Source organism: Streptomyces sp. 11-1-2 (assembly GCF_003595545.1).
Lineage (GTDB): Bacteria > Actinomycetota > Actinomycetes > Streptomycetales > Streptomycetaceae > Streptomyces > Streptomyces hygroscopicus_B.
Genome location: NZ_CP022545.1, coordinates 6,237,894 through 6,351,162, shown reverse-complemented (window position 1 = coordinate 6,351,162; position 113,269 = coordinate 6,237,894). Strand labels below are relative to the sequence as shown.

Below are 113,269 nucleotides of genomic sequence, written 5' to 3'. Positions count from 1 at the left end.
TGGGCACGCCGCCCTTGGACGAGGACATCTTGGCCATGCCGCTGATGCCCACGAAGGCGTACATCGGGCCGATGGGCTGCTCCCCGCCGAAGACCTCGCGGACGATCTGGCCGCCGACCACATAGGACGAGCCCGGCGAGGAGTGGTCGACGCCCGAGGGCTCGAAGACCACGCCCTCGTACGCCCAGCGCATCGGCCAGTCGACCTTCCAGACCAGCTTGCCCCGGTTGTGCTCGGTGAGCAGGACGGTCTCGCCGTGGCCGCACGCGCAGGTGTAGGCCAGCTCGGTGGTCTCCTCGTCGTACGAGGTCACCGTGGTCAGATCGCGGTCGCAGACCGAGCAGTAAGGCTTGTACGGGAAGTAACCCGCGCCGCCCGCGCTGCCGTCGTCCTCACCGGCCGCGCCCGAGCCCTCGGCGGCGGCCAGCTCGGCCTCGTCGACCGGCTTCTGCTGCTGCTTGCCCGGCTTCTTCGCGCCTGCCTTCTCCTTGGTGCGGTACCGGTCCAGGACGGCGTCGATCTCCCGGCGATGGCGCATCGCGTGCAGGATCTGCTCGCGGTACGCCCCCGAGGTGTACATCTCGGTCTGGCTGATGGGGTGGAACTCGATGCCCATCTCGCGCAGCGCCTCGGCCATCGGCACCTTGAAGTGCTCCGCCCAGTTCGCATACGGCGATCCGGGCGGGGCCGGGACCGAGGTGAGCGGCTTGCCGATGTGCTCGGACCAGGAGGGGTCGATCCCGGCCGGGACCTTGCGGTACCGGTCGTAGTCGTCCCAGGACAGGATGTGAACGCATTCATAGCCCCGGCGCCGGATCTCGTCGGCGACCAGGTGCGGGGTCATGACCTCGCGCAGATTGCCGAGGTGGATCGGGCCGGACGGGCTGAGACCCGAGGCGCAGACGACAGGTTTGCCCGGGGCGCGGCGCTCCGCCTCGGCAATGACCTCGTCGGCGAATCGGGAGACCCAGTCGGTCTCGGTGCTCTGAGCCACGGTCGGCACTTCCTTCCTAGCGGTCATGGCATCGCCCATTGTCCCAGACGGAACGGACCCCTCCGGCGTTGCCCACAGGGCCTGCCGGGCGGGCCCGGGTTATCCACAGGCCGGGGAAATCGTTGGACCCGCCGTGAAATACTGGGGTGTCCATACCACCACTATCGGAATGGCACCTCATCTATGGCATCGGTCCCTTCCCTCGCCGCCACCGTCCATCAGCGCGTCGTGGACGCCCTCTCGGCTGCCCTGCCGGAGGCCGGCTCCGCGGACCCGCTGCTGCGACGAAGCGACCGGGCCGATTTCCAGGCCAACGGGATGCTGGCGCTGGCCAAGAAGCTCCGGGGAAACCCCCGTGAGCTGGCCTCCAAGGTCGTGTCGCACCTTCCGGTCGCCGCCACCTCGGCCGACCCCGATCCGGTGATCGCCGACATCGAGGTCTCCGGCCCCGGCTTCCTCAACATCACGATCGCCGACTCCGCGATCACCGCGACCCTCGCCGCCCGCGCCGCCGACGACCGCCTCGGCGTGCCGTTCGCGCAGGCGCCCGGCACCACCGTGATCGACTACGCCCAGCCCAATGTGGCCAAGGAGATGCACGTCGGCCATCTGCGCTCGGCGGTGATCGGCGACGCGGTGGTGCGGATCCTGGAGTTCGCGGGCGAGAAGGTGGTCCGCCGCCACCACATCGGCGACTGGGGCACCCAGTTCGGCATGCTCATCCAGTATCTGATCGAGCACCCGCATGAGCTGGACCACAAGGACGCCGCCTCCGGCCAGGAGGCCATGTCCAACCTGAACCGGCTGTACAAGGCCGCGCGGGCGCTCTTCGACTCCGACCCGGAGTTCAAGGAGCGGTCCCGGCGGCGGGTGGTGGATCTCCAGGCGGGCGACGAGGAGACCATCGCCCTGTGGCGGAAGTTCGTGGACGAGTCGAAGATCTACTTCTACTCGGTCTTCGACAAGCTGGACATCGAGATCCACGACCCCGATGTGGTCGGCGAGTCGGGTTACAACGACATGCTGGCCGAGACCTGCCGGCTGCTGGAGGAGTCCGGCGTCGCCGTCCGTTCCGAGGGTGCGCTGTGCGTCTTCTTCGACGACATCAAGGGCCCCGAGGGCAATCCGGTGCCGCTGATCGTCCAGAAGTCCGACGGCGGTTTCGGCTATGCGGCCACCGACCTCTCCGCGATCCGCGACCGGGTGCAGCATCTGAAGGCCGACACCCTGCTGTATGTGGTGGACGCCCGGCAGTCGCTGCACTTCAAGATGGTCTTCGAGACCGCCCGCCGGATCGGCTGGCTCAATGACCAGGTGCACGCCGTCCAGCTCGCCTTCGGCACCGTCCTGGGCAAGGACGGCAAGCCGTTCAAGACCCGCGCGGGCGAGACGGTGCGGCTGGAGGACCTGCTGGACGAGGCCACCGAGCGGGCCGCCGCCGTGGTCCGGGAGAAGAGCGAGAAGCTCGGCCTCACCGAGGAGGACATCCTCGAGCGCGGCGCCCAGCTCGGCGTCGGCGCGGTGAAGTACGCGGATCTGTCCACCTCCGCCTCGCGTGACTACAAGTTCGACCTCGACCAGATGGTCTCGCTCAACGGCGACACCTCGGTCTATCTGCAGTACGCGTACGCCCGGATCCAGTCGATCCTGCGCCGCGCCGAGGAGGGGCAGCGGACGGTGGCCCACCCCGAGCTGCAGCTGACCAAGGCCGAGCGGGCGCTGGGCCTGCACCTCGACCAGTTCGGGGAGACGCTGCGCGAGGTGGCCGCCGGGTTCGAGCCGCACAAGCTGGCCGGGTATCTCTACCAGCTGGCCTCGCTCTACACGACCTTCTACGACCAGTGCCCGGTCCTGAAGGCCGAGGGCGGCCCGTCCCAGGTGGAGAACCGCCTCTTCCTGTGCGACATCACGGCGCGGACGCTGCGGCAGGGCATGACGCTGCTGGGCATCCGCACCCCCGAGCGCCTCTGAGCCGGCCGACCGTGAAGCGCCCCGCCCCTGCGACAGGGAGCGGGGCGCCTCGTATTCATCAGGGGCTCTCGGCGTTCCGCAGCCGCGCGTTCCTCACCGGCAGAGCACATCGTGCTCCGGCCGCTCACCCTTCAGCAGGAAGTCCGTGACCTTCCGGTCCGCGCAGGCACTGCCGTTGTTCACCACATAGGCCGCGCCATGCCCCATCGCGTCCACGCTGACCATCCGCGCCCGGTCGCCGTAGGCGCGCCGCAGGTTCAGCGCCCCGCTGTACGGGGTGGCCACATCACGCTTGTTCTGCACCAGCAGGACGTTCGACGGGCCCTGGTCGGTGATCCGCACCGGCTTGTCCCGCGGCGCGTCATGCCAGAACGAGCAGGGCGTGACGTTCACCGGCATGCCCGCGGTGAGCGGGTGGCTCTTACGGCTGGCGGCCACATCCCGTGCGTACTCCGGCAGGGACGTGGGCCACTCCACGTCGTTGCAGATGGTCGCGAGGGACACGGCCGCCGCGTCCTGGGGCGGGTCGGCCGGTGCCGCGCCGGGCGCCTTACCGGCGTCCGCGTCCACGATCAGCTTGGCCAGGTCCTCGAAGTCGTCCCGGGAGTACAGGGCGTTCAGCATGCTCTGGCGCAGTGCGTTGCCGTTCAGCTCGGGCGGGTTGGCGCCGGGCCACGGCAGCGGCTTCGCGTCCAGCCGGGCGGCGAGGTCCAGCACCCGCCGGCGCACCCCGTCGGGGGTCTCGGCGAGCCGGACGGGGCTGTTCGGGGCGGAGGCCCAGGCGGCGAAGTCGGGGAAGGTGTCCTCGACGCCGACGGCGTAGTTCGCCAGCCAGCGGCGCTCGACCCGCTCCGGGTCCGGGTCGTCATTGCTGTCCAGCACCCAGCGGTCGGTGTGCTCGGGGAACAGCTGCGCGTAGACGGAGCCCACGTACGTCCCGTAGGAGACGCCCCATGCGGACAGCTTCCGCTCGCCGAGCGCCCGGCGGATGCTGTCGATGTCCCGCGCCTCGTTGACGGTGCTGATGGTGCGCAGCAGCTCACCGCCGTTGCGGGCGCAGGTGTCGGCGATGCGGCGGCCGGTGGTGACGTTCTGGGTGATGTCCCCGCCGGGGGCGGGCCAGGGGCGGGAGGCGAGCAGCGACAGATCGGCGGTGTCCAGACCGCATCCGGTGTGGGTGGACCGCCCCATGCCGCGCGGGTCGAAGCTGACGATGTCATAGGCGTCCCGCACCGATTGCGGCAGCCGTTTGCCGTATGTGGTGGGCCGCTCCAGCCCCGTCGATCCGGGGCCGCCCGGGATCAGCAGCAGGGTGCCCCGGCGGGCCTGCGGCCGCTCGCTGGGGATACGGGATACGGCGAGGGAGATCCGCTTGCCGCCGGGGTCGCGGTGGTCCAGCGGCACCTTGAGCGTGGCGCATTCCTGCCGGGGGTCGAGCCCGGTGCCCTCGCAGGCCCCCCAGCCGAGCGCGGTGGTGGTCGAATCGGCCAGCGGTCCCGGGGTCGCGTCCGCGGACGCGCTGCCGAGGAGGGATGCGGTGGCGGCGGTGGCGAGGGCCAGCGCGGCGGTTCTGCCGGTCGTCGGTCTCATGTGCACAAGCCTTGTCGAACCGGCGTCTGCCTCCCATCCGGGCAACCGGCCGACCCGTCCGGGGGATAACCCCCGACGGAGCGTCAGGCGTACCGCCGCGCACGTAGCATTCGCGACAGATTCCCCGGACCGGGACAACCTCTCGCCGTCCCGGCCCGTCCAACCCCGTGAATCACCTGTCATCAACAGAACATTGGGGGCTTGACCATGCGACGGTGGGGGACCGCACTCGCGGCGATGGTGCTCGCGGGCGGCGCGCTGGCGGCGACGGCGGGGGCGGCGGGGGCCGTCACTCCGGCCGCGGCCAAGTCGGCGGCCAAGACAGCGGCCTGTGAGACCGGCTGGGGCAGCGGCGAGAAGACGGCCCAGCCGGCGGGCCACACACCGCTGGGGAGCATCCGGACCGGCCGGCACGCCTGCTACGACCGCATGGTGTTCGACGTGAAGGGCGCCACGGCCGCCGATCGCGTCGGCTACCGCGTGGCGTACGTGGACACCATGTACCAGGACGGCTCGGGCGAGGAGATCCCGGTCGGCGGCGGGGCGATTCTGGACATCCATGTGGCCGCGCCGAGCTACGACCCGGGGACCGGCGGGGAATCGTATCCGGGGCGGGCGCGCAAGCCGCTGCCGGGGGTGGACGTCGCCGGGTACCAGACCTTCCGGGACACCCGCTTCGGCGCCAGCTTCGAGGGCGAGACCCAGGTCGGCCTGGGCGTGCGCGCACGGCTGCCGTTCCGCGTCTTCCAGACGGACGGGCGGGTCGTGGTGGACGTGGCGCACTCCTGGAACGCGGTGCGCTGAGGGTGACGGCGAAGGGCCTGCCCCACGGCCGTCCGGCCGTGGGGCAGGCCCTTCGCCAGCTCGGGCTCGGCCTTACTGCTTGAAGCCGTAGTCCATGATCTTCTTCGCGTCCGCCGTACGGTTGTCCACCGAGGAGGAGGCGAGGACGGTACCGATGACCGTCTTCCCGTTCCGGGTGGCGGCGAAGACCAGGCAGTACTTGGCCTCCGGACCCGAGCCGGTCTTGACGCCGATGGTGCCCGAATAGCTGCCCAGCAGATTGTTGGTGTTGGTCCACGACATATAGCGGTAGCCGCCGCTCTTCGTGGTCACCTTCTGCTTGGTCGACTTCGTCTTCACGACCGTACGGAACGTGGAGTACTTCATCGCGCTGCTGGCCAGCTTCGTCAGATCGCGCGGCGTCGAGTAGTTGGCGCCGCGCCCGATGCCGTCGAACGAGTCGAAGTGGGTGTTCGTCAGCCCGAGGGACTTGGCCGTGGTGTTCATCTTGCCGATGAACGACTTCACCCGCGCGGCCCGGGTGGAACCGGTGCCGAACTTGTCCGCCAGCGCGTACGCCGCGTCACAGCCGGACGGGAGCATCAGCCCGTACAGCAGCTGGCGGACGGTGACCTTGTCGCCGACGATCAGCTTGGCCGAGGAGGCCCAGTTGTTGTCGACGATGTAGTCGCTGTACGCCTTCTGGACCGTGACCTTGGCGTCCAGGTTGAGATTCGGCTGTGCGAGCACCACCCGGGCAGTCATGATCTTGGTGGTGGAGCCGGTGGACCGACGGGTGTCCGCGGCCTTGGTGAACAGGCTCTTTCCCGTGCCGTTGTTCATCACGAACCCGCCCTTGGCGGCGATCGTGGGAGTAGCGGTCGTCGCGGCCTGCGCAGAGGCGGTGAACGCCCCCGCCGTCAGCACGGCTCCAGCGGTGATCGCGACCGCGGATACGCGACGTAGACCCTTCATGCCGGTTTTCAACGTGAATATCTCCCAATGCCCCATGCGTGCGGCCACATCGCAGGGCCGCTCTCTGATGTGACGCCTGAAAGGGGTCAAGGGATGTGCCCCTCTGCCGAGATTTCTGGAAATTCGCCCGGCTGCACGCCTGCCCTCCCCCTCACCGCCGGCCGCGGGGGCGGGCCGCAGGCCGGATAGTGGATCGTGCCCATTCCCGAAAGCCACCGAAAGCGCCCGCCATGACTTCCCAGCAACTCCTCGACCGCGCCCAGCGCCTGGCCGACGCGGGCGGTCGCCGCCTGCTCGGCATCGCCGGACCGCCCGGGGCCGGTAAGACCACCCTCGCCGAGTACCTGGTCGACGCCCTCGGCGCCGACCGGGCCACCCTGGTGCCGATGGACGGCTTCCACCTCGCCGACGCCGAGCTGCGCCGGCTCGGCCTGACCGGCCGCAAGGGCGCGCCGGAGACCTTCGACCCGTACGGCTACACCGCGCTGCTGCGGCGGCTGCGGGCGCCGCGCGCCGAGGAGGTCGTCTACGCGCCGGGGTTCGACCGCGAGCTGGAACAGCCCGTCGCGGGCACCATCCCGGTGGCGCCGGAGATCCCGCTGGTGATCACCGAGGGAAACTATCTGCTGCTGGACGAGGCGCCCTGGCTCCCGGTCCGCGAGCTGCTGGACGAGACCTGGTGGGTCGACCTGGACACCGAGGAGCGGGTGCGCCGGCTGATCGACCGCCATGAGCGGTTCGGCAAGCCGCGCGAGGTGGCCGAGCGCTTCGTCCTCACCTCCGACGCGGCCAACGCCCGGCTGGTCGCCCCCGGGCGGGCGGCCGCCGATTTCGTGGTCAGGGGCCGGTGACGACCGGCGCCTTCGGCCTCGGCCCCGACTCGCCGGACGTTCATGAGGCGAGGGTGCGCCAGCCGTGGTGGAAGTCCCCGGTGGCCCCGGCCACATCCCGACTCGTCATACGCGTCGCCGCCCCCGTTCATGGGGCGGCGACGATCTCAACCGAGCAGGTGCCGGAATCGCTCGTTGCTCGGTTCCGCACTCCGCGCCCCAACCGTCGCGGCCCAGTGCCGACACGTGGCGGACACGAACGCTCCAACAGCGTGCTCACTCGCCCGCCGCCAGCTCGCGAATCCTCGCAGCCACGCCAGTGCGTCCCCGGGCGGCTGCCCGCATTCCATAAGCCGTACGGCGGTGTTGGCCGGATCCACCCAGGCTGGGCCGATCGCGGGCATGGCCCAGTCCACGACGTATGCCTCACCGCCGGTGTTGCCGATCAGCAGGTTGTGGGGATTGGTGTCCGTGTGCAGCAGATGATTCCCCGCGAGAGCTTCCGCCTCGTCAGGCTCCAAGAACTTCCGCAACCTGTCGGCGAATTGCGGAATCGGAAAATCCGGGATCTTCAGGTCCTGCATACGCTTCATGATGAACGCCACGGCATCCAGGTCATTCGAGCCCGGCCCAAGGTCCGCGTGCCGACCGTCGACGTAGACGAACGCCAGAGCCGACCAGCCGCCCGCGTCGAATCGGTAGCGGACGGTGGGGCTGATGCCTCCGACTGCCCAGTTGATCCGCTCCTCGCATCGCAGAGCCGCCGTCCCGGGCTCGTCCGTCTCACGCACGCCCTTGAAGAACAGGCGACCGTCGTACGCCGTGTCCAGGATCAGCGCGACAGAACAATTGAGACCGTCCTGGACTTCCACTGTCGCGCTCACCTCTCCCGTGCGCGTCTCCACGGCACTGCGCAGTTCGACCGGGAGGTCATCCCATGTGACGCGCTCGATCACGTCATTTCTCCCTTGGATACGCGGTCGGGGTGCCGGTCTCCCGGCACCCCTTCCGGCTTTGGCGGTCTACTGCGTGGCGCCGCACTTACGGCAGCGGACCTTGCCGCTCCAACCGACCCAATCGTGATCGCACTCGCTCAGAATATGCCGCATCGCATTCCTCTCCATTGGTGTTCCCGCATGTGCCAACCCGTCCGGCTGCCGCCCGCTACGCAGCCAGCCGAACGGGGGTCCTGGGGTGGGCCGCTAGCCCGTGCACTCCGGCGCGGCTTGGGCCGACGCGGGCGACTCGGAAGGCGTAGAGAGCGGTCCTACGCGTCGGCGGGCCTCCTGGTGACAGTCGCAGTCGCAGCGGACCGTCATGATGAGGTCGCCGCGCTCCTGGCCCGGCCGGGGCGGCAGTCGTACTTCATGGGGGCCACGGCATTCCCCGTGCAGGACCGCGTACTTGGGGCGCGCGACGGCAAGGCGGCATTCTGGCTCCAGATGGCGGGCAGAAGCGGTCATCCGGGCCGTCCCTCCTGCCTGGTCCGACTCGCTGAGGTGAGGGTGTGCGGGCGGAGGGGTCCCGGGTAATGGGCGGCGTGCTTGGGGCAGGCGTAGATCGTCACGCCACCGACACTGCCGCTGTGTTCCATCGCGACCGGGGTCGGTTCGTCGGTGGGCAACTGGCAGCGATAGCAGAGCTGGCGGATCTCGGTCGCGGGGCCCAGGACTTCGGAGACCGCCTGAGCCAGGGCCTCGTACAGCGGCCGGATGTCGGTCAGGTGCCGGCCGGGGCCGAGGGGCACCCGCCAGTAGCTGTGGTGGTCAGCCGTCCAGGCAGCGGGGGGCACACCGAGGAGCGTGGTCTCGTCGGCCAGCGCGGCGAGGACGCGTACCCGGCGCAGGCACCAGCTCCGTGCGGTGTCGACTCCGATCAGCCAGTACAGCTTGCCGTAGAGGTCGTCCTGGATGACGGCACCCGACTCCCGGCCGAGCAGTTCCAGCGCGCGGTCTCCGACAGCGGCGGGCGCGGACACGGCGTCCCACCAGCGGCCCACCGGTAACGCTTCGACCTCCTCGGTGTTCGGCGGTGTCCACGGCGCGGGCTGAGTAATCGTCATGAAAGGTGCCTCCGATGGAGCGTCTGGCCCAGTGCATCCAGACAAACGCTGCTCCCGGACTGCCGTCCCCAGCGCATGCGGCAGACGCTGTGCGCATGCAGAACCTGCATACGCATGTGCACGGGTCGCTACTGTGGGTATTTTCCCTTTCCAGTCACGCCACCGCAGATCAGGACTGGTTATGATGCAGTCAGCAAACCACCGCAGTGCGGGTGAGGCCATCGCGGCCGCCCGCCGGGAACGTGGTTGGACCCAGCAGCAACTGGCCGCGATGTGCGGGTACAGCCAAAGCACCATCAGTCGCCTGGAGCGCGGCCGTCAGTCGGCTCGCGACATCGGTGTGCTCGCACTCGTCGCCGATCGGCTTGGCATGGTCCCCTCTGAGGTCGGGCTGGCCGGAGTCGCACCGCACAACGCCGGCGTGAACCGTCGCGGCTTTCTGGGCACAACCGCAGCAGCCGGTCTCGGTCTCCTTCCCACTCCGGCCGGATCCGGGGCCCACCGCCCGGTCAATCCGGCCGTCGTTGATCACCTCCGCCAGCTCCGCGTCACCCTTGTCCAGTCGGACGGGTTTTACGGACCGCACTCCGCCATCAGCGCCGTCCATGACCACCTCACCGTCATTGAGCAGCAGTTGCTTCCTGCGGCCACCGGCACCCTCCGTCGGGACATCCTCCAAACCGGCGCGGAATGGGCCGAGTTCGCCGGCTGGCTGTACGAGGACCTCGGCCGCCCGGACCAGGGCCTATGGTGGTCCGACCGTGCGATGGAATGGGCGCAGGAGGCCGATGATCCGGTACGGCAGGCATTCATTCTGATGCGCAAAGCACAGCAGTCCGTCAGTCTGATGCAGCAGCAGCGAGCGGTGGGACTGGCTGCGGCCGCGCTGAGGGTACGTGGCAATGTGCCCTCACGCGTCCGGGCCTCTGCCCACCTCCAGGCGGCGCATGGCCATGCGCTCATCGGCGACGAACCAGCGGCCCTTCGCGCACTCGACGCTGCCCAGGTGCTCGTCGACGAAGATGACTCGGTGAGCGAGCAGCTCGGGGGCTACTGCAATCGCTCCTACGCTTGGGCCCAGCGAGCGACCTGCTGTCTCCGCCTCGGCAGACCAGCCGACGCTGTGGCCACCTACCAGCAAGCCCTCCATCGCTGGCCCTCCACATACCAGCGCGAGCGCGGCTTGCACCTGGCCCGGCTCGCCAATGCTCACGCCGCAGACCGGTCACCGGACGCCGCCTGTGCCACCGCCATGGAAGCCCTGGATATCACCCGCGAGACGGAGTCGAGCCGAACTACAGCAGAGCTCCGCCGGGTCATCACCGGCCTTGCACCGTGGCGGCGTACCGCCATGGTGCGGGACTTGTCCGAGGCAGTCGCCGCAGTGTGACTAGGCTGCCCGGTACCAAGATCTGCCGGGAGGGCCTCATGCACATCAGCGAGCTGGTCGGCACGGACGAGTGGCATACCGCCGTAGGGCGGCCGTACGTCGTTTACAAGTACGCGGCCACCTTGGACGGGCGGATCGCCGCAGCGGACAGCACCAGCCAGTGGATCACCAGCGCGGATTCCCGCGCCGAGGTCCACTCGCTTCGCGCAGCGTGCCAGGCCACCGTCGTCGGTTCCGGAACGCAGCAGGCCGACAACCCGCACCTCGCTGTCCGCTCGGTGGTGGACGATCCCAAGCTGAAGGTGGCCGTGCCCGTTGACGAGCAGCCGTGGCGGGTCATCGTCGACAGCAACGCGCGCACGCCTGTTGGGGCCCGTGTTCTGGACGAGGCCGCGCCCACGATCATCGTTGTAGCCGACGACGCTGCCGCGACACACCTGGACGACGTCGCGACCGTCGTCCGGCTCCCGCGTGCCAAGGAGGGCGTGGACCTTCACGCGCTGCTGAGCGAACTGGCGGACCGTGGTGTCCGTGGCATGTTCCTGGAGGGCGGGCCCACGCTCGCCGCGTCCTTCGTCTCGGCTGGGCTGGTGGACCGCGTCATCGCCTACATCGCGCCTGCCCTCCTCGGCCAGGGCAAGAGCGCACTTCAGGGCGGCACCATCGGGACAATGGACGACATCCTGCGCTACGAGCTGCTGGACGTGGCGCGGTCCGGCCCGGACGTTCGGCTGATCGCCCGCCCTCAGCGTTGAAGGTCCAGGAGCGGCTGTTCGCCGTCTCCACCCCTCAGCCGATCTCCTCCTGGACCTCCCGAACGGACCGGCTGCCGGGGCGCCCTCGGGTTCCGACACGCGGCCGGGCCGGACACGCCCGGTGCGCATCCGGCCCGTACAGAGCTCAGGGGGACTACTCCCCGCGGTTCAGCCGCTGGGCGACCTCGACCGCCCAGTACGTGAGGATCATCCCCGCGCCCGCGCGCCGTACCGAGGTCAGCGTCTCCATGATCGCGCGGTCGCGGTCGATCCAGCCGTTGGCCGCCGCGGCCTCGACCATCGCGTACTCACCGGAGATCTGGTACGCGGCCACCGGCACGTCCACGGCGTCGGCGATCTGCCGCAGGATGTCCAGGTAGGGCAGGGCAGGCTTCACCATGACCATGTCCGCGCCCTCGGCCAGGTCCAGCTCCAGCTCGCGCATCGACTCCCGGGCGTTGGGCGGGTCCTGCTGGTACGTCTTGCGGTCGCCCTTCAGCGCGGAGCCCACCGCCTCGCGGAACGGACCGTAGAAGGCGGAGGCGTACTTCGCGGTGTAGGCGAGGATCGAGATGTCCTGGTGCCCGGCGCCGTCCAGCGCCTCGCGGATCACCCCGACCTGCCCGTCCATCATGCCGCTGGCGCCCACCGTGTGGACGCCCGCGTCGGCCTGGACGCGCGCCATCTCCGCGTACCGCTCCAGCGTGGCGTCGTTGTCGACCCGGCCCTCGGCGTCCAGGACCCCGCAGTGGCCGTGGTCGGTGTGCTCGTCCAGGCAGAGATCGGACATGATCACGAGGTCGTCACCGACCTCGGCGCGCACATCGCGGATGGCCGCCTGGAGGATCCCGTCCGGGTCGGTGCCGGGCGTGCCGACGGCGTCCTTCTTGGACTCCTCCGGCACCCCGAAGAGCATGATCCCGCCGAGGCCCGCGGCGACCGCGTCGGCCGCCGCCTTCCGCAGGGAGTCCCGGGTGTGCTGCAGGACGCCCGGCATCGACTGCAGCGGCACCGGCTCGGTCACGTCCTCGCGGACGAACGCGGGCAGGATCAGCTCGGCCGGATGCAGCCGGGTCTCCGCGACCATGCGGCGCATGGCCGGATTCACCCGCAGCCGGCGCGGTCGCGCACCGGGGAAGCTGCCGTACGTGGTGCTCAAGAGCGTGCCCTCCTCCGTGATCCCGGCCGTCGCTCGCTCGGGCGGGTGACCGGCTCCCCGGCCTCGATCGCGGCTTGCCGCCGCGCCGCCCCGAAGTCCGCGAGCGCCTCGGCCAGCTTGAGCACCGAGGGCTCGGGCGACAGCACGTCCACCCGCAGCCCGTGCTCCTCCGCGGTCTTCGCGGTGGCCGGGCCGATACAGGCGATGACAGTGACATTGTGCGGCTTGCCCGCGATGCCGACGAGGTTCCGCACGGTGGACGACGAGGTGAAGAGCACCGCGTCGAACCCGCCGCCCTTGATGGCCTCACGGGTCTCGGCCGGCGGCGGCGAGGCGCGTACGGTGCGGTACGCGGTCACGTCGTCGACCTCCCAGCCCAGCTCGATCAGCCCGGCGACCAGGGTCTCGGTGGCGATGTCGGCCCGCGGCAGGAAGACGCGGTCGATCGGGTCGAAGACCGGGTCGTACGGCGGCCAGTCCTCCAGCAGCCCGGCCGCGGACTGCTCACCGCTGGGCACCAGATCCGGCTTCACCCCGAAGTCGATCAGCGACTTCGCGGTCTGCTCGCCCACCGCCGCGACCTTGATCCCGGCGAACGCGCGGGCGTCGAGCCCGTACTCCTCGAACTTCTCCCGCACCGCCTTGACCGCGTTGACCGAGGTGAAGGCGATCCACTCATAGCGCCCGGTGACCAGGCCCTTGACCGCGCGCTCCATCTGCTGCGGGGTACGCGGCGGCTCCACGGCGATCGTCGGCACCTCGCTGGGCACCGCGCCGTAGCTGCGTAGCTGGTCCGAGAGCGAGGCGGCCTGCTCCTTGGTGCGCGGCACCAGGACCTTCCAGCCGAACAGCGGCTTGGACTCGAACCAGGAGAGCTGGTCACGCCGGCCGGCCGCGCTCTGCTCGCCGACCACGGCTATCACCGGCTGCGCGCCCTGCGGCGACGGCAGCACCTTGGCCGCCTTCAGCACCTGGGCGATGGTCCCCAGCGTCGCGGTCCAGGTCCGCTGGCGGGTGGTGGTGCCGCCGACGGTGACGGTGAGCGGGGTGTCCGGCTTGCGGCCCGCGGCCACCAGCTCACCCGCGGCGGCGGCCACCGTCTCCAGGGTCGCGGAGACCACGGCGGTCGCGTCGGACGAGCCGACCTCGCTCCAGCAGCGCTCATCGGCGGCCAGGGCGTCCACGAAACGCACATCCGCGCTGTGGGCGTCCCGCAGCGGCACCCCCGCGTAGGCGGGAACGCCTACCGCGGCGGCCACACCCGGCACCACCTCGAAGAGGATGCCCTCGGCGGCGCAGGCGACCATCTCCTCGGCGGCGTATCCGTCGAGGCCGGGGTCGCCCGCGACCGCGCGGACGACCCGCTTGCCGCCGCGCGCGGCCGTCATGACAAGATTGGCGGTGTCCCGGAGTACCGGGACGGTGGCGGTGGCTGACGACCCATCAGCGTTCGCCTGCCGCGGCGCGCCCTGAGCGTCCGCGGCCACGCCCGGCCTGACGTGCTTGCGCACCACGTCGAGCACTTGCGGGTCGGCGATCAGCACGTCCGCGGTGGCCAGAGCCTCCACGGCGCGCAAGGTCAGCAGGCCCGGATCTCCGGGGCCCGCACCGAGGAAGGTGACGTGTCCGCAGCCGGGGTGATTCGGGACGGTGGGGTTCAAAGTGCTCGCTCCCCCATAAGACCGGCCGCACCCTTGGCGAGCATCTCGGTGGCGAGTTCGCGACCGAGGTCCCCGGCCTCACTGGGCGACGCGGGTACGGGACCGGTGGTGGACAGCTGCACCAGCGTCGTGCCGTCGAGGGAGCCGACGACGCCGCGCAGGCGCATTTCGGTGACAACCTGACCGTCGGCCAGCAGGTCGGCCAGCGCCCCCACGGGTGCGCTGCAGCCGGCCTCCAGGGCGGCGAGCAGGGATCGCTCGGCGGTCACGGCGACCCGCGTATACGGGTCGTCGATCTCGGCGAGCCGGGCAGTGAGCGCCACGTTGGACGCGGCACACTCCACTGCCAGGGCCCCCTGGCCGGGGGCGGGCAAAACATGGCCGACATCGAGCAGCTCGGTCGCCTCGCCGATCCGCCCCAGACGGATCAGGCCGGCGGCGGCGAGCACCACGGCGTCCAGCCGTCCCGACCGGACGTAGCCGATGCGGGTGTCGACATTGCCGCGTATCGGCACGGTCTCGATGTCGAGGCCGAAGGAGCGGGCCCACGCGTTGAGCTGGGCCGCGCGGCGCGGGGATCCGGTGCCTATCCGGGACCCCGGGGGAAGCTGGGCGAAGGTGAGTCCGTCCCGGGCGATCAGCGCGTCACGCGGGTCCTCGCGGCGCGGTATCGCGGCCAGCGTCAGCCCCTCGGGCTCCGCGGTGGGAAGGTCCTTCAGCGAGTGCACGGCCAGGTCGATCTCACCGCTCAGCAGCGCCTCGCGCAGCGCCGAGACGAAGACGCCGGTGCCACCGATCTGCGCGAGGTGCTCGCGCGAGGTGTCGCCGTACGTGGTGATCTCGACCAGTTCGACGGGGCGCCCGGTGGCCTCGCGCACCAGGTCCGCGACGAGGCCGGACTGGGCCATGGCGAGCGCGCTGCGGCGGGTGCCCAGACGCAGCGGCGCAGCGCCGCCGGAGGCGGCGGGTGAGGGGGTGGCGTTCATGACCGGCCTCCCTTCGGGTCGTTCGGTTCGGCCGCGCGGGCCGAGCCGTCGGCGCGGCTGACGGCGGCGACCGCCTGCGGATCGAGGTCGAAGAGCTCGCGCAGCGCGTCGGCGTAACCGGCGCCACCCGGAGTGCTCGCGAGCTGCTTGACCCGCACGGTGGGCGCGTGCAGCAGCTTGTCGACGACCCTGCGCACGGTCTGCGTGATCTCGGACCGCTGCTTGTCGTCCAGATCCGGAAGGCGCCCGTCGAGCCGGGCGATCTCACTGGCGACGACGTCCGCCGCCATGGTACGCAGCGCGACCACTGTCGGCGTGATGTGCGCGGCGCGCTGGGCCGCCCCGAAGGCGGCCACCTCGGCGGAGACGATGGTCCGCACCTTGTCCACGTCGGCGGCCATCGCCCCGGCGGACGAGCCCGGCGCCCCGGACGGCTCGGCGGCCGCCTCGGCGAGGGACTCGATGTCGACCAGGTGCAGCCCCTCGATCCGGTGCGCCGCCGCGTCTATGTCGCGCGGCATCGCCAGATCGAGCAGCGAGACATCCGTCCCCGCGCGGTGGGCCCCGGGCGGGCAGGCCGCGCGCTGGGCGAGCGCGGTGCGCAGCTCCGCGGCGGTCAGCACCAGGCCGGTCGCGCCCGTACAGGAGACGACGATGTCGGCGTGCGGCAGCTCGGCGGAGACCCGGTCCCGCGGCACGGCGCGGGCCACCAGCGGCTCGCGCAACGTTTCATCACCCTCGGCGGGGATCGCGGCCGGAGTGGCCGCGTGCTGCTGGACCAGGGATTCGGCGAGGCGCAGCGCCCGCTCCAACGTCCTGTTGGCGATCACCAGTTCTGCCACACCGGCGCGGGCGAGCGTCGCCGCGGCCAGCGAGGACATCGAACCGGCGCCGATCACCAGGGCCCGCCTGCCCCGGGCCCACTCCGCCACCGGCGCGCCCTGGGCGAGCTGCTCCAGGCCGAAGGTGACCAGCGACTGGCCCGCCCGGTCGATACCGGTCTCGCTGTGGGCCCGCTTGCCGACCCGCAGCGCCTGCTGGAAGAGATCGTTCAGCAGCCGCCCGGCGGTGTGCAGCTCCTGCCCCAGCGCGAGCGCGTCCTTGATCTGGCCGAGGATCTGGCCCTCGCCGACGACCATCGAGTCCAGCCCGCAGGCCACCGAGAAGAGGTGGTGGACGGCCCGGTCCTCGTAGTGGACGTAGAGATACGGGGTGAGCTCGTCCAGTCCGACGCCGGTGTGCTGGGCGAGCAGCGTGGACAGCTCGGCGACCCCGGCGTGGAACTTGTCCACGTCGGCGTAGAGCTCGATGCGGTTGCAGGTGGCCAGCACCGCGGCCTCGGTGGCGGGCTCGGCGGCGAGGGTGTCCTGCACCAGCTTCGCCTGCTCGTCCCCCACCAGGGCGGCGCGCTCCAGCACGCTCACGGGCGCGCTGCGGTGGCTCAGTCCGACGACGAGAAGACTCATGCCGGCATCACGGCGGGCACGTCCCCGTCGGGTCCTTGCCGGCCACTGTCGGCGCCGGGGCCGCCGGAGGGCGCGCGATGCGCCACGGGTGGCGGTGGAACGGCTCCCGCGGCCTCCTCGGGCGCGGCGACCTCCTCGCCCGCCTTGCGCTGCTCGTGGAAGGCGAGGATCTGCAGCTCGATGGAGAGATCCACCTTGCGCACATCCACCCCGTCCGGAACGGTCAGCACGGTGGGCGCGAAGTTGAGGATCGAGGTGATCCCGGCGGCGACGAGCCGGTCGCAGACCTGCTGGGCCGCGCCCGCCGGGGTGGCGATGACGCCGATCGAGACGCCGTTGTCCGTGATGATCTTCTCGAGCTCGTCGGTGTGCTGCACCGGGATGCCCGCGACCGGCTTCCCGGCCATGGCGGGGTCGGCGTCGATCAGCGCGGCGACCCGGAAGCCACGGGAGGCGAAGCCGCCGTAGTTGGCGAGCGCGGCGCCGAGATTACCGATACCGACGATCACAACCGGCCAGTCCTGGGTGAGCCCGAGTTCCCGCGAGATCTGGTAGACGAGGTACTCCACGTCGTAGCCGACACCGCGGGTGCCGTACGAACCGAGATAGGAGAAGTCCTTGCGCAGCTTGGCCGAATTGACGCCGGCCGCGGTGGCCAGCTCCTCCGAGGACACTGTGGGCACCGAGCGCTCGGAGAGAGCGGTCAGCGCACGCAGATACAGCGGTAGCCGGGCGACGGTGGCCTCGGGGATCCCTCGGCTGCGGGTCGCCGGTCGGTGAGTTCGGCCAGTTGCCACGGTGCTCCTGCGGGTAGAGCGAGGCTGTGGGCGGCCGGGTGTTTCATGACCGCCCCATCGACAGCAGGCTATGTCTTTGTGAACGCGTGCACAAAGATGGTGTCCGCTTTGTCCGAGCAAAGTGACCGGTGTCACGCGCCTTTTCGCGCCAGCCGCGGAACCACCACCTGCTTCACACCGTTCCCGGCAGACACGCTCGTACCGCTGGGCCGCCGACCGGAGCACAGGCCCTCACTCCTCACCTTTTTACCCCCGGACAGCAACAAAACGCCCACGATCGTAATCGACCGAGAGCCCACTTCCGAACTCGTGGGAGCGGGCCCGCTCGCGCCGGCGGGCACAATGAACCGCATGAGTCCGTTGCTGCGCCGCACCCCGCGGAAGAAGCCCGCCGAGCGCACGGTCACGCTGATCGGCAAGCCCGACTGCCACCTGTGCGAGGACGCCGAGGCCGTGATCAAAGAGGTCTGCGGGGAACTGGGCACCCCCTGGGAGAAGAAGGACATCACCCAGGACGAGGAGCTGTACCGCGCCTACTGGGAGCAGATCCCGGTGGTGCTCATCGACGGCGAACAGCACGACTTCTGGCGGGTGAACCCCAAGCGGCTGCGCACCGCGCTCGGCGGCTGATCCCGCCCCCGCGAGGCGGCTGGCTCCCGCCCCCGCGAGGCGGCTGATCCCACCCCCTGCGCGGCCTCCCTTTCGCGTAACCTGAATCGGCCCGACACCCGGGCGTAACGGGATGCGCCGGAGCCCTGGCTATGCTCGCTCCATGGCCGCACTGGGATGGTTCACCCGACGTCGACGACCCGCCACCGAGCGGAGTGTCCTCGCGGGAGAGGCATCGGCCGAGGCAGCGCGCAAGTCGTCGGCCGAGACCCCCGCACCGCAGCCCCCCGCCGAACCGGAATTCCCCGTCGTCGGCGACGAGCGGGCCGCCGCCTTCTTCGACCTGGACAACACGGTCATGCAGGGCGCCGCGATCTTCCACTTCGGCCGCGGCCTCTACAAGCGGCACTTCTTCCGCAAGCGCGAACTCGCCCGCTTCGCGTGGCAGCAGACCTGGTTCCGGGTGGCCGGCGTCGAGGACCCGGCGCATATGGAGGACGTGCGCAGCAGCGCCCTGTCCATCGTCAAGGGCCACCGGGTCTCCGAGCTGATGTCGATCGGCGAGGAGATCTACGACGAGTACATGGCCGACCGCATCTGGCCCGGCACCCGCGCCCTCGCCCAGGCCCATCTGGACGCCGGGCAGCGGGTCTGGCTGGTGACCGCCGCGCCGGTCGAGACCGCGACGATCATCGCCCGGCGGCTCGGCCTGACCGGGGCACTGGGCACGGTGGCCGAGTCGGTGGGCGGCGTCTACACCGGCCGGCTGGTCGGCGAACCGCTGCACGGCCCGGCCAAGGCCGAGGCCGTAAGGGCGCTGGCGACGGCCGAGGGGCTCGACCTCTCCCGCTGCGCGGCCTACAGCGACTCCGCGAACGACATCCCGATGCTGTCGATCGTGGGCCATCCGTACGCGGTGAACCCGGACACCCGGCTGCGCAAGCACGCCCGTGAGAACAGTTGGCGGCTGCGCGACTACCGCACCGGCCGCAAGGCGGCCAAGATCGGCATTCCGGCGGCGGCCGGGGTGGGCGCGGTGGCGGGCGGCACGGCGGCCGCCGTGGCCCTGCACCGCCGGCGCCGCTGACCGCAGGCGGACGAGGACCCGCTCCACCCCTCTGACCTCCCGCTGAGCCCTTTCCGGCACCCTTCCCTCGGACCGCGTTGACCGCTCGCGCACGACCGTGACCGAGGACGGTCAAGGCTGACCATCGATCGCGCTCCGTGACAATGCGCCCATCGATACGCAGCGTCACCAACCGAACGCGCCCGTCCTGTTTCGGTCATTCCGCGCGGCTTACCCCACAGCGCTCCCGCCAGTCCCCTTACCGCCGCTTTGTCACAACACGCTACGCAATCGCACAATCCACGAACGATTCCGATCAATTAGTGGTGCCTGTTCGATACTTGATGGGTCATCAATGCATAACAGAGCGAACGGAAACGATGATTTGAACAACTGGGTGTAGTGCTGCCTGTACGAAGCGTTATTCTCCTTAGACGCAAACCGGTACCCACACGTCCCTACGGCGGGTGACGGTCCCGTACTGCTCGTGATGGAAGCTCTGCCTCTGGGAGTCTCGTGTACCCACACGTCGGGGTTGACGCCTCGGGCCTGGCTACGCTGCGCGCAACGGTCCTTGACTGTCTGCGCGGCTTCGTCCCCACCGCGTATGCCGTCCCCGGCCTCGCCGCCCCCCTGCCCGCCAGCCCAGCCGTCGGCACGGTCAATCGCCCCGGCCAGGCCGGTTCGTGCTACGCACTGGCGGACGGCGGCGCCGCGGTCAGCAGACGCTCCCGCGGCTCCACCCCCACCGCCCGGCGCCCCGGCGCCGACAGCGACAGCCGTCGCATGATGGACCTCGTCGAGCGCGCCCAGTCCGGAGAGGCCGAGGCGTTCGGCAGGCTCTACGACCAGTACGCCGACACGGTCTACCGCTATATCTATTACCGCGTGGGCGGCAAGGCCACGGCCGAGGACCTCACCAGCGAGACGTTCCTGCGCGCCCTGCGCCGCATCGGCACCTTCACCTGGCAGGGCCGCGACTTCGGCGCCTGGCTGGTGACCATCGCGCGCAACCTCGTCGCCGACCACTTCAAGTCCAGCCGCTTCCGGCTGGAGGTCACCACCGGCGAGATGCTGGACGCCAACGAGGTCGAGCGCAGCCCCGAGGACTCCGTCCTCGAATCGCTGTCCAACGCGGCCCTCCTGCAGGCGGTGCGAAAACTCAACCCGCAGCAGCAGGAGTGCGTGACGCTCCGCTTCCTCCAGGGCCTCTCGGTCGCCGAGACCGCCCGGGTCATGGGGAAGAACGAGGGCGCGATCAAAACCCTTCAGTACCGGGCCGTGCGCACTCTGGCCCGGCTTCTTCCGGACGACGCCCGCTGACCACCCGTAGCCGTCCGGCCACGGACCGTCCGCCTTTGGGCAGGGCGTAACCCGGGTGCTGCGCCGCTCGTTGTGGGAGATGCAGGCGCCTCGTGTTCGTACCCTGCCCGTAGTCCACTCACTCGATCGGGTGGACGCGCGCATGGCACGGAACCCTCGGGTGTCCTGGGGAGTCGACCGTCACGACGAGAGGAGGTGCCGCCTGTGATCGCGAACGTATCGGCACACCGGCGGGCGAACGCCTTCGCCAAGGCCCTGGAGGCCCTGGAGGCCCTGGAGAGCAACCACCAGGCCGCCCAGGACAAGACGCCGCAGCAACAGCCAGGTTCCCCATCGGCGGAGAGCGCCGAGCGGAGACGGCTGCTGGCCCTGGCGAGCGGGCTGGGCGAGCTGCCGGCACCGACATTGGACCCGGAGGTCCGCGTCACCCAGCGGGCGCAGTTGCTCGCCGCCATGGAGGCGGCCTTCGCCGAGGGCGCGCCACGCGTACCCGAGCAGCGCCGCCGCACCGGCGGCGCCCACCGCGCCAAACCCCCGGCGGCAAGACTGCGCCCCCGTTCCCGCTGGTCCAAGGGGCTTGCGGCCGGGGGGCTCACCGTCGGCGTCGCGGCAGGCGCCTTCGGCGGCGTCGCCGCGGCCAGCTCGGACGCGCTGCCGGGCGACACCCTCTACGGGTTCAAGCGCGGCATGGAGGACCTCAAGCTGGAGATGGCGGACGGCGACGCCGACCGGGGCCGGATCTATCTGGACCAGGCGTCGACGCGGATGAGCGAGGCGCGCCGCCTGATGGAGCGCACCCGCACCGGCAATCTGGACCATGACTCGCTGGGTGAGGTCCGCCGGGCCCTGGCCGGTATGCGCCATGACGCCTCCGAGGGCCACCGGCTGCTGCACCAGGTCTACGAGCGCGACGGCTCGCTCGGCCCGATCCAGCAACTGTCCACCTTCTCCCAGGCCCATCGCGGCGGCTGGAGCCGACTGCGCGATCAGCTGCCGGTCCAGCTCATGGACGTCGGCGACGAGGTGAGCTCGGTCTTCGACGCCATAGACCAAGAGGTCGGCCCGCTGCGGGCGTTGCTGCCCACGAAGAAGGAGCAGCAAGGCCAGTCCGGCCAGACCGGCCGCGCGCCCGAACGCGCCGACGGGGTGACCCCGGGCGACCGTCCGGCGTCCACCTCGGCCACCCCGAGCGGCAGCCGCACCGGCGAGACCGCCACCCACCCGCACCCGTCGTCCTCGGCAAGCGCCCACGACCAGAGCGGCGGCCTGGTGGGCGGGGCCGGGGACCTGCTGGACCCGCCGCTCGGCGGCGCGAGCCCCAGCCCGTCCACGGGCAAGGGCGACCCGGGTGGCAAGACGTCGTCCCAGCCGGACATCACCATCCCCCCGCTGCTGCCGGACCTCCTGCCGGGCCTGAGCATCGACGGCGACGACACGAGGTGACCACGTCCTGAAGGGCGGGTGGTGCGCGATACCGCCCACCACCCGCCCTCAGACCACGCCACGCCTCAAAAAGCACCGCCCGCCGGGCGGGCCTTCAGAAGAACACCGACCTCCGCTGCACCAGCAGCTTGGCCCCTCTCCCGGCCGCCCTCGTATGGCTCGGCCCTGGGGGCCTCCCCAGCTTCGGCCGACTGCGCCGGACTCCGTCCGTCGGGCCGCGTGGCCACGCCGCATCACGCCCCCGCAGGGGCAAGCCTCAGAAGAACACCGACCGCCTCTGCACCAGCAGCTTGTAGAGCGTGTGCTGGATCGTTTCTCGTACCTGGTCGGTCAGATTGAACATCAGCATCGGGTCGTCCGCCGCCTCCGGCGGATGCCCGTCGGTGGGGATGGGCTCGCCGAACTGGATCGTCCACTTCGTCGGCAGCGGCACCGCGCCCAGCGGCCCCAGCAGCGGGAAGGTGGGCGTGACCGGGAAGTACGGCAGGCCGAGCAGCCGGGCCAGGGTCTTCGCGTTCCCCACCATCGGATAGATTTCCTCCGCGCCCACGATCGAGCACGGCACGATCGGCGCCCCCGCGCGCAGCGCCGTCGAGACGAAGCCGCCCCGCCCGAAGCGCTGCAGCTTGTACCGCTCCGAGAACGGCTTGCCGATCCCCTTGAAGCCCTCCGGCATCACCCCGACCACCTCGCCGCGCTCCAGCAGCAGCTGGGCGTCCTCGGAGCAGGCGAGGGTGTGACCCGCCTTGCGCGCCAGCTCGTTGACGACCGGCAGCACGAAGACGAGATCGGCCGCGAGCAGCCGCAGATGGCGCTGGGCCGGGTGGTTGTCGTGCACCGCGACCTGGAGCATCAGCCCGTCCAGCGGCAGCACCCCGGAGTGATTGGCGACGACGAGCGCACCGCCGCTGTCGGGGATGTTCTCGATCCCCTTCACCTCGACCCGGAAGTACTTCTCGTACAGCGGGCGGAGCAGGGACATCAGGACCTGCTCGGTCAGATCGTGGTCGTAGCCGAAGTCGTCGACCTCGTAGTCCCCGGTGATCCGGCGGCGCAGAAAGCTCAGCCCGTGGGCCAGCTTGCGCTCCCAGTCGCCACTGCCCGGAGCCTGCTTGGGCGGGCCGGGCGGCAGGGGCGGCACGGCCGCGGCCGCCGTCTGGGGGCGCTGTTCGAGCGCCTCGTCGCGCTGCTGCGGTACGGGCTTGAGCGAGCCCTGGGAGCGGCCGCCGCGCCCCAGCCGAGGGACCTTCCTCCGGGAAGACCGGGGCTCCTCACCAAACGGAATGACCTTGGCGTCCGCCATGGTGGTTGCACTCCTCACGTCTGGGCGCCCGCGGGCAGCAGCGCGGCGAGCCGATCGATGGTACGGGCGAGGGTCTCGGGCGGGAGCAGCCCGGGGCCGCGGCTGTGCGCATAGTCCGCGAGGGCACCGGCGGTGGTGTGCTCGGGTTCGAATCCCAGGGTCTCGCGCATCTGGCTGGTGGCCACGACCCGGCCGTGGGTGAGCAGCCGGACCTGCTCGGGCGAGAAGTCGGTGATGCCGAGGGACCGCAGTGCGGTGCGGGCCCATCGCAGCGTGGGCAGCAGCAGCGGCAGGGTCGGGCGGCCGAGCCGCCGGGCGGCCTGGGAGAGCAGCAGCACCCCGTCTCCGGCGATATTGAACGTGCCGCTGTTGAGCGTTGACCGGCGCGGTTCGGAGGCCCCGATCCGCAGCACCTCGATGGCGTCCTTCTCATGGACGAACTGCAGCCGCGGGTCGTAGCCGATGACGGTGGGCAGCACGGGCAGCGCGAAGTACTCGGCGAGCGGTGAGTCCGCGCAGGGCCCCAGGATGTTGGCGAAGCGCAGCACGCACACCGCGACATCGGGGCGGCGCCGGGCGAAACCGCGGACATATCCCTCGACCTCGACGGTGTCCTTGGCGAAGCCGCCGCTCGGCAGGGATTTGGGCGGGGTGGTCTCGCTGAAGACGGCGGGGTCGCGGGGCGCGGAGCCGTACACATTGGTGCTGGACTTCACCACCAGCCGCTGCACCGACGGGGCCTTCTGGCAGGCGCCGAGCAGCTGCATGGTGCCGATGACATTGGTCTCCTTGATCGAGGCGCGATTGCCGCGCGCCCCCAGCGGAGTCCCGTTGATATCCATGTGGACGACCGTGTGGACGCCGTATTCGGCGAGCAGTTTCCCGATCGTGGGGTGACGGATATCGGCCCGGACGAAGTCGGCGCCGCCGAGGTGGTGTTCGGGCGGCACGGCGTCCACGCCGATCACTCGCTCCACATCGGGTTCGCGCTGTATGCGCCGGACGAAACGGCCTCCCAGCCGGCGAGCGACCCCGGTGACGAGCACGACCTTTCCCAAGATCAGCGCCTTCCTTCCCACCCTCGTCCGAGCTGGGCTGTGCGGAACACCGTAACCGCTCGATGTTGCGCTGTGATGACCACTCGCCGCGTGCTGCGCGTTTTAAGCCGGGGCCGGAGGGACCGCCGTGGCTCAGACCCGTGCCACATACGCACCGCAGCCCTTCCACCGGTGGTGGAAGGGCTGCGGGACGAACACAGCGTCGCTTGCCTACTTCTTGTTGCGACGCTGGACGCGCGTGCGCTTGAGCAGCTTGCGGTGCTTCTTCTTCGCCATCCGCTTGCGCCGCTTCTTGATAACAGAGCCCACGACTACCCTCGCTCACTTCGATTCACTCGGTGCGGGGCGTCCGAGCCCACACGACCTACATCGGGCCAGCCTACCCGGCGCCGAGCGAACCACGTAATCCGAGGGTCCTCCCCGGGCCCGGAAAGGGCCTAGGCGGACTCCACCCCCACATACGATTCGCGGAGGTATTCATGAACCGCTTGCTCTGGGACCCGGAAAGACCTGCCCACCCGGATCGCCGGCAGATGACCGCTGTGCACCAAGCGGTACACGGTCATCTTGGACACTCGCATCACCGCGGCGACTTCCGCCACGGTCAGAAACTGAACCTCGTTCAGAGGCCGTTCGCCAGCAGCCATGACACAACACCTGAACCTTCCGCACATGTCGGGCACCGGCTTCCCCTCCGGTGACTCCTGGTCGCATGCGCGCTCCACCCCAGGTTAGGGGCGGGTGATGCAAGTGGGGAAGAGGAGTAGCGATCGGACGCCTACTGTGACAGACACGCTCGATTGAGTACATAGCGAGTAAGCGGCCGGTAGTAACCAGACCGCACAGCGTCATCAAGCGGAACGGCGACGGACACCCGTCCCTCGGCCTCCCCGACGAACAGCGCGGGGTCGTCCGTATCCCCGAGCCCGATGGCCTCAAAGCCCAGCTGACCTGCACCACAGACCCATCCGTGGTCCCCGATGACCAGTCCCGGCAGCGGGCCGCCGGACTCCGCGGCAGAGCCGAGCGCGACCCGAACCGGGAGCGGCGAGTGGGTGTGGGCGCCCGGCTCACTCACGGACGGGCGAGCGCCGGGCGCCTGCACCATCGCAATACCTCGTACGTAGGCGAGCCGGTGGGTACGTACGCCGAACCGCGTCGTTATGTCGATACATCTACCGTGCGCGGGAGTGAGGACACGGCAGCCCGCCGCCGAGAGCGCCGACGCCAACGCGGCGTAGAACCCGAGGAGGCGGTGGGGATGGCCGGTGCCGAGGAGCACCGGGAGCCGGTCCTGGGCGGCGGCGCGCAGCCGGTCCGCGAAGGCATGCAGCGCGGCGATCGTCAGCTCTGGATCGATCACATCCGGCCCCGAAACGTTGGCCGGGTCGACCGAAACCCCGCATTTGGCGCCCATCAGGCTGAGCAATTCCGTAAAGGACCAGTCGCATTCGGGCTCCAGACCGAGCAGCACCCGAGGGTCCCGGGCGGCGAAGAGCCGATAGCGGCGCAGGCTCTCCTCCCGGCTCGTCGCCACGGGTCCGGCGAGCCGCGCCGCCAGCAGATGCGCGCGCAGCGCGGCAGTACTCAACACATCACCGATGCTGACGGACGCGGCCCGCCGGCCGCCCGGTTATGCCGGCAGACCCCACGGTTGGCGTAACGCCCGTTTTGGTCAGAGCCTCGTCCGGGCGTTCCCGATCGGCGTGGAGAGGCTTTTCGCGGGGCGATTCACGGAAGCAGCCCGTGGTGCGGGAAGACCGCCCGGCGCGTCGCCAGGATCGCCTGGTCCAGCCGGTCCGCCGGGTCGTACCCGGACTCGGCGAACTCCCGCCAGCTCGGCTCCCGCCCGTCCGTCATCCGCCGCGGCGCGTCCATCCGGGTCCGCCGGTACACCTCCTGCCGCCACTCCTCCGGCACCGGCGTGGCGGGCTCGACCGGCCGCCCCGCCGCGATCGCGACCAGATGCGTCCAGGACCGCGGCACCACGTCCACCACCGCATAGCCGCCGCCCCCGAGCGCGACCCAGCGCCCGTCCGCGTGCTCATGCGCCAGCCGGTGACAGCTCTCCGCGACCGCCCGCTGTGCGTCGACCGTCACCGCCAAGTGGGCCAGCGGGTCCTCGACATGGGTGTCCGCGCCATGCTGGGTCACCAGCACCTGCGGACGGAACGCCGCCAGCAGCTCCGGCACGACCGCGTGAAAGGCCCGCAGCCATCCCTCGTCCGAGGTCCCGGCCGGCAGCGCCACATTGACCGCCGAGCCCTCGGCGCCCTCCCCGCCCGCCTCCTCCGGCCAGCCGGTCTGCGGGAACAGGGTCCGGGGGTGCTCGTGCAGCGAGATCGTCAGTACCCGAGGATCGTCCCAGAAGGCCGCCTGGACCCCGTCCCCGTGATGGACATCCACATCCACATACGCGACCCGCTCCGCGCCCAGCTCCAGCAGCCGCGCGACCGCCAGCGCCGCGTCGTTGTAGATGCAGAACCCGGACGCGCCCCGGGGCATCGCATGGTGCAGCCCGCCCGCGAAGTTCACCGCGTGCAGCGCCTCGCCGCGCCATACGTCCTCGGCGGCGCCGACCGACTGCCCGGCGATCAGCGCGGACGCCTCGTGCATCCCCGCGAAGGCCGGATCGTCGATCGTCCCCAGGCCGTACGAACCGTCCGCCGATTCCGGGGCGGCCGAGGCCCGCCGTACCGCCTCGATGTACTCCTGCCCGTGGACCAGGCGCAGCGTCGACTCCCCGGCCGGCTTGGCGGCCACCACTTGGACCGCCCGGTCCAGCCCGTACGCCTGCACCAACCGCATGGTCAGCGCGAGCCGCACCGGGTCCATCGGGTGCCCGGCGCCGAAGTCGTATCCGGTTACTTCCTCATCCCACATCAACTGTGCGCGGCCGCTCATGCCCGTCACCGTATCCGGCTGGTACAGGGGTGAACGACCTCGCGTACCGGATCGTCACCAGCACGAGCGCCATCGGCACCAGCATCGCCGCCCGATAGTTCCACGCACCGCCCAGCGCGCCGACGAGCGGTGAGCCGATGAGGAAGCCCACGTAGTTGAAGATATTGAGGCGGGCTACGGCGGCATCGGACGCCCCGGGGAAGAGCCGCCCCGCGGCCGCGAAGGTCTGCGGCACCAGCACGCACAGCCCCAGCCCCAGCAGCGTGAACCCGCCCATCCCCACCCATGGGCTGGGCGCCGCCGCGACCACCGCGAAACCGGCGCCCGCGAGCAGGGCACCTGCCCGGACCACGGCGACCGCGCCGAAGCGCCGCACCCCGAAGTCGCCGAAGGAGCGGCCGAGGAGCGTGGTGACCATATAGACGTTGTACGGGACCGTGGCCAGCTGCTCGGAGCTGTGCAGCACGTCCTCCAGATACTTGGCACTCCAGTTGGAGACGGTGGAGTCCCCGATATAGGCGAAGGCCATGACGAGACAGAGCGGCAGCAGCGCCCGCATGCTCACGGCGGCGCCGTGGTCCTCAGCTTGGTGGGCGGCCAGGTGGTCGGCTTGGCAGTCGGCTTGGCGGTCCACGTACCAGCGGCTGGCGATCAGTGCGACGGGCACCAGGGTGGCCACCAGCGGCGCGTAGAGCGTGGGCAGTGGCAGGTCCCAGTGCGCGCCCACCCAGGCCAGCGAGGCCCCGGCGATCCCGCCCAGGCTGTACGCGCCATGGAAGCCGAGCATGATGCTGCGGCCGTACGCGCGCTGCAGGCTCACCCCGAGCATGTTCATCGACGCGTCGAGCGCCCCGACGGTCAGTCCGAACACCGCGAGGGCCGCCGCGAGCTGCCACACCGTCGTACCCGATCCGGCGGCCAGCAGGGCGACGGAGACGATGGGCTGCACCACGCGGAGGACGAGGCCCGGACGAATCCGCTTGACGAGATGCTCGGTGCCGACGCTGCCCACGCCGGCGAGGATCGGCACGGCGGCCAGGAAGAGGGGCAGCAGCCCATCGGATATCCCGTACCGATCCTGCAGCGCGGGTATGCGCGTCACCAGCAGAGCGAAGATCGCGCCCTGGACGAAGAAACTGATGGCCAATGAGGCCCGGCCCTGCCGAAGTCGGCGGCTCGGACGCGAATCCGTCATGGCCGTGGAGCGTACGGCCCCGGACTACTTGTGGGTAGAGGTGAGCAACCCTCGCAGTTCGGCCATGTGGACGAAACGGTCCCGGGCCGCGGCGAGCTTGGCGGCGGGTGTCATGGCCGTGTAGCCGTACACATCCATCCCGGCGGCCACGGCGGCCTGGACCCCGAGCGGACTGTCCTCGACGACGGCACAGCGCTCGGGCGCCACCCCCATGCGCTCGGCAGCGTGCAGGAACAGATCCGGGGCGGGCTTGCCGCGGCCCACGTCCTCGGAGCTGAAGATGTGGTCCTCGCCGAAGAGGTCGTACAGCCCGGTCGTACGGAGGGCGACGCGGATGCGCTCATGGCTTCCGGAGGAGGCGACGCAGTACGGGACCCCGTCGGCCCGCAACTTCTCCAGCACCTCGGACACCCCGGCCACCGGCCGCAGCTCCTGGCGGAAGGCGTCGAAGACCCGGCCGTGGAAGGTGGCGTCGAAATCCGACGGCAGCCGCCGGCCCGAACGCTCGAGGACCAGCTCGTGGATGCGATGCATGGCGGAGCCCATGTAGTCGCGTATGGAGTCCTCGTAGCTGGTGGGGTGCCCCAACTCCGTGAGGTAGGCGGCGAGAATCCGATTGGAGATGGACTCGCTGTCGACGAGCACTCCGTCGTTGTCGAAGATGACCAGGTCATAGCGCATGAAGCCAGCCTACAAACTGAAATGAGAAAAGCCCGGTTGAGAGTCAAAGCTCCCAACCGGGCTTTTCTTAAAGATTGTTCGGCGGTGTCCTACTCTCCCACAGGGTCCCCCCTGCAGTACCATCGGCGCTGAAAGGCTTAGCTTCCGGGTTCGAAATGTAACCGGGCGTTTCCCTAACGCTATGACCACCGAAACACTATGAAACTGAACCGGAACCACACCCCAAACAAGAAGGGGGGTTCAATACGGTTCATTGCTTCAGAACCAACACAGTGGACGCGAGCACCTGAGGACAAGCCCTCGGCCTATTAGTACCAGTCAACTCCACCAGTTACCCGGCTTCCATATCTGGCCTATCAACCCAGTCGTCTACTGGGAGCCTTAACCCATCAAGTGGGTGGGAGTCCTCATCTCGAAGCAGGCTTCCCGCTTAGATGCTTTCAGCGGTTATCCCTCCCGAACGTAGCCAACCAGCCATGCCCTTGGCAGGACAACTGGCACACCAGAGGTTCGTCCGTCCCGGTCCTCTCGTACTAGGGACAGCCCTTCTCAAGACTCCTACGCGCACAGCGGATAGGGACCGAACTGTCTCACGACGTTCTAAACCCAGCTCGCGTACCGCTTTAATGGGCGAACAGCCCAACCCTTGGGACCGACTCCAGCCCCAGGATGCGACGAGCCGACATCGAGGTGCCAAACCATCCCGTCGATATGGACTCTTGGGGAAGATCAGCCTGTTATCCCCGGGGTACCTTTTATCCGTTGAGCGACGGCGCTTCCACAAGCCACCGCCGGATCACTAGTCCCGACTTTCGTCCCTGCTCGACCCGTCGGTCTCACAGTCAAGCTCCCTTGTGCACTTACACTCAACACCTGATTGCCAACCAGGCTGAGGGAACCTTTGGGCGCCTCCGTTACCCTTTAGGAGGCAACCGCCCCAGTTAAACTACCCACCAGACACTGTCCCTGATCCGGATCACGGACCCAGGTTAGACATCCAGCACGACCAGAGTGGTATTTCAACAATGACTCCACCACAACTGGCGTTGCGGCTTCACAGTCTCCCACCTATCCTACACAAGCCGAACCGAACACCAATATCAAGCTATAGTAAAGGTCCCGGGGTCTTTCCGTCCTGCTGCGCGAAACGAGCATCTTTACTCGTAGTGCAATTTCACCGGGCCTATGGTTGAGACAGTCGAGAAGTCGTTACGCCATTCGTGCAGGTCGGAACTTACCCGACAAGGAATTTCGCTACCTTAGGATGGTTATAGTTACCACCGCCGTTTACTGGCGCTTAAGTTCTCAGCTTCGCCACACCGAAATGTGACTAACCGGTCCCCTTAACGTTCCAGCACCGGGCAGGCGTCAGTCCGTATACATCGCCTTACGGCTTCGCACGGACCTGTGTTTTTAGTAAACAGTCGCTTCTCGCTGGTCTCTGCGGCCACCACCAGCTCAAGGAGAAAATCCCATCACCAGCAATGGCCCCCCTTCTCCCGAAGTTACGGGGGCATTTTGCCGAGTTCCTTAACCATAGTTCACCCGAACGCCTCGGTATTCTCTACCTGACCACCTGAGTCGGTTTAGGGTACGGGCCGCCATGAAACTCGCTAGAGGCTTTTCTCGACAGCATAGGATCATCCACTTCACCACAATCGGCTCGGCATCAGGTCTCACCCCTAAAGAGGAACGGATTTACCTACTCCTCGGGCTACACCCTTACCCCGGGACAACCACCGCCCGGGCTGGACTACCTTCCTGCGTCACCCCATCACTCACCTACTACAGGTCTGGACCGTCGGCTCCACCACTCCCCTCAACTCCGAAGAGATCAGGGCGGCTTCACGGACTTAGCATCGCCTGGTTCGACGTTGGCGCTTCAAAGCGGGTACCGGAATATCAACCGGTTGTCCATCGACTACGCCTGTCGGCCTCGCCTTAGGTCCCGACTTACCCTGGGCAGATCAGCTTGACCCAGGAACCCTTAGTCAATCGGCGCACACGTTTCCCACGTGTGTATCGCTACTCATGCCTGCATTCTCACTCGTGAACCATCCACAACTCGCTTACACGGCTGCTTCACCCGGCACACGACGCTCCCCTACCCATCACAGCGATCGTTAGACCACATGCTGCAATGACACGACTTCGGCGGTACGCTTGAGCCCCGCTACATTGTCGGCGCGGAATCACTTGACCAGTGAGCTATTACGCACTCTTTCAAGGATGGCTGCTTCTAAGCCAACCTCCTGGTTGTCTCTGCGACTCCACATCCTTTCCCACTTAGCGTACGCTTAGGGGCCTTAGTCGATGCTCTGGGCTGTTTCCCTCTCGACCATGGAGCTTATCCCCCACAGTCTCACTGCCGCGCTCTCACTTACCGGCATTCGGAGTTTGGCTAAGGTCAGTAACCCGGTAGGGCCCATCGCCTATCCAGTGCTCTACCTCCGGCAAGAAACACACGACGCTGCACCTAAATGCATTTCGGGGAGAACCAGCTATCACGGAGTTTGATTGGCCTTTCACCCCTAACCACAGGTCATCCCCCAGGTTTTCAACCCTGGTGGGTTCGGTCCTCCACGAAGTCTTACCTCCGCTTCAACCTGCCCATGGCTAGATCACTCCGCTTCGGGTCTTGAGCGCGCTACTAAACCGCCCTATTCGGACTCGCTTTCGCTACGGCTTCCCCACACGGGTTAACCTCGCAACACACCGCAAACTCGCAGGCTCATTCTTCAAAAGGCACGCAGTCACGACCGTGCTCCGAAGAACACGGCGACGCTCCCACGGCTTGTAGGCACACGGTTTCAGGTACTATTTCACTCCGCTCCCGCGGTACTTTTCACCATTCCCTCACGGTACTATCCGCTATCGGTCACCAGGGAATATTTAGGCTTAGCGGGTGGTCCCGCCAGATTCACACAGGATTTCTCGGGCCCCGTGCTACTTGGGAAATACTCAAGCAAGTTGCTGACGTTTCAGCTACGGGGGTCTTACCCTCTACGCCGGGCCTTTCGCATGCCCTTCGCCTACATCAACAATTTCTGACTCACCGACCGGCCGGCAGACCGATCAAAAGCACTCCCACAACCCCGTATGCGCAACCCCTGCCGGGTATCACACACATACGGTTTAGCCTCATCCAGTTTCGCTCGCCACTACTCCCGGAATCACGGTTGTTTTCTCTTCCTGCGGGTACTGAGATGTTTCACTTCCCCGCGTTCCCTCCACATACCCTATGTGTTCAGGTATGGGTGACAGCCCATGACGACTGCCGGGTTTCCCCATTCGGACACCCCCGGATCAAAGCTCGGTTGACAGCTCCCCGGGGCCTATCGCGGCCTCCCACGTCCTTCATCGGTTCCTGGTGCCAAGGCATCCACCGTGCGCCCTTAAAAACTTGGCCACAGATGCTCGCGTCCACTGTGCAGTTCTCAAACAACGACCCGTACCCCGTCACCCACACCTCACGATGCGGTTCACCGGGACCGGCCGAAGGAACAGGCAACTTTCCAGCCCGTACCCTCAGACACCCAACAGCGTGCCCGGCATCATTTTTCTGCTCACTCTGTGTTCCACGCCGAAGCAGTACTAACAGAGAAGAGCATCCAGACGATGCCGAATAGTCAACGTTCCACCCATGAGCAAACCGTGCGAGACATGCGCTCGCAGTCGGCTATGTGCTCCTTAGAAAGGAGGTGATCCAGCCGCACCTTCCGGTACGGCTACCTTGTTACGACTTCGTCCCAATCGCCAGTCCCACCTTCGACGGCTCCCCCCACAAGGGTTGGGCCACCGGCTTCGGGTGTTACCGACTTTCGTGACGTGACGGGCGGTGTGTACAAGGCCCGGGAACGTATTCACCGCAGCAATGCTGATCTGCGATTACTAGCGACTCCGACTTCATGGGGTCGAGTTGCAGACCCCAATCCGAACTGAGACCGGCTTTTTGAGATTCGCTCCACCTCACGGCTTCGCAGCTCATTGTACCGGCCATTGTAGCACGTGTGCAGCCCAAGACATAAGGGGCATGATGACTTGACGTCGTCCCCACCTTCCTCCGAGTTGACCCCGGCAGTCTCCTGTGAGTCCCCATCACCCCGAAAGGCATGCTGGCAACACAGAACAAGGGTTGCGCTCGTTGCGGGACTTAACCCAACATCTCACGACACGAGCTGACGACAGCCATGCACCACCTGTACACCGACCACAAGGGGGCCCCTGTCTCCAGAGGTTTCCGGTGTATGTCAAGCCTTGGTAAGGTTCTTCGCGTTGCGTCGAATTAAGCCACATGCTCCGCCGCTTGTGCGGGCCCCCGTCAATTCCTTTGAGTTTTAGCCTTGCGGCCGTACTCCCCAGGCGGGGAACTTAATGCGTTAGCTGCGGCGCGGACAACGTGGAATGTCGCCCACACCTAGTTCCCAACGTTTACGGCGTGGACTACCAGGGTATCTAATCCTGTTCGCTCCCCACGCTTTCGCTCCTCAGCGTCAGTGTCGGCCCAGAGATCCGCCTTCGCCACCGGTGTTCCTCCTGATATCTGCGCATTTCACCGCTACACCAGGAATTCCGATCTCCCCTACCGAACTCTAGCCTGCCCGTATCGAATGCAGACCCGGAGTTAAGCTCCGGGCTTTCACATCCGACGCGACAAGCCGCCTACGAGCTCTTTACGCCCAATAATTCCGGACAACGCTTGCGCCCTACGTATTACCGCGGCTGCTGGCACGTAGTTAGCCGGCGCTTCTTCTGCAGGTACCGTCACTCTCGCTTCTTCCCTGCTGAAAGAGGTTTACAACCCGAAGGCCGTCATCCCTCACGCGGCGTCGCTGCATCAGGCTTTCGCCCATTGTGCAATATTCCCCACTGCTGCCTCCCGTAGGAGTCTGGGCCGTGTCTCAGTCCCAGTGTGGCCGGTCGCCCTCTCAGGCCGGCTACCCGTCGTCGCCTTGGTAGGCCATCACCCCACCAACAAGCTGATAGGCCGCGGGCTCATCCTGCACCGCCGGAGCTTTCCACACGCATCCCATGCGGGAGCGTGTCATATCCGGTATTAGACCCCGTTTCCAGGGCTTGTCCCAGAGTGCAGGGCAGATTGCCCACGTGTTACTCACCCGTTCGCCACTAATCCCCGGCCGAAACCGGTTCATCGTTCGACTTGCATGTGTTAAGCACGCCGCCAGCGTTCGTCCTGAGCCAGGATCAAACTCTCCGTGAATGCTTCCGGGATATCCCGGTCACACAGTCACGAGAGCGGAGCAGACCGGAGGAATAATCCAGTCCGCTCACAGCGTCCTCGCTGTGTATTTTTCCAAAGGAACCTCGTCCGAGATGGACGGGGTATCAACATATCTGGCGTTGACTTTTGGCACGCTGTTGAGTTCTCAAGGAACGGACGCTTCCTTTGAAACCGTTTCACCGGTCTCTCCGGGCGCTTCCCTTCGGTGTTTCCAACCTTACCAGATCCGTTTTCCGTTCCGTTTCCGGTCCGAATTCCGTTTCCGGCCCCCTGTTGGAGCGGGGTCTTTCGCGCCTTCCGGCGTGTCCACTACTTTAGCGGATTCCCCCGGAAGCTCATAATCGAGCTTCCCGATCCGAATTCCGGCATGCCGAAATCCATCCCGATGAGGGACCGTGCAGAAGTGGTTTGCCGCCGGTGCGGCTCGAGTGGCTGCCGCGTTTCCCCGCAGGGCTCCGTGGCAACTCGGTGAACAGTACACGACGCCCCGAGGACCATCAAACTCATGGCCGGACGCCCCGTCAGGGCGTACCGTCCAGGGCATGACGAGCGCATGTGTACACCCACGGTGGTGGGCCGCCTGACGGCGGCCGCCTCTATCAACACATGCGCAACCACGGCCGCCGCTCCGGCGGCCGTTCGCGTATCTCCCTCCCCGCGAAGCCCGGCCGGCCGGGTCGGCGGTCCCGACACAGCGGGAGATGGCAGAGAGATGACGGAGACGAAGACGGCACGGCGCCGGATCTTCAGTGGGATCAAACCGAGCGGGCATCTGACCCTCGGCAACTACCTCGGGGCCGTACGCCGGTGGGTTCAGGAGGACCAGCACCGTGCCGACGCGCTGTTCTGCGTCGTCGATCTGCACGCGCTCACGGTGGAGCACGATCCGGCGCGGGTGCGGCGGCTCACCCGGCAGGCCGCCACGCTGCTGCTGGCCTCGGGGCTCGACCCCGAGCAGTGCACGCTGTTCGTCCAGAGCCAGGTGGATGAGCACGCGCGGCTGTCCTATCTCATGGAGTGCACGGCCACCGACGGCGAGATGCGGCGGATGATCCAGTACAAGGAGACGGCCGCGCGGGAACAGGCGAGGGGGCGGAGCGTACGGCTGTCGCTGCTCACCTATCCGGCGCTGATGGCGGCCGACATCCTCGTCTATGGCACGCATGAGGTGCCCGTCGGCGAGGACCAGACACAACATGTCGAGCTGGCCCGGGACCTGGCGCAGCGGTTCAACCAGCGGTACGGACCGGTCTTCACCGTGCCCCGGGCCACTCAGCCGCGGGTCTCGGCGCGGGTGATGGATCTGCAGGACCCCACCTCGAAGATGGGGAAGTCGCATGCGGAGACGGCGGGCATCGTCTATCTGCTCGACGAACCGGACGCGGTGCGGAAGAAGATCATGCGGGCCGTCACGGACAGCGGAACCGAGGTGCGGTACGACCGGACGGAGCAGCCGGGGGTGGCCAATCTGCTGGATGTGCTCGCCTCGTGCACCGATGGAAAGCCGGAGGTGCTGGCCGGGGAGTTCAGCTCGTACGGGGCGCTGAAGCGGGCCACGGCGGAGGCGGTGCTGGAACTGCTGCGGCCCCTTCAGGCCCGGCACGCGGAGCTGTGCGCCGACCCCTCTTATATGGACGGGGTGCTGCGGGCCGGGGCCGAGCGGGCGCGCGGGCTGGCCCGGCCCCGGGTGGACGAGGCGTATGCGGCGGTCGGACTGCTGCCGCCCGCCTGAGCAGAGCGGCTGGTCGGCGTCAGCCGTTGCCGGAGGCGAGCTCGCGGCTGCGGTCGCGGGCCGCCTCCAGCGCGGCGATCAGCGCGGCGCGCACCCCGTGGCTCTCGAGCTCGCGGATGGCGTTGATCGTGGTGCCCGCCGGGGAGGTCACGGCCTCCCGCAGCTTGACCGGGTGCTGATCGCTGTCGCGCAGCATCACCGCGGCGCCGATGGCCGCCTGGACGATCAGGTCATGGGCCTTGTCGCGGGGCAGGCCCAGCAGGATGCCCGCGTCGGTCATGGCCTCGACGAGGAAGTAGAAGTAGGCCGGGCCGGAGCCGGAGAGGGCGGTCGCGGCGTCCTGCTGGGACTCGGGGACGCGCAGCGTCTTGCCGACGCCGCCGAAGATCGCCTCGGTGTGGGCGAGGTGCTCCTCGGTGGCGTGGCTGCCCGCCGAGATGACGGACATGGCCTCGTCGACCAGTGCGGGGGTGTTGGTCATCACACGGACGACCGGGGTGCCGGCGGCCAGGCGCGCCTCGAAGAAGGAGGTGGGGATGCCGGCGGCGCCGGAGATGACCAGCCGGTCGGCGGGGACGTGTGGGGCGAGCTCATCGAGCAGGGCGCCCATGTCCTGCGGTTTGACGGTGAGGATGAGGGTGTCGGCGGACTTGGCGGCCTCGGCGTTGGAGACGGCCTCGACGCCGTGGCGCGAGCGGAGCTCCTCGGCGCGCTCGGGGCGGCGGGCCGTGACCAGGAGGTCGGACGGCGACCAGCCACCTCGGATCATTCCGCTGAGAAGGGCTTCGCCGATCTTTCCCGTGCCGAGCACGGCGACCTTCTCCGTCATAGTGCGGCTCTCCTCATACCTGAGTGGGTCGTGCTGTGCTGCAAGTGCGTTCTCCGCCATCTTCCCACGGGTGGCCCATTATCCCTGGCGCTTATGAATTACTTATTCGTCGTTCGATGAATTAATTTTCTCGCGCCATCCGGCGTGACCGGGAAGCCGCTTTGCGCCAGCGCCTATGGGGGCGCCCGGAACCAAGCAGTCCTGTTCGATGACTCCAAGTTCACAAGTCGGTTACATATCGACTTGCAAATGGTCACGATCTCATGGACACAATAGGGGTCGGTGTCTATACGTACGGGAAGGGGGCGATGGTGAGGAGCATTCGGCATACCGCTCATGCACTGGTAACGGCGGTAGCCGTGTTGCTTGCCCTCTTCATCGCGGCTGATTGCGCGTCCGCGCAGGTCATCCATCCCGAAACGAGCAGCGTCACCGCTTCAGCCGATCCGCGGCCGACCACGGAATCATGGGTCTCCGCGCACGGCGACCACGGAACGGAAGACTGCAAGGGGCTCCGTGGACGGGCCCCGCTGACCGCTCCCACACCGAGCGGCAAATACGGATGTGTGTGCGGTTGCGACACTGGTGTTCCGGTGCCGCGTACCGCCATCTCCACACCGGTCACCGGGCGGCAAGCCGTTCCGGTGTCGAGATCGGGCGAGCTGCCCGTCATCCTCCAGATCTTCCGCTGCTGAGAGCTACATCGCCGTAGCCCGGCGGTTCGTCTCGGACACTTCTCCACGCTTTCACGCTTCTCCCAGCAAGCGATCTCAACCGCCAGCGACCGATTCCATCGATCCCACTGACGTAGCGCTATGCCGTGCCCCCGCCTGCCCATGAGCCGGTGACGGGGCGCACTGGAGGCAACCCTCATGCGAAACTCTCTCTTTGACCGTTTCCGTGGTGCCGGAGGCACCTCAGGCTCATCCGGCGCCAAAACATTCCGCGCCGACTTCACCGCTTCTCTCGTCGTCTTCCTCGTTGCCGTCCCCCTGTGCGTGGGGGTGGCGGTGGCCTCGGGTGTTCCGGCCGAGCTCGGCCTGATCACCGGCATCGTCGGCGGGCTGGTCACCGGCTTCCTGCCGGGCAGCAGCCTGCAGGTCTCCGGCCCGGCCGCCGGTCTGACCGTGCTGGTGTACGAGGCCGTGGAGCAATACGGCGTCGCCGCACTCGGCGTCCTCGTCCTGATCTCCGGACTGCTGCAGCTGGCCATGGGCGCGCTCGGCCTCGGCCGCTGGTTCCGGGCGATCTCCGTCGCCGTGGTGCAGGGCATGCTCGCGGGCATCGGTCTGGTGCTGATCGCCGGACAGCTCTACGCGCTCGCCGACGCCAAGGCGCCGACCAGCGGGCTCGACAAGATCTTCGGTATTCCGGAGCTCATCGGGGACGTGGCCGGTTCCGGGGACGCACTGAAGGCGCTCGCCGTGGGCGTCGGCACGATCGCGGTCCTGGTGCTGTGGCCGCGTTTCCGCCAGGGCGCCAAGGTGCTGCCCGCTCCGCTGGCGGCCGTCGCGCTCGCCACTGCCTCGACCGTGATCTTCGACCTGCCGATCGCGCGGGTCGAGGTCAAGGGTCTGCTGGACGCCATCCAGCCGCCCGGCGGCAGTGAGTTCCAGGCGCTCGCCGAGGTGGGCGTCATCGGCACCGTGCTCGCCTTCACGCTGATCGCCTCGGCCGAGAGCCTGTTCAGCGCCGCGGCCGTGGACCGGCTGCACGACGGTGCCCGCACCGACTACGACAAGGAGCTCATGGCGCAGGGCGCGGGCAACGCGGTGTGCGGTGTCCTCGGTGCGCTCCCGATGACCGCGGTGATCGTGCGGAGCGCGGCCAATGTGCAGGCCGGCGCGAAGACGAAGGCGTCGCGGGTGCTGCACGGTGTGTGGCTGCTGATCTTCGCGGTGCTCTTCCCCTCGGCCCTGGGCATCATCCCGGTGGCGGCGCTCGCCGGTGTGCTGGTGTACTCGGGCTGGAAGCTGATCCCGACCAAGGACCTGGTGCCGCTGTGGCGGACCCACCGCGGTGAGGCGATCATCCTGGTCGTCACCGCCGGCGCGATCGTGGTCACCAATATGTTCGAGGGCGTGATCATCGGTCTGCTGATGGCCGTGGCCAAGACGGCCTGGGAGACCTCGCATGTGCATGTCGAGGTCAGCGGGCGCGAGAACGACGACGCCGGCGACGGTGCCGGCGACAAGCCCCTGCGCGTCCGGGTGCGCGGCAACGCGACCTTCCTGCGACTGCCCAAGCTGCTGGACGAGCTGGAGGGGCTGCCCCGTGAGCGGGAGGTCGAGCTCGACCTGACCGGGCTGCGCCATGTGGACCACGCCTGTGAGATGGCGCTGGCCACCTGGACCGAGCGGCACAACGCGGTGGTCAAGCGTGACGCCACCATCGAGGAGCGGGTCCCGGCGTAACGACGCCCACTCGGGGGGAAACGCCCCCTTCCGTCAGCCGGCCCCCGGCGCCGCACTCGCGGCTCCGGGGGCTGGCTGCGCTCCGGCCGTGGGTCAGCCGCAGGGCACGGTGACGAAGCCGTCGCTGCCGGTCCTCACATAGGCGTCGGACACGTACTGGCCCGGGGCGATGCTGTCCCAGATGTCCGTGGTGCCGTACGGTCCGGAGACCTTCTCGCCGTGCCGCTGGCAGCGGATGGGGACACGGGTGTTGTACGGCAGCACCTTGACGACTCTGTGGTTGGTGCCGGGCCCGCTGCGGACGTTCACCTGGTAGCCGGGCGCGGTCGGATAGGTGATCGCTCCGGCGGCGACCCCGACGGCGTCCGTGCCGTCCGCGGTGTCGGTGGCGTTGGCTGTGTCGGTGGCGTTGGCTGTGTCGATGGCGTTCGCGGTGTCGGTGGTGGCGACGGTTTCCGCGGTCTCTTCAATGGCCATGACGGCCCCTCCCCCGTTGAACTTCTTTCCGAAGTTGTGCACATGTCGTGCGAAGTGACACGACATGCGGAGGTTAACAAGGCTCGCACGTGTCATCGACTAGGCTCGCCGAGTCGCGAATGCGGCCGAATTCACGGGGGTGGGGCATGCCGCCGGTGCACAGAGCCGGGACGGGCCCGGAAGCGGAGGATCCGGAATACGCCGGGCAATACCGGCTCGAGGCGCGCCTCGGATCGGGTGGCATGGGCGTGGTCCATCTGGCCCGCTCGCCCTCGGGACGGCGTCTCGCGGTCAAGGTCGTCCATTCCGCGTATGCCGAAGACCCCGAGTTCCGGGCGCGGTTCCGGCAGGAGGTGGCGGCCGCCCGGCGGGTCAGCGGCGCGTTCACGGCGCCCGTGGTGGATGCCGACCCGGAGGCGCCGAGGCCCTGGATGGCCACCCTCTACATCCCCGGCCCGACCATCGCCGAACACGTCAAGCGGAGCGGCCCGTTGCCGCCGGACGAGACGGTGCAACTGGCCGCGGGGCTCGCGGAGGCGCTGCGGGACATCCATCGGGTGGGCGTGGTGCACCGCGATCTCAAGCCGAGCAATGTACTGCTCGCGGCGGACGGCCCGAAGGTCATCGACTTCGGCATCTCACGGCCGTCCGACAGTGAACTGCGCACCGAGACGGGGCAGTTGATCGGCACTCCGCCGTTCATGGCGCCGGAGCAGTTCCAGCGGCCGCGTGCGGTGGGCCCGGCGGCGGATGTCTTCGCGCTGGGTTCGCTGCTGGTGCACGCGGCCACCGGGCGGGGGCCGTTCGAGTCCGAGAGCCCGTACATCGTGGCGTACCAGGTGGTGCACGACGAGGCGGATCTGGCGGGGGTGCCGGATGAGCTGCTGCCGCTGATCCAGCGGTGCCTGGCCAAGAACCCCGAGGAACGCCCCACGCCCGACGCCCTGATGACGGTCCTGCGCGCCGTCCGCGGCCCCCATCCGCCGGTGCCCCGCGGCCCCGTCCCGCTGGTGCCGCAGCAGCGGACGCCGGAGCCGCACTCCCTGCCGGGCGGGCGTGGGGAGCGAGTCGGCGCCACGGATACGCATGTGAAAGCGGCCTCCGAGCCCGCGCCCCGGCTCATGAAGGACATGAAGGCCGAGCCGGAACCGGTGGCGGCCGAGCCCGAGTCGGTGACGGCGGAGCCCACGGCCGACGAGCCGGTGGCGCGGCGGGGGGTCCGGCGGTGGGCCCTGTCCGGGCTCGCGGCCCTCGTGCTGCTGGGCGCGGGCACGGTCGTCGCGCTGCGCCCGTTCGGTGGCGCGGACGCGTCCGGCGGGCGGCAGCCGCGGAACAGCGCGGCGACCGCGGAGGCATGGCGCCCCTGGACGGCGGGGCTGGACGTCGGAAAAGCGGCGCGCTCGGGGGCGCGGCCCGCGTTCTGCTCGTACGGAGCGGGCGCGCTGTACTGCGCCCGGCGCGGTATCGAGGCCGCCCGGGTCGATCCGGACGACGGCCGGGTGGTCTGGTCGCGGCCGTCCGCGGCGGGGAGCCCCGGTGACGGCGAGGCGATCTCCCCTCCCGTGTTCTCCGGCGGTCTGGTGCAGACGGTGTCCCCGGACGGCGGGCGGCTGCGGGCGCTCGACCTCACGACCCACGACGTCCGCTGGAGCCGCGAGGTGTCCCGTTACGACGGTGGCGTCTACTCCTCGGGTGACACCGTGCTGCTGGCCGCGCCGGACGGCACCGTCACGGCGGTGAACGGCGCGACGAACAAGGAGCGTTGGAGCCATCGGCTGCCCGGCCACGCCAGGCCCGCCTTCTTCTCGTACGGCGACGGCCGCACGGCGTACGCCGTGACCACCTCGGGCGACGGCGCGCACACGCTGGTCACGGCGGTGGACACGGTGCGCGGCGACACGCGCTGGCACGCCTCGCTCAGCGGCAACCTGACCCCGGCCGGGAGCGGCCCCGGCGGAGTGCTGCTGCTGACCGAGACGGACACCCGGACCCGTACCACCGCGGTCGTCCGCTACGACCCGGAGCGGCGTACGGAGCGGCGGGTCGCGCTGTCCGCGCCGGTGTCCGCGACCAGTGCCGTCACCAGCGGCGACCGGGTGTATGTGCTGGGCGCGGACGGCGGGTTGGTGGCCGTCGACACCGGGCGCGAGGGTGCGGCGCGGGCGCGGCTCTGGCGCCTGGAGACCTCGGTGGCCAACGCCTCGCCCCTGGTGACGGCGGACGGACGGCTGTACTTCTCGGCCGCGGACGGCCGGCTGCTGGCCGTGGACGCCGAGCGGGGCGAGGTGATCGGCGAGACCCGCTCGCGCGGGGGCGCGGCCGGTCGCGGCTTTCTGGACCTGATGCCCGCGCCGGTGGCGGCGGACGGCAAGGTGTTCGCGACGGGCCCGGACGGCACGGTGTTCGCGGTGGACGGGCGGGATCCCGCTGGCTGGTGAGGGTGTCCGGCGGACCACACGGCGGAGCCGCATATCGATGCTTTCCCCCACTCGCCCCGTCCCGTTACCAGAGGCTCCGCCCCTGGACCCGGCTCCTCAAACGCCGGAGGGGCTGGATTGCGCTCCGCAAACGCCGGAGGAGATGGACTACGTTGACCGCCGGATCGCGGGTCGGTGGGGGGGAAGAACAGGAATGGCACTGCGCGCCGGGGACCCGGAGTCCATCGGAGGCTACGCACTCGAACGGCGGCTCGGCCGCGGCGGGATGGGCACGGTGTATCTGGCCCAGTCGCAGTCGGGGCGGCGGCTGGCCCTGAAGGTGGTGCATCAGCAGTTCGCCGACGACGATGAGTTCCGGGTGCGGTTCCGTCAGGAGGTCGCGGCCGCCCGGCGGGTCAGCGACCACGGCCGGAAAGCGGCTGTGGAGCGAGGCGACGGAGGTGGAGTGGCTGGGCTCACCCGTCGTGTCCGGGCGCCGGAACGCCCTGTATCTGGCCACCGCCGCGGGCCGTACGGTCGCGCTGGACCGCGGGGACGGCCGGGTGCTGTGGCGAGGCAAGGCGCGTACGGACCCCGGTGGCGTCCCCGCCGAGCTGACGCTGAGCGGTGACGCCCTCACCACGGTCTACGGATACGACACCGTGGAGGCGGCCGGGACCGACATCAGCCGAGGCGGCTGATGTCGCGGACCGCGCCCTTGTCCGCGCTGGTGGCCATCGCGGCGTAGGCGCGCAGTGCGGTGGACACCTTGCGCTCGCGGTCCTTCGGGGCGTAGACGCCGCCGAGCGCCTCGCGACGGGCCGCCAACTCCTCCTCGCTCACCAGGAGTTCGATGGTGCGGCCGGGGATGTCGATGCGGATCCGGTCACCGTCCTGGACCAGGGCGATGGTGCCGCCGGACGCCGCCTCGGGCGAGGCGTGGCCGATGGACAGGCCCGAGGTGCCGCCGGAGAAGCGGCCGTCGGTGACCAGCGCGCATGCCTTGCCCAGGCCCCGGCCCTTGAGGAAGGAGGTGGGGTAGAGCATCTCCTGCATACCGGGGCCGCCCTTGGGGCCCTCGTAGCGGATGACGACGACGTCGCCCTCCTTGACCTGCTTGCCCAGGATCCGCTCGACGGCCTCCTCCTGGGATTCGCAGACCACGGCGGGGCCCTCGAAGGTCCAGATCGACTCGTCCACGCCCGCGGTCTTCACCACGCAGCCGTCGACGGCCAGATTGCCCTTGAGGACGGCCAGTCCGCCGTCCTGGGAGTAGGCGTGCTCCAGGTCGCGGATGCAGCCGCCGGCGGCGTCCGTGTCCAGCGTGTCCCAGCGCTCGGACTGCGAGAAGGCGGTGGCGGAGCGCTTGCAGCCGGGGGCCGCGTGCCACAGCTCGACGGCCTCGGCGGACGGTGAACCGCCGCGCACGTCCCAGGTCTTGAGCCAGTCGGCGAGCGAGGAGCTGTGCACGGAGTGGACGTCCTCGTTCAGCAGCCCGGCGCGGAACAGCTCGCCGAGGATCGCCGGGATGCCGCCCGCGCGGTGCACGTCCTCCATGTAGTACGTGCCGCCGGGGGCCACGTTCGGGGCGACCTTGGCCAGGCAGGGCACCCGGCGGGAGACCTCGTTGATGTCGTCGAGGTCGTAGTCGAGACCGGCCTCCTGGGCGGCGGCCAGCAGATGCAGGATCGTGTTGGTCGAGCCGCCCATGGCGATGTCGAGCGCCATGGCGTTGTCGAAGGCGGCGCGGGTGCCGATGGAGCGCGGCAGAACGGTCTCGTCGTCCTGCTCGTAGTGGCGCTTGGTGATGTCCACGACCGTACGGCCGGCGGTCTCGTAGAGCGCCTTGCGGGCGGTGTGAGTGGCCAGCACCGAGCCGTTGCCCGGCAGGGAGAGGCCCATCACCTCGGTCAGGCAGTTCATCGAGTTGGCGGTGAACATGCCGGAACAGGAGCCGCAGGTCGGGCAGGCGTTGTTCTCGATACGGAGGATGTCCTCGTCCGAGACGTTCTCGTTGACCGCGTCCGAGATCGCGTTGATCAGGTCCAGCTTGCGGACGGTGCCGTCGACGAGCGTGGCCCGGCCGGCCTCCATGGGGCCGCCGGAGACGAAGACGGTCGGGATGTTGAGCCGCATCGCGGCCATCAGCATCCCGGGCGTGATCTTGTCGCAGTTGGAGATGCAGATCAGCGCGTCGGCGCAGTGCGCCTCGACCATGTACTCCACGGAGTCGGCGATCAGATCGCGGGAGGGGAGGCTGTAGAGCATCCCGCCGTGGCCCATGGCGATGCCGTCGTCCACCGCGATGGTGTTGAACTCGCGCGGAATGCCACCCGCCGCGTGGATCGCCTCGCTGACGATCCGGCCGACCGGCTGGAGGTGGGTGTGACCGGGCACGAACTCGGTGAAGCTGTTGGCCACGGCGATGATCGGCTTGCCGAAGTCCTCGCGCGCTACGCCGGACGCCTGCATAAGGGCGCGGGCGCCCGCCATGTTGCGGCCATGGGTGACGGTGCGAGACCTCAGCTCGGGCACGGTGCTCGGCTCCCTCGTAATACGTGCGTCCAGCCAATGGGACGCCCGGCGAATCGGATCGGAGTCTTCTGAGCCTACGCCTGTGTCCATGGATCCGGATGGTCCGTCCGGATCCAGAGACGGTGGGGTCACTGTGTGGAAGCCCTCGATCAGCTCTCGGTCAGATAGCGCTGCAGGGTGGGCCCCACCATGGCCACGATGTCGTCGACCTCGGCCGAGGCCATCGGCTCCATCCGGATCACATACCGCAGCATCGCGATCCCGATGAGGTGCCCGGCCGCGAGCTGGGCCCGGAACTCGGGGTTCGGGACGTCCAGCTCACCCGCCATCCGCAGCAGCACCCGGCGCTCGATCATGCCGCGCAGCACCACGGAGGCGGTCTCGTTGGTCAGCGCCGAGCGCATCACGGCGAGCAGCGGCAGCCGGCTGACGGGGTTCTCCCAGATGCCGAACATGAAGCGGGCCATCCGCTCGCCCGCGCCCTCCCGGCTGCCGTGCACCGCGTCCGGGGCGCCCATGGCGGGCGCGAAGATCAGCTCGATGGCCGCCTCGAAGACCTGCTCCTTGGTGCCGAAGTAGTGGTGGACCAGCGCCGGGTCCACCTCCGCGGCCTTGGCGATGCCACGGATCGAGGTCTTGTCGTAGCCGCGCTCGGCGAATTCGTTGCGCGCCGCGGCCAGGATCCGGTCGCGGGCGCCGGGGCCGTCGGAGGCGCTCGTACGGGCCGGGCGGCCACGCTTGCGCGGGCCCGTGGCGGGCCGGGACGAGGCGGGGGTCATGAACCGGGCACCGCCCTGCTCGGCGGAGTGGCCGAGGTCGGCGAGGCCAGATGCAGCCGGGTGAACGCCAGGGCCTCCGCCAGGTCGGCCTCGCGCTCGGCGGTGGACATGGCCCGCCGGGTGTTGACCTCGACGACCACATTGCCGTCGAAACCGGTGGCCGCGAGCCGTTCCAGCAGCTCGGCGCAGGGCTGGCTGCCGCGCCCCGGCACCAGATGCTCGTCCTTGTTGGAGCCCTGGCCGTCGGCGAGGTGGAGATGGGCCAGCCGGTCGCCCATGCGGTCCACCATCTCCATCGCGTCCGTACGGGCGGTTGCCGTGTGCGACAGATCGATGGTGAAGTGGCGGTAGTCGTCCTGGGTGACGTCCCAGCCCGGGGCGTACGCCAGCATCTCGCGATCGCGATAGCGCCACGGGTACATGTTCTCGACCGCGAACCGCACATCGGTCTCGTCGGCCATCCGCCAGATTCCGCTGACGAACTCGCGGGCGTAGGACCGCTGCCATCGAAACGGCGGGTGGACCACGACGGTGGACGCGTCGAGCTTCTCGGCGGCCGCTCTCGCCCGCTGCAGCTTGACCCAGGGGTCGGTCGACCAGACCCGCTGGGTGATCAGCAGACAGGGAGCGTGCACGGCGAGGATCGGCACCCGGTGGTAGTCCGAGAGCCGACGCAGCGCCTCGATGTCCTGGCTGACCGGATCGGTCCACACCATGACCTCGACGCCGTCGTAGCCCAGGCGTGCCGCGATCTCGAAGGCCGTCGCCGTCGACTCCGGATAGACCGAGGCTGTGGACAGCGCGACCTTCGCATCCGGGATGCGCACCACTGGCTCTGTCACGAGGGACAGCGTACGGCGGCTGCTCTCCGCAGCCGAACCGCGGCGGCGCTTGCGGCTGAACCACCGCCGCTTTCCAGCCCGGTCACCTCCGCTCTCCGGCCTGGCCACCAGGGGTTTCCGGCCCGGCCACCGCCGCTTTCCGGCTCAGCCACCAGGGCTTTCCAGCCCGGTCACCGACGCTTTCCAGCCCGGTCACCGACGCCTTCCAGCCCGGCCGCCGGGGCTTTCCCGCCCGGCCGTCGCCGCTTTCCAGCCCCGCCGCCGCTCCCGGCCCCGGTGACGCCGCGTGGTCACGTGGGCAGGTGGTCCAGGCGGCGCAGGATGACGCCCTCGCGCAGCGCCCACGGGCAGATCTCAAGCTGCTCCACGCCGAACAGATCCAGCGCGGCCTCCGCCACCAGCGCCCCGGCCGGAAGCTGTCCGGCCCGGCCCTCGGAAACCCCGGGCAGTCCGGCCCGTTCCTCGGTGGTCATGGCGGCCAGTTTCGGCACCCACTCCACCAGCGCCCGGCGGGTGAGGCGGCGCTCCACGTACGGCCCCTCGGCGGAGCGCGCGGCGCCGGTGATCCTGGCGAGCTGCTTGAAGGTCTTGGAGGTGGCCACCACATGGTCCGGCGCCCCATGACGGCTGAAATCGCCGACGGTCCGGGCGATCTCGGCCCGCACATGGCGCCGCAGGGCCCGTACCTCCGCCGCGTCGGGCGGGTCGCCGAGCAGCCAGGAACCCGTCAGCCGGCCGGCCCCCAGCGGCAGCGAGACCGCCGTGTCGGGCTCCTCGTCCATGCCGTACGCGATCTCCAGCGAACCGCCGCCGATGTCCAGGACCAGCAGCTTCCCCGCGGACCAGCCGAACCAGCGGCGGGCGGCCAGAAAGGTGAGCCGCGCCTCGTCCGCGCCGCTGAGCACCTGGAGCCGCACGCCGGTCGCCTCGGCAACCCGGGCCAGGACCTCATCGGCGTTGGTCGCCTCACGGACGGCGGAGGTCGCGAACGGCAGGACGTCCTCGACGCCCTTGTCCTCGGCCGCCTCCAGCGCCTCCTTGACCACCGCGATCAGGCGGTCGACGCCTTCGGGGCCGATGGCCCCGGCGCCGTCGAGGAGTTCGGCCAGCCGCAGCTCGGCCTTGTGCGAATGCGCGGGCAGCGGGCGCGCGCCGGGGTGGGCGTCCATCACAAGCAGATGAACCGTATTCGAACCCACGTCGAGGACACCGAGTCTCATAACGTGAACGCTACTGCTCCCCCCTCGGTGTCATGCACAGGTCCCCCACGATCGCGCGCCCGGGCGGCCGATCGGCGGCCGGTCCCGGGCCTGCGCCGCGCCGCCGGGCCGTGCGCGGTCCCCACCTCCGGCTTTTGGCCGAGGGGCCTACCCTTACACCGTGGCAAAGACGAAAAAGGCGAAGCAGGGCAAAAGCCGGAAGACCGCCCCGGAGTGGGCGGCCGAGGAGCCGACGCCGTCCGGGGCCGGGGCCGCCGAGGACGAGGTCGGTCTGGACTTCGCCCGCGCATGGGTCGAATTCCCCGATCCGGCCGACGACGAGCAGTTCTTCCGATGCGATCTGACCTGGCTGACCTCCCGGTGGACCTGCATCTTCGGCCAGGGCTGCCAGGGCATCCAGGCGGGGCGGGCCAGCGATGGCTGCTGCACGCTGGGCGCGCACTTCTCCGACGAGGAGGACGAGGAGCGGGTCGGCCGCCATATGGCCCGGCTGACCCCGGAGATCTGGCAGTTCCACGATGTGGGGCACGCCTCGGGGTGGGTGCAGGAGGACGACGACGGCGAGCGGCAGACCCGGCGCCACAAGGGCTCGTGCATCTTCCAGAACCGGCCGGGATTCGCGGGCGGAGCGGGCTGCGCCCTGCACATCCTGGCGCTGCGGGAGGGGCGCGAGCCGCTGGAGACCAAGCCGGACGTGTGCTGGCAGCTACCGGTGCGCCGGTCCTACGACTGGATCGACCGGCCGGACGACACCCGAGTGCTGCGGGTCACCATCGCCGAGTACGACCGGCGCGGCTGGGGGCCGGGCGGCCACGATCTGCACTGGTGGTGCACGTCGGCCACCTCGGCGCACGGGGCCGGGGAGCCGGTGTTCCGGTCGTACCGGCCGGAACTCACGGAGCTGATGGGCAAGGCCGGATACGAACGGCTGGCCGAGCTGTGCGAGCAGCGCCTGGCGTCCTCGCTGCCGATGGTGGCCCCGCATCCGGCGGACCCGGCGGCCACGACGGACTGACACGGGCGATTTACGGGGTGTCCGGCGGGTCTTTCCCCCTCCCCGCCCCTTCCCGAATCCGGGGCCGGGCCCGGCCCCCGCCGGGGCTCCGCCCCAGACCCCGCTCCTCAAACGCCGGAGGGGCTGGATTGGCTCCCCGCCGGTCGGCGCCTCCGGGACCGCCCGGCGGCTGACGTGTCCGGGCCTCGCGTCAGCGCTTCGCGGCGGCCGGGCCGGAGGGCGTAGGGGACGGGTCGGTCGGGGTGGGGGTCGGGTTGCCGGAGGGGTCCGTGGGGGTGGGCGTGGGCTCCGGGGACGCGCCCCGGCCCTCGATCAGCACCACCGCGCCCGCCGGGTCCACCGAAACCCGTGCGCTCCAGTGACCGGCCGGCTCCCGGCCGTGGTCCACCGAGACCGTGATGGTCGTGGAGTCGCCGGGCCGCAGCACCCCGCCCGTGTGGTTCAGCCGGAGCCAGGACGCCCCGGCGGAGGCCGACCAGTGCACCGGTGAGCCGCCGGACGCGGTGAGCGTGATGACCGTCACCTCGCCCTCGGGGTGTGCCGTGACCGTGAGCCGTCCCGGGCCGGGGGCGGGCCGGGACGGTCCTGAGCCGTCGCCGGGGCGGCCGCCACCGGCCGGAGAGCCGTCCGGGCGGGACGCTTCGCCGCCCTCGCCCTTGTGCCCCGGCCGCTCCACCGCGCCGTCCACGCCGATGACCTCGACCGACACATCCGACGCCCCGCGGCCCGCCTTGGCGCTCCGCGGGCCGGAGCCGAACTGCGTGCCGGAACGGTCCTGCGCGCTGCCGCCGCGCTCGTACGAGCGACGGGCGGGCCGGTCCTGACCGGCCGGGGCCTGGTTCGTGCCGTCCGCCTCGGCGGCGGCCACCGAATCCGTGTCGCGCTCGTCGCCGACGAGCGGGGCGCCCCGGTAGGCGGCCCACAGCGCGAGCACCGGGGCCGCGACGACCGCCGCCACCACCGTCGTGGTCAGCGCGCGGCTGCGGATCCGGCTGCGGCGGGCGGCCCGGTCCTGGGGCTCCAGCGGGAAGCCGCGCCGGTCGAACCGCGGCCCGGCGCCCGCGCGGGCGGGGCGTCCGCTGAGCGCGCTCAGCAGCGCGGCGTGCACGGCGGCGCGGGGGGCCTCCACCACCGGCAGCGCGGCGGGCGCGGCCGCCGTACCGGGCCAGGGTCCGTCGGCCGTGGCCCGCTCGGCCATCCGGCGGCATTCGCGGCAGTCGTCCACATGGCGCACCAGCTCGCGGCGGAGGGCGGCGGAGAGCAGCACTTGGGTGTCGCCCGCGAGCCGCGCGACGACCGGGCAGTGGCCCAGCTCGACGACGGCGAGGGCGGCGCGGGTGCGCTCCACCTCGCAGGCGGCGCTGGAGAGCAGGGCGCGGGTCTCCTCCTGGTCCTTGCCGAGCACGGCGGCCACCTCGGAGGGGCCCAGCCGATGGCGCACCGCGAGCTCGAGCGCCTCGCGCTGCTCGGCGGTGGTCCCGGCGGCCTCCGGCCAGGCCAGCGCGGCCAGTTCGCGACGGCGCTGGGCGGCGATGGGCTCGGGCAGCTCGGCCCCGGCGCCGTCGCCCGGGGTGTCCGTCCCCGTACGGCCGCGGCGCTCGGCCAGCTTGCGCAGACAGGCCCAGCGGGCGACCGCGTAGAGCCAGGGGCGGGACAGCTCGCCCTCCGCGGTGCCCCGGCCCCGCCCCCGGCCGGAGCGGCGCTCGGCCACCGCCAGCACGTCGCCCACCGCGACGGCCGCCGCGTCGTGCTCGCACAGCGCCGACAGGCAGTAGGTGAACAGGCCGTCGAGATACGGCTCGTAGCGTTCGGGAGGGCGCTGGGGGCGGGTGGTGGTGGAGCTGGGCGCATGGCGCCGCACCCGCTGTGCGCCGGTGGTCTGTGTCGAGTGCTCGGACCTGCTGCTCATCACCCGGCGACGGTAGGCGGATGATGCAGACTTCCTCGCGCCACTTGCGCTGTTTTAACCCTTACGGGTGACCATCTCCCTCATAAGGGGACAGGTGTCCCCCTCCGATGGCCGTAACCTGCTATGCGCCCGGCGCCCTCCGGCAAGGCCGGTGCGAGGGCCGATGAGGGGCCGGAAAAGGGCCCGTGCCGGGGCCCGTGAAGGACCCGTCACCACCGCCGTTCGGCTCTGTCGGTGGCCGACGCTAGCGTTACGGCATGGCTGCCCGTAGCTCCTCCCGCTCATCCGCCAAGGACCGCCCCTCCTACCGCTGTACGGAGTGCGGCTGGACCACCGCCAAGTGGCTCGGCCGCTGCCCGGAGTGCCAGGCGTGGGGCACGGTCGAGGAGTACGGCACGCCCGCGGTGCGCACCACCGCGCCCGGCCGGGTCACCTCGGCCGCCCTGCCCATCGGCCAGGTCGACGGCCGCCAGGCCACCGCGCGGGTCACGGGCGTGGACGAGCTGGACCGGGTGCTCGGCGGCGGGCTGGTCCCCGGCGCGGTCGTGCTGCTCGCCGGGGAGCCCGGGGTCGGCAAGTCCACACTGCTGCTGGACGTGGCGGCCAAGGCCGCCTCCGAGGAGCACCGCACGCTCTACATCACCGGTGAGGAGTCGGCGAGTCAGGTGCGGCTGCGCGCCGACCGCATCGGCGCGCTGAGCGAGCATCTCTACCTCGCCGCCGAGACCGACCTGTCCGCGGTCCTCGGCCATCTCGACTCGGTCAAGCCCTCGCTGCTCGTCCTGGACTCGGTGCAGACCGTCGCCTCGCCCGAGATCGACGGCGCGCCGGGCGGGATGGCGCAGGTGCGCGAGGTGGCCGGGGCGCTCATCCGCGTGTCCAAGGAGCGCGGTATGTCCACGCTGCTGGTGGGCCATGTCACCAAGGACGGCGCCATCGCGGGGCCCCGGCTGCTGGAGCATCTGGTCGATGTGGTCCTGCAGTTCGAGGGCGACCGGCACGCCCGGCTGCGGCTGGTCCGCGGGGTGAAGAACCGCTACGGGGCGACGGACGAGGTCGGCTGTTTCGAGCTGCACGACGAGGGCATCACCGGGCTCGCCGACCCCTCCGGGCTGTTCCTCACCCGCCGCGACGAGCCGGTGCCCGGCACCTGTCTGACGGTCACCCTGGAGGGCCGCCGGCCGCTGGTGGCCGAGGTGCAGGCGCTCACGGTCGACTCCCAGATCCCCTCCCCGCGCCGCACCACCTCCGGTCTGGAGACCTCCCGGGTCTCGATGATGCTCGCCGTTCTGGAGCAGCGCGGCCGGATCAGCGCGCTGGGCAAGCGGGATATCTACAGCGCCACGGTGGGCGGGGTGAAGCTGTCCGAGCCCGCCGCGGACCTCGCGGTGGCGCTCGCGCTGGCCAGCGCCGCCAGTGACACCCCGCTGCCCAAGAACCTGGTGGCGATCGGCGAGGTGGGTCTGGCGGGCGAGGTCCGGCGGGTCACCGGAGTGCAGCGGCGGCTGTCGGAGGCGGCCCGCCTCGGCTTCACCCACGCCCTGGTGCCGAGCGACCCGGGCCGGATCCCGGACGGGATGCGGGTGCTGGAGGTCGCGGACATCGGGGACGCGCTGCGGGTGCTGCCGCGGCGCCGCGAGCGGGGCGAAAAGACGCGGGCGGACGCGGCGGACCGCGGCTGAGATGACAGGCCGTGGGTTGCGGTGTGTGCTGGTGAGGGCGTACGCAAGGGGGCGGTGAGCCGGGTGGTGCGCGGCACGGGGAGAGCCGTACTCCGTTTCACACCTACGGGCGTACGCCGGGAGACCCCACGGGAGGCCGGTGGCCGCCGGTAGACTTTGCCCTGGTCTCGCCCATACGTGGCCTCGCACACCGGCATGGCAGGGCGACTCGCGGCACCGACAGACCTTGCGACGGAGGAGTGCAGTGGCAGCAGGCGACCGGGCAACGGCACCCGGCAAGGCCGACGGTCTGATGCGTGCCTCCCTGAGCGCAGTCGCGCCCGGCACGGCGTTGCGCGACGGCCTCGAGCGCGTCCTCCGGGGAAACACCGGCGGGCTGATCGTGCTCGGCACCGACAAGACCGTCGAGTCGCTGTGCACCGGCGGCTTTGTCATCGACGTCGAGTTCACCGCGACCCGGCTGCGCGAGCTGTGCAAGCTGGACGGCGCGCTGGTTCTCGACAAGGACATCACCAAGATCGTGCGGGCGGGGGTGCAGCTCGTTCCGGACGCGGCGATCGCCACCGAGGAGACCGGCACCCGGCACCGCACCGCGCAGCGCGTCTCCATCCAGACCGGGTTCCCGGTGGTCTCCGTCAGCCAGTCGATGCGGCTGATCGCGCTGTATGTGGACGGCCAGCGGCGGGTCCTGGAGGACTCGGCGGCGATCCTCTCCCGCGCCAACCAGGCGCTGGCCACTCTGGAGCGGTACAAGCTCCGCCTCGACGAGGTCGCGGGCACGCTCTCGGCCCTGGAGATCGAGGACCTGGTCACCGTCCGGGATGTGAGCGCGGTCGCACAGCGGCTGGAGATGGTCCGGCGCATCGCCACCGAGATCGCGGAGTACGTGGTCGAGCTGGGCACCGACGGCCGGCTGCTCTCCCTCCAGCTCGACGAGCTGATCGCGGGCGTCGAGCCCGAGCGTGAGCTGGTGGTGCGCGACTACGTCCCCGAGCCGACCGCCAAGCGCACCCGTACGGTGGCCGACGCGCTCGCCGAGCTGGACCGGCTGACCCACACCGAGCTGCTCGAACTGCCCATCGTGGCCCGGGCGCTGGGGTACACCGGCTCGCCCGAGACTCTCGACTCGGCGGTCTCGCCGCGCGGTTTCCGGCTGCTGGCGAAGGTGCCGCGGCTTCCGGGCGCCATCATCGAGCGGCTGGTGGAGCACTTCGGGGGCCTGCAGAAGCTGTTGGCGGCGAGCGTGGACGATCTGCAGATGGTGGACGGTGTGGGCGAGGCCCGGGCGCGCTCGGTCCGCGAGGGCCTGTCACGGCTGGCCGAGTCGTCCATCCTGGAGCGGTACGTCTGAGGAGCGGCGCGTAGGTCCGACGGGGCGTCGGCGCGTTCCGGCGCGTACGTGGCGGGGGCGCCACCACGTTCCGCCGCGTACGTTCGACCGGGCGCCGCCACGCACCTGCGCCCCCCCTTAACCGCTGGCGTTCCAGCGCCGCATCCGCGGCGAGAAGAGCATCCGCCGGGACGGACGCCCCCTCGCCACCGCGGCCTGAACGACCGAGCGAACCTATGCGGTCAGAGCACCTAGAGTTGCGAAGCCCCTCCGTCGACAGGGAACTCCGTTCCCGTCGAGAAGGTCGCACCGAACGCCAAGTACGCCACCGCGGCGGCCACTTCCTCGGACGCCCCCAGCCGCTGCATCGGGTTGCTGCTCCGGTAGGTGTCCTTCATCGTCTCGATGACGTCGTCGGGGAAGGAGCGGTCCAGGATGCCCGTGTCGATCGGGCCGGGGCTCACGGCGTTGACGCGCACCTTGCGCGGCAGCAGTTCGCGGGCCAGGGTGCGCGTCATCGACCGCAGGGCCGCCTTGCTCGCCGAGTAGACACTGAGCGCGTCGAGGCCCAGGACGTTCACCACCGACGTGGTGAGGACCACGCCGCTTCCCTCGCGCAACAGCGGCGCCAACGCCTGCACCGTGAAGTACGGGCCCTTGGTGTTGATGCCGAACAGCGCGTCGTACATCTCCTCCGTCGTCGAGTCGAACGGCGCGGACGCAGTGGCACCGGCGTTGACGAACAGCGCGTCCACCGCGCCGAACCGCTCTTGGACCGTGCCGGCCAGCGCCTTGATGTCCTTCAGGGACGCGGCGTCGCTGCGGACGGCGACCGCCTTGTCCCCCAGCTGCTCCAGCGCGGCGTCCAGGGTGGATCGGGTGCGGCCGGTGATCAGTACCTGCGCCCCACCGTCCGCGAACAACCGGGCCGTAGTCAGGCCGATACCGCTGCTTCCGCCCGTGATCACGATCTTCTTGCCGTCATAAGTGGTCATGCCCTCAAGCCAAATATCCACCCGCACACCCTGTCCAAGACCTGTTCCGTATGCCGTCTTGCCCCAGGCGTATGACGGCGTGCGACGTACCCTGGGCGAATGGACATCGATCTGCGGCTCGTGCGCTATTTCACGGTCGTGGCCGAGTACGGCAACTTCGGTCGGGCCGCCACCAGGCTGCACCTGGCGCAGCCGTCGCTGAGCCGCCAGATCCAGCGACTGGAGGCTGAGCTCGGTGTCCGGCTTTTCGACCGATCGCCGCAGGGCAGCAGCCTCACCGACGCCGGTCGGGCATACCTTCCCAGGGCCCGGATCCTGCTCCAGGAGGCCGAGCAAGCCGCCCGCACGGCCAGAGCCGCCGTCCGGCCCCGTACCCTCACCGTCGGCTGCGCCGAAGGACTGGTCATCACCGCCTGTGTGCAGGAACTGCGCCGCCGGCACCCCGACGGCCAGGTCCGCACCCGGCACCTCGACTGGCGGGACACGCTCGCCCTCGCCGAGCGGCGGGTCGACGCCCTCGTCGCGTACCGGCCCCTGCCCTTCCCCACGGACGGCTTCCGGGTGACCAAGCTCCATGAGGAGCCGCGGGTACTCGTCACGTCGGCGAGTCATCATCTGGCGAAGGAGAAAGCCGTCAGCCGGCGGGCTCTGTCGGACGAGGAGCTGGTGGCCTGCGTCAGCACTCCGGTTGTCTGGAGCACGCCCAAGCCGGCCGGCGACCGCCCGGCACCGCCCGCGCCCGCGATCGACGACAGCTACGAGGACAAGCTGGAACTCATCGCCACCGGCCACTGTGTCGCGATCTTCCCGGCCGGCGATCGACGCGCCGCTGTGCGCGAGGACATCGCCCTGGTGCCCGTCATCGACATCGATCCCTGCGAGGTCGTGCTCGTCACGCGTGCTGACGACCCCAACCCGCTGCTCGGATCACTGGAAGACGTCGCACGTACATTGCTCGGCACAGCCTCCCGACGGGAGAACAACGAACAGCCGGTCACCTGAGCCCATCGCCTCTGCGAGGTGTTCATATGGCTGTCGCCGCGCTTCAGTCCGCGTAGCCGCCGCTCAGTCCTTCTCGAGGACGAACGACACCTTGGCCGTGCCAAGGCCGTCCACCTTCACCTCGACCAGATAGGTGCCGGGCTTGGCCGACGCGCTGCCCGACGGGGTGGCGCAGTGCTCGGCGCTGCGCTTGCGGTCCCACTCCACGGTGCGCTTGGTCTGGCCGGAGCCCTTCACCTCGACCAGCGCCGTGGCGCTGCCCTCGGGGCAGTCGCCGGAGGCCCAGACGTGGGCGTTCTTGGCGTCCGTGATGGTCAGCGAGGCCGCCGCGCGCCCGAAGTCGATCTTGCAGGATTTCGACTTGGTGTTCTTCACGACGATCTCGAAGGTGGGCTTCTCCCCCGGCGCCCAGGTGTTCTTGACCTTGGAGTCCTTGACGCTGCGCACCGTCAACTCCGCGTCGCCGGGGCGGCAGTCCGGCAGGCTCGACCCGGCGGGCAGACCCGGTCCGGTCCCGGTGCCGATGCCACCGCCCGCGCCGCCGCCCGAGGAGCCCCCGGCGCCGCCGGAGCCGCTGCCGCCACCGCCGCCCGCGTCCGTACCGCCGTCGCCCGAGCCACCGCCGCTGCCGCCGGAGTCGCCGGAGCCCGAGCCGCCGTTGTCCGACTCGTCGCGCCCGCCCGGCCGTTCGCTGTTCACCGGCCCGGATGAGGAGGGCCCTGGAGTGATCGTGCTCGCGGGTCCCCCGCCGCCCGATCCCTTGCCCTCGTCACTTCCGCCACCGCCCGAACCACCCCAGCCGAAGGCCCAGATGACCAGGAGCACGATGACGACGAACAGGGCCAGCCCAACGATCCTCCGCCGCCAGTAAATGGAGGAGGGAAGCGGCCCGATCGGATTGCGCAGAGATCCCACGCGGAAACTCTACGAGAGATCGGGAGCTCTACCGGCCAATAACCCCCGCCCCGTTCCCTTCTTTTCTCATGATCCGACCGGATCCCGCACATGAGACCGCCATAAGTCCGCCACCGGGCCGCCACGAGTCGCCCCCCAGACGCCCCTGAGTCGCCCCGCGGCCACCCTGAGGGGGCGGAAAGACCGCACCCGGGCGCGGAAAGCGGCCATCCGTTCCCGCGCGGACGCCCGTATTGCACGATTTGGCAACGACTGGCGCGGCTCGACCCGAACGCCCGCGCCCAGCGCGCCCGCAAACCGTCCCGTCGTGCCAGGATCGAGAGCGATGACTGCCATTTCCGCTTCCGCCGTCCCGGCCGCCGCATCCCCCGACCCCGACGGAGCCGTCCTGCACCGGCCCGTCATCGACTGGTTCGACGCGCACGCGCGCGACCTCCCCTGGCGTCGCCCCGAGGCCGGTGCCTGGGGCGTGATGGTGAGCGAGTTCATGCTCCAGCAGACCCCGGTGAACCGGGTGCTGCCGGTGTACGAGCAGTGGCTCGCCCGCTGGCCGCGCCCGGCCGACCTGGCCGCGGAACCGCCCGGTGAGGCGGTCCGCGCCTGGGGCCGGCTCGGCTATCCGCGCCGGGCGCTGCGGCTGCACGGCGCCGCGGCCGCCATAAGGGAGCGGCACGGCGGTGACGTACCGCGCGAGCACGCCCAGTTGCTGGCGCTGCCGGGGGTGGGTGAGTACACGGCGGCGGCCGTGGCCTCGTTCGCGTACGGCCAGCGCCATCCGGTCCTGGACACCAATGTCCGCCGGGTGTTCGCGCGCGCGGTCGGCGGTGCGCAGTACCCGCCGAACGCCACGACCGCCGCCGAGCGCAAGCTGGCCCGCACCCTGCTCCCCGGCGACGAGCCGACCGCGGCGCGCTGGGCGGCCGCCACGATGGAGCTGGGCGCGCTGGTCTGCACGGCCCGCACCCCCGACTGCGCGCGCTGCCCGATCGCCGCGCTCTGCGCCTGGCGCCAGGCCGGTTCTCCGGAGCACGACGGACCGCCGCGGCGCGGCCAGACCTACGCCGGTACGGACCGTCAGGTGCGCGGCAAGCTGCTCGCGGTGTTGCGGGGGACGGTGACACCCGTACCGCAGGCGACGCTGGACCAGGTGTGGGACGAGCCGGTGCAGCGGGCCCGCGCGCTCGACGGACTGGTCTCCGACGGGCTGGTGGAACCGCTCTCGGGCGGCCTCTACCGACTGCCGCTGACCTGAGAAAATTCCTCGTCACGGCCCTGTCTGTGACAGACCTGTGACACTCCCAGGACCCGGTTCTGACACTCGGTCGAGCCGGGTTCCGTTGTTACACAACCTATGGGTAGCTGTGCGTTCGCCGAGGCCCGGATGCGCATGGCGCCGCAACAGCGCCTCCGTAGCGTCCTTCTCGCGCCGACCGACAGGGCGGCACATCAACGGCGGGGAAGACAGGCGGCGAGTGAGCCGAAGGGGCGCGTCGCTGTCGAAAGGGAGAGCGCGCGCAGGCCGCGAGGAACGAGCGGCCGAGCACGGTCGACTGTCGACAGCGACTCAGGCGCCCCGGAGGCGAACCGAGCCTTAAAGAGGCGGATGGAGGCTGCACACCATGAGCAGCAGCAATGTTCTGGACTTTGAGGAGTACGTGCGGAATCGGCAGGACGCGCTGCTGCGCAGCGCCCGTCGGCTGATTCCGGACCCGGTCGAGGCACAGGACCTGCTCCAGACCGCCTTGGTGCGCACCTACGGCCGCTGGGACGGCATAGCCGACAAATCGCTCGCCGACGCCTATCTCCGGCGCGTGATGATCAACACCCGTACCGAGTGGTGGCGCGCCCGCAAGCTGGACGAGGTGCCCACCGAGCAGCTTCCCGAGGCGAGTGTCGAGGACAGCACCGAGCAGCACGCGGACCGCGCCCTGCTGATGGACATCCTCTCGGTGCTGGCTCCCAAGCAGCGCAGTGTCGTGGTGCTGCGACACTGGGAGCAGATGACGACGGAAGAGACCGCGGAGGCGCTCGGAATGTCGACCGGAACGGTCAAGAGCACGCTGCACCGGGCGCTGGCCCGGCTGCGGCAGGAGCTGGAAAACCGCGATCTGGACGCCCGCGCGCTCGGCCGTCGGGACGAGGAAGGCAAGCGGACCGGGAACGTCCGGCAGCACACGGGTCGGGTCCGGCGCGGCCGCCAGGAGCGGGGGCAGGAACGGTGCGCGGCCTGACCAGGGCCTCTCCCAGCAGGACAGCCATGATCACCGGCGGTGCGGTCGTAGGCCTCGCGGCCGCCGGCGGCTGGATGCTGGCCGGATGCGGCGCCGCGAGCGAGGGTGTGCGCAAGGAGGGACCGGCGCGCACCGAGTGGGCCGCCGCGGACCCGGGCTCGTACGCGAGTGGCCACGCCTCGGGCCGGCCGTCACCGGCCGGGCAGAAGGTCGACGCGATCAAGCTGGTCAAGACGGATCCGAATGTCAGTGACGATCTGAAGGCGAACCTCAAGCCCTGCCCCAAGGGCAAGGAGCCCGAGGGCAAGCAGCAGATCAAGGGCTACCCGGTGGACGTGACGTATGGCAAGCTGACCGGCGCCAGCGCCTCCGACCTGGTGATCAACGTGATGACCTGCGGCGATGGCTTCGGTATCGGCTCGTATGTCTACCGCAAGGCGGGCGACCGGTACGAGAACGTGTTCAGCGACGAGCAGCCGCCCGTCTACGCCGACATCACCAAGGACGAGCTGCGGGTGACCAAGCTCGCCTACACCTCCGGCGACTCGGTCTGCTGCCCTTCGAGCGAGGCCGTGATCACCTACCGCTGGACCGAGGCGGACAGGACGTTCGACGTGCTGTCCCGCAAGCGCACCGACTACAGCAAGAATGTGCCCACGGAGGAGGCGACCCCGGCGCCGTCCGTGAGCGCCGACGACGGAACGGAAGGCTGAACCGAGGCTGTGGCCGAAACCCATGTGCTCTTCGTCGAGGACGACGATGTGATCCGTGAAGCCACGCAGCTCGCCCTGGAGCGCGATGGCTTTCTCGTGACGGCCGCACCCGACGGGTTGACCGGCCTCGAGCGCTTCCGCGCCGACCGCCCCGATATCGCGCTGCTCGATGTGATGGTTCCGGGCCTGGACGGGGTCAGCCTGTGCCGCCGGATCCGCGATGAGTCCACCGTGCCCGTGATCATGCTCTCCGCGCGCGCCGACTCGATCGATGTGGTGCTCGGCCTCGAAGCCGGCGCCGACGACTATGTGACCAAGCCCTTCGACGGCGCCGTGCTGGTCGCCCGCATCCGGGCCGTACTGCGCCGCTTCGGCCATGCCAGCGGCCCCGGCGGGCGGGGCGCGGAGGCCGTTCCCGAGGAGCCCGACGGCGGGGTGCTGTGCTTCGGCGATCTGGAGGTGGACCCCGAGGGCATGGAGGTCCGCAAGGGCGGCCGGCAGGTCGCGCTCACCCCGACCGAGATGCGGCTGCTGCTGGAGTTCTCGGCCGCGCCCGGCACCGTGCTCTCCCGTGACCGGCTGCTGGAGCGGGTCTGGGAGTACGGCTGGGGCGGGGACACCCGGGTCGTGGACGTCCATGTGCAGCGGCTGCGCGGCAAGATAGGCCAGGACCGGATCGAGACGGTCCGCGGCTTCGGCTACAAGCTCAAGGGCTGAGCGGCGTTGGGGCGATTCGCACTCCGCAGTGGCCTGCGGTGGAAGGTCAGCCTCGCCATCGCGGCGGTGAGCACGCTCGTCGCGGTCGTGCTGAGCCTCGTCGTCCACAACGCGGCCCGCGTCTCGATGCTCGACAACAGCCGCACCGTGATGGACGAGCGGGTGAAGGTCGCCCAGCGGTGGTACGAGCAGTCCCGGGTGCTGGGCTTCGGCGCCAAGCTGGACGACCCCAAGCTGCCCGAGCAGCTCAAGAAGGAGGCGTGGCGCGGCCAGCGCGCCACCTATCTGGAGGACTCCGGCACCGGCACCCCCGAGGTGTGGGCCTCGGTGCCGCTGCGGAACGGCAAGGTGCTGTCCGTCCACACCAAGTTCCAGGACCGCTTCGCCGTCCTCAACGACCTCGACCGGGTGCTGCTGATCGGCTCGGTGGCGGTGGTGATGGGCGGTATCGCGCTCGGTGTGCTCGTCGGCGACCAGCTCTCCCGGCGGCTGCGCAAGGCGGCCACCGCCGCCCGCAAGCTGGCCGAGGGCGACTCCGAGGTCCGGGTACGCGAGGCGATCGGCGGCCGGGTGCGCGATGAGACCGACGATCTGGCGCGCGCGGTCGACGGCATGGCCGAGGCGCTGCAGCAGCGGCTGGAGGCGGAGCGCCGGGTCACCGCCGATATCGCGCATGAGCTGCGCACCCCGGTCACCGGGCTGCTCACGGCCGCCGAACTGCTGCCGCCGGGCCGCCCCACCGAGCTGGTACGGGACCGGGCGCAGGCGATGCGCACCCTGGTCGAGGACGTCCTGGAGGTCGCGCGGCTGGACGGCTTCGCGGAGCGCGCGGAGCTCCAGGAGATAGCCGTGGCCGAGTTCATCGCCCGCCGGGTCCGGGCGGTGGCCCCCGACGCGGTGATCAACGTGGCGCGTGACGCCCATGTCTCCACCGACCCCCGGCGGCTGGAGCGGATCATGGGCAATCTGCTCGCCAACGCCGCCCGACACGGCAAGCCGCCCTTCGAGGTCACCGTCGAGGGACGGGTGCTGCGCGTCCGCGACCACGGCCCCGGCTTCCCGGAGGAGCTGCTGAAGGACGGGCCGAGCCGGTTCCGCACCGGCAGCAAGGACCGCGCGGGCACCGGGCACGGCCTGGGGCTGACCATAGCCGCGGGCCAGGCGCGGGTGCTGGGCGCCCGGCTGACGTTCCGCAACGCCGATCCGGTGCTGGACGGACCGGATGGAACGGACGGGACGAACGGCACGGACGGCGAGTGCCGGGGCGCGGTCGCCGTGCTCTGGCTGCCGGAGTCCGCGCCCACCAACACCGGCAGCTTCCCGATCATCGAGGTGCCGGACTGAGCGCTCAGTCCGAGACGCAGCCGTCCCAGGGCTTGCTGAAGTCCATCTCCTCGCGGGGCTGGGTGAACGAGAACCAGTTGCCGGAGTCGTCGCGGAAGAGCGCCTCGGTGCCGTACGGACGCTCCTGGGGCTCCTGGACGAACTCCACGCCCTTGGCCTTGAGCGCCTCGTAGTCCCGGTGGATGTCATCGGTGGTGAACACCCCGGCGCCGAGCACGCCCTTGGCGACCAGCGTCCTGAGGGCTTCGGCGGACTCCGGGTCGAGCCCCGGCGAGCTGGGCACCATCAGGGTGAGCTGCACATCCGGCTGATCCTTGGCGCCGACCGTCAGCCAGCGCATACCGCCGCCCTCGCCGTCCCCGCCGATGCTCATGTCGGTGCGGACCTCGAAGCCCAGCTTCTCGGTGTAGAACTCCTTGGCCCGGTCCTGGTCGAGGACCCAGACGGTGACGATGGACATCCCCTTGATCATTGCTGCCTCCGGAGGTATCGGGATGGATCGCGCGTCGTCGCGACATCGCCACCGTAGGCAGCGGGCGGTCCGGCCCGCTTCTCAAGAATTGCTGTCCTCGGCGCCACCGGCCGCGGCACCACCGGCCTCGGGGCCGCCGGCCTCGGGGCCGCCGGCCTCGGCACCACGGGCCGCGGCGCCAGCGGCCTGGGAGCGGATCGCGGGGGCATCGCGCCCGCCGTACCACAGCATGGCGTAACACCCCGGTATGACCCCCGCGGCCCGGCCGACGTATCGGTCCCGGTAGGCGCTGGGGGTGAGCCCGGTCTGCTTCTTGAAGCTCGTCGAGAACGTGCCGAGGCTGCTGAAGCCGACGAGCGAGCAGATCTCCGTGACCGAGAGATTGGCCGAGCGCAACAGCTCCTCGGCCCGCTCGATGCGGCGCCGGGTCAGATACTGACCGGGCGTGGATCCGTAGGCGCCCTTGAAGGCGCGGATGAAGTGATAGCGCGAATAGCCGGCATGCGCGGCGACCGCGTCCAGGTCGAGCGGCTCGGCCCAGTCGCGGTCCATCACGTCCTTCGCGAGGCGCAGCCGGCGCAGATGCGCCAGCCGCGCCTCGTCCGGCGAGGTCACCATGGGGCCGATGCTGTCATGCCCCACTGACAGGGAGGTGGTCCCTCAGAGGCCGTAGGTCAGACGGTCTCGGCGACCGGCGCCGCCTGGGCCGTGGCCTCGTCGCCGTCGGCGGACTTGGCGGGGCCCCCGCGCAGCGGGACCTCCTTGACGAACCAGGCCGCGAGGAAGCCGATGATGCTGATCAGCGCGCCCCACAGGAACACCTGGTGCGCACCGCTGGCCACCGCGTGGGTGTACGCGTCCCGGATCCCCGGCGGCAGCTTCTTGAGGCTGGCCGGGTCGAGCTGGGCGCTCCCGGAGGTGACGGCCGCCGCCTTCCCACCGGCCCGCTCGGCCATGGTGTCGTTCACCTGGCTGGTGAACAGGGCGCCGAGGATGGCGACACCGAAGGAGCCGCCCAGGGTGCGGAAGAGGGTGGCGGACGAGCTGCCGACGCCCATGTCCTTCATCTCGACGCTGTTCTGCGCCACGAGCATGGTCGTCTGCATGAGGCAGCCCATGCCCATGCCGAGCACCGCCATGTAGAGGCCGGAGCTGAAGCGGGTGGTCTCGGTGTCCATCGTGGACAGCAGGAACATCCCGGTGGTGATCAGGAAGCCGCCGATGATCGGGAAGATCTTGTACTTGCCGGTCCGGGTGGTGAACCGGCCCGCGAACAGCGAGACGACCAGCATGCCCAGCAGCATCGGGAGCAGCAGCAGCCCGGAGTTGGTGGCCGTGGCGCCCTGGACGGTCTGCTGGTAGAGCGGCAGGAAGGTGGTCGAGCCGAACATCACGAAACCGACGAGGAAGCCGATGGCGGTGACCAGCGTGAAGTTGGCGTTACGGAAGATGTGCAGCGGCAGCACGGGCTCGGCCACCCGCTGCTCGACGAAGACGAACGCGACGAGCGAGAGGACACCGAGCGCCCCGAGCCCGAGGATCTGGGCCGAACCCCAGTCGTACTCGTTGCCGCCCCACGTGGTGATCAGCACGAGCGCGGTGATGCCCACGGTCAGCAGGGCCGCACCGGTGTAGTCGATCCGCCCCTGGGCGCGCTTCTTCGGCAGGTGCAGCACCGCCGTGATCGCCGCGAGGGCGATGGCGCCGAGCGGGAGGTTGATGTAGAAGATCCAGCGCCAGCCGAGGTGGTCGGTGAGGGTGCCGCCGACCAGCGGGCCACCGATCATGGCCACGGCCATCACACCGGCCATGATGCCCTGGTAGCGGCCACGCTCCCGGGCGGCACCAGGTCACCGATGATCGCCATCACGCCGACCATCAGGCCACCCGCGCCCAGGCCCTGGATGGCCCGGAAGCCGATCAGCTCATTCATGCTCTGCGCCATGCCGGACAGGGCCGAGCCGCCGAGGAAGACCGCGATGGAGGTGAGGAAGACGCCCTTACGGCCGTACATGTCGCCGAGCTTGCCCCAGATGGGGGTCGAGGCGGCGGTGGCCAGGGTGTACGCGGTCACCACCCAGGAGAGGTGTTCGAGGCCCCCCAGCTCGCCGACGATGGTCGGCATCGCGGTGCCCACGATCATGTTGTCGAGCATCGCGAGCAGCATCGCGATCATCAGCGCGAAGATCACCACGCTGGTGCTGCGCTGCTTCGGCTCGGCCTTGGCAGGCTTCTCGGCCGCCCCCGGGGCCTGAGCCGATATCGAAGCGGATGGCGCTTCGTCGTCTGATTGTTTACGGACCATGTTCTCCGTCTCCCCCTGGATGATGAGAGCCCTGACGCCCACTTACTTGCCGCCCGGCTAGTTCAGTACAGTGGAGACGGTAAGGCGCCAACTAGCCGGGCGTCAAGTAAGTTACGTTCGGCCTGCCTACGGCAGCCAGACCACCAGCACAGGAGAGCCCATGGGCAACACACCGCGGCGGGGAGACACCCGTCAGCGCATCCAGGACGTGGCCCTGGAACTCTTCGCGGAGCAGGGTTACGAGAAAACGTCACTGCGCGAGATCGCCGAGCATCTCGAGGTCACCAAGGCAGCGCTCTACTACCACTTCAAGACCAAGGAAGACATCGTCCTCAGCCTGTTCCAGGACCTGGGCCGGCCGCTCGACGAGCTGATCGCCTGGGGCGAGCAGCAGCCGCGCAGCCTGGAGACCAAGCAGGAGCTGCTGCGCCGCTACAGCGCGGCCCTGGACATCGCCGAGCCGCTGATGCGCTTCATGCAGGAGAACCAGGCGACGGTGCGCGAGCTGAGCATCGGCCAGATCTTCAAGAACCGGATGCTCGCGATGTCCGCCATGATCCGGGACCCGGAGGCGCCCATGGTCGACCAGGTCCGGAGCGTCATCGCCCTGTTCAGCATGCATGCGCGGATGTTCGCGCTGCAGGCGATCGAGGGCACCCCCGAGGACAAGCGCGATGCCGCCCTGGAGGTCGCCCTCGATCTGGTGAAGCAGGCTCATGCGTCATCGACGCATGGCTGATATGCGCATAAAGCGCATGAATTGCGTCAGACCTTGACGCCGTGGTCGCGGAGGAACTTGAGCGGCTCGACCGCGGTGCCGTAGTTCGGCGTCGTACGGATCTCGAAGTGCAGGTGCGGGCCGGTCGAGTTGCCGGTGCTGCCGGACAGGCCGATCTGCTGGCCCTCGGTCACGGTCTGGCCGATCCGGACGTCGATCCGGGACAGGTGGGCGTACTGCGAGTACGTCGCGTTGTCGTGCTTGATCACGATCGCGTTGCCGTACGCGGGGCCGTCACCGCCGCCGTTCGGGCCCGCCTTGACGACGACACCCTCGTGGGCCGCGTGCACCGGGGTGCCGGTCGGCACGACGAAGTCCTGACCGCTGTGGTTGTGCGACCACAGGTTGCCCGCCAGACCGAAGGCGGCGCCTATCGAGAACTTGTCGACCGGGGTCTGCCAGTCGCTCGCGGGGGCCTTCTTGGCCGGGGCCTTCTTCGCGGGGGCCTTCTTCGCCGGGGCCTTCGCGGCGACCTGTTTGACGGACGGGGCGGCGGGGGCATCGCCCGCCCCCACGGCGAACGCCGTTCCGGCGCCCAGCGCGAGCGAGGCGCCCAGGCCGACGGCGACCACAGCGGCGCGCCCCTTGGATACGGACGTAAGCGAGAAACGGCGGTTTGTGGCGCGCGGGACCATGGGAAGTACCTCCAGAAGCGTCTTTGGACGCCTCTTGTTATCCCGTTCTCGCGAATAGGCCAAGGCGTTCTTCTACTAAGTGGCTACGTAGCGAATTAGTTATGTGAAGCGTTTCCCGCGCGAAATTCCCGGAAACCCTCATCACACCTCTGACCTGCGAGATCCCCTATTTACCGTAGTAGACGCCGAAGGGCCTGTGCGAGAAGTCACCTTCGCAGGGACTTTCGGATGTCCGATTCGGGACCAAGGTCCTTACCCCGCTGTACGCTGTCCGGTCAGGGACACACAACTACCGGGGGGAATGGGACGTGGATCCCGCAGTCATCGGCGCGCGCCTGGCGTCGAGCGTCGTCGCACCGGTCATCAAGAAGCTGTTCATCAAGGAGGGGCCGGGCGCCGGGCTGGTCAACCAGCCGGTCCGCATTTCCTCCCTCGTCTCGTTCCGCGGCGAGAAGCGCACGCTGACCGAGAGGGATCTCGACAAGCTCGCCGACGAACTGGTCGCCCAGGCCACCCGGCACGCCGGCCCCGGCGAGCGGCCGTGCCCCGCCGACGAGGACGAGCTCGTGGCCGAGCAACTGGCCACCACGCTGTACGCGCTCGGCGACCTCGACATGAACGACGTCCAGGCGGTGCAGCTCGGCCACCAAGGACTGGCCTACGAACTGGCCCACGCCACCCGCACGCGGGGAAGGGGACGAGGCGCGCAGCACCTCAGCCAGGGCGGCACGCTGCTCTACGAGCGCCTGCTGGACACCGCCTGCCTGCACATCCTGCACTTCTTCACCCAGCGCTCGGCCTTCGTCCCCCGCACCCTCGTCGACCAGAGCGGCCGGCTCAGCGAGCTGATCACCAAGATCGACATCCTGATCGAGCGGATTCCGTCCCAGACCGCGCAGGACGCGGGCTTTGAGCGCCGGTACGCGGAGTACATGATCGGCAAGCACTCCACGCTGACCATCGTCGGGATCGACCTCAGCCACGCTGAGGCCACGTGGCCGCTGGACGCGGCGTATCTCAGCCTGGAGGCGGTCTCCTCCTCCGGCGAGGAGCGCCCGCTGGGCGCGCACGCCGCGGAGTTCGTCGGTGAGCACGCCGCGCTTCCCGCGACCCTGCCTGCCGACCGGGCGCTCTCCGGCCATCAGCGCGTGCTGCTGCGCGGGGTCGCGGGCTCCGGCAAGACCACGCTCGTCCAGTGGCTCGCCGTATGCACCGCACGGCAGGAGTCGCTGCGCGGCCTGGAGCAGCTCATCGGCCGCGTCCCCTTCGTCCTCCCGCTGCGTACGATCGCCCGCCAGGAATCCCTGCCCTCCCCGGCCTCGTTCCTGGCCTCCGTCCACAATCCGCTGGACGGTGCCCAGCCGCCCGGCTGGGCCGACCGCGTCCTCAACGCCGGGCGCGGGCTGCTGCTGATCGACGGCATCGACGAGATCCCCGAGCGCGACCGCGAGCGCACCCGGGCCTGGCTGTCCGATCTCCTCATCGCCTACCCGGACAACCTGTGGCTGGTGACCTCCCGCCCCTCCGCCGTCGCCGACGACTGGCTGGGGGCACAGGACTTCGCCGAGTTCACGCTGTCCCCGATGAGCCGCGAGGACATGGCGGCGTTCATCGACCGCTGGCATGAGGCGGCCCGCCGGACCTGCCGTACGGAGGAGGAACGGACGGCGCTGGACGACTACGAGTCGGCCCTGCACACCGCCGTCCGCACCAAGCAAGATCTCAGCCGCCTCGCCACGAACCCGCTGATGTGCGGGCTGATCTGCGCCCTGCACCGCGCCCGGCGCGGCTATCTGCCACCGGGCCGCAAGGCGCTGTACGACGCGGCACTGTCGATGCTGCTGACGCGGCGCGACACCGAGCGCCACATCTACGCGCCGGGTGACGTCCAACTGGACGAGGAGCCGCAGATCCAGCTCCTCCAGCGGCTCGCCTACTACCTGATCCGCAACGGCGAGGCCGAGCTGGACCGGGACCGCGCGGAGCGCCTCATCGAGGAGGCCCTCCCCTCGGTGCCCGCCGCCCGCGCCCTGGGCGACGCGCCCGCCATCCTGCGCCATCTGCTGCTGCGCAGCGGGCTGTTGCGCGAGCCGTCGGTCAGTACGGTGGACTTCGTCCACCGCACCTTCCAGGACTACCTGGGCGCGAAGGCGGCGGTGGAGGCGTGGGATGTGGGCCTGCTGGTCCGCAACGCGCATGACGCGCAGTGGGAGGACGTCATCCGCATGGCGGTCGCACATGCGCGACCGCGCGAGCGGAAGGAGTTGCTGAACAAGCTGCTGGAGCTGGCCCGGCACCAGGGCAGCGCCGAATCGGCGCTTCGTGTGTACCTGCTGGCCATGGCGTGCCTGGACCACGCGCCCGATCTGGACCCGGCGATACGGGACGAGGTCACGCAGAACGCGATGGCGTTCGTCCCGCCCGTGACCATCCCGCGAGCGCGGGAGCTGGCCACGGTGGGCCCCCTGGTGCTGGAGCTTCTCCCGGGGCCGGAGGGGCTGACGGACGAGGTGGCGGAATGCTGTGTGGTGACGGCGTCACGCATACCGGTGGATGCGGCGATCCCCTATCTGGCCCAATTCGCCGACCACCCGGCGGTCGGGGTACGTGCGCAACTGGCGTCGAGCTGGGGCCGATTCGAAACCGAGCGGTACTTCCATGAGGTGATCCTCCGCCTGGACCGGGACGGCCTGTACTTCGTGGCCGAGTCCATGGAACATCTGCGGCTGCTCCTGGACACGGGGCCACGTCCGTGGCTGATCCTGCGCGGGGACTTCACGGACGACGAGATCAGGGACAACCTCAACGGGGAGGAGGTGACCCGGCTGCGGCTGAACCGTAACCACGTGGTCGACGACCTCGGCGCCGCGATCGGCCACCTGGCGAACCTCGAAACGCTCTATCTGACCGACTGTCTTGGTGGGGCCCTCTTCCTCACCGGCCTGTCCGACCTCCCCCTCCGCACCTTGGTCGTCGAAACGCCGGGCCTGTCAGGTGTGGGCGTCGTGCCCTATGGCCTGGAGAAGCTCACAGCACTGGAGCGGCTGAAGGTCACGATCGGACACGCAAGTATGGAGCGCGACTTCCCGCCCAACATCACCTGGTTGGATCTGCATGTTCTGCACGAGTTCCTGGACACCGCCTGGATGCCCTCGGCATTCCCCCGCCTTCGTCACCTGAACATCCTCTTTCCCCATGGCGCCGACCGCTCCATCGATCTGTCCCCGCTCGCCGCCCTCCCCGACCTGGAGACGGTCACGATCAACGCGGAGATCAACGGTGCCGCATCACTGCCCGGCGTCACGGTGACGACGCCCGACAACGCGCCAAGGCGTACCGGCCGCCCGACCGACCCCACCGGCTCCACAACCGACGTATCGTGAAAGGCCGACTTCGGCACGGATGAGGGGGCGGAACGGAATGCAGCCGCAGATCGCACACCTCGCGCGAGCGGCCGGGTCCACCGGGGTACTGGTCACGGCCCGTCTGCACATCCTCGAGCGGTGAGCGGTCCGCCGCCTCCACACACGGAGGGCCGCGCCTCGGGACAGGGCCGGGTCTATCAGTCGACCGGCGACCAGCACATCACCGAACACCATCACCACTACGCGCCGGGCCCCGGCGCCTCCTTGTTCGCTGGGACGGCCGCCCCGCCGGCTCCGTTCTCCGGCACGGGGGCGGGCCCGGACTCCGTACGGATCCCGCTGGTCGGCCGGGCACCGTCCGTCCTGCGCGACCGCGCGGACCTGATGCGGCGATTACGGACGGCGGTGGACGGTGATGGCGGACAGGTCCACGTCCTGCACGGCATGGGCGGCTGCGGCAAGACAGCGGTGGCGCACGCCCTGTTCACCGAGGCCGTCCACGACCAGGCCCGGGTCGGATTGTGGGTCAACGCCTCGGAGCGGCTGTCCCTGCGCGCGGGCATGCTGGCTGTCGCCGCCGACCGGGGCGCGGGGCCCGGCGAACTGGCCGCCGCGCACAGCGGGCAGCGCGCCGCCGCGGACCTCGTATGGCACCACCTGGACCGCTCCCCGGAGCCCTGGCTTCTGGTGATCGATAACGCCGACGATCCGGCGATCCTGGAGGACGGCGGCTGGTTGCGCGCCAGCCCTCGCGGCACGGTGCTGGTCACGACCCGATACGCGACCTCGCGCGCCTGGCGAGGCGCGGTTCTCCACTCCGTCGACGTGCTGCCCACCGGGGACGCGGCCCAGGTCCTGTGCGACCTCGCGCCGCACGCGGGCACTCCGGCGGCGGCCGAACAGGTCGCCGTCCGCCTCGGCTGCCTGCCGCTCGCGCTGACCCTCGCGGGTTCCTATCTGCACCACCAGCTCCTGGAGTCCTGGTCCATGGACGAATACCGAGCCCGCCTCGAAGACGACCCGATCGGCCTCATCGACCAGGGAGCGGCTCTCGACTCCGGCCGTTCCGAGTCCCGTCATCTGGTGAGCCGCACCTGGCAGTTGTCACTTGACGCCCTCGCCGACCAGGGCCTCCCTGAAGCGACGACGCTGTTGCGGCTGCTGTCCTGCTGGAGCGCGGACCCACTGCCGCTCGCGGTTCTGGCTCCGGCATCGCTGGGCGGAACGGGCCTGCTGGACAAGGGTCGCGTCGAACCCGCGCTGCTCGGTCTGATCAACCACTCGCTGGCCACGATCGTCTCCGCGCCGCCGGGTGCGGACGGCGAACGGCCGGTGCGCTGCGTCCAGGTGCACGGGGTGCTCCTCGACAGCGTCGCCTCGGGCATCCCGGCTGAGCAGCGCGCTGCTCTCAGCGAAGCCGCGGCAACGCTGCTTGAGGCTGCGCTTCCGGCGGAGGCCGGGTCCGGGGACGGGTACGTGGCGCTGCTGGTCCCGCACGCGGCGGGGCTACTGCGGCGCGTGGACGGTGTCGTGGCAGGGCAGGTGGTGGATCTGGCCGTACGTCTCTCGGAACGCATCCACGAGACCGGCGACTACGCCGCCGCCCTGGCTTTGGCGCAGGAGGCCGCTGGGGCAGGGGAACGAGTGCTGGGCACTGAGCACCCTCTGACGTTGAGCGCGCTCCAGCGCGTAGGGCGCTCACTCTTCCGGCTCGGCCGCATCGCGGAGTCGGAGGACGTACATGGCCGGGTGCTGCAGGTACGTGAACGAGTCTTGGGCCCTGATCACCCCGACACGCTTGAGTCCTGTCATGGGCTCCAGCAACCGCTCTTCAGGATGAGACGACGGGCTGAAGCGCTGTCTCTACTGCGTCGCGCGGCAGATGGGCTGCGGAGCGCTTTGGGCGTAGAGCATCCCAGAGCACTGCGCAGCCGGGCCATGCTGATCGAAGAACTGGTTACATCGGGCAAGAAGGAGGAGTTCGCACGAGTATCGCCTGAGACCGTGGTCGAATGTGAGCGGTACCTTGGCACCGATCACCCCACAGCCCTGTCCGCCCGGCACGCATACGCCTTCGGGGTCTCCCGACTCGGCACCCCTGAGGAAGCGGAACCGCTTGTCCGCCGAGTCCTGGCGGATCGGGAGCGGGTGCAGGGATATAGCCACCCGATGACGCTCGGCGTTGTCGTTCTGCTCAGCCAAGTACTCGCGAAGCGTGGGCGTTGGGAAGAAGCAGTTGAACTGACTCGCCGGGCCATCGCCGGACGTGAGCAGGCGCTCGCAGCGGACAGCCCCCATCTAGTGGAGAACTACAGCCAGTTGGCCGAATATCTTGCTCATGCGGGACGGACGGAAGAAGCCGAACATACGGCGCGTACAGCCCTTCCGCTATGTGAACGCATCCTCGGCCCCGATCACCCGGAAACGCTTCGTGCTCGTCAGGTTCTCGCGACTTGAGAAGTCAACCCACTCCTTAACCTCTCCGCTCCGACCGGGCCCGCTCAGCCGTCAACAGCCTTTGGTAGTCCGTGAGCACACGCAGCAGCGCGAAGCCGGCGCCGAGGGGGACGGTGCCGAGTTCCAGTCGCGGTTGCAGGGGGTCGCTGAGGTCGGCCCGGATGTCGGGGAGCCGTACGCCGTGGGCGGCGAAGTCGTCGCGCAGGGCCTCCGCGACGCGCTCGGCGGGCGTGGGGTTCATGTTGTGCTCTTCGTGTTCGTGGGCGGGACGTTGAACTCGAACCAAACCGCTTTGCCGGTGCCTTCGGCTGGTTCGTCGGAGGTCATGCCGCAGCCGTCGGAGAGGGCCGTGACCAGGAAGAGGCCGCGCCCGTTGGTCTCATCGCTCGCCGCGCGGCGGGGCGAGGGAAGTTCGGGGCTGTCGTCGTGGACGGTCACCCGGATGCGGTCGTGCCGGATAGTGGCGGCCATCCGTACATCGCCCTTGCCGTGCCGGTGGACGTTGGTCACTAACTCCGAGGTGCACAGGGCTGCCGCCTCGGCGAGTTGGGAATGTCCTGAAGCCGCGAAGATCCCGCGCACGAAGTCGCGGCACAGGCGCGGAGAGATGGGGAGAGCGGGGGCGGAGAGGGTGTAGCGGTGCGGAAGTTCCGGGTGTGCGTGTGCTCCCATGCGACGCCTCCGTGGCGCTTCGTAAACGGGCATCGTGCGGCTCTCCACAGCTCCGCTGTGTGACTGCCACCACACACACGGTAGAGATGAAGGGTGACAAGTTCAACCTGTTCGCGAGAATGAGTGGACCGGCCCACCCCCTGACGGCAGACTGTGGCCCACATCCTGAGGAGAGTCCCGTTGGCACTGCGAACCAACCCCACCGAAAGACAGCGCCGCCTTGGCGCAGAGCTGCGAAGGTTGCGCGAGCAAGCTGGGTTGACGCTGCATGAGGCGGGCGCGCTCATCGACATGGGTCGTGTGCACCTGACGCATGTCGAGGGCGGTCGCACGGCGATCCCGACCGAGCGACTGCGTCGGCTTTGCGAAGGCTATGGGTGCACAAGTGTGCCCTACGTCGAGGCGTTAGTCAGCCTCGCGGAAGACAAGGGCAAGGGCTGGTGGAGCGGCTACAAACGCAACATGCCCGCCGCATCCATCGACTTAGCGGAACTCGAGTCCCACTCGACCTGTCTTCGCTCCTACGAGTCGCTGTTCATCCCCGGGATCTTCCAGTCCGAGGACTACACCCGGGCCATCTTCCGGGTGAGCGACGTGGTGACGACTCCCGCAGACATCGACAGGGCGATCGAGTTCCGGATGCGCCGCCAGGCAGTGTTGTCCGCCGAAGACCCGCCCACGGTTCACACCGTCATCCATGAGGCCGCCCTGCACATGCGATTGGGCGGCTCCGCCGTGACGCGCAAGCAGTTGCTGCGACTCGTAGAACTGGCAGAGCTACCACATGTGACGGTTCAGATCCTGCCCTTCACCGCGGACGGCGTTTCAGCGGTGAACACGCCTTTCTGCCTGATCGCTTCGCATGGGGGATCCCTGGAAACAATCCAGATGGACCACGCCAGCCACTCGATGTACCTCCACGACCCAGACTCGGTCGCACGGTACCGAAGGCACTTTGAACGGCTCTGTGGCGTGGCCCTGCCACCGGTGGACTCAAGCCCCACTGCGGTCAACCGTGACGTGCGAGATTCGCTCGGCCTGATCCAGCACATCCTCTACAGCCACTACTAGGAAGCGTGGTCATGCCTGACATCAAGTGGCGCAAGTCTTCGTTCAGTACGGATGCGGCCAACTGCGTAGAACTCGCAGCCGTCGCCAACGGCATCCGCATACGCGAAAGCGACGAGCCCGACGCGGTGCTCCACACCAGCCCCGCCGCGCTCGGCGTCTTCATACGCGCCGTGAAGGCCGGTCGCCTCAATCGCACCCTCTGAGCAGCGGCCACGCCGCCGACGGATCACCGAGCCACACCCGGTGCCGCTCGGCCGTGACCGTCAGCCCGAAGTCGAATAGCTCCGGACGCCCGGCGCCCTCCCACCAGGCGAGGGCCTGGGCGGTCTCGTCGGCCAGGTTTCGCGGACCCCACTGACGTACCGCGCCATCCGCCGCGTACGCCCACGAATCCCGGCTGCACCACCAGTGCCCGCCGTCCTGCGGCCAGTGCGCCACGTCCGCCATCCTCAACCCCACCGCGAATTCGGCGTGCGCGCCGCCAAGCACCGTGACGTCCAGGTCGGCCCTGCTCTCGCGGCTCGCCTCCCACGCCTCCGTGGAGAAGACCCCATCGATACGCGGGCGCGCCCGCTGGCCCCGCACCGTCATGAACGTCACCGCGCCCGCGAACCGGCCCTCGGCACAGCCGTCCGAGACGGTCAGCCGCGCGAGTCCGTGCGAGCAGAACGCGGTTCGGAAGGGGGCCAGGATCAGGCCGCCGGGCCGCACCTGCTCCACCCATGCCCACGGGATCGACGTCACCGAGGCCGTCGCCACCAGCCGGTCGTACGGTGCGCCAAGCCGCCACCCCTGTTCGCCATCCGCCTCCAGCACCGTCAGTTCGCCATACCCGGCCCGATGCAGCGCGGCCCGTGCGCCGTCGGCCACGTCGGGGTCGATCTCCAGAGTGGTCACCCGTCCCGCACCCGTCCGCTCAGCCATCAGCGCCGCGTTGTACCCGGTGCCCGCCCCGATCTCCAGCACCCGATGCCCCGGCCGCAGGTCCAGCTCGGCGAGCATGGTCACGACGGCGGTCGGCGCGGAGATGGAGCTGGTGGGCACATCGCCGCCGGCAGGGGCAGGGGCCCCGTCGTCCACCTGGGTGGTGATGGCCTGCGCGGGGTCGTACACCATGCGGGCCCACCGGTCCGGGTCGTCCGCCCGGCGGAGCGGCCGGTACACGCCACCGTCCACCGCCCACACGGTGCCGGGGACGAACTCGTGCCGCGGGACGGCCTCGAACGCCCGCCGTACCCACGGCTCGGCGATGTCGAGCGCCTCGGCCGCCCGCGTGTGCAGCTCTGCCAGGCCGGTCACTTGCGGTGGGTCCCGCCGCCCGGCCTGGAGACATCCGGGTGTTGTCCGTCCGAGTCCCGTGGGCTCGGCTGCTTCGGCTGCTTCGGCTGCGGGTTCGGTGTGGGCGACTTGCCGTGCGTTCCCATGTCGGGCCCCCTCGCATCATTGGTCAAGCGGCCAGTGTGGGCCTGCCCACTGACCGACGGGAGGGCGCGTATGCACCCTTCGGGGGCAGACTGTGCCGCCGTGCGCCTGCTCCCCGGCAGGGGCTGGCCGGAGGCGGCCTCCGGTATTTGACCCTCACGTTGACGTCAGGTTTTAGCTTGGCCGGGCAGCGCGATTCCGCGCTGTGACGACGTCCGGTCAAGGAGTATCAACGTGTCCATAAACGGGAGTGCTGAGCGCGCGGCACAGGTTCTGTCCCGGCCGTTCACCGTGGGCGGGATGACCGTGCCCAACCGGATCGCCATGGCGCCGATGACCCGCATGTTCTCGCCCGGCGGCGTGCCCAATGCCGAAGTGGTGGCGTACTACGCGCGCCGGGCCGCCGCCGGCGTGGGGCTGATCATTACGGAGGGGACCTACATCGAGCACCCCTCGGCGGGGCTGAGCGACAGCGTGCCGCGCTTCTACGGGGAGGACGCCCTCGCGGGGTGGGCCGAGGTCGTGCAGCAGGTGCATCTCGCGGGTGGGCGGATCGCGCCGCAGATCTGGCATGTGGGGGTGTCGCGGGAGGAGGGCGCGCCGCCGCACCCGGAGGCGCCCGTGCTGAGCCCGTCGGGGATCGGGCTGAACGGTGAGCCGGCCGGGCGGGCGATGACGCAGGACGACGTGGACGCGGTGATCGCGGCGTTCGCGGACGCGGCGGCCAACGCGGAGCGGATCGGTTTCGACGGGGTCGAACTGCATGGCGCCCATGGCTATTTGATCGACCAGTTCCTGTGGGGCGCGACGAACCGGCGCAGTGATGACTATGGCGGCGACCCCGCCTCCCGGGTCCGGTTCGCGGCCGAGCTGGTGGCCGCTTGCCGTAAGGCCGTCTCCGCCGATTTCCCGATCATCTTCCGTACCTCGCAGTGGAAGCAGGACCACTACGACGTGCGGATGGCCGAGACCCCGCAGGAGCTGGAGGCGCTGCTCACCCCGCTGGTGGAGGCGGGGGTGGATGTCTTCCACTCCTCGACCCGGCGCTACTGGACACCGGAGTTCGAGGGTTCGGATCTGAACCTCGCGGGGTGGACGAAGAAGCTCACCGGGAAGTCCACGATCACGGTCGGCTCGGTCGGGCTCAACCAGGACTTCCTGCCGACGTTCGTCCCCGGGACCGGCAGTGAGCAGACCCAGGTGGCGGACATCGAGACTCTGCTGGACCGGCTGGAGCGGGACGAGTTCGATCTCGTCGCCGTCGGCCGCGCCCTGCTCGCCGACCCCGAGTGGGCCGCGAAGGTGCTCAGCGGGCGTACGGCGGAACTGGTGCCCTTCTCCAAGGATCAGCTCGGCACGCTGCACTGAGCCGTATGACCGGTTCAGCCCATGCGGATGGCCCGTTTCATACCTCGCTGAGAGGATTGACACGGTTCGCTGCACTGGGGACCACGGAGAACAAGGAGAGCCGGTCATGTCCAAACGACTGCATGTGGGCAACTTGAGCTACCAGACGACGACAAGGGACCTGGCGACCCTGTTCGGGCAGTTCGGCGAGGTGCTGGACGTCACCGTGATCACCGACCGGGAGAGCGGCCGCTCGCGGGGGTTCGGGTTCGTGGAGATGGACGAGACGGCCGCGGAGAAGGCGATGGCCCAGCTCGACGGCACGGAGATGGACGGCAGGGCGGTCACCGTCACCGAGGCGAGGGCGGTCTCACGCGGCACGCGCTGAGAAACGGCACGTGTACGGAGGGCGAAATCGGAACGTGCGGTTCGCCACGTATCACCGCTAGGACTTGCGGGTGGAGCAGTGTGGCGTGGTGGTATGGCTTGATGCGATCCCCCACACGCATATCTTCACCGCGGCCCTCACATCCTCACGACGGTTCACCCGGCGTTCATTACAGCAACCCTTACGAGGAACTCGCCGAGCTTGCCGATCCGTACGATCCGGACGACCCCCTGGGCCTCGGCCTGGCGTCGGATGACGACGACGCCGACGGCGGCGGGCGCAGGGGTGAGCCGGTCGGCTCGGGCTCGGGCTCCGGCTCGGGCTCCGGGGACGACGACCCGGCGTGGTCACCGCCCAACCACCGCCGTTCGTCCCGGCGTCGGCGCGGGCGCTTCAGGGGGATACCGCTCACCGCGAAGGCGCTGATCGGGCTGCTCGTGCTGGGCCTGCTGCTGGTGCTGGCCGACCGCTGTGCCGTGATGTACAGCGAGCGCAAGGCCGAGCAGGAGCTGCAGAAGAAGCTGGATCTGGCCACGGCGCCGAATGTGACGATCCACGGCTTCCCGTTCCTCACCCAGGTGCTCGGCAAGGATCTGCAGCAGGTCGACATCGCCGTCCCGGACGTGGCGGCCGACCGGGTCTCGCTCGCCGAGGTACGCGCCCAAGCCCAGGACATCCGGATCGTGGGGGATCTGCCCAGCTCCTTCCGGGGCGCGACGGTGGGCCGGATGAAGGGCGATGTGCTGCTGTCCTTCGAGGACCTCAGCCGTGAACTGGGCGCCTCCCAGGTGCGGTTCCAGGCGCTGGGGCCCAGCTCGGTGCGCGCGGACGGGAAGCTTCCGGTCGCCGGCCAGCAGGTGTCGCTGCACGCCCAGGCACAAATCCGGCGCCAGGGAGACCGTGGGATCTCCACCAGCGTCACCGATATGCGGCTGGACATCCCCGGGATCGCCACCTACCGGCCCGGCCCCGAGCCGCGCGCCGGGCTGTATCTGCACAAGAAGGCGGCGAAGCAGATCAGCGAGGACTCCGAGAAGGCACGGGCGCTGCTGTCGGTCCCCTCGGTGGCGGAGAAGCTCGGGGTGTCTCCGGCGGAGGCGGGGCAGGCGCGGAACGACGACCTGATGCTGGACCGGATCACGGGGTCGCCGCGCTTCGTGCCCGCGCTGCTCGCGGTCAACCTCGTCCAGGCGGCCAACGACCATCCCCAGTTGGCCAGGAAGCTCGGCATCGACCCGACGGTGGCCGCGGCGCTGACGCGGATGAAGGTGCCGGAGCTGACGGACAAGCTGGAGCTGTCCTTCCAACTGCCCCGAAAGGCCAAGGGCATCAAGCTGACGAACATCGGTGTCTCCCCGGAGGGGATTCGGGCCGATCTGACCGGCGCGGGGCTGTCATTCGGGAAGACCGGCTAGCACCTGGTCGCGGACGGGGTCGGACGCAGGGCTGCGACCGGTCCCGGCGCCACCGCCGTTCGTCACCGCGTCGTCGGCAGCCGTACCTCGATGCGGAGGCCGCCCGCCGGGCCCGGGGCGGCGGTGACCGTGCCGCCGTGGGCGGTGGCGATGGAGCGGACGATGGACAGGCCCAGGCCGTGGCCGTGAACGGCGGTGCGATCGCGGTCGAGGCGGCGGAAGGGTTCGAACAGGCTGTCCACGCGGGTGGGGTCGATATGGGGGCCGGTGTTGGTCACGGTCAGTCGGCGGGCGTCGTCGATGCGCACGGTGACCGTGCCCTGCGGGTGGTTGTACTGGATGGCGTTGCGTAGCAGGTTGGAAGCCAGATGCTTGAGGAGCACCGGGTCTCCGTTCACGGACAGGGGCGTGGTGTGCACCGCCGTGACGACGGTGTGCTCGGCGGCGAGGGAGCTGAGTTCGTCGGCGGCCTGCCGGGTGAGTTCGGCGAGGTCGGCTTCCTTGGTCTCGTCGAGTCCGCGGTCGCTGCGGGCGAGCAGCAGGAGTGCGGCGATGAGGTGTTCGGCCTCACGGTTGGTGGTGAGCAGGTCCTTGCGGACCGGGATCAGGTGGGCGGGCAGCGGGTCGGCGAGGCCGACTTCGATGCTGGTGCGCTGGGCGGCCAGGGGGGTGCGCAGTTCGTGGGAGGCGTTGGCGACGAACCGGCGCTGGCTGGTGAAGGACCTCTCCAGGCGGTCCAGCATGGTGTCGTAGGTGTCGCCCAGTTCCCGCAACTCGTCTTGTGGTCCGCTGAGTTGCAGGCGTTCGTGGAGGTTCTCCTCGCTCATCCGGCGGGCCGCGAGGATCACTTTGCGTACCGGGCGCAGGGCCCGGCCGGCCAGCCACCAGCCCATGGCGCCGGACAGTACGGCCATGACGGCCAGGCCGACCGCCGACCACACCACCATCTGCCGTACGGCGGTCTCCTGGAGCCTGTTGGTGACTTCCATCCTGGCCAGCCGGGCGTCCTCGGCCTGTTGCCGAAGCCCTGTCGAGCCGGTGGGGTCGGGACTCGTCGGGCCCGCGGTGGCCGACGAGGTGGGTTGGGGAGCGGTTGGCCCGCCGGTGGGGTCCGTCGTGATGCTCGCGAACTGCTCCATGGTTCCCTGCCGGGCCAGCACCGTGACGAAGATCAGCAATGCGGCTCCGGCGCAGAAGAACAGCGCGGTGAAAGCGGCGGCGAGTTTGGCGCGGAAGGTCAGACGGTCGCGCAACGTGGCCCGCAGGGCCCGCGGGCCGGCGAGGGACAGGGGATTCAGCACAGCCGGTAACCTTTGCCGTCGTCCATGGAGATCGCGTCGGAGCGGCCGAGTTTGCCACGCAGCCGGCTGACGGTGGCGCGTACGGCGCTGGTGCGCGAGTCCATGTTCTCGTCCCACACACGGTCCAGAAGGGCACGGTGGGTCACGGCTTCGCCGCGCGCCTCCATCAGGAGCTGAAGAACGGCGAATTCCTTCGGGCTCAGCTCCACCGGCCTCCCGTCGATACGGACTTCGCGACGGCCCCGGTCCAACTCGATGCCGCCGTGCCGCAGGATCATCAGCGGGGGTGTGGGTACGCGTCGGCTCAACGCTCTGATCCGTGCGATGAGTTCGGCGAAGTCGAAGGGCTTGGCCAGGTAGTCGTCGGCGCCGAGATCGAGCCCGGACACTCGGTCCTCCACCGAACCGGCGGCGGTGAGCATGAGGATGCGGGGCGGGTCCTCGAGCGCGCGCAGGCGCAGGCACACCTCGTCGCCGCTCATGACGGGCAGATCCCGGTCCAGGACGATGATGTCGTAGGCGTTGAGCAGGCACATCCGCTCGGCCACGTCCCCCGAGCCGGCCAGATCGACCGCGATGGCCTCGCGGCGCAGGCCGGTGGCGATCGTACGGGCCAGGATGTGGTGGTCTTCGGCGATCAGGACCCTCATGGGGGAGCTTCCTCGGGGTGAATACGCGGCAGTTACTGAAGGTAACAAACCGGGTGGATCGGACCCCGGCCCAGCCATGCAAGCAGGGAGGCGATTGCAGAGGGATAAGCGTGGCGGGGCGCGATGGCCTCCCGCGCTTACCTCCCTGCGCACGGTCGGCTGGTTCTCTCATGGAGCAAGTACCGGCTCTTACCCCAACCGTGAGGTCCTCATGCCCGTCCTCTCTCTGCGTAAGCACTGTGCCCTGGCCTCGGCCGCCCTGGGCATGGTCCTCGTCCTGTCGGCCTGTGGCGGAGGCGGCGGTGATGACGATGTCGCCAGCGCCGGTGGCGACAAGAAGCCGTCCGCGAGCGCCTCCCAGAAGGCGAAGAGCCCGGAGGAGATGCAGAAGGCCCGGCTGAAGTACGCGGCCTGCATGCGCGAACAGGGCATCGACATGCCCGACCCGGACGCCGACGGGGCGAAAGTCGTCCAGCCCTCCGACCCGAAGAAGTTCCAGGCGGCGCTCGATCAGTGCAAGCAGTTCATGCCGAACGCGGACGGCCAGGCCCCGAAGTACACCCCTGAGCAGAAAGCGAAGGACGTGAAGCTGGCCAAGTGCCTGCGCGACAAGGGAGTCGAGGCCGAGGACCCGACCGACGAGGGGAGGATGAACATCCCGGACGGTGGGTCGAAGAAGACGCAGGACGCCCTCAAGGCGTGCGGCGGCATGTCCAGCGGTAAGACCGGCCAGTGACCGCCGCCACGGAGAGCGGCACCGTGCCGCAGAGCGAAGAGAGCGGGGACGACTCCCCCGACGCCGCCCCGCGCCACCGGCCACGCGGTCGCCGGCGCCGCGGCCACTGGATCATCGCCGCAGTCCTGGTCGCGGCGGCCGGCGGCGGCGTGTACTACGCGACCGCCGACGTCGGCACCGCCCCGGCGGCGGGCTCGGACAAGCCGACGCAGCACACGGACAAGATCACCCGCCAGACGCTCATCAACAGCAAGCAGGTCGACGGAACGCTCGGCTTCGAGGGCAGCACCTCGATCATGGGCCGGCTGGCCGGAACCGTCACCGGCCAGCCGGGCATCGGCAGCACCGTCTCGCGCGGTGAGCAGCTCTACGGCGTGGACGGAAAACCCGTGCTCCTGCTGTACGGGAAGTCGCCCGCGTACCGGGACATGAAGAGTGGCGACAAGGGCGAGGACGTACGTCAGCTCGAGGAGAACCTCCAGGCCCTCGGCTACCGCGGCTTCACCCCCGACAGCGAATTCACCGACCTCACCGCGCAGGCGGTCAAACGCTGGCAGAAGGCGCTCGGCCTTCTCCAGACCGGGAAGGTGGAGGACGGCCGGGTCGTGTTCGCCTCCGGGCCCTTAAGGATCGGCGCGCACAAGGCCCCGGTCGGCACGGACGTCCGGCCGGGCGGACCCGTGCTGACCGGCACCTCGTCCAAGCGCCAGGTCCATGTCGACCTGGACATCAGTGACCGGTCGCTGGCGAAGAAGGACGGCAAGACCACCGTCACCCTCCCCGACGGCAAAACGGTCAAGGGCACGATCACCAGTGTCGGTACGACGGTGAAGAAGACGCCGGGCGCGGACGGCGCCGCGGACAAATCCACCATCGGGGTCGACATCGAGCTGGCCGACGACGTCGCGGACATCACCGAGGCGCCGGTCACCGTCGGGCTCCAGAGCGAGAAGAAGGAGAACGTCCTGACCGTGCCGATCACCGCACTGCTCGCGCTCCGTGAGGGCGGCTACGGCGTCGAGGTCATCGGCACCGACGGTAAGGGCACGGTCAGCGCCGTGAAGCTCGGCATGTTCGCGAACGGCAGGGTCGAGGTCAGCGGCAGCGGCCTTACGGCCGGCACCAGGGTCGGGGTCGCCGCATGACGCGGACACTGGCGGGGCCCGGGCCGACCGGGCCCGCGCCAACAGACACGCCGCTGGTGGAACTCGAAGACGTCGACCATGTGTATCCGGGCGGGGTACAGGTGCTCCATCAGGTGTCCTTCCGCGTCGATCGGGGCGAACTCCTCGCCGTCGTCGGCCCGTCGGGCTCCGGCAAATCCACCCTGCTCAACCTGATCGGCACGCTGGACGTGGCGACGTCCGGCACCTTACGCATCGACGGTCACGACATCGCCGGCCTGAACGAGAACAGGCTGTCCGCACTGCGGGCCCGGTCCATCGGCTTCGTCTTCCAGCAGTTCTTCCTGGCCGACGGGGTCAGCGCGTTGGACAACGTCGCCGATGGACTCCTCTACCTGGGCGTCACCCGCGGGGAACGCCGCGCGCGGGCCGAAAAGGTTCTGCGCCGGGTCGGCCTCGGGCACCGCCTCGACCACCGCCCCAACGAACTGTCGGGCGGCGAGAAACAGCGCGTCGCCATCGCCCGCGCGGTGGTCGCAGACCCGCCGCTGCTGCTGGCCGACGAGCCCACCGGAGCGCTGGACACCACGTCCGGAGCGTCCGTGGTGGAACTTCTGCGGGAACTCAACGCGGCCGGCACGACCGTCCTGGTCATCACCCACGACCAGGAACTGGCCGCCGCACTGCCCCGCCGCATCCGGGTACGCGACGGCAGGATCACCGAAGGGGTACTGCGGTGAGCCGCCGCCTCGACCCGCGGCGCCTCACCGCGGCCCGTCTCACCCCCCACAGGCTCAGCCTGGCCGACACCCTGCGGGTAGGCAGCGTGGGGCTGCGCACCCGCCCCACCCGAGTGCTGCTGTCGGCGCTGGGTATCGCGATCGGTATCGCCGCGATGGTCGCGGTGGTCGCCGTATCCGCTTCCAGTCAGGCCGCGTTCAACGCCCAACTCGCCTCGGTGGGTACGAACATGCTCACCGTGACGCCCGGCAAGGACTTCGTCGGCGACCCCGCGCCACTGCCCGAAAACGCCGCCGAAATGGTCAGGCACATCGCCCCGGTCGAGAACGCCGCGGCCACCGGCAGCGTCAAGAACACCAAGGTCTACCGCAACGACCGCGTTCCCAAGGCCGCCAGCAAAGGCATCGGTGTCCTCGGGGCCGGACTCGACCTGCCCAGGACCGTGGGGCTCCACATGGCCGCTGGAACGTGGCTCAACGGCGCCCAGAGCCGATACCCGGCCGTCGTCCTCGGCACCACCGCGGCCGAGAACCTGGGCATCACCACCCCCGGTGCCCAAATCTGGCTCGGGGAGCAGTGGTTCACCGTCACCGGAATCCTCCAGAAGGCGCCGCTCGCCCCTTAGCTGGACTCGGCGGCGCTCATCGGCTGGGACGCGGCCAAGACCCACCTGGGTTTCGACGGCCGCCCCACGATGATCTACACCCGCACCGCCGACAGCAAGGTCGACCAGGTACGCGGAGTCCTCGCCGCCACCGTCAACCCCGAGGCGCCCAACGAGGTCACGGTCTCCCGGCCCTCCGACGCGCTGAGCGCCAAGCAGGCCGCCAACCGGGCCTTCACCAGCCTGCTCGTCGGCATCGGCGCCATCGCCCTGCTGGTCGGTGGTGTCGGCGTGGCCAACACCATGGTCATCGCCGTCCTCGAGCGGCGTGGCGAGATCGGCCTGCGCCGTGCGCTCGGCGCCACCCGTGGCCAGATCCGCACCCAGTTCCTCACCGAGTCGGTCATGCTCTCCGCCCTCGGCGGCATCAGCGGCGCCACCCTCGGCGCGGGAGCGTCGGCGGGATACGCACTCTCCCAGAACTGGCAGGTGGTCGTCCCGCCCTGGGCACTGGGTGTGGGAGTCGGCGCCACCATGGCGATCGGCGCGCTCGCCGGCCTGTGGCCCGCCGTACGCGCGGCCCGGCTCGCACCCCGGGCCGCACTCTCCGGACCGTAGGCGGTGCGGTTCCCCATCCGGCATGAGAATTCCTTGAAACCGTTCTTGGTAAACGCACAGCTCAGCCCGATCTTCCTCACGGATATCGCTCCTAATGTCTTCCGTGTCGAAGCCGAACGGCTCCGGCAAAGGAAAAGAAACACCGAATTCCGAGAGGCAGAATCATGAGCTTCCACAAGATTGTCCCGGTCAAGCCCGCCCGTAAGGCCGAGCCGAAGAAGAAGCACCACGCCCCGAAGCCGGACCCGAAGAAGGGCCCGAAGAAGCCCCACCGTCGCCCCATCGGCGGCTGACCCACAGCCCGGAGGCGGGTCCGCGGCATCGCGCCGCGGGCCCGCCTCGGCCATGTCCGGAGCCGAGCGGGAGAGACCGACCGTGACCTCGTACGAAGACCAGCCCACCATGCAGCTTCGCGCGCTCGGGGCCGACTCGGCCACCGGCCTCGGCCGGCATCGGCGCGCCGGGCGGCCGCGCCCTTACGGTCGTCATCAGCCGAAGGCGGCCCCGCAGCTCCCCGAGGAGTACCTGCCCGTAGACGTGGGGGACGGCGAGCCCGGCGCCGAGGGGACCACTCCGCGGCTTCCCGCGCGGCAGGCGTTCCGCCGGTTCTGGCCGCTCACCGAGGGCGACCGGCGCTGGCTGGTGCTCATCTGCGCCTGTGTCATCGCCGCGGCACTCGCCGAGACCGCCGCGATCCTGCTGTTCTCCGATCTGACCGACAACGCCCTGCGGCAGGGCTCGCTCGGCGCCTTCTGGGTCCCCGCCGCGCAGTGGCTCGCGGTCGCGGTGCTCGGCGCGGCCGTCGGCTATACGGGCAACTCGCTCGCCGTATGGACCGCCGAGCGGTTCGTGCTGCGGCTGCGGGCCCGGGTCTTCGCTCATGTGCAGGATCTGCCGCCGCACTTCTTCCAGCGCCACCGCCAGGGCGATCTGGTCGAACGCCTCACCGGGGACGTGGAGTCCATCGAGCAGATGGTGGTCTCCGGGGTGGTGAGCACCGTCTCCGCCCTCTTCAGCACGGTCTTCTTCGCCGTCGCCGCCTTCCAGTTGCGCTGGGACCTGGCGCTGGTCACCTTCGTCCTGGCACCGCTCTTCTGGCTGGCGGCGCGGCGCTTCTCCGGGCGGATCGGCTCGGTGGCGAGGGACGAGCGGGTCGCCGACGGCGCGATCACCTCCGTCGTCGAGGAGTCGCTCGGCAACGTCGTGCTGACGCAGGCGTACAACCGTAAGGACGCCGAGGAGCGGCGGCTGGACCGGGAAGCCCGTGCGTGGATGCGGGCGTCGGTGGCCGGTGCCCGGATGAGCGAGCTGTACGAGCAACTGGTCGAGGTCATCGAGACGCTGTGCGTCCTCGCCGTGATCGGGCTCGGCGCCTGGGAGATCTCCCAGGACCGGATGACCATCGGGCAGTTGCTGGCCTTCGCCGCCTTCCTCGGCTACCTCTACCCGCCGATCCGCAACCTCGGACAGCTCGGCCTCACCTTTACGGCCGCGACGGCGGGCGCCGAGCGGCTGCTGGAGATCCTCGACGCCGAGCCCGCCGTGAGCGATCCGCCGCCCGGGGCCGCGGTGGCGCCGTGGCGGGTGCACGGCACGGTGGAGTTCGACCGGGTCGGCTTCCGCTACCCCGGCGGCGACCGGCGCACCCTGGCCGGTGTCTCGTTCACCGCCCGGCCGGGTGAGTTCGTGCTGATCACCGGGGCGAGCGGGGCGGGCAAGTCCACCGTCTCCAAGCTGCTGACGCGCTTCTACGACCCGGCGGAGGGATATGTGCGGCTGGACGGCGTTCCGCTGTACGCGATGCCGCTGGGCTTTCTGCGGGCGAACGTGACGCTGCTGCCGCAGGAGACCCTGATCCTGCACGACACCATCCGCGAGAACATCGCCTGCGGCCGTCCCGGGGCCGCAGAGCACGAGATCGTCCGGGCGGCGTGGGACGCCGCCGCGCACGACTTCATCACGGCGCTGCCCGAGGGCTACGACACCCGGATCGACCCGCATACGGCACGGCTGTCCGGCGGCCAGTTGCAGCGCATCGCCATCGCCCGCGCGATGCTGCGCGACGCGCCCGTCCTCGTCCTGGACGAGCCCACCACCGGTCTGGACGCGCTGGCGGCGCGGCGGGTCGTCCGGCCGCTGCGACGGCTGATGTCCGGCCGCACCACGCTCATGATCACCCACGATCTGAACCTGGCCCCGGACGCGGACCGCATCCTGGTGCTGGACCACGGGCGGGTGGTGGAGACCGGCACCCATCGCGAACTGCTGGCGCTGAACGGCACGTACGCCCGGCTGCACGGCTCCGGGGACGGCGCGTACGCGCCGCTGAACGGCTCCGGGGACGGCGCCCTGAACGGCTCCCTGGAGGGCCGCTCGTTGGATGGCCCCCTGCGCGATTCCCCCACCGACACCGGGCCTCAGCCGACGCTCCGGCTCGGGCCGCTCTGACGGGGGCGGGCCGGGCTCGTCCAAGCCCAGCCGGACCGAGCGGACCTGGTCGGACCGGACCTGGCCGGACCTGGCCGGACCAGGCTGAGCCTGACCTGCGCCGGACCGAGCCGAGCCGGACCCGGGTCAGGCCAGGCCAGGCCGGGCCGGGCCGCGCCGCGCCGCGCCGCGCCGGAGCCGCGCGAGGCCGGGCCGCGCCGGGCTGAGCCGGGCTGAGCCGCGCTGGGCAACGCCGGGGCAACGCCGGGGCCGCGCCGGGCCAGGCCGCGCCACCCCGGGCCGAGCCAGGCCGGAGCCGCGCCGAGCCGGACCTCCCTGGACCGCGCCGCTCCGCGCCAGGCCGCGCCGGACCAGGCCGGACCAGGCCGGACCAGGCCGGACCAGGCCGAGCCGCTCCGCGCCCGGCCGCGCCGGGCCACGCTCAGTCGACGTCGATCCCCGGCGGAGCCGTGGGCGCGCCCGGGAGCTTGATCCAGGCGACCGTGCCGCCGCCCGGGGCCGCCTCCAGTCCCACCTGGCCGCCCGCCTGCTGGACCGTGCGGGCCACGATCGACAGGCCGAGGCCCGAGCCGGGCATGCTGCGGGCGGACGGGGAGCGCCAGAAGCGCTCGAAGACATGCGGCAGTTCCTCGGCGGGGATGCCGGGGCCGTGGTCCCGCACCCTTACCTCTCCGCTTCTGAGGACGACGTCGATCACACCACCCGAAGGGCTGAACTTCACCGCGTTGTCGAGGAGATTGACCAGCGACCGCTCCAGCGTGGCCGCCTCACCGCGGACGTACCAGGGCTCGATCGAGGCGTTGATCGTGAGATGCGCACCGCGCAGCCGGGCCCGCTCCAGGGCCGTCCGCGCCACCTCGTGCAGGGCGATCACCTGCGGGGGGCCGCTGCCGGGCAGGGCATCGGGCCGGGACAGCTCCTGCAGATCGCCGATCAGCGCGGCCAGCTCGGTCATCTGCGCCTTGACGCTCCCCATGAGCGCCTTACGGTCGGCGGGCGGCAGCGCGCGGCCGGTCTCGTCGCTGCGGGCGAGCAGTTCGATATTGGTCCGGAGCGAGGTGAGCGGGGTGCGCAGCTCATGTCCGGCGTCCGCGATGAGCTGCTGCTGACGGTCGCGGGAGGAGGTGAGGGCCGCCGTCATGGAGTTGAACGACCGGGACAGCCGGGCGATCTCGTCATCGCCCTCCGCCGGGATGCGGACGGCCAGATCCTCCGTGCGGGCCACATGCTCGACCGCCTCGGTCAGCCGGTCCACGGGCTTGAGCCCGGTCCTGGCGATCCACAGGCCCGCGGCGCCCGCGCCGACGACGCCGACCCCGGCGACGAGCGCGAGGACCAGGGTGAGCGTGCTCAGCGGATGCTGGACCTCGCTCAGCGGGCGGGCCATGGAGACGGCGATCCCCCGCGGCAGCGGGCTGCCGGGGCCCTCGGTCGGCCGGTAGGTGTACACCCGCATGTCCCCGCCACCGCCCGCGCCCGTCGCGTCATGCAGCGCGCTCGGCCGCTGCCCGACGGCCACCTCCACATCGGCGGTGGTCACCGGGAGCTGGGTGGCCCCGGGCTGGGTGCAGCGGCTTCCGTCGGCCAGCACGATCTGCACGGAGTACGAGCCGAGGGCACGCGGGGTGTGGCCGTCGGCGCCCCCGGGGCTCTGGCACGCCTCCAGGATGCTCAGCACATTGCGCTCGTCCACCTTGACGTTGCGCAGGGAGGAGTCGAGTTGGGCACTGAGCTGCTCCCGGACGATCAGCCAGGACGCGAACGCGGACACCGCCACCGCCACCGCGACGGCCACCGCGGTCAGCAGGGCCAGCCGCGAGCGCAGCGGCAGTCTGTGGAACCTCACGAGGGATCGCCCTCCGCGGGCCGCAGCACATACCCCACCCCGCGCACGGTGTGCACGAGCCGCGGCTCACCGGCCGCCTCGGTCTTACGGCGCAGATACATCACGTACACGTCCAGCGAGTTGGACGACGGCTCGAAGTCGAAGCCCCACACCGCCTTGAGGATCTGCTCACGAGTGAGCACCTGACGGGGATGCGCCAGGAACATCTCCAGCAGGGTGAACTCGGTACGCGTCAGCTCGACGCGGCGCCCGCCCCGGGTGACGTCGCGGGTGGTCAGGTCCATCCGCAGATCGCCGAAGGCCATCACGTCGCCTTCGGGGAGCGCCGCGCCCTGCTGCCCCGCGTAGGAGCTGCGGCGCAGCAGGGCGCGGATGCGGGCCAGCAGTTCGTCCAGTTCGAAGGGTTTGACGAGGTAGTCATCCGCGCCCGCGTCGAGCCCGGTGACCCGGTCGCCGACCGTGTCCCGCGCGGTGAGCATGAGGATGGGCAGCGTGACCCCGGTGGCGCGCAGCCGCCGCGCGGCGGTCAGCCCGTCCATCCGGGGCATCAGCACATCGAGCACGATCAGCTCGGGGTCGTAGTGGCCGACCTTGTCCAGCGCGTCCAGTCCGTCCACGGCGGTCTCGGTCGCGTAACCCTCGAAGACGAGGCTGCGCTGCAGGGCTTCCCGGACGGCCGGCTCGTCGTCGACGATCAGGATGCGGGCGGGCTGATCGCCGTGGTCGGCGGGGCTCATGGGTCGGTTTCCTTCACGATCACGATGACGGTGGGCGGGGAGGTGGCCGCGCTGCCGAGCGAGCCGCTCCGCGGGAATGGCTCCGTCGCTGCTCCGCCGCGCTGCTGCCAGCCTCGCACGTGGGTGGGTCAGGCGTTGCCGTCACTGCCGCCCGAGCGCAGGGAGGCGAGATCGGACTTGACCGTGTTGACCGGGATCGAGAAGCCGAGGCCGACGCTGCCCGCGCTGCTGGAGCTCTGGCCCGAAGCCGCGGAGTACATCGCGGAGTTGATGCCGATGACCTGGCCGCTCATGTTGATCAGCGCACCGCCGGAGTTGCCGGGGTTGAGCGAGGCATCGGTCTGGAGGGCCTTGTAGGTGGTGGTCGACTCGCCGACGTCGCCGTTGTACCGGCCGCCGCCGAACTCGAAGGGCCACTGACCGCCGCCGCCACCCTGCCCCTGACCGCCTTGCCCCTGGCCCTGGCTCTGGTCCGTGGAGACGGTGACCTCACGGTCGAGCGCGGAGACGATGCCGCTGGTGACGGTGCCGGTAAGGCCCTCCGGCGAGCCGATGGCCACGACCTGGTCGCCCACGGTGACCTTGCTTGAGTCGCCGAGGGCCGCGGCCTTGAGCCCGCTCGCGCCCTCCACCTTGATCAGCGCGAGGTCCTTCTTGCTGTCGGTGCCGACGACCGTCGCGGTCTTCTTACTGCCGTCACTGAAGGTCACCTTGATCGAGTCGGCGCCGGAGACCACATGGTTGTTGGTGATGACCTCGCCGCCGCTGGTGATGACCACGCCGGAACCGGTGGACTGACCGCTGGTGCCACTCGCGCTGACCTCCACGATGCTGGGGCTGACGGCCGCCGCGACGGCCGAAACCCCGCTGCGGCTGGTGGAGTTGGCGTTGACCACGGGGGTGGAGACCGTGGTGTCGGACTTCTGCGTGGCGTTGGTGACCAGCGCGGCCGCTCCACCGCCCACGAGCGCCGAAACCGCCGCCACGGCCGCGATCAGCGCGATCGGACGCGACGCCCGCGCCCTGCGCCGCCCTCCGCCACCATGCGCCCCCTCACCCGCGAACGCCCCGCCCTCCTCCCCGACCCCGCCACCACTCGGCCACACGGTGACCCCGGACGGCGTGGTGACCGCCTGCTGAGGCTCATACGCGGGCGGATCGGGATACCCCGCACCACCGCCGTACGAGAAGGGATAGGGCTCGTCTGCGCCGCTACGGCGTGTGCTGTCCGTCATGTCTATGACTGTGCGACCGAAGTATGAGAGTCCCCTGAGTGCCCGCTGAGAACCCCACCAGAAGTCGGTATGCCCGACATAAGGCGGCCCGCGGAGGCGCGCCTACCGGGCGCCGAGGGACGCCGTAACCCTCGGGCCCCGCCGGCCTCCAACCCCCTCGGACGCACCGCAGGTCGGCGAAGCCCGTCCGCAGAACGTGGACGTCGCGCCCCACCGGCACGCCGCCGTAAGGCGGACACTCCGCCCCGGAGGGCGCGGCGCCTCCGCGAACATCGGGACCCAACCACGGAACGCCGGGATCACAAGCCTCGCCAGGCGCGGAATCTCCCCGCCGGGGAGGCCGCTGGGCGGGCGCGCGCCGCGCATGGCATCCGTTCGCGGGGCCGCAGGGCCCCACAGCGCGCGGGCGCAGCCCGCCGGGGAAGCAGCCCACACCGCACAGCACAACCGGCCCGCAGGGCTGATCCCGCCGGACGGCGAGGACAACAGGGGGCCGTCGGGGCCCCCAGGGCCCCGACCCGGGCAGAAGCGCTACGCGCTACGCGCTACGCGCAGCCGCAGGAGCGGCGGACCACCAGTGCCGAAGGGAACTGCTTGACCCGCTCGCGGCGGGAGCTGGCCAGGCGGACGCCGTCGTCCAGCACCAGATCGACCGCGGCGCGCGCCATCGCGGGGCGGTCGGAGCCGACCGTGGTCAGCGGGGGGTCGGTGAGATGGGCTTCCTTCACGTCGTCGAAGCCGGCCACCGCCAGCTCCTGCGGTACCTCGATCCGCAGCTCACGCGCGGCCCGCAGCACCCCGAACGCCTGGTCGTCGGTGGCGCAGAAGATGGCCGGGGGCCGGTCGGGACCTGCCAGCAGATCGAGGGCGACCTTATAGGCGTCGTACCGGTTGTACGGGGCCTGGAAGAGCCGCCCCTCCGTGGGGCGGCCCGCCTCGTGCATCGCGCGGCGCCAGCCCTCGACGTGGTCGGTGACGGGGTCGCCGACGGTCGGGGTTATCTCGGTGCCGCCGAGGCACGCCACGTAGTCATGGCCGTGCTCCAGCAGATGCCGCACCGCGAGCTGCGCGCCGCCGACGTCGTCCAGCACCACCGCCACGTCGTCGATCGCCTCGGGCCGCTCGTGCAGCAGCACCACCCGGGCGTCCCACGCCTCGATCTCGGCCGCCGCGTTCTCGCTCGGGCCCTGGCTGATGAGGATCAGCCCGGACACCCGCATCCCCAGGAAGGCGCGCAGATAGTGCACTTCGCGCTCGTCGAGGTAGTCGGAGTTGCCGACCAGCACCATCTTTCCGCGCTCGGCGGCCGCCTGCTCGACGGCGTGTGCCATCTCCGCGAAGAACGGCTGCCGGGCGTCCGGAACGATCAGCCCTATGAGATCGGTCCGGCGGCTCGCCATCGCCTGCGCGACGCGGTCCGGCCGGTAGCCGAGCTCCTTGATCGCGGCAAGCACCCGCTCGCGCGTGGCCGGGGCGACCGGCCGGGGTCCGTTATTGATGACGTAACTGACGACCGCGGTCGAAGTCCCCGCAAGCCTTGCCACATCATCCCGCGTCACCTTGGCCACGCGCGAAGTCTACGCGGGTCCAGCTAGCTGTTGGCCGGTCGTGCGACAGCGGCCCTCGCCGCGGAGCCGGGCGCCCCGCCGGGGTGCTCGCCCCGCGCCGTGTCGCCCGCTCCGGCGCCCCGCGCCGCGGCCTTGGCCCGGGCCTCCTCGGCGGCGCGCTCGACCTTCTCCGGCGCGACGAAGCGGTAGCCCACGTTCCGCACGGTGCCGATCAGGGACTCGTGCTCCGGGCCCAGCTTGGCGCGCAGCCGCCGGACATGGACGTCCACGGTGCGAGTGCCGCCGAAGTAGTCGTAGCCCCAGACCTCCTGCAGGAGCTGCGCCCGGGTGAAGACCCGGCCGGGGTGCTGCGCGAGATACTTCAGCAGCTCGAACTCCTTGAATGTGAGATCGAGCACACGCCCCTTGAGCTTGGCGCTGTAGGTGGCCTCGTCGACCGACAGATCGCCGTTGCGGATCTCCATCGGGCTGTCGTCGGTGGTGATCTGCTGGCGGCCCATGGCCAGCCGCAGCCGGGCCTCGACCTCCGCCGGGCCCGCGGTGTCCAGCAGGACGTCGTCGATGCCCCAGTCGGCGGTGACGGCGGCCAGCCCGCCCTCGGTCACCACCAGGATCAGCGGGCAGCCGGGGCCGGTGGACCGCAGCAACTGGCACAGGTTGCGCACCTGCGGCAGATCGCGGCGGCCGTCGATCAGGATGACATCGGCTCCCGGCGTGTCCACCAGGGCCGGGCCTTCGGCGGGAGCCACCCGCACGCCGTGCAGCAGGAGGCCGAGGGCGGGAAGCACCTCCGTCGAGGGCTGAAGTGCGTTGGTCAGCAGCAGGAGGGAACTCATCGTCCACCACCCGCCCCGGCCATGTTCTCGAGGTTGTGCACGCTTCGCTCGCCCATTACGTCGGTTCCTCCTCGGTCCCTTGCGAGAGGGGCACCTCCCGGGCCGTGCCCGGGGGAGTATGCGGCTACTACTTCGTACAGTCACGCTCCGCGCCCTTGGAGCGACGGTGCGCTCAAACGCGCACCCCGCCCTGAAAGCACAAAAGGACCCGGGGGCTACGTTGCCCGGATCCTCTTCACGACAGAATAACCCACATGACATGTGCCCGAGAGGCTCAATCTGCTCCCCGTTGTCCTTCCAAGGTCATTACGGGGGAGCGGCGGGCCACGCTGCTGACCGATGACGGCGTCTCGATCGAGGCACTGTACGAGCCTTCCCCGGCGCCCGGCACCGAACCCTCCGACCACCTCGCGCTGGTGGTGGGGCACGGGTTCACCGGCGCCCTGGAGCGCCCCGCGCTGCGCCGGGTGGCGTCGGCGTTTCGCCAGCGTACAGCCGTGATCACGTTCTCGTTCCGGGGCCATGGCCGGTCCGGCGGACGGTCCACGGTCGGCGATCGCGAGGTGCTGGACCTGGCCGCCGCGGTGCGCTGGGCGCGTCGCCTCGGGCATCGGCGGGTCGTCACGGTCGGCTTCTCGATGGGCGGGTCGGTGGTGATCCGGCAGGCGGCGCTGTACGGGAAAAACGAAGAAGATCAGCCGGTGCACATCGCACACAATGGGGAGCGCACAGGGCGCTCGCCGGGGCGCACGGACCCCGCGGCCGACGCGCCTGACACGGCGCCCGACGGCACGGCACCCGACGGCGCGGCACCCGATGCCGTGGTCGCGGTGAGCGCACCCGCCCGCTGGTACTACCGGGGCACCGCGCCCATGCGGCGGGTCCACTGGGCGATCACCCGGCCGGCGGGCCGGCTGGTCTCCCGCTACGGGCTGCGCACCCGGATCGACCCGCGCGGCTGGGACGTCGATCCGCTGTCCCCGGTGGCCGCGGCGCCGCTGATCGCGCCAACGCCGCTGCTGATCGTGCACGGCGACCGCGATCCGTACTTCCCGCTGGACCATCCGCGGATGCTGGCGTCAGCGGCGGACCCGTCCGCCTCGGAGCTGTGGATCGAACCGGGCTTCGGCCACGCCGAGACCGCCGCCTCCCCCGCCCTGCTGGGCCGCATCGCCGACTGGGCGGCGACCCACGTCTGAGGAGGCGGCCCCACTTATTCGGCCTCCTATTCGGCCTCTTATTCGGCCTCCGCCACCGGCTCCGCGAACTGGGACGCGTACAGCCGGGCGTACGCACCGCCCGCCGCGAGCAGCGCGTCATGCGAGCCCTGCTCCACGATCCGCCCCGACTCCATCACCAGGATCACGTCCGCGTCCCGGATGGTCGACAGCCGGTGCGCGATCACGAAGCTGGTACGGCCGCTCCGCAGCGAGGCCATCGCCCGCTGGATGAGGACCTCGGTACGGGTGTCGACCGAGCTGGTGGCCTCGTCCAGCACCAGGATCGACGGCTCGGAGAGGAACGCCCGGGCGATCGTGATCAGCTGCTTCTCCCCGGCGCTGACATTGGAGCCCTCCTCGTCGATCACCGAGTCGTAGCCGTCCGGCAGGGTCCGTACGAAGCGGTCCACATAGGTGGCCTTCGCCGCCTCGACGATCTTCTCGAAGGTCGCCCCTTGCGCGCCGTACGCGATGTTCTCTGCGATCGTCCCGCCGAACAGCCAGGTGTCCTGCAGCACCATCCCGATATGGGAGCGCAGCTCCTCCCGTGACATCTCGGCGATGTCCACCCCGTCCAGCGTGATCCGCCCGCCGCTGACCTCGTAGAACCGCATCAGCAGATTGACCAGGGTGGTCTTCCCCGCGCCGGTCGGGCCGACGATGGCCACGGTCTGCCCGGGCCGCACGGACAGCGACAGACCGTCGATGAGCGGCGTGTCCGGCTGGTAGCGGAAGGAGACGTCCTCGAACGCGACCTGCCCCCGCACCGCCTCCGGCCGCCGCGGGTCCACCGGCTCGGCGCTCTGCTCGGGCGCGTCCAGCAGCTCGAAGACCCGCTCGGCGGAGGCCACGCCCGACTGCACCATGTTGGCCATGGAGGCCACCTGGGTGAGCGGCTGGCTGAACTGCCGGGAGTACTGGACGAACGCCTGGACATCGCCGATCGACAGCGCGCCGGAGGCCACCCGGAGCCCGCCGACCACGGCCACCAGCACATAGTTGAGGTTCCCGATGAACATCATCGCGGGCTGGATCAGCCCGGAGATGGACTGGGCCTTGAAGCCCGCCGCGTAGAGCTTGTCGTTCTGCTCCCGGAACAGCTCCGCGGACTCCTTCTCCCGCCCGAAGACCTTCACCAGTGAGTGGCCGGTGTACATCTCCTCGATATGGGCGTTGAGCTTGCCCGTGGTCTTCCACTGGGCGACGAACTGCGGCTGGGCGCGCTTGCCGATGCGCGTCGTCACCCACACCGAGACCGGGACGGTGATCAGCGCCACCAGCGCCAGCAGCGGCGAGATCCAGAACATCATCGACAGCACGCCCACGATCGTCAGCAGCGAGGCCATGATCTGGCTGAGGGTCTGCTGCAGCGTCTGCTGGATGTTGTCGATGTCGTTGGTGGCGCGGGAGAGCACCTCACCGCGCGACTGCTTGTCGAAGTACGACAGCGGCAGCCGCGCCAGCTTGTGCTCCACGTCCTCGCGCAGCCGGAAGACCGCGCGCTGGACGATGACCGTGGCCACCCGCGCCTGCACCAGGCCCAGGAGCGAGGCGACGACGTACAGCGCCGTGGCCCACAGCAGCACGATGCCGACCGCGTGGAAGTCGATGCCCTGGCCGGGGGTGACGTCCATCGAGGCCACCATGTCGGCGACCGTGCCCTGGTCCCTGTCGCGCAGCCACTGGACGGCCTGCTCCTTGTTCGCCCCGTCAGGCAGTTGCCGTCCGATGAGGCCCGCGAAGATCAGGTCGGTCGCCTCGCCGAGGATCTTCGGACCCACCACCGCGAGCGCGACGCTGCCCGTGCCCAGCGCGAGCACCAGCAGCGCGATACCGCGCTCGGGGCGGAGCCGGGCCAGCAGCCGGCGGCCGGAGCCGCGGAAGTCCAGGGACCGCTCGGTCGGCTGCCCGCCCATGAAGCGGCCGGGTCCGGCGGCGGGCGCCGGACCCCTGCGGGGTGCCGAGGTGCCACTCATGCGGTGTCCCTTACATTCGCCCCGCTGCGCCAACAGCTGATGTGACGGTCGCCCACGCGGCGCAGAGGTGCGACTTCCGTCGCCTTCTGCGGCTCAGTGGCCGCGTGTGCGTCGCTCATGCCGCCTCCTGTTCGGTGAGCTGGGAGAGCACGATCTCGCGGTAGGTCTCGTTGCCGGCCATCAGCTCGCCGTGGGTACCGGCGCCGACGATCCGCCCCGCGTCGAGCACCACGATCAGATCGGCGCCCCGGATGGTGGACACCCGCTGGGCCACGATGACGACCGTCGAGTTCTCCGTCTCGTCCACGAGCGCCGCCCTCAGCCGGGCGTCGGTGGCGTAGTCGAGCGCGGAGAAGGAGTCGTCGAAGAGATAGACGGACGGCCTGCGGACCAGGGCCCGGGCGATGGCCAGCCGCTGCCGCTGGCCGCCGGACACGTTGGTTCCGCCCTGGGCGATCGGGGCGTCGAGCCCGGCCTCCATGGACTCCACGAACTCCCGCGCCTGGGCGGTCTCCAGGGCCCGCCACAGCTCTGCGTCGGTGGCGTCGGGATTGCCGTACCGCAGGTTCGAGGCGACGGTGCCGGCGAAGAGATACGGCTTCTGCGGAACGAGCCCGATGTTCCGGGTCATCACCTCCGGGTCGAGGTCGCGCACATCCACCCCGTCGAGGTGGACGCTGCCGTCGGTCGCGTCGAACAGCCGTGGCACCAACCCGAGCAGGGTCGACTTGCCACTGCCGGTGGAGCCGATGACGGCGGTGGTCCGGCCGGGCCGGGCGATCAGCGAGATGTCGCGCAGCACCGGCTCGTCGGCGCCGGGGAAGCGGAACTCCACGCCCCGCAGCTCCAGCAGCCCTCGTCCGGCGTCGGCGGGCGCGGCCGTGACGGGCACGAGGGGCGGTACGACGCTGGTCTCGGTGTCCAGCACCTCCTGTACGCGCTCGGCGCACACCTCGGCCCTCGGCACCATCATGAACATGAAGGTGGCCATCATCACGGACGACAGAATCTGCGCCAGATAGCTGAGGAACGCGGTCAGCGCGCCGATCTGCATCCCGCCGCTGTCGATCCGGTGCCCGCCGAACCAGACGACGGCCACGCTGGAGACGTTCACCACCAGCATCACGGCGGGGAACATCAGCGACATCAGCCGTCCGGCCCGCAGTGAGACGTCCATCAGCCCGGTGTTGGCGGCGGTGAAGCGGTCGCGCTCATGGGTGTCGCGGACGAAGGCGCGGATGACCCGGATACCGGTGATCTGCTCGCGCAGCACCCGGTTGACGGTGTCGATGCGCTCCTGGACATGGCGGAACAGCGGGCGCATCCGGCGGACGACGAACGTGACGACCACGCCCAGGACCGGAACGATGAGCAGGAGCAGCCCCGACAGCGGAACGTCCTGGTTGAGCGCCATGACCACACCGCCGACGCACATGATCGGCGCCGAGACCATCAGCGTGAACGCCATCAGGCACAGCATCTGCACCTGCTGCACATCGTTGGTGGTGCGGGTGATCAGGGACGGCGCCCCGAAGTGGCCCATCTCACGGGCGGAGAAGGACTGCACCCGGTCGAAGACGGCGGCGCGCACATCGCGGCCGAGCGCCATGGACGTACGGGCGCTGAAGTAGACGGCTCCCGCGGCGCACACGATCTGAACAAACGTGACGGCGATCATCAGCCCGCCGACACGGACGATGTAGCCGGTGTCGCCCTTCACCACTCCGCCGTCGATGATGTCCGCGTTCAGCGCGGGGAGGTAGAGGGTGGCGAGGGTCTGCACCAGCTGCAATAAGACGATCAGCGTGATCGTTCGGGTATAGGGCCTCAGATGCGCCCGTATCAGTCGTACCAGCACACCGAAACCTTAAGTGACGCACGCCCCGAACCGGCCGTATTTTCGACGAACCGCGCGTGGTCCATGGCGCGGGCCCGCACCCGTCATCATGGAGGCGGCAGATGACGGGAAAGGGATCGCGATGGCGATGAAGAACACGCCCGCCGGGACCATCCGGTACTGGGCCGCCGCCCGCGCCGCGGCCGGTACCGCGGAGGAGCCGTACGCCGCGCGGACACTGGCGGAGGCGCTCGAGGTGGCCCGGGAGCGGCACACCGCACGGCCGGAGTTCGCGCGCGTGCTGTTGCGCTGTTCGTTCCTGGTCGACGGAACCCCGGTCGGCACCCGCGACCACAAGACGATCCAACTCGCCGAGGGCGGCACGGTCGAGGTGCTCCCGCCGTTCGCAGGAGGGTGAACCCCGAGCTCATGAGCAACCAGCCGCACCAGCCCAACGAGCCCCACGAGCCTCATCACCAACAGAACCCGCAGAACCAGCAGAACCAGCAGCAGCCGTACCAGCAGCCGTATCCCCCGTACGGGTCGTACGAGGCTCCTTACGGCGGATACGACCAGAGCGCGCATCCTTACGGCGGCAATGGCGGCAATGGCGGCAACGGCGGCCCGGGCAACAACGGCGGCCACGGTCAGGGCGTCCAGCAGCCGGGCGACTGGCCGGGGTACGAGGGCTATCCGCAGCAGCAGGGGTACGCCCAGGCCCAGCCGCAGCAGTACCAGCACCCGCAGCAGCAGTACCAACAGCAGCCGTACGCGGATCCTTACGCCGCCCAGCAGGGGCACCAGGGACACCAGGCGCACCAGGGCCAGCACCCGAACCAGGGGCAACAGGCCCATCAGGGGCAGTACGCCCAGGGCTGGGATCAGCAGCAGCACCCGTACCAGCCCGCCGCCCAGCACCCGGCCCAGCCTCCGCACCCGGCACAGCCCCGGACCGCGGCACAGGCCCAGCACGCACAGGCCCAGCACGCACAATCCCAGCAGCCCCAGGCCCAGCACCAGGCCGCGCCCGCCCCCGCGACGGCAGCCGCGACCACGACCGCCGAGCCGCCCGCCCCGCAGCCGGACCGGCCGCTCACCGCCGCCGAGAAGGCCCGCGCCGAGGGCCGTCCGCAGATCCTCCCCCGGGGCTCGTCCCCGCCGCGCTGACCGCCGTGCTCGCCGGCCTGCTCGCGGCCACCGCGCCGCTGGGCCGCCCGGCGGTCGCCGTCGTGGTGGCGGTGCTGCAGGCGGTCACGGCGGCGGGCTGGTTCCGGCTGAACGGCATGTGGCCCGCCCGGCAGGGCATCGCGCTCGCCTACGCGGGCGGTCTGGCCGCCAGCATCGGCCTGCTCGCCACCGAGCCGGCGCGCGCCCCGACTGTCCTCATCGGCACCATCGGCGTCTGGCTGCTGCTGGTGGTCATCCTCCAGCTGCGCAGCCACGCCTCCGCGGACGAGCGGCTGTACGGGCTGACGGCCGCTGTGGCGTCCACGGCCCTTACGGTGCTCGCGGCCGGCCATCTGGCCGCCGTCGCCGAGTCCTCGGACGCCGTCGTGGTGGGGGCGGCCGCCGTCGCCGTGGCCGTGCTCGTCCGGGCGCTGCCGCTGCCGACCGCCGCTGCCGTCGTGGTCGCGCTGGCGGCCGCCACGGGCGCCGGGGTCGGGGCCGGGCAGCTCACCGGAACGGGCACTTCCACCGCCGCCCTGCTCGGGTTCGCGGCCGGGGCGTGCGCGCTGATCGGCCACCGGGTAGCCAGCTACGACTACCCCTCGCGGTTCGTCCATATGACGGCCGGCGTGGCGCTGCCGCTCGCGGCCGCCGCCCCCGTGGTCTATGTGATCGGCCGCGCACTGGGCTGACTCCCCGGCTCCCGCTCGGCCGCTCCGGATAGGCTCGCAGCCTCAGGCGAGGGCCTGAGCACGAGCCTGGGGGACCACGCACATGCGCGCACTACGCATCACCTTGATCGTCGTCGTGATACTCGGCGGCCTCTTCGTGGCCGCCGACCGCATCGCGGTGTACATCGCGGAGTCGAAGGCCGCAGACAAGATCAAGAGTTCGCAGGGCCTGACCACCACGCCCAATGTCTCGATCAAGGGCTTCCCCTTCCTCACCCAGGTCGCGGGCAAGGAGCTGGACGAGGTCGACGTCGGTGTGGACGGGCTGACCACGGCCACGGGGGACGGCCGCAGCGTCCGGGTCACCGAGCTCGACGCGAAGCTGCACAACGTCCGCATCTCGGGCAGCTTCTCCTCGGCCAGCGCCGACCGCGCCACCGGCTCGGCCCACATCAGCTACGCGGACCTCTCGCAGGCCGCCGGTCCGGGGGTGACCGTCGGCTACGACTCGTCGGGGTCCAACAAGGTCAAGATCACCGGCAGTCTGCTGGGCCTCAGCCTCACCGCCCACTCCCAGGTCACCATCGTGAACGGGACCACCATCCGGCTGCACGCCGAGTCCATCCCGGGCGGCAGCATCCCCCAGTGGGAGGACAAGGTGCGCGAGAAGGCCGACATCGAGCGGAAGATCGAGGGACTGCCCACCGGCATGCGGCTCGACAAGGTGGAGGCCACCAAGGACGGCATAGACGTCTCGGTCACGGGTAATAACGTCCAGCTGACGGGCTGACGCGATCAGCACCAGGGGCGCCCGATCTCGCCCCTGGTCCATTCACTGAGACGATCTCGTCCGCATACATGACCGCCCGTGGCCTTCGCCTGCCCGGGCGGCCCCGCCTCCGGGGCCTTCACCCGTCTCTCATCTCACACTCCGGACGATAATGTCTCACCATTCGACACGCCGGTGACATGCCCGCCTGTCCGTCCCTACGATCGGACGCATGAAGCGACAGGCGGATCTCACGAAGCGGCGGGCAGTCGACCTGTGCCGCGTCGCCGCCATGCTCTGTCGCACCGTCTGAACGGGACACGGTCCGGCATGCCCCGGACCGGCCCCCTCCTCGGCCCGTCAGCCGGGCCTTCCCGCACTTTCGCTCGTACGCTCGCCGCACGCCCCGCGCGGCGCCGTGTCGCGAGCGTGCCCGTACCGCCGCAACTGCCCCGGAGGAGAGAACATGAGCCGCAGTGACGTCCTGGTGGACGCCGAGTGGGTCCAGGCCCGGATCGACGACCCCAAGACGGTCATCGTCGAGGTGGACGAGGACACGTCGGCCTACGACAAGAACCACATCAAGAACGCCGTACGGATCGACTGGAAGCAGGACCTCCAGGACCCGGTGCGCCGTGACTTCGTCGACCAGGCCGGCTTCGAGAAGCTCCTGTCGGAGAAGGGCATCGCCAACGACGACACGGTCGTCCTCTACGGCGGCAACAACAACTGGTTCGCGGCGTACGCCTACTGGTACTTCAAGCTCTACGGCCACCAGGACGTGAAGCTGCTCGACGGCGGCCGCAAGAAGTGGGAGCTCGACTCCCGCGACCTGGTCGCCGAGGTGCCGACCCGCGCGGCGACCGAGTACAAGGCCAAGCCGCAGGACGCCTCCATCCGCGCCTTCCGCGACGAGGTCGTGGAGGCCATCGGCTCGCTGAACCTCGTCGACGTGCGCTCCCCCGACGAGTTCTCCGGCAAGCTGCTCGCCCCGGCCCACCTCCCCCAGGAGCAGTCGCAGCGTCCGGGCCACGTGCCGAGCGCCCGCAACATCCCCTGGTCGAAGTCGGCCAACGACGACGGCACCTTCCGGTCCGACGACGAGCTCAAGGAGATCTACGAGAGCGCGGGCGTCGACCTGGCGAAGGACACCATCGCCTACTGCCGCATCGGTGAGCGCTCCGCTCACACCTGGTTCGTCCTGCACGAGCTCCTGGGCCAGACCAACGTGAAGAACTACGACGGCTCCTGGACCGAGTACGGCTCGCTGGTCGGCGTGCCGGTCGAGCTCGGCGCCGACAGCTGACCCCTCTCCCCCGAACGTAAGGACAGACATCCATGTGTGGAGCCAAGGCCGGCGGCCCCGACGCCTCGACGATCAAGCCCGGTGAGACCACCATCCAGGGTTCGGTGACCCGCGACGGCGAGCCCGTCACCGGCTACGTCCGGCTGCTGGACAGCACCGGCGAGTTCACCGCCGAGGTCCCCACCTCCGCGACCGGACAGTTCCGTTTCTACGCCGCGGAGGGCACCTGGACGCTGCGTGCCCTGGTTCCCGGCGGCACCGCGGACCGCACTGTTGTCGCCCAGAAGGGCGGGCTGGCGGAGGTCGCCATCGCCGTCTGACGCGTGACGGCGCGTCGTGACACACGGCCGGAGGGCCGCACCCCGGGGTTGGACGCCTCGGCGGGGTGCGGCCCTCCGTCTGTTCGCGCGGGGGCCGTCCTCTATCGGCGCGGTCCTTCATCTGTCGGCGCGGCGGTCCCGGACGTACGCTGGAGTTATGTACGCGCGACGCCGCCACGCATATTTTTTCCTGATGGGCGCGTGTCTGACGCTCTTCATCTCGGCGTGGGCCTTTGTGCGCTTGTGGTCCGTACCCGCCGCGGTCGCGATGTGCATCGTCGCCATGGTGATCCCGCCCCTGGCCGCCATAGTGGCCAATCGCCGGGGCCCGGACGACCGATGGTGGGATGAGTCGGGAGACGAGGAATCCGACCGGTGGTGGCGGGAGCTGGACGAGCACAACCACCGGCATTGACCACCAGCACAACCGCCCCGGCCGATCGGGGCCCGGCAGGGGCCACTGACCGGGCCCCGGCCGGGGCGCCCAGGACCGCCCTGGTACCCCGGGGTGTTCAGGACCGCCCTAGTACACGAGCGCCTGGACGCCGTCGGGCATGATCTCGCTCACGAAGACCTGAGCGCCCGCGATCCGGGCACCCTCGATCAGATCCTTCTCCTCGATCTCCCGGCGCGCGGCGCACTGGGTGCACACCGTGATCGTGCCGCCGCCCGTAAGGATGCCATCGATCAGATCCGGCAGCGGCGCCGCATGCGGGAGTTCGAACTCCGCCGCCCGGCCCGGCAGCGCGAACCACGTCGACTCCCCGGTCAGCCAGAGCGAGACCTCGACCCCGCTCGCCGCGGCCACCGCCGCCACCGTGAACGCCTGGGAGCACCGCTCGGGAGCGTCCGCGCCCGCCGTCACCTTGATCACCAGCTTCTTGGCCATACGCCAACCTTAGGGTCGGCACGGTGGCCCGGGCGCCGCACGGCGACCTGTCTCCACCGGCCGCCCCGGCGCCGACTAGACTCGGTGCCGTCCGTCATCTGTTCCGAGGAGCGCGCTCGTGCTTGAGGCAGTCTTCACCACCCTGATGATCCTGGTCGCCGTGGCCACGCTCGGCTTCGCCGCGCTGACCTGGAAGAAGCTGTACCAGGGCCAGCGCTGAACCCCTCCCGCCCGGCCACCACGGCTCGACTCTCGACAGATCGCCTGAATCCATGATCCAGATTCCCTCCGACCTCCACCCGGACCTCGTGCCGCTCGCCTTCCTCCTGGGCAACTGGGAAGGCGCGGGCGTATCGGACTTCCCCGGGGCCGAGAAGTGCAACTTCGGCCAGGAGGCCACCTTCACGCACGACGGCCGCGACTTCATCGAGTACGTCTCGCACACCTGGGTGCTGGACTCCGAGGGCAAGAAGGTGCGCCCCCTGGAGACCGAGTCCGGCTACTGGCGGATCGACAAGGACCGCAAGGTCGAGGTCGTGATGAGCCGGGACCAGGGCATCGTCGAGGTCTGGTACGGCGAGCTCGCGGAGGGCAAGCCGCAGATCGACCTGGCGACGGACGCGGTGGCGCGCACCGCGCACGCGGCCCCGTACGCGGGCGGCAAGCGGCTGTACGGCTACGTCAACAGCGATCTGATGTGGGTCGGCGAGAAGGCCACCCCCGAGGTCGAGCTGCGCCCGTACATGTCCGCGCATCTGAAGAAGGTCGTCGACCCCCGGGAGTGGGCCAAGGACCTCAAGGACCTCCCGGACGACGGGATCGCCTTCTTCCGCTGAGCGCTTCCGGGCTGTTCCGCCTCGGAGCAGGTCCGGGCCGTTCCACCTGCCGCCGGGCCCGGGTCTTCCGTGCCGCGGCCGGTTCTGCCCTGCGCGTCCGGCCGGTGACCGCGTGCCCGCCTACACTTGCACCGTGGCGACCACCGACTGGAAGAGCGATCTGCGGGAGCGCGGCTACCGGCTGACCCCGCAGCGCCAGCTCGTGCTCGAAGCCGTCGATCATCTGGAGCACGCCACTCCGGACGAGATCCTCACCGAGGTGCGCCGCACCGCGAGCGGCGTCAACATCTCCACGGTCTACCGCACGCTGGAGCTGCTGGAGGAGCTGGGCCTGGTCAGCCATGCCCATCTCGGCCATGGCGCTCCCACGTACCACCTGGCCGACCGGCACCATCACATCCATATGGTGTGCCGCGACTGCACGGATGTGATCGAGGCCGATGTCTCCGTGGCCGACGCCTTCACCCGGCAGCTCCGTTCGGACTTCGGCTTCGAGACCGATCTGAAGCACTTCGCGATCTTCGGCCGGTGTGCCGCGTGCTCCGCCCGACAGCGCCGTGGAGACGACGGCCAAAACGGCTCCGGTGAGGGCCGAGCCCGCAGGTCGTAGGCTGAGTCCATGAAGAGCCCTTTGCTGTCGCTGCCCGGCGCCGTCCCCGGCGAGGGCCCCGACGAAGGCGTCGCCGCCCACTACGGCGACCTGTTCCGCGAGCAGCGCGCGCTCGCCGACGGCACCGGCTTCGTGGACCTCTCGCACCGCGGAGTGGTCACGGTAAGCGGTGCCGACCGGCTGAGCTGGCTGCATCTGCTGATCACTCAACACGTCAGCGAACTCCCGCCGGGCCAGGCCACCGAAGCCCTGATCCTCTCCGCCCACGGCCATATCGAACACGCGCTCTATCTCGTCGACGACGGCGAAACGACCTGGGCCCATGTGGAGCCCGACAGCCAGGGCGATCTGATCGCCTACCTGGAGAGCATGAAGTTCTTCTACCGGGTCGACCTCGCGGACCGCACCGACGACTACGCGGTCGTCCACCTGCCGGCGGGCAGCATCACCGAGGCCCCCGAGGACACCGTCGTCCGCGAGACCCCGTACGGCCGGGATCTCTTCCTGCCGCGTGCGCGGCTCACCGACTTCGCCGAGGCGAGCGGGCCGGCGATCGGGGTGCTGGCGTACGAGGCGCTGCGGGTCGAGGCCCACCGGCCGCGGGTCGGCCTGGAGACCGACCACCGCACCATCCCGCATGAGCTGGGGTGGATCGGCTCCGCCGTCCATCTGCAGAAGGGCTGCTACCGCGGCCAGGAGACCGTCGCCCGGGTGCAGAACCTGGGGAAGCCACCACGCCGGCTGGTCTTCCTCCACCTCGACGGCAGCGAGGTGACGCTGCCCTCCCACGGCGCGCCCATACGGCTGGCCTCGGAGGGCGAGGAGGGCCGCCAGCTCGGGTTCATCACCTCCTCGGCCCGCCACCACGAGCTGGGGCCGATCGCGCTCGCGCTGGTCAAGCGCAATGTGCCGGTGGACGCGGAGCTGATCGCCGACTCCACGGCCGCCGCCCAGGAGACGGTCGTGGAGCCGTGAGCCCGGGGCGGTCGCACCAGACCTCGAGGTGAGGCCGCACCAGACCTCGAGGTGAGGCCGCGCTAGACCTCGATCACCACCGTGAACGGGCCGTCGTTCGTGAGCGAGACCTTCATGTCCGCTCCGAACCGGCCCGTTTCCACATGCGCGCCCAGCTTCCGCAGCTGGGCCACCACCTCGTCGACGAGCGGTTCGGCGACCCCGCCGGGCGCCGCCGCGTTCCAGGTGGGGCGGCGCCCCTTACGGGCGTCGCCGTAGAGCGTGAACTGGCTGATGACCAGCAGCGGGGCGGCCGTGTCCGAGCAGGACTTCTCGCCCTGGAGGATCCTTACGGACCACAGCTTGCGGGCGAGCTGGGCCGCCTTCTCCGGAGTGTCGTCATGCGTCACCCCGACCAGCACGCACAGCCCCTGGCCGACGATCTCGCCGACCGTCTCGCCGTCCACGACGACGTTTGCCCCGTCCACTCTCTGTACCACAGCACGCATACCGACCATCATGCCGTGCGTCCATCCGGGGCCGATCGGGTGGAGAGCCGCTGCACAGGGAGCATCACTGGTGGCACGATGCGTGCAGGCGGTGCAAGCGGGCAGGAACTGCGGGAACGACGCATCGCTGGAGGGGACGGACACCAATGACCACACCGGGCACCGGCCAGCCCATGGCCACCGAGGGCCTGCTGCCGCCACGGCCGCCGAGTCAGCGCGGCGGGCGGCTGGCCGATTCCGCCGCCGTGACGGCGCCGACCGTGGCTCCCACGTCCGCGGCGGCGAGCGCTCTGCACGCACTGCGGCTGCCGGAGCTGCGGGCGCTGCGCCGCGCGGCACAGGGCGAGGAGGCGGATCTGAGCTATCTGCGCAGACTGCTGCAGGGCCGGATCGACATCCTCCGCGCCGAGCTGGGCCATCGCCGCGATCCGGCGTCCGCGGCGGCCTCGGCACAGCCGTCCGCCGCGCTGGTGGACCGGCTGCCGGAGATCCTCGCGGACCTCCCCTCACGGCACCGCTCCTCGGCCCGCCATGTCACGCTCGGGACGCCGCAGGGCGCCGAGTACGAGCGGCTGGCCGAGGAGATGCTGGCCGAGGTGGGCCTCTCCGATCTGCGGGCCCGTACGGACGAGGAGCTGCGGGGCGCGATGGCCCGCCTCGTCGGCCATGAGCAGCAGGTGTCGCGGCGGCGGCAGGAGCTGCAGCGGACGGCGGACGGCTGCAGCGCGGAGATCGCCCGCCGGTACCGCGAGGGAGAGGCGCAGGTGGACGACCTGCTGGCGTAGGCGTCGGCGGGGTGCTCGGAGGGTGCTCGGGGGAGCCGTCCACCAGGTGCTCGCCGAGCCGTCCACAGGGTGCGGTGTGATGAAAGGACCTGGTCCGCAGGCTGGGGAAATCGGCGTGCGGCCGGTGGCGGCGGACGCCTAGCGTGTGCGCATGGCCGTCGAACTCCGCACCTCGCTCTCCGATTCCGATCTGACCAGCTGGACCGTCGCGCTCAACACCGGCTTTCTGCGTCCGCCGGAGGCGCCGAAGGAGGAGGTGGAGCTGCGGCGGGAGCAGATGGACCTGTCCCGTACGCAGGGGGTCTTCGACGGCGAGCGCTGCGTCGCCACCTTCCGCAGCTTCGCGCAGCGGCTGACGGCGGTCGGCGGGGCGGACGTCCCCGCCGACGCGGTCAGCAATGTCGCGGTGTCGCCCACCCACCGCCGCCGGGGGCTGCTCAGCCGGATGATGGAGCACGATCTGCGCGCCGCCAAGGAGCGGGGCGACGCGGTGGCCACCCTGATCGCGGCCGAGTACCCGATCTATGGGCGGTACGGCTTCGGCCCGGGCACCTGGACCACCGAATGGCAGGTGGACGTTCCCCGCGCCGGTCTCGACCCGCGCCACTCGGCTCCGGTGGACGGCGGCCGGGTCGACTTCGCCGACGCCGACGAGGTGCGGAAGCTGGGCCCCGCACTGCATGAGCGGCTGCGCACCCGGCAGCACGGCGTCATCGACCGCCCGGACAGCTGGTGGCGGATCAGCACCGGTCAGCGGCGGTTCCCCAACCGCCCCTGGACCGAGCCGTTCCATGTCCTCTACCGCTCCCCCGACGGCTCGGTGGACGGACTGCTCGCCTATACGGCGGACGACCGCTGGGAGGGCAACAAGCGGCCGCACAACACGGCCACCGTGCTCGAGCTGACCGGAGTCACCCCGGCCGCCGAGCGGGCGCTGTGGCACTTCCTGCTCTCGGTCGACTGGGTGACCCGGGTCAACACCGGCCGGCGTGCCCCGGACGATCTGCTTCCGCTGCTGCTCGGCGACCCCCGCGCCGCCCAGGTCACCCAGCACGCCGACTGGCTGTGGCTGCGCCCGCTGGATGTGCCCCAGCTTCTGGAGACCCGTACGTACCCGGTCGAGGGCTCGCTGGTGCTCGAGCTGCACGACGGCGCCGGGCTGGCCGGTGGCCGCTATTTCCTGGAGGCGGGCCCCGACGGCGCGGCGTGTGCGACCACGGGCCGCGCGGCCGATCTGACCATGGACATCGGCGAGTTGGGCACCCTGTGGTTGGGCGACGAGTCGGCGGTCCGGCTCGCCTCGCTGGGCCGGATAGCCGAGGAGCGCCCGGGCGCCGCCGCACTGGCGGACCGACTGCTCCGGACGCCGCGACGCCCGTGGTGCCCCGATAGCTTCTGAGGTTGCGGGGAGTGTCCGGGCACGGTGGTCCGCGCCGGGGGTATCCGGGCCCGGTGGTCGGCACCCGAGAGTGGCCGGACCCGGTCGTCGGCGCCCAGCGGTGTCCGGGCCCGGTGGCGGGCGCCCGCCCGCTCGGTGCTGGGCAGTCGGCATCTGGTGGCCGACGCTGGCCGGTCGGCGCTCAGCAGCAGGACTTGAGCAGTCGGCGCGCGCCCGCGCCCTGCTCACCGAGCCTGTCGTACGGGTTGGCCAGCGCGCATTTGTCGATCGACAGACAGCCGCAGCCGATGCACTCGGTGAGGTGGTCGCGGAGGTTCTCCAGCTGTTCGATGCGCTCGGTGATATCCGCGTGCCAGCACTCCGAGATCCGGGCCCAGTCGTCCTTGGTGAGGACGTGGTCCTCGGGGAAGAGCGCGAGCACCTCCCGGATTCTCCCCAGCGGGATGCCGACGCGCTGCGAGGAGCGGACGAAGGCGACCCGGCGGAGCGTATCGCGGGTGTAGCGGCGCTGGTTGCCGGAGGTGCGGCGGCTGTGGATCAACCCCTCGCGCTCATAGAAGCGCAGCGCGGAGGCGGGCACTCCGCTCCGCTGCGAGAGCTCGCCGACCGTGAGCTCATGGGTCTTCCAGGTCAATTGCGTCATAGGGCCGAGGGTAGTTTGACTTCAACCTTTGTTTAAGTCCGAGGCTCTTCCCATGGCTACTGACACCGCCGTATCCACGGCCGCAGCACCTACCCACACCGACTCCCCCATCCGGCTCGCCGTCATCGTCGGCAGCACCCGCGACGGCCGCTTCGGGCCGAAGGTCGCGGAGTGGTTCGCCGGCCATGCGGCGCTCCGCTCCGATATGACCGTCGATGTCGTCGACCTTGCCGAGACCCCGCTACCCATGGACCTCTCCCACCGGCCCGGCCCCGATGACCTCGCGGCCCTGGAGGCCGTGACGCCCCGGCTGGACGCGGCCGACGCGTTCGCCGTGGTCACGCCCGAGTACAACCACAGCTACCCCGCCTCCCTGAAGAACGCGATCGACTGGCATTTCACCCAGTGGCAGGCCAAGCCGATCGGCTTCGTCTCCTACGGCGGCATCTCCGGGGGCCTGCGCGCGGTCGAGCATCTGCGGCCGGTGTTCGCCGAGGTCCACGCCGTGACCGTCCGGGACACGGTCAGCTTCCACAACGCGCACGGGCTCTTCGAGGAGGACGGCCGGCTGAAGGACTCCGAGGGTCCGGACACCGCCGCCGGGGCGATGCTCAACCAGCTCGCCTGGTGGGCACGGGCCCTGCGCACGGCCCGCACCACCCACCCGTACGGCACCTGATGCCCCCGGCGGCGCCGACCCCGTCGACCCTCGTCGACCGGCGCCGCCGGAAACGTGGCTCAGGCGGTGCGGCGGCGGAAGAGCGCCCCCGACAGCCCGGCCGCCACCGCCAGGATTCCGCCGCACCACACCAGGGCCTGCCAGGCGCTGTCGCCGACCGGCCGGTCCAGCAGCAGCCCCCGCAGCGCCTCGATGACCGGGGTGACCGGCTGGTGCTCCGCGAACCCGTGCAGCCAGCCCGGCATGGTGTCGATCGGCACGAACGCGCTGCTGGGATACGGCAGGAACATCATCAGGAACGTGAACCCGCCCGCCGCCTCCGGTGACCTGGCGATCAGCCCGAAGCAGGCCGACAGCCAGGAGATCGCGAGGATGAACATCAGCAGGATCCCCGCCACGGCCAGCCAGTCCAGCGGACCGGCGTCCGGCCGGAAGCCGATGAGGAAGGCCACCCCGAAGACGATCGCGGTCGCGACCGCGTTGCGCAGCACGCTCGCGGCCACATGGCCCGCCAGGATCGGGGTGCCGCCGATGTCCAGCGACCGGAAGCGATCGATGATGCCGCCGGTCATGTCATGGGTGACGGTGACCGCCGTGTTGGCCGAGCCGAAGCCCGCGCACAGCAGCATCACCCCGGGGACGACATAGGTGACGTACTCGGTGCCGGTCTGGATGGCGCCGCCGAAGAAGTAGACGAAGACCAGCATCAGCATGATCGGCAGCAGCATGGCGGTGACGACCGCGTCGATATTGCGCCTGGTCAGCCGGGTCACACGGCCGGTCAGAACGATCGCGTCAGACACCGGCCGTCTCCTTCTCGCCCGTGGCGTTGCGGCTGTCGCCCTCCGCGGTACGGCTCTCGCCCTCCGCGGTGTGGCCGGTCAGGGCCATGAAGACGTCGTCGAGTGTGGCGCTGTGCACGGTGAAGCGGTCCACGGCGCGGCGCTCGGGGTCGATCTCGTCGAGCAGGGCCCGCACATGAGCGGCGCTGCCGTCCGTCGCGACGCCCAGCGTCAACCGGTCGGCGTCGCTCCATACGAGCCGTACGCCCAGTTGGCGCGCGGCCCTCTCGTACCCGGCGACGTCGCAGAGCACCAGGTCCAGCCGCCGCCCGGCGACGCGCTCCTTGAGTTCGGCCGAGGTGCCCTCGGCCACCACCCGGCCGCCGTCCACCACGGCGATGCGATCGGCGAGTTGGTCTGCCTCGTCCAGGTACTGGGTGGTGAGGAAGACCGTCACCCCGTCCGTCACCAGCCCCTTGACCACGTCCCACATGGCCTGCCGGCTGCGCGGGTCAAGGCCGGTGGTCGGCTCGTCGAGGAAGATCACCTCGGGGTGGCCGACCAGGCCCGCGGCGAGGTCGAGCCGGCGGCGCATCCCGCCGGAGTAGGTGCCCACGGTGCGGCGGGCGGCGCCGGTGAGGTCGAAGCGCGCCAGCAGTTCCCGTGCGCGGCCGCGGGCCTCGGTGCGGCCGAGCCGGGTCAGCCGCCCCATCATCAGCAGGTTCTCCTCGCCGGTCTGCATCTCGTCCACCGCGGCGTACTGACCGGTGAGGCTGATGGCGCGGCGGACGCGGCGGCGGTCGGTGATGACGTCGAAGCCCGCGACGCGGGCCCGCCCCGCGTCCGGCGGTGTCAGCGTGGACAGGATCCGCACGGTCGTGGTCTTGCCCGCCCCGTTGGGGCCGAGCAGTGCGAAGACACTGCCGCGTGCGACCGACAGATCGACACCCCTGAGCACCTTCACCGCCCCGTAGGACTTCTCGAGGCCGCTTGCCTCAATGGCGGCTGGTTGATGGGCCATGGTTCCCCCGCTTCCTCTTCTGCGTATGCCATACGCTCTACTGCGTAGGGTATACACATCTCTAGGATGGCGGTCAACCGAGCGGACATGAGCACACGCACGCATGGAGGTCCCGAGGCATGGCCACCGAGGAGAACGGCACCGGCCTGCCGGCGAGCATCGAGACCGCCTGGGGGCTGCGGGAACGCCCGGGCAAGGGGCCCCGCCCCGGGCTGACCCTGGGCCGGATCGTCGACGCCGCCGTCGGGATCGCCTCGGCGGACGGCCTCGGCGCGGTCTCCATGAGCCGGGTCGCGGCCGAACTCGGTGTCTCCACGATGTCCCTGTACCGCTATGTCTCGGCCAAGGACGAACTGCTGGTGCTGATGGAGGACGCCGCCTACGGCCCGCCGCCGCCCGGCGACCCGGCGGAGGACTGGCGAGCCGGGTTCACCGACTGGGCCTGGGGGCTGCGCACCGCCCTCGCCCGTCATCCCTGGGTGGTGCGCATCCCGATCAGCACCCCGCCCTCGACACCCAACTCGGTAGCCTGGATGGAGCGCGGCCTGGCCTGTCTCCACCACACCAGCCTCAGCGAGGGCGAGAAGGTCTCCGTACTGATGCTGGTCAGCGGCTTCGTCCGCAACGAGGCACGGCTGACCACCGACCTCCAGGCAGCCAACCGACGCACCGGAGACAGCCTCGAAACCTCGATGGCGGCCTGGGCCCGGCTACTGGAGAGAGTGACCGACGCCGAGCGCTTCCCCGCGGTGACGGCGGCGCTGCGGACGGGGGAGTTCGGCGCGCCGGGCGGCCCGGACGACGAGTTCGTCTTCGGCCTGGAGCGGATTCTCGACGGGGTGGAGGCGCTGGTCAGCACGCGGAGCTGACCGTCTGGGCGCTGGAGCCCCGCACCCGCGCCGCATTGGCCGCTGACTGATGGCCATCGGGCCCTGGCCAGATATTTGCACATCCTGGCCATCCGGCCACTCGTCGGTCCCGGGGCCCGTTTCCCAGCATGGTGGTCATGAATGTGCTGTGGATTTTCGCCCACCCCGAACAGCGGTCCCTCAGTGGGGCGTTGCGCGACGAAGGTCTGCGCGCCCTGCGGGAAGCGGGCCATGACCACCGGCTGTCCGACCTCTACGCGATGCGCTGGAACCCCGTGGTCGACGGCGCCGACTTCCGCCATGACGCGAGCGAACGCCTCATCGTCGGGGCCGCCTCGCGGCGCGCCTATGACGCGGGGACGCTGAGCGAGGACATCCGCGCCGAACAGGAGAAGATCGCCTGGGCCGACGCGCTGATCGTGCAGTTCCCGCTCTGGTGGTACGGCATGCCCGCCATCCTCAAGGGCTGGTTCGACCGCGTCTTCGTCAAGGGTTTCGCCTACGGGGTCAGGGGGCCGGACGGACGCACCCTGCGCTACGGGGACGGCAAGCTGGCCGGTAAGCGCGCCATGGTGGTCCTGACCGCGGGGGCGCCCGAGGACACCATGGGGCCGCGCGGCGTCAACGGCGACATCGGCGATCTGCTCTTCCCGCTGCACCACGGCACCTTCTGGTACAGCGGCATGTCCGTGCTGCCACCGCATGTGGTCTACGGCGCGGACCGGGTACCGGACGAGGTGTACGAGACCCATGCCGCCGCGCTGGGGAAGCGGTTGGCCGCGCTGCCGACAGAGGAGCCGATCCCGTTCCGCCGCCAGAACGGCGGGGACTACGACGAGCGCCTGGTGCTCCGGCCCGATGTCCTGCCGGGCCGGACCGGTCTCTCCGTGCACTACGCATGGCCTCATGCCCCGCGCGCCGAGGGCGCCTTGAGCGACTAGGAGGGCAAGCTCAACGCCAGCCGCCAGTCGTTGCACCGCATCATCGTCCCCAGCGGGTACTCGACCTCGCACTCGCCGACCAGGGTGAACCCGGCCTTACGGCACACCCCGTTCGACGCGGGGTGGCCGACGGACGGATACGCGTGCAGATACCGATGGATCCGCTGTGTCGCGGCCGCCCGGGCGACCTCCCCCGCGGCCGCGGCGGCGATCCCCCGCCCCTGGAACCGCGGCAGCACGGCCCAGCCGGTCTCGTACACCGACTCACCCCGCCACTCCCGCTCCCAGTACCCGATGCTGCCGACCGTCTCCTCCTCCGGCAGCAGCACGATCCGGTACATCCGCCCGGCGCCCGGCCCCGTCAGCTCCGCATACCGCCGATGGCGGACCAGGATCTGCTCCTCGCTCTCCGGTCCGCCCAGGTGGCTCGTCATCTCCGGACTGTTGACGCCACGCAGCAACTCGAGACAGGACGCGCTGTCCTCCCACGGCTCGAGCCGCACCCGCACCCCGCTCGCCCCACCGGACATCCGCCGCCTCCCGCCGTCAGCACACCCTGCGCCCGCCTTCCGTTCATTCGACCACGGGGGTACGACAACGGCGCCGCGCCCAGGCCCCGGCCCGGCCCGGTCCGGCCTCAGCCCGCCCGGCCCGGCGTCAGCCCGCCCGGCCCGGCGTCAGCCCGCCCGGCCCGGCGTCAATCCGCCACCGGCTCCAGCAGCGCCAGGTCGTCCTCGTCGAGGGTGATCCGCGCCGCCGCCATGTTCTCCTCGAGGTGGGCCAGTGAGCTGGTGCCGGGGATCTGGATGATCGCGGGCGAGCGGGCGAGCCCCCAGGCGAGGGCGATCTGATGCGCGGTCGCGCCAAGCCGTTCGGCGACCGTCCGCAGGTTCCCGCTCTCCAGGGCGGTGGGGCTGCCGCCCAGCGCGAAGAAGGGCATATAGGCGATCCCGGCCCCGGCGCACTCGTCCACC

The 113,269-nt window shown here is 70.2% G+C and carries 98 protein-coding genes, 3 rRNA genes and 4 pseudogenes (2 of these 105 only partly in view); 52 read left to right on the top strand and 53 right to left on the bottom strand.

Features of this window, described 5'->3' with window-relative positions:
* Positions 1-1,021 carry the 5' portion of a lysine--tRNA ligase gene (gene lysS / locus CGL27_RS27025; RefSeq protein ID WP_078647572.1) on the bottom strand. It extends 731 nt beyond the left edge of the window, so only the first 1,021 of its 1,752 coding nucleotides appear in the window; it begins with the start codon at positions 1,019-1,021; its stop codon lies off the left edge, out of view.
* Between the two features lie 156 nt (positions 1,022-1,177).
* On the opposite strand from lysS, the gene argS reads away from it, so the two are divergent.
* Complete coding sequence (gene argS / locus CGL27_RS27020; protein WP_119990581.1) at positions 1,178-2,965, top strand: arginine--tRNA ligase; 1,788 nt, start codon at positions 1,178-1,180, stop codon at positions 2,963-2,965.
* A gap of 93 nt (positions 2,966-3,058) precedes the next feature.
* Here the strand turns inward: argS and CGL27_RS27015 are convergent, their stop codons facing one another.
* Positions 3,059-4,555, bottom strand: a complete 1,497-nt coding sequence (locus tag CGL27_RS27015) for an alpha/beta hydrolase (RefSeq protein ID WP_119990579.1) — start codon at positions 4,553-4,555, stop codon at positions 3,059-3,061.
* 207 nt (positions 4,556-4,762) lie between these two features.
* On the opposite strand from CGL27_RS27015, the gene CGL27_RS27010 reads away from it, so the two are divergent.
* Positions 4,763-5,359, top strand: a complete 597-nt coding sequence (locus CGL27_RS27010; protein ID WP_119990577.1) for a hypothetical protein — start codon at positions 4,763-4,765, stop codon at positions 5,357-5,359.
* Between the two features lie 72 nt (positions 5,360-5,431).
* Here the strand turns inward: CGL27_RS27010 and CGL27_RS27005 are convergent, their stop codons facing one another.
* Positions 5,432-6,313 (bottom strand): D-alanyl-D-alanine carboxypeptidase, encoded by an 882-nt coding sequence (locus CGL27_RS27005; RefSeq protein WP_107439116.1) that lies wholly within the window; start codon positions 6,311-6,313, stop codon positions 5,432-5,434.
* Positions 6,314-6,543: 230 nt separating this feature from the next.
* Here CGL27_RS27005 and CGL27_RS27000 point away from each other — a divergent pair, with 230 nt between their 5' ends.
* Positions 6,544-7,164, top strand: a complete 621-nt coding sequence (locus tag CGL27_RS27000; protein ID WP_119990575.1) for a nucleoside/nucleotide kinase family protein — start codon at positions 6,544-6,546, stop codon at positions 7,162-7,164.
* A 146-nt stretch (positions 7,165-7,310) separates the two neighbouring features.
* Here the strand turns inward: CGL27_RS27000 and CGL27_RS26995 are convergent, their stop codons facing one another.
* Both CGL27_RS26995 and CGL27_RS26985 read right to left on the bottom strand, forming a co-directional pair.
* Positions 7,311-8,099, bottom strand: a complete 789-nt coding sequence (locus tag CGL27_RS26995; RefSeq protein WP_119990574.1) for a phosphotransferase — start codon at positions 8,097-8,099, stop codon at positions 7,311-7,313.
* A 503-nt stretch (positions 8,100-8,602) separates the two neighbouring features.
* The gene (locus CGL27_RS26985; RefSeq protein WP_119990570.1) at positions 8,603-9,205 is read right to left on the bottom strand and encodes a hypothetical protein; all 603 of its coding nucleotides are present in this window, start codon (positions 9,203-9,205) and stop codon (positions 8,603-8,605) included.
* A 184-nt stretch (positions 9,206-9,389) separates the two neighbouring features.
* On the opposite strand from CGL27_RS26985, the gene CGL27_RS26980 reads away from it, so the two are divergent.
* On the top strand, positions 9,390-10,595 hold the full coding sequence (locus CGL27_RS26980) for a helix-turn-helix domain-containing protein (RefSeq protein ID WP_162953077.1): 1,206 nt from the start codon (positions 9,390-9,392) through the stop codon (positions 10,593-10,595).
* Between the two features lie 38 nt (positions 10,596-10,633).
* Entirely contained in the window at positions 10,634-11,350 is a 717-nt protein-coding gene (gene ribD / locus CGL27_RS26975; protein ID WP_119990567.1) for a bifunctional diaminohydroxyphosphoribosylaminopyrimidine deaminase/5-amino-6-(5-phosphoribosylamino)uracil reductase RibD, read from the top strand.
* 154 nt (positions 11,351-11,504) lie between these two features.
* Here ribD and hemB read toward each other — a convergent pair whose 3' ends face one another.
* From hemB to CGL27_RS26950, 5 genes are read right to left on the bottom strand one after another with little or no spacing between them, the layout of a single operon-like run.
* Entirely contained in the window at positions 11,505-12,509 is a 1,005-nt protein-coding gene (gene hemB / locus CGL27_RS26970) for a porphobilinogen synthase (protein ID WP_078642811.1), read from the bottom strand.
* Positions 12,506-14,170 carry a uroporphyrinogen-III synthase gene (locus CGL27_RS26965; protein WP_119990565.1) on the bottom strand — a complete coding sequence of 555 codons (1,665 nt, stop codon included), beginning with the start codon at positions 14,168-14,170 and terminating at the stop codon, positions 12,506-12,508. Before CGL27_RS26965 ends, hemB begins: the two co-directional genes overlap by 4 nt.
* Positions 14,167-15,156, bottom strand: a complete 990-nt coding sequence (gene hemC, locus CGL27_RS26960; RefSeq protein ID WP_119990563.1) for a hydroxymethylbilane synthase — start codon at positions 15,154-15,156, stop codon at positions 14,167-14,169. Before hemC ends, CGL27_RS26965 begins: the two co-directional genes overlap by 4 nt.
* The gene (locus CGL27_RS26955; RefSeq protein WP_119990561.1) at positions 15,153-16,622 is read right to left on the bottom strand and encodes a glutamyl-tRNA reductase; all 1,470 of its coding nucleotides are present in this window, start codon (positions 16,620-16,622) and stop codon (positions 15,153-15,155) included. The genes hemC and CGL27_RS26955 overlap by 4 nt, the downstream gene beginning before the upstream one ends.
* Positions 16,619-17,419, bottom strand: coding sequence for a redox-sensing transcriptional repressor Rex (locus CGL27_RS26950; RefSeq protein ID WP_078642807.1), 801 nt, complete (start codon positions 17,417-17,419; stop codon positions 16,619-16,621). Before CGL27_RS26950 ends, CGL27_RS26955 begins: the two co-directional genes overlap by 4 nt.
* 351 nt (positions 17,420-17,770) lie before the next feature.
* On the opposite strand from CGL27_RS26950, the gene CGL27_RS26945 reads away from it, so the two are divergent.
* The 4 genes from CGL27_RS26945 (at position 17,771) to CGL27_RS26930 (ending at position 21,860) form a co-directional block, all read left to right on the top strand.
* Positions 17,771-18,049, top strand: a complete 279-nt coding sequence (locus tag CGL27_RS26945; RefSeq protein ID WP_078642806.1) for a glutaredoxin family protein — start codon at positions 17,771-17,773, stop codon at positions 18,047-18,049.
* A 142-nt stretch (positions 18,050-18,191) separates the two neighbouring features.
* Positions 18,192-19,115, top strand: coding sequence for an HAD-IB family hydrolase (locus CGL27_RS26940; RefSeq protein WP_078642805.1), 924 nt, complete (start codon positions 18,192-18,194; stop codon positions 19,113-19,115).
* Positions 19,116-19,610: 495 nt separating this feature from the next.
* Complete coding sequence (locus CGL27_RS26935) at positions 19,611-20,417, top strand: ECF subfamily RNA polymerase sigma factor, BldN family (RefSeq protein WP_078642804.1); 807 nt, start codon at positions 19,611-19,613, stop codon at positions 20,415-20,417.
* Positions 20,418-20,621: 204 nt separating this feature from the next.
* Complete coding sequence (locus CGL27_RS26930; RefSeq protein ID WP_078642803.1) at positions 20,622-21,860, top strand: DUF5667 domain-containing protein; 1,239 nt, start codon at positions 20,622-20,624, stop codon at positions 21,858-21,860.
* Positions 21,861-22,116: 256 nt separating this feature from the next.
* Here CGL27_RS26930 and CGL27_RS26925 read toward each other — a convergent pair whose 3' ends face one another.
* The 11 genes from CGL27_RS26925 to CGL27_RS26875 all read right to left on the bottom strand — a co-directional run bounded on the left by CGL27_RS26925 (position 22,117) and on the right by CGL27_RS26875 (position 34,222).
* Complete coding sequence (locus CGL27_RS26925; RefSeq protein WP_119990559.1) at positions 22,117-23,163, bottom strand: lysophospholipid acyltransferase family protein; 1,047 nt, start codon at positions 23,161-23,163, stop codon at positions 22,117-22,119.
* A gap of 14 nt (positions 23,164-23,177) precedes the next feature.
* Complete coding sequence (locus CGL27_RS26920) at positions 23,178-24,221, bottom strand: NAD-dependent epimerase/dehydratase family protein (protein WP_078642801.1); 1,044 nt, start codon at positions 24,219-24,221, stop codon at positions 23,178-23,180.
* A gap of 210 nt (positions 24,222-24,431) precedes the next feature.
* Positions 24,432-24,530, bottom strand: coding sequence for an AURKAIP1/COX24 domain-containing protein (locus CGL27_RS26915; protein WP_003948845.1), 99 nt, complete (start codon positions 24,528-24,530; stop codon positions 24,432-24,434).
* A gap of 128 nt (positions 24,531-24,658) precedes the next feature.
* Positions 24,659-24,868 (bottom strand): helix-turn-helix domain-containing protein, encoded by a 210-nt coding sequence (locus CGL27_RS26910; protein ID WP_135341538.1) that lies wholly within the window; start codon positions 24,866-24,868, stop codon positions 24,659-24,661.
* 131 nt (positions 24,869-24,999) lie between these two features.
* Positions 25,000-25,815, bottom strand: a complete 816-nt coding sequence (locus CGL27_RS26905; protein WP_119990555.1) for a phosphatase — start codon at positions 25,813-25,815, stop codon at positions 25,000-25,002.
* 137 nt (positions 25,816-25,952) lie between these two features.
* Positions 25,953-27,125: an acetoin utilization protein AcuC gene (locus CGL27_RS26900; RefSeq protein ID WP_078642799.1), complete on the bottom strand. Its 1,173-nt coding sequence runs from the start codon at positions 27,123-27,125 to the stop codon at positions 25,953-25,955.
* A complete protein-coding gene (locus tag CGL27_RS26895) occupies positions 27,094-28,320 on the bottom strand; it encodes an MFS transporter (protein WP_119990553.1) in 1,227 nt (408 codons plus the stop codon). The genes CGL27_RS26900 and CGL27_RS26895 overlap by 32 nt, the downstream gene beginning before the upstream one ends.
* Before the next feature lie 24 nt (positions 28,321-28,344).
* Positions 28,345-29,001 (bottom strand): HAD family hydrolase, encoded by a 657-nt coding sequence (locus tag CGL27_RS26890; protein WP_078642797.1) that lies wholly within the window; start codon positions 28,999-29,001, stop codon positions 28,345-28,347.
* A 76-nt stretch (positions 29,002-29,077) separates the two neighbouring features.
* Positions 29,078-29,194, bottom strand: a 5S ribosomal RNA gene (gene rrf / locus CGL27_RS26885).
* A gap of 95 nt (positions 29,195-29,289) precedes the next feature.
* A 23S ribosomal RNA gene (locus CGL27_RS26880) occupies positions 29,290-32,410 on the bottom strand.
* A gap of 285 nt (positions 32,411-32,695) precedes the next feature.
* Positions 32,696-34,222: ribosomal RNA gene (locus tag CGL27_RS26875) — 16S ribosomal RNA — on the bottom strand.
* The 16S, 23S and 5S rRNA genes sit together here, the layout of an rRNA operon.
* 733 nt (positions 34,223-34,955) lie before the next feature.
* On the opposite strand from CGL27_RS26875, the gene trpS reads away from it, so the two are divergent.
* Positions 34,956-35,975, top strand: a complete 1,020-nt coding sequence (trpS, locus tag CGL27_RS26865; RefSeq protein ID WP_119990550.1) for a tryptophan--tRNA ligase — start codon at positions 34,956-34,958, stop codon at positions 35,973-35,975.
* 19 nt (positions 35,976-35,994) lie between these two features.
* Here trpS and proC read toward each other — a convergent pair whose 3' ends face one another.
* Positions 35,995-36,804 (bottom strand): pyrroline-5-carboxylate reductase, encoded by an 810-nt coding sequence (gene proC, locus CGL27_RS26860; protein WP_014053983.1) that lies wholly within the window; start codon positions 36,802-36,804, stop codon positions 35,995-35,997.
* A gap of 872 nt (positions 36,805-37,676) precedes the next feature.
* Between proC and CGL27_RS26850 the strand changes: the two genes are divergently transcribed.
* Positions 37,677-39,218, top strand: a complete 1,542-nt coding sequence (locus CGL27_RS26850; protein WP_119990548.1) for a SulP family inorganic anion transporter — start codon at positions 37,677-37,679, stop codon at positions 39,216-39,218.
* 93 nt (positions 39,219-39,311) lie between these two features.
* On the opposite strand, the gene CGL27_RS26845 is transcribed toward CGL27_RS26850, so the two are convergent.
* The gene (locus tag CGL27_RS26845; protein ID WP_119994567.1) at positions 39,312-39,695 is read right to left on the bottom strand and encodes an SH3 domain-containing protein; all 384 of its coding nucleotides are present in this window, start codon (positions 39,693-39,695) and stop codon (positions 39,312-39,314) included.
* Between the two features lie 146 nt (positions 39,696-39,841).
* Between CGL27_RS26845 and CGL27_RS26840 the strand changes: the two genes are divergently transcribed.
* The 3 genes and pseudogenes from CGL27_RS26840 (at position 39,842) to CGL27_RS53585 (ending at position 42,813) form a co-directional block, all read left to right on the top strand.
* Positions 39,842-42,133 (top strand): PQQ-binding-like beta-propeller repeat protein, encoded by a 2,292-nt coding sequence (locus CGL27_RS26840; RefSeq protein ID WP_162953076.1) that lies wholly within the window; start codon positions 39,842-39,844, stop codon positions 42,131-42,133.
* Between the two features lie 193 nt (positions 42,134-42,326).
* A pseudogene (locus CGL27_RS52275) lies at positions 42,327-42,533 on the top strand (hypothetical protein); the annotation flags it as partial.
* Positions 42,481-42,813, top strand: coding sequence for a PQQ-binding-like beta-propeller repeat protein (locus CGL27_RS53585; RefSeq protein ID WP_119990544.1), 333 nt, complete (start codon positions 42,481-42,483; stop codon positions 42,811-42,813). The pseudogene CGL27_RS52275 and the gene CGL27_RS53585, both read left to right, overlap by 53 nt.
* Here CGL27_RS53585 and ilvD read toward each other — a convergent pair.
* The 4 genes from ilvD to CGL27_RS26810 form a co-directional block, all read right to left on the bottom strand.
* Positions 42,797-44,647 carry a dihydroxy-acid dehydratase gene (ilvD, locus tag CGL27_RS26825; RefSeq protein WP_119990542.1) on the bottom strand — a complete coding sequence of 617 codons (1,851 nt, stop codon included), beginning with the start codon at positions 44,645-44,647 and terminating at the stop codon, positions 42,797-42,799. The genes CGL27_RS53585 and ilvD overlap by 17 nt on opposite strands.
* A 149-nt stretch (positions 44,648-44,796) precedes the next feature.
* Positions 44,797-45,426, bottom strand: a complete 630-nt coding sequence (locus tag CGL27_RS26820) for a TetR family transcriptional regulator (protein WP_078642790.1) — start codon at positions 45,424-45,426, stop codon at positions 44,797-44,799.
* The gene (locus tag CGL27_RS26815) at positions 45,423-46,268 is read right to left on the bottom strand and encodes a sugar phosphate isomerase/epimerase (RefSeq protein ID WP_240450645.1); all 846 of its coding nucleotides are present in this window, start codon (positions 46,266-46,268) and stop codon (positions 45,423-45,425) included. The genes CGL27_RS26820 and CGL27_RS26815 overlap by 4 nt, the downstream gene beginning before the upstream one ends.
* Before the next feature lie 290 nt (positions 46,269-46,558).
* Complete coding sequence (locus CGL27_RS26810; RefSeq protein ID WP_078642788.1) at positions 46,559-47,488, bottom strand: Ppx/GppA phosphatase family protein; 930 nt, start codon at positions 47,486-47,488, stop codon at positions 46,559-46,561.
* 160 nt (positions 47,489-47,648) lie between these two features.
* On the opposite strand from CGL27_RS26810, the gene CGL27_RS26805 reads away from it, so the two are divergent.
* The gene (locus tag CGL27_RS26805) at positions 47,649-48,503 is read left to right on the top strand and encodes a hypothetical protein (protein ID WP_119990537.1); all 855 of its coding nucleotides are present in this window, start codon (positions 47,649-47,651) and stop codon (positions 48,501-48,503) included.
* A gap of 190 nt (positions 48,504-48,693) precedes the next feature.
* Here the strand turns inward: CGL27_RS26805 and CGL27_RS26800 are convergent, their stop codons facing one another.
* Positions 48,694-50,412, bottom strand: coding sequence for a sigma-70 family RNA polymerase sigma factor (locus CGL27_RS26800; RefSeq protein ID WP_119990535.1), 1,719 nt, complete (start codon positions 50,410-50,412; stop codon positions 48,694-48,696).
* A 257-nt stretch (positions 50,413-50,669) separates the two neighbouring features.
* Between CGL27_RS26800 and radA the strand changes: the two genes are divergently transcribed.
* Together radA and disA are read left to right on the top strand one after the other, a co-directional pair.
* Positions 50,670-52,094: a DNA repair protein RadA gene (gene radA, locus CGL27_RS26795; RefSeq protein ID WP_119990533.1), complete on the top strand. Its 1,425-nt coding sequence runs from the start codon at positions 50,670-50,672 to the stop codon at positions 52,092-52,094.
* Between the two features lie 292 nt (positions 52,095-52,386).
* The gene (gene disA, locus CGL27_RS26790) at positions 52,387-53,445 is read left to right on the top strand and encodes a DNA integrity scanning diadenylate cyclase DisA (RefSeq protein WP_050993876.1); all 1,059 of its coding nucleotides are present in this window, start codon (positions 52,387-52,389) and stop codon (positions 53,443-53,445) included.
* Positions 53,446-53,675: 230 nt separating this feature from the next.
* On the opposite strand, the gene CGL27_RS26785 is transcribed toward disA, so the two are convergent.
* Positions 53,676-54,419 (bottom strand): SDR family oxidoreductase, encoded by a 744-nt coding sequence (locus CGL27_RS26785; protein ID WP_119990531.1) that lies wholly within the window; start codon positions 54,417-54,419, stop codon positions 53,676-53,678.
* Between the two features lie 99 nt (positions 54,420-54,518).
* On the opposite strand from CGL27_RS26785, the gene CGL27_RS26780 reads away from it, so the two are divergent.
* On the top strand, positions 54,519-55,421 hold the full coding sequence (locus CGL27_RS26780; protein WP_119990529.1) for a LysR family transcriptional regulator: 903 nt from the start codon (positions 54,519-54,521) through the stop codon (positions 55,419-55,421).
* A 63-nt stretch (positions 55,422-55,484) separates the two neighbouring features.
* On the opposite strand, the gene CGL27_RS26775 is transcribed toward CGL27_RS26780, so the two are convergent.
* Entirely contained in the window at positions 55,485-56,336 is an 852-nt protein-coding gene (locus CGL27_RS26775) for a hypothetical protein (RefSeq protein WP_119990528.1), read from the bottom strand.
* A gap of 325 nt (positions 56,337-56,661) precedes the next feature.
* On the opposite strand from CGL27_RS26775, the gene CGL27_RS26770 reads away from it, so the two are divergent.
* The 5 genes from CGL27_RS26770 to cseC all read left to right on the top strand — a co-directional run bounded on the left by CGL27_RS26770 (position 56,662) and on the right by cseC (position 61,341).
* Positions 56,662-57,588, top strand: coding sequence for an A/G-specific adenine glycosylase (locus CGL27_RS26770; RefSeq protein ID WP_078642781.1), 927 nt, complete (start codon positions 56,662-56,664; stop codon positions 57,586-57,588).
* A gap of 367 nt (positions 57,589-57,955) precedes the next feature.
* Positions 57,956-58,567 (top strand): SigE family RNA polymerase sigma factor, encoded by a 612-nt coding sequence (locus CGL27_RS26765; RefSeq protein ID WP_078642780.1) that lies wholly within the window; start codon positions 57,956-57,958, stop codon positions 58,565-58,567.
* Between the two features lie 26 nt (positions 58,568-58,593).
* Positions 58,594-59,280, top strand: a complete 687-nt coding sequence (locus CGL27_RS26760; RefSeq protein ID WP_119990526.1) for a hypothetical protein — start codon at positions 58,594-58,596, stop codon at positions 59,278-59,280.
* Positions 59,281-59,289: 9 nt separating this feature from the next.
* On the top strand, positions 59,290-59,997 hold the full coding sequence (gene cseB, locus CGL27_RS26755) for a two-component system response regulator CseB (protein WP_078642778.1): 708 nt from the start codon (positions 59,290-59,292) through the stop codon (positions 59,995-59,997).
* Positions 59,998-60,003: 6 nt separating this feature from the next.
* A complete protein-coding gene (gene cseC, locus CGL27_RS26750) occupies positions 60,004-61,341 on the top strand; it encodes a two-component system sensor histidine kinase CseC (RefSeq protein WP_119990524.1) in 1,338 nt (445 codons plus the stop codon).
* Positions 61,342-61,345: 4 nt separating this feature from the next.
* On the opposite strand, the gene CGL27_RS26745 is transcribed toward cseC, so the two are convergent.
* The 3 genes and pseudogenes from CGL27_RS26745 to CGL27_RS26735 all read right to left on the bottom strand — a co-directional run bounded on the left by CGL27_RS26745 (position 61,346) and on the right by CGL27_RS26735 (position 64,007).
* Positions 61,346-61,813, bottom strand: coding sequence for a VOC family protein (locus CGL27_RS26745; RefSeq protein WP_078642776.1), 468 nt, complete (start codon positions 61,811-61,813; stop codon positions 61,346-61,348).
* 81 nt (positions 61,814-61,894) lie between these two features.
* Complete coding sequence (locus CGL27_RS26740) at positions 61,895-62,365, bottom strand: helix-turn-helix transcriptional regulator (RefSeq protein ID WP_240451010.1); 471 nt, start codon at positions 62,363-62,365, stop codon at positions 61,895-61,897.
* Positions 62,366-62,487: 122 nt separating this feature from the next.
* A pseudogene (locus CGL27_RS26735) lies at positions 62,488-64,007 on the bottom strand (MDR family MFS transporter).
* Positions 64,008-64,278: 271 nt separating this feature from the next.
* On the opposite strand from CGL27_RS26735, the gene CGL27_RS26730 reads away from it, so the two are divergent.
* The gene (locus CGL27_RS26730) at positions 64,279-64,857 is read left to right on the top strand and encodes a TetR/AcrR family transcriptional regulator (protein WP_119990523.1); all 579 of its coding nucleotides are present in this window, start codon (positions 64,279-64,281) and stop codon (positions 64,855-64,857) included.
* A gap of 26 nt (positions 64,858-64,883) precedes the next feature.
* Here the strand turns inward: CGL27_RS26730 and CGL27_RS26725 are convergent, their stop codons facing one another.
* Complete coding sequence (locus CGL27_RS26725) at positions 64,884-65,531, bottom strand: M23 family metallopeptidase (protein WP_119990521.1); 648 nt, start codon at positions 65,529-65,531, stop codon at positions 64,884-64,886.
* Positions 65,532-65,839: 308 nt separating this feature from the next.
* Between CGL27_RS26725 and CGL27_RS26720 the strand changes: the two genes are divergently transcribed.
* Positions 65,840-68,914, top strand: a complete 3,075-nt coding sequence (locus CGL27_RS26720; protein WP_119990519.1) for an NACHT domain-containing protein — start codon at positions 65,840-65,842, stop codon at positions 68,912-68,914.
* Positions 68,915-69,034: 120 nt separating this feature from the next.
* On the top strand, positions 69,035-71,353 hold the full coding sequence (locus CGL27_RS26715; protein ID WP_119990517.1) for a tetratricopeptide repeat protein: 2,319 nt from the start codon (positions 69,035-69,037) through the stop codon (positions 71,351-71,353).
* Between the two features lie 16 nt (positions 71,354-71,369).
* Here the strand turns inward: CGL27_RS26715 and CGL27_RS26710 are convergent, their stop codons facing one another.
* Both CGL27_RS26710 and CGL27_RS26705 read right to left on the bottom strand, forming a co-directional pair.
* Entirely contained in the window at positions 71,370-71,594 is a 225-nt protein-coding gene (locus tag CGL27_RS26710) for a hypothetical protein (protein ID WP_119990514.1), read from the bottom strand.
* Positions 71,591-72,025: an ATP-binding protein gene (locus CGL27_RS26705; protein WP_119990513.1), complete on the bottom strand. Its 435-nt coding sequence runs from the start codon at positions 72,023-72,025 to the stop codon at positions 71,591-71,593. Before CGL27_RS26705 ends, CGL27_RS26710 begins: the two co-directional genes overlap by 4 nt.
* A gap of 180 nt (positions 72,026-72,205) precedes the next feature.
* Between CGL27_RS26705 and CGL27_RS26700 the strand changes: the two genes are divergently transcribed.
* Positions 72,206-73,096, top strand: coding sequence for a helix-turn-helix transcriptional regulator (locus tag CGL27_RS26700; protein WP_119994566.1), 891 nt, complete (start codon positions 72,206-72,208; stop codon positions 73,094-73,096).
* An 11-nt stretch (positions 73,097-73,107) separates the two neighbouring features.
* On the top strand, positions 73,108-73,299 hold the full coding sequence (locus CGL27_RS26695; protein WP_119990511.1) for a DUF397 domain-containing protein: 192 nt from the start codon (positions 73,108-73,110) through the stop codon (positions 73,297-73,299).
* Here the strand turns inward: CGL27_RS26695 and CGL27_RS26690 are convergent.
* Positions 73,283-74,395, bottom strand: coding sequence for a methyltransferase domain-containing protein (locus tag CGL27_RS26690; protein WP_240450644.1), 1,113 nt, complete (start codon positions 74,393-74,395; stop codon positions 73,283-73,285). The two genes, CGL27_RS26695 and CGL27_RS26690, sit on opposite strands and share 17 nt — an antisense overlap.
* Before the next feature lie 357 nt (positions 74,396-74,752).
* Here CGL27_RS26690 and CGL27_RS26685 point away from each other — a divergent pair, with 357 nt between their 5' ends.
* The 3 genes from CGL27_RS26685 to CGL27_RS26675 all read left to right on the top strand — a co-directional run bounded on the left by CGL27_RS26685 (position 74,753) and on the right by CGL27_RS26675 (position 77,668).
* On the top strand, positions 74,753-75,886 hold the full coding sequence (locus CGL27_RS26685; protein ID WP_119990509.1) for an NADH:flavin oxidoreductase: 1,134 nt from the start codon (positions 74,753-74,755) through the stop codon (positions 75,884-75,886).
* A gap of 106 nt (positions 75,887-75,992) precedes the next feature.
* Positions 75,993-76,253, top strand: coding sequence for an RNA-binding protein (locus tag CGL27_RS26680; protein WP_078642764.1), 261 nt, complete (start codon positions 75,993-75,995; stop codon positions 76,251-76,253).
* A 101-nt stretch (positions 76,254-76,354) separates the two neighbouring features.
* A complete protein-coding gene (locus CGL27_RS26675) occupies positions 76,355-77,668 on the top strand; it encodes a DUF2993 domain-containing protein (RefSeq protein WP_119990507.1) in 1,314 nt (437 codons plus the stop codon).
* Positions 77,669-77,730: 62 nt separating this feature from the next.
* On the opposite strand, the gene CGL27_RS26670 is transcribed toward CGL27_RS26675, so the two are convergent.
* On the bottom strand, positions 77,731-78,969 hold the full coding sequence (locus CGL27_RS26670; RefSeq protein WP_119990505.1) for a HAMP domain-containing sensor histidine kinase: 1,239 nt from the start codon (positions 78,967-78,969) through the stop codon (positions 77,731-77,733).
* Positions 78,963-79,619 (bottom strand): response regulator transcription factor, encoded by a 657-nt coding sequence (locus tag CGL27_RS26665; RefSeq protein ID WP_119990503.1) that lies wholly within the window; start codon positions 79,617-79,619, stop codon positions 78,963-78,965. Before CGL27_RS26665 ends, CGL27_RS26670 begins: the two co-directional genes overlap by 7 nt.
* Before the next feature lie 211 nt (positions 79,620-79,830).
* Between CGL27_RS26665 and CGL27_RS26660 the strand changes: the two genes are divergently transcribed.
* The 6 genes and pseudogenes from CGL27_RS26660 (at position 79,831) to CGL27_RS26640 (ending at position 85,890) form a co-directional block, all read left to right on the top strand.
* The gene (locus tag CGL27_RS26660) at positions 79,831-80,355 is read left to right on the top strand and encodes a hypothetical protein (protein ID WP_119990501.1); all 525 of its coding nucleotides are present in this window, start codon (positions 79,831-79,833) and stop codon (positions 80,353-80,355) included.
* Positions 80,352-81,500: a peptidoglycan-binding protein gene (locus CGL27_RS26655; RefSeq protein ID WP_119990499.1), complete on the top strand. Its 1,149-nt coding sequence runs from the start codon at positions 80,352-80,354 to the stop codon at positions 81,498-81,500. Before CGL27_RS26660 ends, CGL27_RS26655 begins: the two co-directional genes overlap by 4 nt.
* A 53-nt stretch (positions 81,501-81,553) precedes the next feature.
* Entirely contained in the window at positions 81,554-82,219 is a 666-nt protein-coding gene (locus tag CGL27_RS26650) for an ABC transporter ATP-binding protein (RefSeq protein WP_162953322.1), read from the top strand.
* Positions 82,216-83,442, top strand: a pseudogene (locus CGL27_RS26645) (ABC transporter permease). Before CGL27_RS26650 ends, CGL27_RS26645 begins: the two are co-directional and overlap by 4 nt.
* Positions 83,443-83,606: 164 nt before the next feature.
* Positions 83,607-83,735: a hypothetical protein gene (locus CGL27_RS53225; protein ID WP_014053944.1), complete on the top strand. Its 129-nt coding sequence runs from the start codon at positions 83,607-83,609 to the stop codon at positions 83,733-83,735.
* Positions 83,736-83,844: 109 nt separating this feature from the next.
* Entirely contained in the window at positions 83,845-85,890 is a 2,046-nt protein-coding gene (locus CGL27_RS26640) for an ABC transporter ATP-binding protein (RefSeq protein WP_119994564.1), read from the top strand.
* Positions 85,891-86,311: 421 nt separating this feature from the next.
* Here the strand turns inward: CGL27_RS26640 and CGL27_RS26635 are convergent, their stop codons facing one another.
* From CGL27_RS26635 to CGL27_RS26615, 5 genes are all read right to left on the bottom strand, one after another.
* Positions 86,312-87,736 (bottom strand): HAMP domain-containing sensor histidine kinase, encoded by a 1,425-nt coding sequence (locus CGL27_RS26635; protein ID WP_119990495.1) that lies wholly within the window; start codon positions 87,734-87,736, stop codon positions 86,312-86,314.
* Positions 87,733-88,473, bottom strand: coding sequence for a response regulator transcription factor (locus CGL27_RS26630; RefSeq protein WP_078642756.1), 741 nt, complete (start codon positions 88,471-88,473; stop codon positions 87,733-87,735). Before CGL27_RS26630 ends, CGL27_RS26635 begins: the two co-directional genes overlap by 4 nt.
* 128 nt (positions 88,474-88,601) lie before the next feature.
* A complete protein-coding gene (locus CGL27_RS26625) occupies positions 88,602-89,708 on the bottom strand; it encodes a trypsin-like peptidase domain-containing protein (protein ID WP_119990493.1) in 1,107 nt (368 codons plus the stop codon).
* 545 nt (positions 89,709-90,253) lie between these two features.
* On the bottom strand, positions 90,254-91,276 hold the full coding sequence (locus tag CGL27_RS26620; protein ID WP_119990491.1) for a LacI family DNA-binding transcriptional regulator: 1,023 nt from the start codon (positions 91,274-91,276) through the stop codon (positions 90,254-90,256).
* A 23-nt stretch (positions 91,277-91,299) separates the two neighbouring features.
* Positions 91,300-92,112, bottom strand: coding sequence for a response regulator transcription factor (locus tag CGL27_RS26615; protein ID WP_119990489.1), 813 nt, complete (start codon positions 92,110-92,112; stop codon positions 91,300-91,302).
* Positions 92,113-92,366: 254 nt separating this feature from the next.
* On the opposite strand from CGL27_RS26615, the gene CGL27_RS26610 reads away from it, so the two are divergent.
* On the top strand, positions 92,367-93,311 hold the full coding sequence (locus CGL27_RS26610) for an alpha/beta fold hydrolase (RefSeq protein WP_240450643.1): 945 nt from the start codon (positions 92,367-92,369) through the stop codon (positions 93,309-93,311).
* A gap of 38 nt (positions 93,312-93,349) precedes the next feature.
* On the opposite strand, the gene CGL27_RS26605 is transcribed toward CGL27_RS26610, so the two are convergent.
* Together CGL27_RS26605 and CGL27_RS26600 are read right to left on the bottom strand one after the other, a co-directional pair.
* Positions 93,350-95,308, bottom strand: coding sequence for an ABC transporter ATP-binding protein (locus CGL27_RS26605; protein WP_107439114.1), 1,959 nt, complete (start codon positions 95,306-95,308; stop codon positions 93,350-93,352).
* A gap of 115 nt (positions 95,309-95,423) precedes the next feature.
* Complete coding sequence (locus CGL27_RS26600) at positions 95,424-97,166, bottom strand: ABC transporter ATP-binding protein (protein WP_162953074.1); 1,743 nt, start codon at positions 97,164-97,166, stop codon at positions 95,424-95,426.
* A 121-nt stretch (positions 97,167-97,287) separates the two neighbouring features.
* Between CGL27_RS26600 and CGL27_RS26595 the strand changes: the two genes are divergently transcribed.
* From CGL27_RS26595 to CGL27_RS26570, 6 genes and pseudogenes are all read left to right on the top strand, one after another.
* Complete coding sequence (locus CGL27_RS26595) at positions 97,288-97,563, top strand: MoaD/ThiS family protein (RefSeq protein WP_203348498.1); 276 nt, start codon at positions 97,288-97,290, stop codon at positions 97,561-97,563.
* Positions 97,564-97,574: 11 nt separating this feature from the next.
* Positions 97,575-99,004 (top strand): annotated as a pseudogene (locus CGL27_RS26590) (hypothetical protein).
* Positions 99,005-99,086: 82 nt separating this feature from the next.
* Positions 99,087-99,773 (top strand): DUF2993 domain-containing protein, encoded by a 687-nt coding sequence (locus tag CGL27_RS26585; protein ID WP_078642750.1) that lies wholly within the window; start codon positions 99,087-99,089, stop codon positions 99,771-99,773.
* A 445-nt stretch (positions 99,774-100,218) separates the two neighbouring features.
* Positions 100,219-101,058: a sulfurtransferase gene (locus tag CGL27_RS26580; protein WP_078642749.1), complete on the top strand. Its 840-nt coding sequence runs from the start codon at positions 100,219-100,221 to the stop codon at positions 101,056-101,058.
* Between the two features lie 32 nt (positions 101,059-101,090).
* Positions 101,091-101,378, top strand: a complete 288-nt coding sequence (locus tag CGL27_RS26575) for a DUF1416 domain-containing protein (RefSeq protein ID WP_028814639.1) — start codon at positions 101,091-101,093, stop codon at positions 101,376-101,378.
* A 157-nt stretch (positions 101,379-101,535) separates the two neighbouring features.
* Positions 101,536-101,793, top strand: coding sequence for a DUF3099 domain-containing protein (locus CGL27_RS26570; protein ID WP_014053929.1), 258 nt, complete (start codon positions 101,536-101,538; stop codon positions 101,791-101,793).
* A 108-nt stretch (positions 101,794-101,901) separates the two neighbouring features.
* Here CGL27_RS26570 and CGL27_RS26565 read toward each other — a convergent pair whose 3' ends face one another.
* Positions 101,902-102,267 carry a DsrE family protein gene (locus tag CGL27_RS26565; protein ID WP_014053928.1) on the bottom strand — a complete coding sequence of 122 codons (366 nt, stop codon included), beginning with the start codon at positions 102,265-102,267 and terminating at the stop codon, positions 101,902-101,904.
* A 272-nt stretch (positions 102,268-102,539) separates the two neighbouring features.
* Here CGL27_RS26565 and CGL27_RS26560 point away from each other — a divergent pair, with 272 nt between their 5' ends.
* The 3 genes from CGL27_RS26560 to CGL27_RS26550 all read left to right on the top strand — a co-directional run bounded on the left by CGL27_RS26560 (position 102,540) and on the right by CGL27_RS26550 (position 104,688).
* Positions 102,540-103,103, top strand: a complete 564-nt coding sequence (locus CGL27_RS26560) for an FABP family protein (protein WP_078642748.1) — start codon at positions 102,540-102,542, stop codon at positions 103,101-103,103.
* A gap of 133 nt (positions 103,104-103,236) precedes the next feature.
* Positions 103,237-103,713 carry a transcriptional repressor gene (locus CGL27_RS26555; RefSeq protein WP_078647564.1) on the top strand — a complete coding sequence of 159 codons (477 nt, stop codon included), beginning with the start codon at positions 103,237-103,239 and terminating at the stop codon, positions 103,711-103,713.
* Positions 103,714-103,722: 9 nt separating this feature from the next.
* Positions 103,723-104,688 carry a glycine cleavage T C-terminal barrel domain-containing protein gene (locus CGL27_RS26550; RefSeq protein WP_078642747.1) on the top strand — a complete coding sequence of 322 codons (966 nt, stop codon included), beginning with the start codon at positions 103,723-103,725 and terminating at the stop codon, positions 104,686-104,688.
* A gap of 62 nt (positions 104,689-104,750) precedes the next feature.
* On the opposite strand, the gene dtd is transcribed toward CGL27_RS26550, so the two are convergent.
* On the bottom strand, positions 104,751-105,176 hold the full coding sequence (dtd, locus tag CGL27_RS26545; protein ID WP_078647563.1) for a D-aminoacyl-tRNA deacylase: 426 nt from the start codon (positions 105,174-105,176) through the stop codon (positions 104,751-104,753).
* A 146-nt stretch (positions 105,177-105,322) separates the two neighbouring features.
* Here dtd and CGL27_RS26540 point away from each other — a divergent pair, with 146 nt between their 5' ends.
* Positions 105,323-105,961, top strand: a complete 639-nt coding sequence (locus CGL27_RS26540) for an ABC transporter substrate-binding protein (RefSeq protein ID WP_119990487.1) — start codon at positions 105,323-105,325, stop codon at positions 105,959-105,961.
* A gap of 151 nt (positions 105,962-106,112) precedes the next feature.
* The gene (locus CGL27_RS26535; RefSeq protein ID WP_119994561.1) at positions 106,113-107,360 is read left to right on the top strand and encodes a GNAT family N-acetyltransferase; all 1,248 of its coding nucleotides are present in this window, start codon (positions 106,113-106,115) and stop codon (positions 107,358-107,360) included.
* A 181-nt stretch (positions 107,361-107,541) separates the two neighbouring features.
* Here the strand turns inward: CGL27_RS26535 and soxR are convergent, their stop codons facing one another.
* On the bottom strand, positions 107,542-108,003 hold the full coding sequence (gene soxR / locus CGL27_RS26530) for a redox-sensitive transcriptional activator SoxR (protein WP_119990485.1): 462 nt from the start codon (positions 108,001-108,003) through the stop codon (positions 107,542-107,544).
* Between the two features lie 52 nt (positions 108,004-108,055).
* Between soxR and CGL27_RS26525 the strand changes: the two genes are divergently transcribed.
* The gene (locus CGL27_RS26525; protein ID WP_119990484.1) at positions 108,056-108,682 is read left to right on the top strand and encodes an NAD(P)H-dependent oxidoreductase; all 627 of its coding nucleotides are present in this window, start codon (positions 108,056-108,058) and stop codon (positions 108,680-108,682) included.
* A gap of 59 nt (positions 108,683-108,741) precedes the next feature.
* Here the strand turns inward: CGL27_RS26525 and CGL27_RS26520 are convergent, their stop codons facing one another.
* Entirely contained in the window at positions 108,742-109,485 is a 744-nt protein-coding gene (locus tag CGL27_RS26520) for an ABC transporter permease (RefSeq protein WP_078642742.1), read from the bottom strand.
* Entirely contained in the window at positions 109,478-110,485 is a 1,008-nt protein-coding gene (locus tag CGL27_RS26515; RefSeq protein ID WP_119990482.1) for an ATP-binding cassette domain-containing protein, read from the bottom strand. Before CGL27_RS26515 ends, CGL27_RS26520 begins: the two co-directional genes overlap by 8 nt.
* A 119-nt stretch (positions 110,486-110,604) precedes the next feature.
* Here CGL27_RS26515 and CGL27_RS26510 point away from each other — a divergent pair, with 119 nt between their 5' ends.
* Together CGL27_RS26510 and CGL27_RS26505 are read left to right on the top strand one after the other, a co-directional pair.
* On the top strand, positions 110,605-111,354 hold the full coding sequence (locus CGL27_RS26510; RefSeq protein ID WP_119990480.1) for a TetR/AcrR family transcriptional regulator: 750 nt from the start codon (positions 110,605-110,607) through the stop codon (positions 111,352-111,354).
* Between the two features lie 137 nt (positions 111,355-111,491).
* Positions 111,492-112,295 (top strand): NAD(P)H-dependent oxidoreductase, encoded by an 804-nt coding sequence (locus CGL27_RS26505; RefSeq protein ID WP_162953073.1) that lies wholly within the window; start codon positions 111,492-111,494, stop codon positions 112,293-112,295.
* Here CGL27_RS26505 and CGL27_RS26500 read toward each other — a convergent pair.
* Together CGL27_RS26500 and CGL27_RS26495 are read right to left on the bottom strand one after the other, a co-directional pair.
* Entirely contained in the window at positions 112,292-112,825 is a 534-nt protein-coding gene (locus CGL27_RS26500; RefSeq protein WP_119990476.1) for a GNAT family N-acetyltransferase, read from the bottom strand. The genes CGL27_RS26505 and CGL27_RS26500 overlap by 4 nt on opposite strands.
* A 167-nt stretch (positions 112,826-112,992) precedes the next feature.
* Positions 112,993-113,269, bottom strand: the 3' end of a protein-coding gene (locus tag CGL27_RS26495; protein WP_119990474.1) for an oxidoreductase. The gene runs 605 nt beyond the window's last position; only the last 277 of its 882 coding nucleotides appear in the window; its start codon lies off the right edge, out of view; it ends in the stop codon at positions 112,993-112,995.

What these genes read in the sequence shown, in the direction of transcription:
- argS (WP_119990581.1), top strand. Translation starts at nt 1,178, where the DNA reads ATGGCATCGGTCCCTTCCCTCGCCGCCACCGTCCATCAGCGCGTCGTG.
- CGL27_RS27015 (WP_119990579.1), bottom strand. Translation starts at nt 4,555, where the DNA reads ATGAGACCGACGACCGGCAGAACCGCCGCGCTGGCCCTCGCCACCGCC.
- CGL27_RS27010 (WP_119990577.1), top strand. Translation starts at nt 4,763, where the DNA reads ATGCGACGGTGGGGGACCGCACTCGCGGCGATGGTGCTCGCGGGCGGC.
- CGL27_RS27005 (WP_107439116.1), bottom strand. Translation starts at nt 6,313, where the DNA reads ATGAAGGGTCTACGTCGCGTATCCGCGGTCGCGATCACCGCTGGAGCC.
- CGL27_RS27000 (WP_119990575.1), top strand. Translation starts at nt 6,544, where the DNA reads ATGACTTCCCAGCAACTCCTCGACCGCGCCCAGCGCCTGGCCGACGCG.
- CGL27_RS26985 (WP_119990570.1), bottom strand. Translation starts at nt 9,205, where the DNA reads ATGACGATTACTCAGCCCGCGCCGTGGACACCGCCGAACACCGAGGAG.
- CGL27_RS26980 (WP_162953077.1), top strand. Translation starts at nt 9,390, where the DNA reads ATGCAGTCAGCAAACCACCGCAGTGCGGGTGAGGCCATCGCGGCCGCC.
- ribD (WP_119990567.1), top strand. Translation starts at nt 10,634, where the DNA reads ATGCACATCAGCGAGCTGGTCGGCACGGACGAGTGGCATACCGCCGTA.
- hemC (WP_119990563.1), bottom strand. Translation starts at nt 15,156, where the DNA reads ATGAACGCCACCCCCTCACCCGCCGCCTCCGGCGGCGCTGCGCCGCTG.
- CGL27_RS26955 (WP_119990561.1), bottom strand. Translation starts at nt 16,622, where the DNA reads ATGAGTCTTCTCGTCGTCGGACTGAGCCACCGCAGCGCGCCCGTGAGC.
- CGL27_RS26945 (WP_078642806.1), top strand. Translation starts at nt 17,771, where the DNA reads ATGAGTCCGTTGCTGCGCCGCACCCCGCGGAAGAAGCCCGCCGAGCGC.
- CGL27_RS26940 (WP_078642805.1), top strand. Translation starts at nt 18,192, where the DNA reads ATGGCCGCACTGGGATGGTTCACCCGACGTCGACGACCCGCCACCGAG.
- CGL27_RS26925 (WP_119990559.1), bottom strand. Translation starts at nt 23,163, where the DNA reads ATGGCGGACGCCAAGGTCATTCCGTTTGGTGAGGAGCCCCGGTCTTCC.
- CGL27_RS26910 (WP_135341538.1), bottom strand. Translation starts at nt 24,868, where the DNA reads ATGGCTGCTGGCGAACGGCCTCTGAACGAGGTTCAGTTTCTGACCGTG.
- CGL27_RS26900 (WP_078642799.1), bottom strand. Translation starts at nt 27,125, where the DNA reads ATGAGCGGCCGCGCACAGTTGATGTGGGATGAGGAAGTAACCGGATAC.
- CGL27_RS26895 (WP_119990553.1), bottom strand. Translation starts at nt 28,320, where the DNA reads ATGACGGATTCGCGTCCGAGCCGCCGACTTCGGCAGGGCCGGGCCTCA.
- CGL27_RS26890 (WP_078642797.1), bottom strand. Translation starts at nt 29,001, where the DNA reads ATGCGCTATGACCTGGTCATCTTCGACAACGACGGAGTGCTCGTCGAC.
- trpS (WP_119990550.1), top strand. Translation starts at nt 34,956, where the DNA reads ATGACGGAGACGAAGACGGCACGGCGCCGGATCTTCAGTGGGATCAAA.
- proC (WP_014053983.1), bottom strand. Translation starts at nt 36,804, where the DNA reads ATGACGGAGAAGGTCGCCGTGCTCGGCACGGGAAAGATCGGCGAAGCC.
- CGL27_RS26850 (WP_119990548.1), top strand. Translation starts at nt 37,677, where the DNA reads ATGCGAAACTCTCTCTTTGACCGTTTCCGTGGTGCCGGAGGCACCTCA.
- CGL27_RS26845 (WP_119994567.1), bottom strand. Translation starts at nt 39,695, where the DNA reads ATGGCCATTGAAGAGACCGCGGAAACCGTCGCCACCACCGACACCGCG.
- CGL27_RS26840 (WP_162953076.1), top strand. Translation starts at nt 39,842, where the DNA reads ATGCCGCCGGTGCACAGAGCCGGGACGGGCCCGGAAGCGGAGGATCCG.
- CGL27_RS53585 (WP_119990544.1), top strand. Translation starts at nt 42,481, where the DNA reads ATGAGTTCCGGGTGCGGTTCCGTCAGGAGGTCGCGGCCGCCCGGCGGG.
- CGL27_RS26820 (WP_078642790.1), bottom strand. Translation starts at nt 45,426, where the DNA reads ATGACCCCCGCCTCGTCCCGGCCCGCCACGGGCCCGCGCAAGCGTGGC.
- CGL27_RS26810 (WP_078642788.1), bottom strand. Translation starts at nt 47,488, where the DNA reads ATGAGACTCGGTGTCCTCGACGTGGGTTCGAATACGGTTCATCTGCTT.
- CGL27_RS26800 (WP_119990535.1), bottom strand. Translation starts at nt 50,412, where the DNA reads ATGAGCAGCAGGTCCGAGCACTCGACACAGACCACCGGCGCACAGCGG.
- radA (WP_119990533.1), top strand. Translation starts at nt 50,670, where the DNA reads ATGGCTGCCCGTAGCTCCTCCCGCTCATCCGCCAAGGACCGCCCCTCC.
- disA (WP_050993876.1), top strand. Translation starts at nt 52,387, where the DNA reads ATGCGTGCCTCCCTGAGCGCAGTCGCGCCCGGCACGGCGTTGCGCGAC.
- CGL27_RS26785 (WP_119990531.1), bottom strand. Translation starts at nt 54,419, where the DNA reads ATGACCACTTATGACGGCAAGAAGATCGTGATCACGGGCGGAAGCAGC.
- CGL27_RS26780 (WP_119990529.1), top strand. Translation starts at nt 54,519, where the DNA reads ATGGACATCGATCTGCGGCTCGTGCGCTATTTCACGGTCGTGGCCGAG.
- CGL27_RS26770 (WP_078642781.1), top strand. Translation starts at nt 56,662, where the DNA reads ATGACTGCCATTTCCGCTTCCGCCGTCCCGGCCGCCGCATCCCCCGAC.
- CGL27_RS26765 (WP_078642780.1), top strand. Translation starts at nt 57,956, where the DNA reads ATGAGCAGCAGCAATGTTCTGGACTTTGAGGAGTACGTGCGGAATCGG.
- CGL27_RS26760 (WP_119990526.1), top strand. Translation starts at nt 58,594, where the DNA reads ATGATCACCGGCGGTGCGGTCGTAGGCCTCGCGGCCGCCGGCGGCTGG.
- CGL27_RS26745 (WP_078642776.1), bottom strand. Translation starts at nt 61,813, where the DNA reads ATGATCAAGGGGATGTCCATCGTCACCGTCTGGGTCCTCGACCAGGAC.
- CGL27_RS26740 (WP_240451010.1), bottom strand. Translation starts at nt 62,365, where the DNA reads ATGGACCGCGACTGGGCCGAGCCGCTCGACCTGGACGCGGTCGCCGCG.
- CGL27_RS26730 (WP_119990523.1), top strand. Translation starts at nt 64,279, where the DNA reads ATGGGCAACACACCGCGGCGGGGAGACACCCGTCAGCGCATCCAGGAC.
- CGL27_RS26725 (WP_119990521.1), bottom strand. Translation starts at nt 65,531, where the DNA reads ATGGTCCCGCGCGCCACAAACCGCCGTTTCTCGCTTACGTCCGTATCC.
- CGL27_RS26710 (WP_119990514.1), bottom strand. Translation starts at nt 71,594, where the DNA reads ATGAACCCCACGCCCGCCGAGCGCGTCGCGGAGGCCCTGCGCGACGAC.
- CGL27_RS26705 (WP_119990513.1), bottom strand. Translation starts at nt 72,025, where the DNA reads ATGGGAGCACACGCACACCCGGAACTTCCGCACCGCTACACCCTCTCC.
- CGL27_RS26695 (WP_119990511.1), top strand. Translation starts at nt 73,108, where the DNA reads ATGCCTGACATCAAGTGGCGCAAGTCTTCGTTCAGTACGGATGCGGCC.
- CGL27_RS26680 (WP_078642764.1), top strand. Translation starts at nt 75,993, where the DNA reads ATGTCCAAACGACTGCATGTGGGCAACTTGAGCTACCAGACGACGACA.
- CGL27_RS26675 (WP_119990507.1), top strand. Translation starts at nt 76,355, where the DNA reads ATGCGATCCCCCACACGCATATCTTCACCGCGGCCCTCACATCCTCAC.
- CGL27_RS26665 (WP_119990503.1), bottom strand. Translation starts at nt 79,619, where the DNA reads ATGAGGGTCCTGATCGCCGAAGACCACCACATCCTGGCCCGTACGATC.
- CGL27_RS26660 (WP_119990501.1), top strand. Translation starts at nt 79,831, where the DNA reads ATGCCCGTCCTCTCTCTGCGTAAGCACTGTGCCCTGGCCTCGGCCGCC.
- CGL27_RS53225 (WP_014053944.1), top strand. Translation starts at nt 83,607, where the DNA reads ATGAGCTTCCACAAGATTGTCCCGGTCAAGCCCGCCCGTAAGGCCGAG.
- CGL27_RS26640 (WP_119994564.1), top strand. Translation starts at nt 83,845, where the DNA reads ATGCAGCTTCGCGCGCTCGGGGCCGACTCGGCCACCGGCCTCGGCCGG.
- CGL27_RS26630 (WP_078642756.1), bottom strand. Translation starts at nt 88,473, where the DNA reads ATGAGCCCCGCCGACCACGGCGATCAGCCCGCCCGCATCCTGATCGTC.
- CGL27_RS26625 (WP_119990493.1), bottom strand. Translation starts at nt 89,708, where the DNA reads ATGACGGACAGCACACGCCGTAGCGGCGCAGACGAGCCCTATCCCTTC.
- CGL27_RS26615 (WP_119990489.1), bottom strand. Translation starts at nt 92,112, where the DNA reads ATGAGTTCCCTCCTGCTGCTGACCAACGCACTTCAGCCCTCGACGGAG.
- CGL27_RS26610 (WP_240450643.1), top strand. Translation starts at nt 92,367, where the DNA reads ATGACATGTGCCCGAGAGGCTCAATCTGCTCCCCGTTGTCCTTCCAAG.
- CGL27_RS26605 (WP_107439114.1), bottom strand. Translation starts at nt 95,308, where the DNA reads ATGAGTGGCACCTCGGCACCCCGCAGGGGTCCGGCGCCCGCCGCCGGA.
- CGL27_RS26595 (WP_203348498.1), top strand. Translation starts at nt 97,288, where the DNA reads ATGGCGATGAAGAACACGCCCGCCGGGACCATCCGGTACTGGGCCGCC.
- CGL27_RS26585 (WP_078642750.1), top strand. Translation starts at nt 99,087, where the DNA reads ATGCGCGCACTACGCATCACCTTGATCGTCGTCGTGATACTCGGCGGC.
- CGL27_RS26580 (WP_078642749.1), top strand. Translation starts at nt 100,219, where the DNA reads ATGAGCCGCAGTGACGTCCTGGTGGACGCCGAGTGGGTCCAGGCCCGG.
- CGL27_RS26575 (WP_028814639.1), top strand. Translation starts at nt 101,091, where the DNA reads ATGTGTGGAGCCAAGGCCGGCGGCCCCGACGCCTCGACGATCAAGCCC.
- CGL27_RS26570 (WP_014053929.1), top strand. Translation starts at nt 101,536, where the DNA reads ATGTACGCGCGACGCCGCCACGCATATTTTTTCCTGATGGGCGCGTGT.
- CGL27_RS26565 (WP_014053928.1), bottom strand. Translation starts at nt 102,267, where the DNA reads ATGGCCAAGAAGCTGGTGATCAAGGTGACGGCGGGCGCGGACGCTCCC.
- CGL27_RS26560 (WP_078642748.1), top strand. Translation starts at nt 102,540, where the DNA reads ATGATCCAGATTCCCTCCGACCTCCACCCGGACCTCGTGCCGCTCGCC.
- CGL27_RS26550 (WP_078642747.1), top strand. Translation starts at nt 103,723, where the DNA reads ATGAAGAGCCCTTTGCTGTCGCTGCCCGGCGCCGTCCCCGGCGAGGGC.
- dtd (WP_078647563.1), bottom strand. Translation starts at nt 105,176, where the DNA reads ATGCGTGCTGTGGTACAGAGAGTGGACGGGGCAAACGTCGTCGTGGAC.
- CGL27_RS26540 (WP_119990487.1), top strand. Translation starts at nt 105,323, where the DNA reads ATGACCACACCGGGCACCGGCCAGCCCATGGCCACCGAGGGCCTGCTG.
- CGL27_RS26535 (WP_119994561.1), top strand. Translation starts at nt 106,113, where the DNA reads ATGGCCGTCGAACTCCGCACCTCGCTCTCCGATTCCGATCTGACCAGC.
- soxR (WP_119990485.1), bottom strand. Translation starts at nt 108,003, where the DNA reads ATGACGCAATTGACCTGGAAGACCCATGAGCTCACGGTCGGCGAGCTC.
- CGL27_RS26525 (WP_119990484.1), top strand. Translation starts at nt 108,056, where the DNA reads ATGGCTACTGACACCGCCGTATCCACGGCCGCAGCACCTACCCACACC.
- CGL27_RS26515 (WP_119990482.1), bottom strand. Translation starts at nt 110,485, where the DNA reads ATGGCCCATCAACCAGCCGCCATTGAGGCAAGCGGCCTCGAGAAGTCC.
- CGL27_RS26510 (WP_119990480.1), top strand. Translation starts at nt 110,605, where the DNA reads ATGGCCACCGAGGAGAACGGCACCGGCCTGCCGGCGAGCATCGAGACC.
- CGL27_RS26505 (WP_162953073.1), top strand. Translation starts at nt 111,492, where the DNA reads ATGAATGTGCTGTGGATTTTCGCCCACCCCGAACAGCGGTCCCTCAGT.
- CGL27_RS26500 (WP_119990476.1), bottom strand. Translation starts at nt 112,825, where the DNA reads ATGTCCGGTGGGGCGAGCGGGGTGCGGGTGCGGCTCGAGCCGTGGGAG.